The 115,343-nt window shown below is 38.7% G+C and carries 94 protein-coding genes and 2 pseudogenes (2 of these 96 running past the window's edge); 43 read left to right on the top strand and 53 right to left on the bottom strand.

All coding sequences use genetic code 11. The features are described from left to right. A protein-coding gene (locus tag KN1_RS13895; RefSeq protein WP_221288320.1) for a hypothetical protein crosses the window boundary here: on the top strand, positions 1–1,078 show its 3' portion. It extends 422 nt beyond the left edge of the window; only the last 1,078 of its 1,500 coding nucleotides appear in the window; its start codon lies beyond the left edge, outside the window; it ends in the stop codon at positions 1,076–1,078. 177 nt (positions 1,079–1,255) lie between these two features. On the opposite strand, the gene KN1_RS13890 is transcribed toward KN1_RS13895, so the two are convergent. From KN1_RS13890 to KN1_RS13880, 3 genes are all read right to left on the bottom strand, one after another. Beyond that, the gene (locus KN1_RS13890) at positions 1,256–2,617 is read right to left on the bottom strand and encodes a hypothetical protein (protein WP_221288318.1); all 1,362 of its coding nucleotides are present in this window, start codon (positions 2,615–2,617) and stop codon (positions 1,256–1,258) included. A gap of 1,108 nt (positions 2,618–3,725) precedes the next feature. Next, a complete protein-coding gene (locus KN1_RS13885; protein ID WP_221288316.1) occupies positions 3,726–8,759 on the bottom strand; it encodes a DEAD/DEAH box helicase in 5,034 nt (1,677 codons plus the stop codon). A gap of 358 nt (positions 8,760–9,117) precedes the next feature. Beyond that, positions 9,118–9,261 (bottom strand): hypothetical protein, encoded by a 144-nt coding sequence (locus KN1_RS13880; RefSeq protein ID WP_221288314.1) that lies wholly within the window; start codon positions 9,259–9,261, stop codon positions 9,118–9,120. Positions 9,262–9,484: 223 nt separating this feature from the next. Here KN1_RS13880 and KN1_RS15010 point away from each other — a divergent pair, with 223 nt between their 5' ends. Next, positions 9,485–11,005: a DNA/RNA helicase domain-containing protein gene (locus KN1_RS15010; RefSeq protein WP_258712526.1), complete on the top strand. Its 1,521-nt coding sequence runs from the start codon at positions 9,485–9,487 to the stop codon at positions 11,003–11,005. Next, positions 10,983–11,222, top strand: a complete 240-nt coding sequence (locus KN1_RS15005) for a DNA/RNA helicase domain-containing protein (protein ID WP_258712525.1) — start codon at positions 10,983–10,985, stop codon at positions 11,220–11,222. The genes KN1_RS15010 and KN1_RS15005 overlap by 23 nt, the downstream gene beginning before the upstream one ends. Here the strand turns inward: KN1_RS15005 and KN1_RS13870 are convergent. Continuing rightward, positions 11,204–11,503 (bottom strand): hypothetical protein, encoded by a 300-nt coding sequence (locus KN1_RS13870; RefSeq protein ID WP_225905714.1) that lies wholly within the window; start codon positions 11,501–11,503, stop codon positions 11,204–11,206. The two genes, KN1_RS15005 and KN1_RS13870, sit on opposite strands and share 19 nt — an antisense overlap. 946 nt (positions 11,504–12,449) lie before the next feature. On the opposite strand from KN1_RS13870, the gene KN1_RS13865 reads away from it, so the two are divergent. Both KN1_RS13865 and KN1_RS13860 read left to right on the top strand, forming a co-directional pair. After that, a complete protein-coding gene (locus KN1_RS13865; protein ID WP_221288312.1) occupies positions 12,450–13,796 on the top strand; it encodes an MFS transporter in 1,347 nt (448 codons plus the stop codon). 1,299 nt (positions 13,797–15,095) lie between these two features. Beyond that, positions 15,096–16,625: an APC family permease gene (locus KN1_RS13860; protein ID WP_221288310.1), complete on the top strand. Its 1,530-nt coding sequence runs from the start codon at positions 15,096–15,098 to the stop codon at positions 16,623–16,625. Between the two features lie 13 nt (positions 16,626–16,638). On the opposite strand, the gene KN1_RS13855 is transcribed toward KN1_RS13860, so the two are convergent. The 4 genes from KN1_RS13855 to KN1_RS13840 form a co-directional block, all read right to left on the bottom strand. After that, the gene (locus KN1_RS13855) at positions 16,639–17,655 is read right to left on the bottom strand and encodes an amidohydrolase family protein (protein WP_221290808.1); all 1,017 of its coding nucleotides are present in this window, start codon (positions 17,653–17,655) and stop codon (positions 16,639–16,641) included. A gap of 42 nt (positions 17,656–17,697) precedes the next feature. Continuing rightward, a complete protein-coding gene (locus KN1_RS13850; protein WP_221288308.1) occupies positions 17,698–18,972 on the bottom strand; it encodes a glutamine synthetase family protein in 1,275 nt (424 codons plus the stop codon). A gap of 645 nt (positions 18,973–19,617) precedes the next feature. Beyond that, on the bottom strand, positions 19,618–20,190 hold the full coding sequence (locus KN1_RS13845; RefSeq protein ID WP_221288307.1) for a 2-oxoacid:acceptor oxidoreductase family protein: 573 nt from the start codon (positions 20,188–20,190) through the stop codon (positions 19,618–19,620). Further along, positions 20,178–21,977 carry a thiamine pyrophosphate-dependent enzyme gene (locus KN1_RS13840; protein WP_221288305.1) on the bottom strand — a complete coding sequence of 600 codons (1,800 nt, stop codon included), beginning with the start codon at positions 21,975–21,977 and terminating at the stop codon, positions 20,178–20,180. Before KN1_RS13840 ends, KN1_RS13845 begins: the two co-directional genes overlap by 13 nt. A 104-nt stretch (positions 21,978–22,081) precedes the next feature. Here KN1_RS13840 and KN1_RS13835 point away from each other — a divergent pair, with 104 nt between their 5' ends. From KN1_RS13835 to KN1_RS13800, 8 genes are all read left to right on the top strand, one after another. After that, entirely contained in the window at positions 22,082–22,480 is a 399-nt protein-coding gene (locus KN1_RS13835) for a PaaI family thioesterase (protein WP_221288303.1), read from the top strand. Positions 22,481–23,246: 766 nt separating this feature from the next. Then, positions 23,247–25,097 carry a thermopsin gene (locus KN1_RS13830; protein ID WP_221288293.1) on the top strand — a complete coding sequence of 617 codons (1,851 nt, stop codon included), beginning with the start codon at positions 23,247–23,249 and terminating at the stop codon, positions 25,095–25,097. A gap of 92 nt (positions 25,098–25,189) precedes the next feature. Further along, positions 25,190–26,830 (top strand): ATP-binding protein, encoded by a 1,641-nt coding sequence (locus KN1_RS13825; RefSeq protein WP_221288291.1) that lies wholly within the window; start codon positions 25,190–25,192, stop codon positions 26,828–26,830. A 5-nt stretch (positions 26,831–26,835) separates the two neighbouring features. Continuing rightward, entirely contained in the window at positions 26,836–29,784 is a 2,949-nt protein-coding gene (locus tag KN1_RS13820) for a P-loop NTPase fold protein (protein ID WP_221288290.1), read from the top strand. Next, positions 29,771–30,577 (top strand): hypothetical protein, encoded by an 807-nt coding sequence (locus KN1_RS13815; RefSeq protein WP_221288288.1) that lies wholly within the window; start codon positions 29,771–29,773, stop codon positions 30,575–30,577. Before KN1_RS13820 ends, KN1_RS13815 begins: the two co-directional genes overlap by 14 nt. After that, entirely contained in the window at positions 30,578–31,633 is a 1,056-nt protein-coding gene (locus KN1_RS13810; protein WP_221288286.1) for a DNA double-strand break repair nuclease NurA, read from the top strand. A gap of 554 nt (positions 31,634–32,187) precedes the next feature. Further along, positions 32,188–32,838 (top strand): zinc ribbon domain-containing protein, encoded by a 651-nt coding sequence (locus tag KN1_RS13805; protein WP_221288285.1) that lies wholly within the window; start codon positions 32,188–32,190, stop codon positions 32,836–32,838. A 383-nt stretch (positions 32,839–33,221) separates the two neighbouring features. Next, positions 33,222–33,965, top strand: coding sequence for a hypothetical protein (locus tag KN1_RS13800; protein WP_221288283.1), 744 nt, complete (start codon positions 33,222–33,224; stop codon positions 33,963–33,965). 623 nt (positions 33,966–34,588) lie between these two features. Here KN1_RS13800 and KN1_RS13795 read toward each other — a convergent pair. Further along, positions 34,589–35,113, bottom strand: a complete 525-nt coding sequence (locus KN1_RS13795) for a YkgJ family cysteine cluster protein (RefSeq protein WP_225905712.1) — start codon at positions 35,111–35,113, stop codon at positions 34,589–34,591. 388 nt (positions 35,114–35,501) lie between these two features. Between KN1_RS13795 and KN1_RS13790 the strand changes: the two genes are divergently transcribed. Further along, the gene (locus tag KN1_RS13790; protein ID WP_221288279.1) at positions 35,502–36,524 is read left to right on the top strand and encodes an SLAC1 family transporter; all 1,023 of its coding nucleotides are present in this window, start codon (positions 35,502–35,504) and stop codon (positions 36,522–36,524) included. A gap of 60 nt (positions 36,525–36,584) precedes the next feature. Here the strand turns inward: KN1_RS13790 and KN1_RS13785 are convergent, their stop codons facing one another. Both KN1_RS13785 and KN1_RS13780 read right to left on the bottom strand, forming a co-directional pair. Continuing rightward, the gene (locus tag KN1_RS13785; RefSeq protein ID WP_221288278.1) at positions 36,585–37,700 is read right to left on the bottom strand and encodes an MFS transporter; all 1,116 of its coding nucleotides are present in this window, start codon (positions 37,698–37,700) and stop codon (positions 36,585–36,587) included. A 187-nt stretch (positions 37,701–37,887) separates the two neighbouring features. After that, complete coding sequence (locus KN1_RS13780; RefSeq protein WP_221288276.1) at positions 37,888–38,082, bottom strand: PIN domain-containing protein; 195 nt, start codon at positions 38,080–38,082, stop codon at positions 37,888–37,890. 1,117 nt (positions 38,083–39,199) lie between these two features. Here KN1_RS13780 and KN1_RS13775 point away from each other — a divergent pair. Next, positions 39,200–39,451 (top strand): winged helix-turn-helix domain-containing protein, encoded by a 252-nt coding sequence (locus tag KN1_RS13775; RefSeq protein WP_221288274.1) that lies wholly within the window; start codon positions 39,200–39,202, stop codon positions 39,449–39,451. Positions 39,452–39,829: 378 nt separating this feature from the next. Here the strand turns inward: KN1_RS13775 and KN1_RS13770 are convergent, their stop codons facing one another. After that, the gene (locus KN1_RS13770; RefSeq protein ID WP_221288272.1) at positions 39,830–40,513 is read right to left on the bottom strand and encodes a metallophosphoesterase family protein; all 684 of its coding nucleotides are present in this window, start codon (positions 40,511–40,513) and stop codon (positions 39,830–39,832) included. A gap of 645 nt (positions 40,514–41,158) precedes the next feature. Here KN1_RS13770 and KN1_RS13765 point away from each other — a divergent pair. Continuing rightward, the gene (locus KN1_RS13765; protein WP_221288270.1) at positions 41,159–41,626 is read left to right on the top strand and encodes a PaREP1 family protein; all 468 of its coding nucleotides are present in this window, start codon (positions 41,159–41,161) and stop codon (positions 41,624–41,626) included. A gap of 177 nt (positions 41,627–41,803) precedes the next feature. Here KN1_RS13765 and KN1_RS14855 read toward each other — a convergent pair. The 9 genes and pseudogenes from KN1_RS14855 to KN1_RS13725 form a co-directional block, all read right to left on the bottom strand. Continuing rightward, positions 41,804–41,991: pseudogene (locus KN1_RS14855) on the bottom strand (hypothetical protein); the annotation flags it as partial. 262 nt (positions 41,992–42,253) lie between these two features. Continuing rightward, on the bottom strand, positions 42,254–46,090 hold the full coding sequence (locus KN1_RS13760; protein ID WP_221288268.1) for a protease pro-enzyme activation domain-containing protein: 3,837 nt from the start codon (positions 46,088–46,090) through the stop codon (positions 42,254–42,256). Positions 46,091–46,920: 830 nt separating this feature from the next. Next, positions 46,921–47,472 carry a hypothetical protein gene (locus KN1_RS13755; protein ID WP_221288266.1) on the bottom strand — a complete coding sequence of 184 codons (552 nt, stop codon included), beginning with the start codon at positions 47,470–47,472 and terminating at the stop codon, positions 46,921–46,923. A 1,373-nt stretch (positions 47,473–48,845) separates the two neighbouring features. Continuing rightward, positions 48,846–49,136, bottom strand: a complete 291-nt coding sequence (locus tag KN1_RS13750; RefSeq protein WP_221288265.1) for an antibiotic biosynthesis monooxygenase family protein — start codon at positions 49,134–49,136, stop codon at positions 48,846–48,848. 4 nt (positions 49,137–49,140) lie between these two features. Further along, on the bottom strand, positions 49,141–50,769 hold the full coding sequence (gene soxC / locus KN1_RS13745) for a proton pump complex cytochrome B SoxC (RefSeq protein ID WP_221288263.1): 1,629 nt from the start codon (positions 50,767–50,769) through the stop codon (positions 49,141–49,143). Between the two features lie 8 nt (positions 50,770–50,777). Next, positions 50,778–51,743 carry a Rieske 2Fe-2S domain-containing protein gene (locus tag KN1_RS13740; protein WP_221290807.1) on the bottom strand — a complete coding sequence of 322 codons (966 nt, stop codon included), beginning with the start codon at positions 51,741–51,743 and terminating at the stop codon, positions 50,778–50,780. Between the two features lie 7 nt (positions 51,744–51,750). After that, a complete protein-coding gene (locus KN1_RS13735) occupies positions 51,751–52,677 on the bottom strand; it encodes a hypothetical protein (RefSeq protein ID WP_221288261.1) in 927 nt (308 codons plus the stop codon). Beyond that, positions 52,674–54,047, bottom strand: a complete 1,374-nt coding sequence (cbsA, locus tag KN1_RS13730; protein ID WP_221288259.1) for a cytochrome b558/566 subunit A — start codon at positions 54,045–54,047, stop codon at positions 52,674–52,676. Before cbsA ends, KN1_RS13735 begins: the two co-directional genes overlap by 4 nt. A gap of 559 nt (positions 54,048–54,606) precedes the next feature. Then, entirely contained in the window at positions 54,607–56,259 is a 1,653-nt protein-coding gene (locus KN1_RS13725; RefSeq protein WP_221288257.1) for an oxidoreductase, read from the bottom strand. A 617-nt stretch (positions 56,260–56,876) separates the two neighbouring features. Between KN1_RS13725 and KN1_RS13720 the strand changes: the two genes are divergently transcribed. The 6 genes from KN1_RS13720 to KN1_RS13695 all read left to right on the top strand — a co-directional run bounded on the left by KN1_RS13720 (position 56,877) and on the right by KN1_RS13695 (position 62,119). Further along, positions 56,877–57,290: a hypothetical protein gene (locus tag KN1_RS13720; protein ID WP_221288256.1), complete on the top strand. Its 414-nt coding sequence runs from the start codon at positions 56,877–56,879 to the stop codon at positions 57,288–57,290. 40 nt (positions 57,291–57,330) lie between these two features. Beyond that, a complete protein-coding gene (locus KN1_RS13715) occupies positions 57,331–57,882 on the top strand; it encodes a DUF5591 domain-containing protein (RefSeq protein ID WP_221288254.1) in 552 nt (183 codons plus the stop codon). A gap of 575 nt (positions 57,883–58,457) precedes the next feature. After that, entirely contained in the window at positions 58,458–59,192 is a 735-nt protein-coding gene (locus tag KN1_RS13710) for a hypothetical protein (protein WP_221288252.1), read from the top strand. Between the two features lie 189 nt (positions 59,193–59,381). Continuing rightward, positions 59,382–60,275 carry a tRNA guanosine transglycosylase family protein gene (locus tag KN1_RS13705; protein WP_221288250.1) on the top strand — a complete coding sequence of 298 codons (894 nt, stop codon included), beginning with the start codon at positions 59,382–59,384 and terminating at the stop codon, positions 60,273–60,275. A gap of 336 nt (positions 60,276–60,611) precedes the next feature. Continuing rightward, complete coding sequence (locus KN1_RS13700) at positions 60,612–61,880, top strand: DNA double-strand break repair nuclease NurA (RefSeq protein WP_221288248.1); 1,269 nt, start codon at positions 60,612–60,614, stop codon at positions 61,878–61,880. Beyond that, a complete protein-coding gene (locus KN1_RS13695) occupies positions 61,877–62,119 on the top strand; it encodes a DUF504 domain-containing protein (RefSeq protein ID WP_221288246.1) in 243 nt (80 codons plus the stop codon). Before KN1_RS13700 ends, KN1_RS13695 begins: the two co-directional genes overlap by 4 nt. A gap of 232 nt (positions 62,120–62,351) precedes the next feature. Here KN1_RS13695 and KN1_RS13690 read toward each other — a convergent pair whose 3' ends face one another. Further along, positions 62,352–63,155, bottom strand: a complete 804-nt coding sequence (locus KN1_RS13690) for a M56 family metallopeptidase (protein ID WP_221288244.1) — start codon at positions 63,153–63,155, stop codon at positions 62,352–62,354. A 97-nt stretch (positions 63,156–63,252) separates the two neighbouring features. On the opposite strand from KN1_RS13690, the gene KN1_RS13685 reads away from it, so the two are divergent. From KN1_RS13685 to KN1_RS13675, 3 genes are all read left to right on the top strand, one after another. Then, positions 63,253–64,377, top strand: coding sequence for a hypothetical protein (locus tag KN1_RS13685; RefSeq protein ID WP_221288243.1), 1,125 nt, complete (start codon positions 63,253–63,255; stop codon positions 64,375–64,377). A 45-nt stretch (positions 64,378–64,422) separates the two neighbouring features. Further along, positions 64,423–65,277: a hypothetical protein gene (locus KN1_RS13680; RefSeq protein ID WP_221288241.1), complete on the top strand. Its 855-nt coding sequence runs from the start codon at positions 64,423–64,425 to the stop codon at positions 65,275–65,277. Positions 65,278–65,438: 161 nt separating this feature from the next. Further along, on the top strand, positions 65,439–66,134 hold the full coding sequence (locus tag KN1_RS13675) for a glycosyltransferase family protein (protein WP_221288239.1): 696 nt from the start codon (positions 65,439–65,441) through the stop codon (positions 66,132–66,134). Positions 66,135–66,146: 12 nt separating this feature from the next. Here KN1_RS13675 and KN1_RS13670 read toward each other — a convergent pair whose 3' ends face one another. From KN1_RS13670 to KN1_RS13660, 3 genes are all read right to left on the bottom strand, one after another. Then, positions 66,147–67,112 (bottom strand): IS1 family transposase, encoded by a 966-nt coding sequence (locus KN1_RS13670; RefSeq protein WP_221288237.1) that lies wholly within the window; start codon positions 67,110–67,112, stop codon positions 66,147–66,149. Between the two features lie 350 nt (positions 67,113–67,462). After that, a complete protein-coding gene (locus KN1_RS13665) occupies positions 67,463–68,620 on the bottom strand; it encodes an acyl-CoA dehydrogenase family protein (RefSeq protein WP_221288235.1) in 1,158 nt (385 codons plus the stop codon). A gap of 54 nt (positions 68,621–68,674) precedes the next feature. Beyond that, positions 68,675–68,959: a DUF4898 domain-containing protein gene (locus KN1_RS13660; RefSeq protein WP_221288233.1), complete on the bottom strand. Its 285-nt coding sequence runs from the start codon at positions 68,957–68,959 to the stop codon at positions 68,675–68,677. A 559-nt stretch (positions 68,960–69,518) separates the two neighbouring features. On the opposite strand from KN1_RS13660, the gene KN1_RS13655 reads away from it, so the two are divergent. Beyond that, the gene (locus KN1_RS13655; RefSeq protein WP_221288231.1) at positions 69,519–69,827 is read left to right on the top strand and encodes a winged helix-turn-helix domain-containing protein; all 309 of its coding nucleotides are present in this window, start codon (positions 69,519–69,521) and stop codon (positions 69,825–69,827) included. A gap of 396 nt (positions 69,828–70,223) precedes the next feature. On the opposite strand, the gene KN1_RS13650 is transcribed toward KN1_RS13655, so the two are convergent. Continuing rightward, a complete protein-coding gene (locus KN1_RS13650) occupies positions 70,224–71,903 on the bottom strand; it encodes a DNA polymerase domain-containing protein (protein ID WP_225905711.1) in 1,680 nt (559 codons plus the stop codon). A gap of 22 nt (positions 71,904–71,925) precedes the next feature. Beyond that, positions 71,926–72,162 (bottom strand): DNA polymerase II, encoded by a 237-nt coding sequence (locus tag KN1_RS13645; RefSeq protein WP_221288229.1) that lies wholly within the window; start codon positions 72,160–72,162, stop codon positions 71,926–71,928. A 126-nt stretch (positions 72,163–72,288) separates the two neighbouring features. Between KN1_RS13645 and KN1_RS13640 the strand changes: the two genes are divergently transcribed. Continuing rightward, positions 72,289–72,849, top strand: a complete 561-nt coding sequence (locus KN1_RS13640) for a hypothetical protein (protein WP_221288227.1) — start codon at positions 72,289–72,291, stop codon at positions 72,847–72,849. Here KN1_RS13640 and KN1_RS13635 read toward each other — a convergent pair. The 5 genes from KN1_RS13635 to KN1_RS13615 are packed head-to-tail and all read right to left on the bottom strand — an operon-like array spanning position 72,829 to position 75,910. Continuing rightward, positions 72,829–73,521: a zinc ribbon domain-containing protein gene (locus KN1_RS13635; RefSeq protein WP_221288225.1), complete on the bottom strand. Its 693-nt coding sequence runs from the start codon at positions 73,519–73,521 to the stop codon at positions 72,829–72,831. The two genes, KN1_RS13640 and KN1_RS13635, sit on opposite strands and share 21 nt — an antisense overlap. Before the next feature lie 12 nt (positions 73,522–73,533). Beyond that, a complete protein-coding gene (locus tag KN1_RS13630; RefSeq protein WP_221288223.1) occupies positions 73,534–73,707 on the bottom strand; it encodes a hypothetical protein in 174 nt (57 codons plus the stop codon). Beyond that, the gene (locus tag KN1_RS13625) at positions 73,700–73,930 is read right to left on the bottom strand and encodes a hypothetical protein (protein WP_221288221.1); all 231 of its coding nucleotides are present in this window, start codon (positions 73,928–73,930) and stop codon (positions 73,700–73,702) included. Before KN1_RS13625 ends, KN1_RS13630 begins: the two co-directional genes overlap by 8 nt. Continuing rightward, positions 73,905–75,056, bottom strand: a complete 1,152-nt coding sequence (locus tag KN1_RS13620) for an LUD domain-containing protein (RefSeq protein WP_221288219.1) — start codon at positions 75,054–75,056, stop codon at positions 73,905–73,907. The genes KN1_RS13625 and KN1_RS13620 overlap by 26 nt, the downstream gene beginning before the upstream one ends. After that, positions 75,053–75,910 carry a heterodisulfide reductase-related iron-sulfur binding cluster gene (locus KN1_RS13615; RefSeq protein WP_221288218.1) on the bottom strand — a complete coding sequence of 286 codons (858 nt, stop codon included), beginning with the start codon at positions 75,908–75,910 and terminating at the stop codon, positions 75,053–75,055. Before KN1_RS13615 ends, KN1_RS13620 begins: the two co-directional genes overlap by 4 nt. 281 nt (positions 75,911–76,191) lie before the next feature. Between KN1_RS13615 and KN1_RS13610 the strand changes: the two genes are divergently transcribed. Continuing rightward, on the top strand, positions 76,192–77,928 hold the full coding sequence (locus KN1_RS13610; protein WP_221288217.1) for a hypothetical protein: 1,737 nt from the start codon (positions 76,192–76,194) through the stop codon (positions 77,926–77,928). A gap of 4 nt (positions 77,929–77,932) precedes the next feature. On the opposite strand, the gene KN1_RS13605 is transcribed toward KN1_RS13610, so the two are convergent. After that, positions 77,933–78,520 (bottom strand): hypothetical protein, encoded by a 588-nt coding sequence (locus KN1_RS13605; protein WP_221288216.1) that lies wholly within the window; start codon positions 78,518–78,520, stop codon positions 77,933–77,935. 503 nt (positions 78,521–79,023) lie between these two features. Here KN1_RS13605 and hsp14 point away from each other — a divergent pair. Then, positions 79,024–79,404 (top strand): archaeal heat shock protein Hsp14, encoded by a 381-nt coding sequence (hsp14, locus tag KN1_RS13600; RefSeq protein ID WP_221288215.1) that lies wholly within the window; start codon positions 79,024–79,026, stop codon positions 79,402–79,404. A gap of 401 nt (positions 79,405–79,805) precedes the next feature. Here hsp14 and KN1_RS13595 read toward each other — a convergent pair whose 3' ends face one another. Continuing rightward, on the bottom strand, positions 79,806–81,308 hold the full coding sequence (locus tag KN1_RS13595) for an ABC1 kinase family protein (protein ID WP_221290805.1): 1,503 nt from the start codon (positions 81,306–81,308) through the stop codon (positions 79,806–79,808). Positions 81,309–81,756: 448 nt separating this feature from the next. Between KN1_RS13595 and KN1_RS13590 the strand changes: the two genes are divergently transcribed. Next, the gene (locus tag KN1_RS13590; RefSeq protein WP_221288214.1) at positions 81,757–82,356 is read left to right on the top strand and encodes a class I SAM-dependent methyltransferase; all 600 of its coding nucleotides are present in this window, start codon (positions 81,757–81,759) and stop codon (positions 82,354–82,356) included. Here KN1_RS13590 and KN1_RS13585 read toward each other — a convergent pair. After that, positions 82,346–85,768, bottom strand: coding sequence for an MMPL family transporter (locus KN1_RS13585; RefSeq protein ID WP_221288213.1), 3,423 nt, complete (start codon positions 85,766–85,768; stop codon positions 82,346–82,348). The genes KN1_RS13590 and KN1_RS13585 overlap by 11 nt on opposite strands. Positions 85,769–85,840: 72 nt before the next feature. Here KN1_RS13585 and KN1_RS13580 point away from each other — a divergent pair, with 72 nt between their 5' ends. Together KN1_RS13580 and KN1_RS13575 are read left to right on the top strand one after the other, a co-directional pair. Beyond that, positions 85,841–87,322: a carboxypeptidase M32 gene (locus tag KN1_RS13580; RefSeq protein ID WP_221288212.1), complete on the top strand. Its 1,482-nt coding sequence runs from the start codon at positions 85,841–85,843 to the stop codon at positions 87,320–87,322. 116 nt (positions 87,323–87,438) lie between these two features. Further along, on the top strand, positions 87,439–88,227 hold the full coding sequence (locus tag KN1_RS13575; protein ID WP_221288211.1) for a winged helix-turn-helix transcriptional regulator: 789 nt from the start codon (positions 87,439–87,441) through the stop codon (positions 88,225–88,227). On the opposite strand, the gene KN1_RS13570 is transcribed toward KN1_RS13575, so the two are convergent. Next, on the bottom strand, positions 88,218–88,760 hold the full coding sequence (locus KN1_RS13570; protein ID WP_221288210.1) for a hypothetical protein: 543 nt from the start codon (positions 88,758–88,760) through the stop codon (positions 88,218–88,220). The genes KN1_RS13575 and KN1_RS13570 overlap by 10 nt on opposite strands. Continuing rightward, complete coding sequence (locus KN1_RS13565) at positions 88,757–89,152, bottom strand: hypothetical protein (RefSeq protein ID WP_221288208.1); 396 nt, start codon at positions 89,150–89,152, stop codon at positions 88,757–88,759. Before KN1_RS13565 ends, KN1_RS13570 begins: the two co-directional genes overlap by 4 nt. Before the next feature lie 37 nt (positions 89,153–89,189). Between KN1_RS13565 and KN1_RS13560 the strand changes: the two genes are divergently transcribed. Beyond that, on the top strand, positions 89,190–90,005 hold the full coding sequence (locus KN1_RS13560) for a DMT family transporter (RefSeq protein ID WP_221288206.1): 816 nt from the start codon (positions 89,190–89,192) through the stop codon (positions 90,003–90,005). On the opposite strand, the gene KN1_RS13555 is transcribed toward KN1_RS13560, so the two are convergent. The 7 genes from KN1_RS13555 to KN1_RS13525 all read right to left on the bottom strand — a co-directional run bounded on the left by KN1_RS13555 (position 90,002) and on the right by KN1_RS13525 (position 97,312). After that, entirely contained in the window at positions 90,002–91,159 is a 1,158-nt protein-coding gene (locus KN1_RS13555; RefSeq protein ID WP_221288205.1) for an MFS transporter, read from the bottom strand. The two genes, KN1_RS13560 and KN1_RS13555, sit on opposite strands and share 4 nt — an antisense overlap. Positions 91,160–91,265: 106 nt before the next feature. Further along, positions 91,266–92,114 carry an ABC transporter ATP-binding protein gene (locus KN1_RS13550; protein ID WP_221288204.1) on the bottom strand — a complete coding sequence of 283 codons (849 nt, stop codon included), beginning with the start codon at positions 92,112–92,114 and terminating at the stop codon, positions 91,266–91,268. Further along, positions 92,090–92,944, bottom strand: a complete 855-nt coding sequence (locus tag KN1_RS13545) for an ABC transporter ATP-binding protein (RefSeq protein ID WP_221288203.1) — start codon at positions 92,942–92,944, stop codon at positions 92,090–92,092. Before KN1_RS13545 ends, KN1_RS13550 begins: the two co-directional genes overlap by 25 nt. Positions 92,945–92,946: 2 nt before the next feature. Continuing rightward, a complete protein-coding gene (locus KN1_RS13540; RefSeq protein WP_221288202.1) occupies positions 92,947–93,714 on the bottom strand; it encodes a peptide ABC transporter permease in 768 nt (255 codons plus the stop codon). Then, the gene (locus tag KN1_RS13535; RefSeq protein ID WP_221288201.1) at positions 93,714–94,946 is read right to left on the bottom strand and encodes an ABC transporter permease subunit; all 1,233 of its coding nucleotides are present in this window, start codon (positions 94,944–94,946) and stop codon (positions 93,714–93,716) included. The genes KN1_RS13540 and KN1_RS13535 overlap by 1 nt, the downstream gene beginning before the upstream one ends. Positions 94,947–95,040: 94 nt before the next feature. Then, the gene (locus KN1_RS13530; RefSeq protein WP_221288200.1) at positions 95,041–95,868 is read right to left on the bottom strand and encodes a winged helix-turn-helix transcriptional regulator; all 828 of its coding nucleotides are present in this window, start codon (positions 95,866–95,868) and stop codon (positions 95,041–95,043) included. Positions 95,869–95,980: 112 nt separating this feature from the next. Further along, positions 95,981–97,312, bottom strand: coding sequence for a DEAD/DEAH box helicase family protein (locus KN1_RS13525; protein WP_221288199.1), 1,332 nt, complete (start codon positions 97,310–97,312; stop codon positions 95,981–95,983). 32 nt (positions 97,313–97,344) lie between these two features. On the opposite strand from KN1_RS13525, the gene bax1 reads away from it, so the two are divergent. Continuing rightward, complete coding sequence (gene bax1 / locus KN1_RS13520; RefSeq protein WP_221288198.1) at positions 97,345–98,799, top strand: endonuclease Bax1; 1,455 nt, start codon at positions 97,345–97,347, stop codon at positions 98,797–98,799. After that, a complete protein-coding gene (locus KN1_RS13515; RefSeq protein ID WP_221288197.1) occupies positions 98,780–99,151 on the top strand; it encodes a hypothetical protein in 372 nt (123 codons plus the stop codon). The genes bax1 and KN1_RS13515 overlap by 20 nt, the downstream gene beginning before the upstream one ends. On the opposite strand, the gene KN1_RS13510 is transcribed toward KN1_RS13515, so the two are convergent. The 4 genes from KN1_RS13510 to KN1_RS13495 are packed head-to-tail and all read right to left on the bottom strand — an operon-like array spanning position 99,144 to position 101,671. Beyond that, positions 99,144–99,671, bottom strand: a complete 528-nt coding sequence (locus KN1_RS13510) for a DUF1955 domain-containing protein (protein ID WP_221288195.1) — start codon at positions 99,669–99,671, stop codon at positions 99,144–99,146. The two genes, KN1_RS13515 and KN1_RS13510, sit on opposite strands and share 8 nt — an antisense overlap. 6 nt (positions 99,672–99,677) lie before the next feature. Then, on the bottom strand, positions 99,678–100,793 hold the full coding sequence (locus KN1_RS13505) for an FAD-dependent oxidoreductase (RefSeq protein ID WP_221288193.1): 1,116 nt from the start codon (positions 100,791–100,793) through the stop codon (positions 99,678–99,680). After that, positions 100,790–101,461, bottom strand: a complete 672-nt coding sequence (locus KN1_RS13500; protein ID WP_221288191.1) for a hypothetical protein — start codon at positions 101,459–101,461, stop codon at positions 100,790–100,792. Before KN1_RS13500 ends, KN1_RS13505 begins: the two co-directional genes overlap by 4 nt. A 3-nt stretch (positions 101,462–101,464) precedes the next feature. Then, entirely contained in the window at positions 101,465–101,671 is a 207-nt protein-coding gene (locus KN1_RS13495; protein ID WP_221288189.1) for a MoaD/ThiS family protein, read from the bottom strand. 113 nt (positions 101,672–101,784) lie between these two features. Here KN1_RS13495 and KN1_RS13490 point away from each other — a divergent pair, with 113 nt between their 5' ends. After that, a complete protein-coding gene (locus KN1_RS13490; protein WP_221290803.1) occupies positions 101,785–102,303 on the top strand; it encodes a class I SAM-dependent methyltransferase in 519 nt (172 codons plus the stop codon). On the opposite strand, the gene KN1_RS13485 is transcribed toward KN1_RS13490, so the two are convergent. Together KN1_RS13485 and KN1_RS13480 are read right to left on the bottom strand one after the other, a co-directional pair. Beyond that, positions 102,269–102,913 (bottom strand): ferritin family protein, encoded by a 645-nt coding sequence (locus KN1_RS13485; protein ID WP_221288187.1) that lies wholly within the window; start codon positions 102,911–102,913, stop codon positions 102,269–102,271. The two genes, KN1_RS13490 and KN1_RS13485, sit on opposite strands and share 35 nt — an antisense overlap. A gap of 383 nt (positions 102,914–103,296) precedes the next feature. Then, positions 103,297–105,669 (bottom strand): hypothetical protein, encoded by a 2,373-nt coding sequence (locus KN1_RS13480; RefSeq protein ID WP_221288185.1) that lies wholly within the window; start codon positions 105,667–105,669, stop codon positions 103,297–103,299. A 68-nt stretch (positions 105,670–105,737) separates the two neighbouring features. Here KN1_RS13480 and KN1_RS13475 point away from each other — a divergent pair, with 68 nt between their 5' ends. Genes KN1_RS13475 through KN1_RS13465 form a run of 3 tightly spaced genes read left to right on the top strand, consistent with a single transcriptional unit; the run spans position 105,738 to position 109,584 of the window. Then, positions 105,738–106,220, top strand: a complete 483-nt coding sequence (locus tag KN1_RS13475; protein ID WP_225905710.1) for a DUF2299 domain-containing protein — start codon at positions 105,738–105,740, stop codon at positions 106,218–106,220. Further along, the gene (gene pyk, locus KN1_RS13470) at positions 106,213–107,544 is read left to right on the top strand and encodes a pyruvate kinase (RefSeq protein WP_221288183.1); all 1,332 of its coding nucleotides are present in this window, start codon (positions 106,213–106,215) and stop codon (positions 107,542–107,544) included. Before KN1_RS13475 ends, pyk begins: the two co-directional genes overlap by 8 nt. A gap of 60 nt (positions 107,545–107,604) precedes the next feature. After that, the gene (locus KN1_RS13465) at positions 107,605–109,584 is read left to right on the top strand and encodes an acetate--CoA ligase family protein (RefSeq protein WP_221288182.1); all 1,980 of its coding nucleotides are present in this window, start codon (positions 107,605–107,607) and stop codon (positions 109,582–109,584) included. A gap of 62 nt (positions 109,585–109,646) precedes the next feature. On the opposite strand, the gene KN1_RS13460 is transcribed toward KN1_RS13465, so the two are convergent. Next, complete coding sequence (locus tag KN1_RS13460; protein WP_221288180.1) at positions 109,647–110,252, bottom strand: hypothetical protein; 606 nt, start codon at positions 110,250–110,252, stop codon at positions 109,647–109,649. Positions 110,253–110,434: 182 nt separating this feature from the next. On the opposite strand from KN1_RS13460, the gene KN1_RS13455 reads away from it, so the two are divergent. Then, positions 110,435–111,472 (top strand): VIT1/CCC1 transporter family protein, encoded by a 1,038-nt coding sequence (locus KN1_RS13455; protein ID WP_221288178.1) that lies wholly within the window; start codon positions 110,435–110,437, stop codon positions 111,470–111,472. A 491-nt stretch (positions 111,473–111,963) separates the two neighbouring features. Then, positions 111,964–112,506: a hypothetical protein gene (locus tag KN1_RS13450; protein WP_221288176.1), complete on the top strand. Its 543-nt coding sequence runs from the start codon at positions 111,964–111,966 to the stop codon at positions 112,504–112,506. Positions 112,507–112,618: 112 nt separating this feature from the next. Here KN1_RS13450 and KN1_RS13445 read toward each other — a convergent pair. Further along, positions 112,619–113,107: pseudogene (locus KN1_RS13445) on the bottom strand (NADH-quinone oxidoreductase subunit B); the annotation flags it as partial. Between the two features lie 266 nt (positions 113,108–113,373). Here KN1_RS13445 and KN1_RS13440 point away from each other — a divergent pair. Beyond that, entirely contained in the window at positions 113,374–114,432 is a 1,059-nt protein-coding gene (locus tag KN1_RS13440; protein WP_221288174.1) for an L-threonylcarbamoyladenylate synthase, read from the top strand. Further along, the gene (locus KN1_RS13435) at positions 114,419–115,105 is read left to right on the top strand and encodes a biotin--[acetyl-CoA-carboxylase] ligase (RefSeq protein ID WP_221288172.1); all 687 of its coding nucleotides are present in this window, start codon (positions 114,419–114,421) and stop codon (positions 115,103–115,105) included. Before KN1_RS13440 ends, KN1_RS13435 begins: the two co-directional genes overlap by 14 nt. Positions 115,106–115,167: 62 nt before the next feature. Here KN1_RS13435 and KN1_RS13430 read toward each other — a convergent pair whose 3' ends face one another. Further along, on the bottom strand, positions 115,168–115,343 hold the 3' end of the coding sequence (locus KN1_RS13430) for a universal stress protein (RefSeq protein WP_221288170.1). The gene runs 253 nt beyond the window's last position; the window shows 176 of its 429 coding nt (coding positions 254–429); the start codon falls outside the window, past its right edge — the gene reads right to left on this strand; the stop codon is at positions 115,168–115,170.

The following is a 115,343-nucleotide window of genomic DNA, read 5'->3' as shown; positions in this document are numbered from 1 at the left end:
TCCCTCATGGGTTATGACGAAAAAGAACCCTTTCAGGAAGGTAATCCTTTGCCCTCATTGCGGAAACTTTTTCGAGAGTGAAAGTAATGAGGAGAAGGTAATCCCTTGCCCTCATTGCGGGAATTTAGTTGAAGTTACTATAAAGCCTCTATACAAGCCTAAGAACGTGGTGGATTATTTCGGTTGGAAAGCGTTCGGAATTGTAGTAGATAAGACATTATTATTTGACAAAAATTGGTTGGAAAATAGAAACAGACTACTTAAAGAAGTTGAACTAGAGGTCGATATTGACATTTATATAGAAGAATTAAGGGAAGGAAATAGACTCATTAAAGCAAATATAACCAGACCTGAAAAAATTTTTACTAAAGCTCAACTCCTTACCTTTCATAGATTAGCTGAGAGGGCAAAGGAACTAAGCCAAGTAGAGAGACTATTACTAATGTTAGCTGCTAGTGACTCTGTGAAGACATGCTCCCTTCTTTGTCGTTGGTATCCTCCTTTAAATGAACCCGTTCCGTATGCAGGTGGAATAAAAGGGTATTGGGTTCCGGAATACACTGTTGAGACAAACCCTCTTGCTGTTCATGCTAGAAGCACAGTTATTTCCGGTATAAGAAATCAGATGCGTATAAGAAAGTATAAATTAAGGGGAGAAATTCACGGAATGCTGGGAGATGCCTTAGTCAAGGAGTATCCTAAAAGCGATTTAATAGTTATTGATCCTCCTTACTATAAACTCTCACCTAGCTATTCTTCATTAAGTTTTCCGCATATAGTAATAATAAATTTATTTGAAAGAATATCCTTAAAAAGTGCTTTAAATAAGGAGATTGGAAAGGAAAGATACTTCGACAATCTATTAACGATATTAAAGAAGAGCAAGGAATCATTAAAGTCTGATGGAAGAATAGTTCTTATAATCAATATGAAGTCTGAATGGAAGAATTTGTATGAAGTTATTGAGAAAGTCGGACTAGAAATAGTCAATAAATATGAAATTCTAGGTGAGTCACCAGGTTATTTGGGTAGATCACAGCATAGAACGAATATCATATTTATTTTAAGGCCGATATAATACTAATAAGAAATACCGTCATCAAACTCAGTTAGTATGTGAAGAGTAATTAAGTCACAGCGTAAAGTAGCTATAAATACAAGGTGAAAGAATAAGATCTTCGCCCTCTAGTGCCTAACGCTAAATCGTAAAGTAGAATTTTAAGTATATACTTTTCCAATTAGTTTATTTAGAAAATTATACATTTATTATACTACTAGGTTCGTATGAATCCCTAAATAATTTTTTATATATATCCTTATAAAATATTAGAATTTTAGTATGAAATTTTATGATATCATTTATGCCTGCAAGTTTAAATAAATCGTTGTTTTGATATACTTGCTCTACGATAAAATCCTTTATCATAATTGTATTATTTTCATGAAAGATATTTCTTAAGGCTTCAAATAGTCTTGGGTCATCAAGGATTTTTTTTCTTATTTCTCTAATTTCTGATATTAATGTATCATCAAAAACTTTCAACAAATATAACTTCTGAGTTTCCAGTTTGTTGAACGCTTTACCTAAGAACAATCCTATTTTTTCAACTTCCTCTTTTATCTGTTTTGACGATAGAGCTTTGCATACAATCCTAAACGATTTCCCAACTAAATTATGATCTAGAGGCATTCCCTCCAGAGTAAGATTAATTCTCGAAAAGGTTTTAGGATTGTTTACTTGCAAAATTTCATCGTTTTCTTCCTCTTGTTGCTTATCATTGTTTACAATTTTATTCACCTTAAATTTTCCTATGAATAATGTATATATTGTATCACTGTCATCAGCTAATTGAAAAGATGAAAAAGGCCAAGGAAGTAATACCCTATTATCTGAAAGAATACCGAATAGAGTGTACAACAAAATTCGCTCCATACTATCTATTTTATAATTTTTTTCAAGGAATTTCTGGGTTGATGTGTCTTGGCTTATTTTATATATGATGAAATTATTAAATTTATAAATATCTGAGTCAGTTTTAGCCAATTCAACATTTCCTATAGTGATCGGGTTTGCATCTATATCTAAGTTTTTGCTATCAGCTTTGTAAAGAGTCCTAAGTATAGATATACTAGGTATTTCAGGAAGTAAAACTATTCTATTAATGTAACAATCAAGAGTATTATACTTGGTTTTTATAAACCATTGTAATTTCTTAATTCTATGTAATTTTTTCTCAAGCTCCTCTTTTATTCTATCGTTTAATTTCACGCGTATACAAACACTAACCTTGTGCTTACGACCTTTGTCTAAACTTGATAATTTATTTAGAAGATTTTGAATATTACTTAAAGTACTACAATAGTTAACTAAGCTATATTCAAAGTCTATTCTAAGTTTCTTATTATTTTTTTGATTATCAGGAATAACGACTACTTTTACATCTGAAGCCTTATATCTTTCCTTTAAACAATCCTTTATTTTATTTATATTTTCATTCTTCCCATCATTATCAATATTAATAGATTTGAGAATATGAAGTTCCATTATTTCTTTCAAGTCATGCTCAGATAAGGTCGTTGATATAATTGAGTAAAAAACTTGGTCATCCTCGCTCATAATACGTTAAATAATTTTCTTTAACACATTTAAATCCTTTACGATCACAATAAAAACCCAAGACTTTACAGTTACTCATTAGTAAAGATCTGCTCTACATAATCACGGACCTAATCTTGATCGACATGAATTTTACCTTATACTACTATACCCGGTCAGCGGATGAAGAATAACACGGCCGTTAGTACGATACTAAAAATTTGCTAAATAAGAGAATGAGGCTTATCCTTAGTCCCTGATTTAGTATAAGTTCTGAATAAACATGTGGAAGTGCTAAAATAAGGATTAAAGAGAAAAGAGAAATTATATTATATACTTAATTGAACATTATGTGATAAGGCCTCTTTCTCTTCCGATAGATAAATATTATACGCTTTACATGAAAGTACTCTTGCCCTATATGGACTGACCGATTATATACTCGATCATCTTTAGAGGTTAATGATGTAAGGTTATTCATAGATCCATTATAATTTCAATTTGTCTTATCGAAATGGTATTTTAACTGTTAATTATATATTATTGTAAAATTATTATTAAAAAACTATTAGGGGCCTTTCACGGCTCTTTTACAAATTGTAATTTTCCTCGAATTGGAATAATTCGAGCAACGAATGAATTATACAATACATGTGTAATCATTCTGGGTAATCCGGATTATAACCTTCTTATATACGCTTTTTTATATATACACTATCATATTAATATTGCTTAGTGTAAATTTAAATAGTTACAATCTCACTCTATTTAGACAAATAGAAGCCGTAAAAGAAACGTAAAAGGTCCTAGTAGAACGGATAATAGAGGTTTATGACTTTGATTAAATAGAATATTTAATATGGTTTGATTATTTATACATAGAATTGTACTAATTCAATAGAGAGTATTTCAATTTGCAATGGAGACGTAAGCAGCCTAAGTTTTTGAAACCTGGTTTACTGTTTTACTTGGGTTTAATACGAATACTCTTGATCGGTGAATCGCAAAGGGACACATGTCGAAATTGAAAAAACATACGATATTGTCTTTGCTTCTATAACTTATATGGTTTTATAAGACTAACTCTTTCCCTTAATTTACAAAAAATTCTGTATTAGATATCGCTCCATCATGTGTTCATATAAGATACACTGATACTGAAGTTCTGCTTACTCGAAGATTTTTCACAATTCCAACTTGTTGTTATAGTTATTCTATAATTAGAATCGAATAATACCTCGTATTCCTTAACATGAGTCTTTGGATCGAAGTTCAGTTTAAAACGTCCCGTAGTCTTAAGACTTTCTATAAGAGAAGAATATTCTTGTAGTACTTTACTATTATTTAAATTATTGGTAGTTAATTCTACTAATATATTGCGGTTTGTATTTAGAACTGACTTTATAATATCGAGACATTCCTTATCGATAAAGGCGCTAGTTATCTTTATTAATTTTGCGTTTTCTTTAGCGAAATGGGTTATTATTTGAAACCCAAGATCAGAATTTCCTTTTAATTCTATAGTACTCTTGATTCTTTTTGACTTTTCATCGAATATCTCCTTAATAAAATAATAAGCTAATCTCCTACTCACTACCAGATTCTGATGTAGAGGATAATGACAATAATCGGTTATAACACATGAAGAGCAACCATCAATACATATATTTTCCAATACCACATCAGCTAAACTTAAATAGTCATTAATCTCCTCGTTAACTTTATCTTTGTTAAATTTCTCTGTAAGATAAAGCTTGAATGTGTATAAATCTGGTCTAATTTTGTTATTAGACAAATTCCTATATATCTCTACTTCATCTTGAAGTATTTTATAGTAATTTTTATTGATTCCACTCATTATTTGAGCCTTTAAGTTCTTTAAGCTTTTACCATAACTATCTAAGTCTTGTTCATGCCTCTTTAACTCATCTAGTGCGTACTCATAAAATTCGTCCAATAAATTAGTCATATTTTTAAAACCTCTTACTATAATTTCACTTAATTTCAACGTACCATAAGAAGTCTTCTCGTATATATATATTGAATCATCATCCTTATTAAAAATATTATTCATATCTAGATTGTAATAATAATCTATGAAGTCTTCATCGACGTTGAATTTGGAGATGATAAACTCATATAATAAATGAGCTAAAGTATGAAGTAATATTGTATATACAAATTCTAGAAACTCTTCTCTTTCTCCGTTATTTGAGTATATTTGTTCTATGTATTCCTTATATTTTTTGGAAACCAAGTTCCTTACCCCCACATATACGTTCCCCCTGAACTTTTTAATTATATAGTATTTGGTCAGTAATATGTATCGAAGTTCTTCAAATTCTTTAGATTCTTCATCAAATAACATTTTCTTTAAAATTTCTTTTGTTATAAGTTTGTTAAACCGTACTTTCAACCCGTTAGTATCATATAAGGTTATTCTTATTTTAGGATTCAAATAGATAGGTAATGTATAGTCACTTATAGATATTAAGACCTTATCTAATTTCTTGAACACTAACAAAGAAGTAACTTCAAAGACTTCATTTATTGGAGACACTAAAACCGAACCTCTTATCTTATTATCGTTTAATTTATCAATAAACGGAAGTATCGGACGCTTCATTGATGACATTGAGTAAGATATCCAATGTCTGCAACTATGAGGAAGAAAAATTTTTCCAAGGCTGCATTCTCCTTGGAACGGGCAGTTTATATCAAATGGATCCGTTGATATACCATGTCCAATATCACATACTCTACTATATGATAAGATGAACGGGTCGTATCTTAACCCCTTATTATTGGCCAGCTGTCTTACTTGATCTGGATTACGTAAATAGTAATCAATATAGCTTACATCAACTCCTAATTTTACATAAAATTCGTAGCCTTTTTTAGATTTTAACACAATAGGGTTCCCTAATCTATTTTCAAGATCTAACAAATTGTATATTTTTATCTCCCTAATATCCTTTAATTCTAGTACTTTCTTTCTACCTTGAATATCTATACTTAGATATCGTCCTATATTCCTCCGTATATTATGGTCCCACTCGTTGTAGTTTAAATTCAACCCTAGTAAAAGAGTTCCGTATGGCATATTACTGATAGACGATCTAGTTTGCTTGCTTTCAAGATAGTCTGAATAGTTGACTATCGTAAAAGGATAAAAGCGAGTTAATATTGTGTAAAAATCCTGATGCCAAGAAATTGGACGTGAGGAATTAATTAATGGGTCATTAATAGACACTTTTATATTCTGTCTAGTCAAATTAGGATCTTCCACGCCAAGTCCAACGCTAGATATAGATGAATAGTTAAATATAAATTCTCTAATGATATTGGGATTTCTTAATTTTTTATTTGGAATAGAATTTATCTTCTTGCATATTATAAAATATTTTTCATTTTCTAAAGGTTGTTTATCCACAAACTTTTCTAAATCTAGAACTATATTTATTATATTTTGAACATTTCTGTTTAATTTTTTCCGTATCTCATCCTGGTAGTTAATTAAATGTTTTATTCCTTGACTACCTAATAGGTCATCTAGTTCTTCAAAATTTGAACGTATTTCCCTTAGTTTTTTCTTAAGTTCATTTAGATTATCCCTTCTCGCTGTGACATCAGACGACTTATTGAAATTATCAGCCAGTTTTATCCCTTTCTCTAAATTACTGTTTAATTTAGCACATATATTTTTAATATTCTCATTATTTTCTTGAGTAATACTCTTAGAAAGTACTTTATCTTTACTTATCTTGTCGCAGAATTTTTCTGTTTTTTCTTCCAATTTATCTATGTAAAATGGAAGATCTTTTTCTGTGCTTTTAATCTTAGTAAACTTAGCATATCTATTCATAATTTTTTCGCAATTTAGTCTCTTTGTAAAGAAAACTTCCTTGAACTCGTTCAACTCAGACTTTATAATACCATCTTCAACAAAATTTTCCATTTCCGAAAATATACTTTGCAAATCAACGTTAATATCAGAAATTATACCTTTTTTATACAGATTAATAGAGGCAATGACCAGATTTTTAAACTCTATCACCGGCTTAGCATTTTTCATTATTCTTAATCCGATTTTATTTTTATCAATATCCCCGAGTTGAGTACCCGATAGCATGTATATGATTCTCTTTGAGTAATTTTCATCATGAATCCTGAAACTCTGATGAGGTACATTTTTAGATAATATTATCCCTAAGGTTATCTTTGGCATCTTACTACTTCTTCCAGCCCTTCCCAATCGTTGGACGATTTCAACCTCATCATCTGCACTTGCATTTAATATAAATGAAACCCCTTCATAATCAACCCCTAACTCAAGTGATGACGTAGACGCTATAGCTATATATTCTCCTTTAGCTATTTTTGTAAACCTTTCAAACTTATCCTTAGCATCCATAAACACTATTCCAAAGTGTTTTCTGATGATCTCTCCTATCCAATGAATTCTATTGTTATCTAATGATGCCTTATTGAGGTTATTTAGTTCTGGAGGGAGATACACGTAATAAGGATCTCGAAAAGCTTCCTTAATATCCCCTTTTACTCTGTCTTTCGGCTCTCCTATACTGATGTTTTGCATTATCTCTTCTCTGAACCTCCTTAACTCGTACACATTATTTATGAAAACTATGTTTTGATATGAGAAATAGTTATCAGGAGTATTATTTTTAGGATCTGATTGTGTAAAACCGCCTTTAGCGATTATAGGATTATTCAGATAAATGATAGAATAGGTGGAGGCAAGAATAGTCCATAATTGAGCGTAAGTATGCCATGAAATATCCGGTCTTATTTCGAAGAACCCGACAAGATAGAATTTCTGACCTCTAAGTTTTTCACTAATCTTGTTAGCTATCTCTAGGCTGTTTATAAATGATATTCTATTATCGTTGAATAACTGTTTAGCAAAACTATCCCTATTAGGAATTGTAGCGGAAACTCCTATAAACTTGACATTATTGTTTATCTCTTTAATTCCTCCCAGTACAGAGGAGGTAATACCGCCAAAAATATCTGTATAAACATGCACTTCATCCAATATGATTAGAGAAATTTTCTTAAAATCCTCTATGTTTATATCCTCCGTTTTGCGAAAGGTTAAAAGTCTATTTGCTATAGTATATATATTAGATATGATAATTAAAGGCTCCGCATTGTAGTTTTTATATTTTTTAGTGTCTAATATGTGAACCATTTCTCTGTATTCACACTTCTCATCAGAACAAGTTACTCTATTATTCTTAAAAATTAAAGGATGTTTATTAGGGCAAGTTAAAGAGCCACCTCTCACTTTGCTACCTTCTTCTAATTTATCTGAGTCACCGTCTCTGAGCAGTACGGGAACCTTCACTCCCTTTATTTTTTCAATCAATGCCGATAACATTATAATTCTGTTCATATTATCCAATGCTAACGCTTTTCTTGGATACAAAATTAAAATTTTATTATTACTATTAAATTTATATTTAATTAGAACGAATAATATTAAAAATAAGAAAATTTCAGTTTTTCCAAAACCCGTCGGAGCTTCTATGAGTATATGGTTTCCATTAATAAAGTCTCTAATAGCATCTCTTATCATAGAAATCTGAATAAGATCGAGACCATTATATTTTCTTAACTCCAAGTACTCATTAACAATTTTGACATATTGTTCAGCATCTTTGTCACCTAATTCTTGTACAAGTAAATCAACTAATTCTCTGATTTCCTTTACATTACTATTCATATCTAATCTATATTTTCTATCTTCATTAGAGGGTATAGTAACTTTTACTAAACTCAATCTTGGGTTAATTATATAATTAGGAGTGAAATTTTTTGTCTTAAGATTAACACTTCTGATGAACAAGTCCATATAAATACTACGATATTGTTTATTATCATTCTCATCAGAAAATTCTAGGATATAACTATTTTTAAGCATTTTTTGTAATATTTCCTCTTCTTTTCCAGGGAAATATTTCGAGATTATATCTATTATTTCTTCTCTTTTCAATCCGTATTTATACTCACTAGGATCAGGTTTCAGCTTTATTGGAGTATCGTTATATTTACATTTCTCTTTTGTTATTTTAGAACATTCCTGGAGAATTATATCACCTAATATTGAAGTGTATGCCTCTGGAACAATTTCTGATGCCACAGATAAATTATCTTTATATTTAAATAAAAATTTTGATCTTTACTAGAGTAATCCATAGCCATAACTACATCTATTTACGTTATTCTGAATTAAACGATATCGATTAAAACTAAGTCCTTAACTTACATAGAACAAATCTTTCTTGGGCTATTATTTTAAAATTATAGAATATTGTACTCCATATACCCCTTAGCAATTACACCGAATCATAGCCTTTTCGACCCTTTTAACCGCCCTATTCGTAAAACTGCCCACTTCTTTTGATAACTTCTTTGCCTTTCTGACCATTATCTTAATCGACTTGCCTTTAATCTCTTAACTGCCTTTTTTAGGGTTTTTATATCATCACCGTGCTCCTTTACGTCTCCTGCAAAGACACCACAGCCTCACCTAACCTCTTAACCTCAGCCCGCAAAGACCTTATTGCATAAATATTTTCCTCCAGCTTCTTTATCACTAGTTCGTCCTCAAGTCGCTCATAGACCTCTTCAATCAGTATCATGAATAACTGTTACTAAGGATCTCGTTAACAACCAATTTCTCTTCCATATTTAGTCATTCTAAATTTTTTAACTTCATTTTCACCCGTTGACTCCATTTTACCCTTCAACTAGTTCAGCCCTTATTTACACTACGCCCCCGCTTTATTTACACACTATGAAGTAAGCCGTCAAGCCCTCCATCACTTAGGAAAAGCTAATAAATGTGCACCTTAAGGACAACTTGTGCTCCCCCTAGTAGTGCGCAAAGTAGACGACACGGTTTACTCAGAACTGGTGGAGGAATATATAGACACATACGGAGAAGAACCGTCGGTAGAACAGAAGAACGCGTGGAAGAAGCTTGTAAGTCTGCTTGACGGTATAGAGTTCCCCTCGGTCTGGGAGTACCCTATTTCAGACGGTAGGGCTGATATAATCTTTACGGGTAAGGATAGGGCCTTGGTGGTCGAAGCTAAAGGTTGGAGGAGAGTAAAGAAGGTGGACATGGACATAGTGGAGGCAGACGGGCAACTCCACCTGGACCCGTGTTACCAACTCACCGATTACGTTACCAAACTGAACTTCTTCCACTCCTCAGGGGTAAAGTTTTACGGTTTACTCTTCCTCTACAATACCAGCGACTACTCCTCTGAGTGTAAGACGATCAGGGAGATAGACGAGCTCAAGGACGAACTAAAGTCCATGGCACCGGGAGACCCTGACACTATAGTGAAAGGTAAACTCAGGTTAAATAAGACTTTTGTCGACTTCGTAGAAACGATAAAGGAGAGAAAGCAAGAGGACTTAGCTAAGGCACTTTTACCCTACGGTTACGGGCTCTCCGAAAAGCAGGCGATTATACTCAAAAGGGTTATGGACGCACTTGAAAGAGGTGAAAGGAAGAACTTCCTGATCAGGGGTAACAGCGGGTCGGGGAAGAGCCTGCTCGCAGTGACAATTTTTCTGGAGGGGCTCAGCAGGGGGTACTTCTCTTTCCTCTCATATGTCAATAACAGGCTGTTAAACGTCGTAAGGCAGGCTTTGGGCCACGAGGTCAGTACTTTCATACGGTTCTACTCTACGGGGATAAAGGGGTACCCCGGTATAGGCGAAGAGGGCTTTGAGGACTGGTTCAGGGGACAGTTCGGGGAGAGGCAGATCGACCTGATAGTCTTTGATGAGGCCCAGAGGATGAGGGAAGACGTAATAAGGAGATCTCCTAAGGGGCGGGTAAACGTATATTTTTACGACGACCAACAAGTGCTCTTAGATAATGAGGCCGGGACTAGGGAGAACTTCTTAAAACACCTGAAGGACGTAGAAGAATACGACTTATATACTGTATTAAGGGCACCTAAGGACTACGTAGAGTTCGTAAGGAGTATATTAGAGGGTAGGCCCTCTCACCTCCCTGATTTCGAGTTCAGGGTATTTTCCGATATAGAGGACATGCTGAGGGAGCTCGGGAAAAAGAAGGAGGAGGGGAGGAGGGTAGCCTTAGTGTGTGCGTTTACGGAATCGGATAGGGGATTAAGGATAGGCTATCCCTTGCCTTCGGGCCTCGACTTATACAAGAGTAAAGACGTGAGGGTGACATGGCTTATGGACCCTAAGACAGAGTACCCGAGGTATTGGACGGGAAAGTTAGACCCACTGAAGTACTGCTCCTCCGTGTACGGTGCACAAGGGTTTGATGCGGAGTATGTAGGGGTAGTGTGGGGTAGAGACTTCGTATGGAGAGATGGGGGGGGGGTGGACTTTTGACCCCGACCCCATAACCGACTACATAGGGAGGAACTCGTTGATGAAGATCGCCAAGAAGTGTAAGGACAAAAAGTGCAGGGAAAAAGTATTGGCTTTGCTTAGGAACAGGTATTACGTAATGTTGACAAGGGGGACTAAGGGAGTTTATGTATTCTTTGAGGATAAAAGTACTGAGGAGGCTGTGGAAAAGCTGATCAGTCAAGGTTCAAGCGCGTAGAGGATCTCTATATAAGCTCTCATCCTTTCTTCACTCCCACATATAGCCCCGTCTGCGTTCTCTGCGTCTTCAGCAAGGTCGTTTATAAACCCCTTATCTATACCTTCCTTTACTAGTTCCTCTTCTTTCTCACGTATCTTTTTTGAGAGCCCGCGTAAGGCGTCGTAAGTGATCACTTGGTTAGTTACGGTCTTCACGATACACGGCATTACTTCGTACATGCTTAACCTGACTAAATTGTTTGAGAGTGTATAGCCCGAAAATAAGGATGCTTTTTTCATAAAACCCCTATACCAGACGTGTTTTCACTAAATTAAATGCTTAAAAATGGTATTTTCTTAGCTATACTCAAGAATTTTAATGACTTAGTATAAAGGAGTATACGAGGTCTTCGACTACTTTCGTAAAATCTTTTATACTTAATTTTGACTTTAGGAGCTAGGCAATCCGCGTAATTGCGTTACCTTTGTTTATGAATCCCTGTTGTTTCCTCGTCAAGGTTAGACGTATTAACTGATATAATAGACCGGGTCTACTTGGTCTTTTAGAGACTGACCGAGTATATCGTATAACCACGAAGGCACTAAAGGGACGAACTGAGGTCGTGTAAAAACCAATAAGTTAAAGTCTATACTATACCCTCACATGGATAGACACCGGACTTTCTTAATAACTGGAACGCTAAGAAAATAATATAGTAGCCCTAACATAATACAATTTTAAGTTTTAGTCTTGATTTTATTGGTCGCTGGGAAGCTTGTTATTATAGGACATTATCGGAAGAAAAGCAGGGTAACAAGAATTAGAGGGGTCTTTATTGAGTTTATAGTTATGTTCAGCAGGCCCTGAAAGGTAAGCTCTCGTCCCCTACTTGCTAAATGTGTCTGCTTTACATTAAGCACCCTTACCCTTCATTATATTCTGTGAGTATCAAACGACATCATGACCTTTAACTTAAAGCGTACATATTCGCCGTGAGCATGACGGGAGATTGCCCTTTAGTAACTGAGTATAACTAGACGAGTACAAAGTTTATAAGAGTTAAACTTCCTTGATCCTCGATCAATTTTATCGTAAAGTCACATAGCCGTAGATTTTCAACTCTAATTATTTTTTAATTTATAACTATCCTTTAGCATATTCAAACATACTTTCAATTGTCTTGTTTTAATAGTTAGGTCTTTCAAAAAGCCCTTTATTACCAAAATCCTTACATACATTAATGCTATGTCAAAGGTTAAAGTCAACGTTATAGGTAGAATGGAAAGGTTACCGTTAAGCAGCATTCATTATAAATTCCTCCTCTTAGTGATGGGAGGAGAATGGGTAGAGACTTTAATGCTTTTAGGTAACGGAGTGATAGCCGCAGTCATTTCTAAAGTGTTATTTCCAAACCTAACAGTTGCGATCACCGCAATAACCACTGCCTTTTTCTTAGGAGAAACCGTAGGGAGTATATTCTTCGGCAGATTTGCCGACTTAAAAGGTAGGAAGACAGCGTTTTTAATAAACCTACTACTCTTCGGCTTGGGGACAATAATAGCGGGATTTATGAGCAACTTTTACGTAATTTCGGTACTAATGTTTATAGCGGGTATCGGTGTTGGTGGTGAGTTCCCTTTAGTAGATACTTATACTTCAGAAATGATGCCTGGAAAAGTGAGAGGTAGAGGAGTAGCCTTAGTCTATACTCTTGCAGTAACATCGGCACCGGTGATTGCTTTGGTCACGTACTTGTCCTCCCGTAGTCTAAACTATTACTCTTGGAGGATACCCTTATGGTTTATGGGGGTTGCAGCGTTAATTGTATGGGCTTTAAGGACTAAGCTGGACGAGTCGCCACGGTGGTTGGAAAGTAAAGGAAGGGCTGAGGAGGCTGATGCGATAGTCAGGAAGTGGGAAGAGGCTGTTATGAATGAGGGTAAGAGCTTACCGGAACCGGAAAATGTAGACTCTATAGAAACCCACTCAAAGTTCTCGGACTTGTTCTCAAAGGAGCTAAGGAAAAGGACTATAATGATGATAATCTTCCAATTTTTCCAGTCAGGGGTCTTTTACGGCTTTGTAGTGCTAGCCCCAGAGTTCCTCTTGGATAAGGGTATAAGCCTCGTCAACTCCCTATTGTTCACAATGATAATATACACGGGGTTCATTGTAGGTAGTATATTTAACTACTTCATAATAGACAAAGTAGACAGGAAGTATGGTATTATAGGCTCTGCAATATCTGCCGGAGTACTTGGAACTGCATTTGCCCTCTCCCCTAACGTTGCACTAACCGTATTGTTGGGTTTCCTTGTAGCGTTTAGCTTATGGAACTTCTCTAACTTCTTCCACACATACCAAGCAGAGATTTTTCCCACCAGAGTTAGGTCTACTGGTGCCGGTCTGGTTTACAGTATAAGTAGGTTTTCCACATCAATACTTGTCCTTATAATAACAGCCTTCTTCCTGCCTTTAGGCCTCTTAGCGACTTTCGGAATTATCTGGCTCTTCATAGCTATAGTGTCACTAGATATTGGACTATTAGGACCAAGGACTACAGGGAGAAGACTGGAGGATATTTCTAAATAAATTTAAACTTTTTTAATAACTCGGATACGTTGCCCCAATAGGACACATTTCTCTTATCTAATTACTCCTTAGTTCTTCAAGGTAAGGTTTGTTTGACTATCCCCTTGGTCATAAATAGTCAGCCTTATTATTGTTTCCGGTCCTCCGTGTACTATTCCTCTATGTAGTATTGTCACTTTGTAAGCTTTTAAGGGCTGAACATATAAGCCGTAACGATTGAGCTCGTTTTGACCTTACTTTATATCAAGAAGCGATATAGCTTCTTTCCGCATAACGTCATATAACGATTTCATTACGCTGATATTATCTACGGTACCTAGCGAACTTGTTTGCTATCCAAAACTTGTTAGGCATACCTTTACTAACGATAGATTAGGCACAATCTAATTTACATTTGGAGCTAAACTAGTTAGCATTTATTGAAAAATAGTGGCAGCTGAGTATTATCTTTGGATATTTCCCTCAATACTTATACCTTAATATTTACGTTATATGTTTGAGGATCTTATATACTCAACCGGGCACTAGAGGACAACATTATGGTCATATACATAGGGAATGTGTACCTTAAGTTGAAGCTACCGTTGTCCTTCATAGACTGAGGAAGTATGAGTTGATATAATATATAACATAACGTTATACCATATATCCATATAGTTATACTATACCTCTTCACGCTTTAAAGGTAAATCACCAGCGAGTATTTGCTCATCTCGTTGGGGAGCATAAATTGTTGCTGATGATAGGGTTCTACCTTAGCCTTTAAATCCTACTAAGTATAACAAAAATATGTCGACGTAAGGACTTTACGTAAAATACTAACTGATGTTGAAAGGTCCTTACTATTTAATTCGTCTAAAGGTGACGCTTATATTGTTTTATCGTATTAAGACAGATGGCTTTTATTTACAGAGGTATTTACAATCCTAAAGGTTAGACACTACTAAGGAATTTTGCATAAATCTCGATGAGTCACAGGGTAATACGAAATCGTTAACCCTTGTTAATTTTTCGGCAATTATAATCTTTATCAGAAATAACAGACTAAGGGATAAGCAGGAAGGAAAATTAACGTTTATTCATACATATCATGAGAGTAGTGAGATAATGTTTTCAATATGGTATAAATTTATTAATTAATAAAAATCTCTATATGGAGAAGATGCTAAGAAAAGTCTTATATGTCCTAATGTGAGTGTGGAAATATAAATACCCCTAGTGACGACACTATGTCCATCCTCCATCTATTATGAAACAGACTATAAAGACTTTAAAGACTGGTCCTTTAAACTTTATTCTATGGCCGAGTTTAAGCGAGAAATAGGGCCCATATCCGCAGCTTTCATGTCCTTAGGGGGGATCTTAGGTTCAGCTGTCCCATTTATCCCCGCGATAGTTTTCTCTGACGGCGGTCCTATTGGAATACTAGCGTGGTTAATAGGTCTGGTCATTATGTCCCTATTAGGTTTAATATTTGCTGAGCTAGGTTCCACTTATCCAGAGACCGGTGGAGTCGTGAGGTATTTACACTTCTCCCACGGAGCATTTGCAAGCTTCTTTAACGCATGGGGGACGTTTATAGGGTACTTTATGGCCGTGATCTCTGAGACAGTAGCTATCGTAGAATACTTGTCCTTCTTCTTTCCGCAACTTTACAGTAACGGCTCCCTGACTTTGCTAGGTGAAACAGTAACAGTATTGTTCTTGGTATCTTTTTTTATGATACAGTACTCAGGGGTTAAATTAGTCGCTAATGTCAACGACACTATGACATGGATAAAAGTAGTAGGTATAGTAGCATTTATTATAATAACCCCGATACTGGTTTTCCACCCCTCTAACTTTACTCCTCCCCAAAATTACGGCGGAATTGCACCTTTCGGGATTTCAGGGGCGTTAATAGCATCGTCAATAACTGTCTACGCATATGCAGGTTTTAGACAGCCCATCGACTATGGAGAGGAGATGAAAAATCCCGGAAGAGATATACCGAGGGCTGTAATTATCTCCATAGTCCTCTCGTTCTTGATATTCACGGGACTGTCCGTAGTATTTCTGGGGGCCCTTGACTGGAATGCAATCGGGACTAAGCCGTTTAATTGGACTTATATATCGACTTTGTCCGCACCTATACCTCAGGAGTTCTCAGGAAAACTATATATGCTCGGTGTCTATTTCTTTATTATAGCTGTAATTGCCTCTATTTCGTCGACCTTAATTTACTTTGGTTCAGCAGCTAGAGTGTTATATGCAAATGCGAAAAACGGTTATATGCCGAAGACGTTCTTAAGGTTGAATAATAAAGGCGTCCCCTACATCGCGTTAATAGTCTCATTAGTGTTTGGAGTAACCTATATGATAGCGTTCCCACAGTTCCTGTCCGAGGCCGGTATTTTCTCAGTAGCTAGTGTGGTGAGCTATGCACCGGCTGCTGTTTCCCTAGCTGTATTAAGAGAAATAGACGGTAATAGAGAGAGGCCGTTTAGAATAAGATATGCGAGAATTTTATCAGCAATCGCGTTTGCTGCCGGCGGGCTCATGATATACTGGGCATCTTATCCTACTACTCTTTATACTATAGGGTCAGTACTTGCGGGGATCCCTATCTACCTATATTACGAGGTGAGGTACGGGAGGTTTGTCTTAATGCAGGTCAAGAGAGGGGCCTGGTATGTGGGTTGGTTACTATCAATACTGCTGATATCCGTCCTAGGTTCATTCGGAGGGATGGACTTAATCCCTTACCCATTCGACTTGATCACTGTATTTTTAATATCTCTATTGTTCTTCTACGTAGGGTATCTAAGCGGGATAAAATTAAAAATATAATGTATAGATTAATTCAAAAGTTATATAGTCTTGCAGCGTTTGAGTAGAAAAATCTCCTCTCCATTTCCTCTAGGTCTTCCACCTCGAATAGTTTCCTCCTCTCCATTTCGTCTTTCAGCTCATTAAAACCTTCCTTCGCCAGATGGGCTGCAAGCCATGCGACTTCCGGAATTCTGAATGCGTCCGACCCGAACATGACCTTATTTATAGGAGCTACTTCATAGACCTCCTTAAGGACGGAAAACGAGGCGAGCGGAGCGAAGGGGACCACTTGGGACACGTCGAGGTAGACAGAGGGGAATATGTAGCTCATCCATGCGGACTCTCTATGGTATGGATAACCGGCGTGGACAAAGACGACACTGCCCTCATATTTTCTTACGAGGTCGGTCAAATACGATGGTCTGGTTAACTCAAGTTTAATGTCCCTATCACCAGCGCCCGTATGTATCTGGACTGGTACTTTTAACTCCTTAGCTATTTCAAGTGTTTTACACAATAGGAAATCCCTGAAACCTTTTGATACACGGCCGAACCATTCAGCCCTCTTAGACGCGAAATCAGCTCTTGCTAAATCCTCGTCACATGAGACCTTTAACCCGGTTCTGTAAGCAATTATTGATTTAAACCCCGCATAACCTTCAGATATTTTTCTCCTTAAAGTCTCTTCAAAGACCTCTAGAGCCTTATCGAACGATAAGAGGAAGAGGTCTCCTTTATCTATTAACGTCTCTACCCTGTAAAGCAATTTATACTTGATAGGTATTTCCATCTCCTTTTTTCCGAAACCTTCATCTATTACAAGCCCCACAATACCAGCGTCATTAAAGAGGAACTTTACATAATTCACCGGGTCGTCCTTGACCATCTTATTCCTCTCTTCTATGAAGTTATCACCAAAGAGCCCCTTTAACCTCTTCTTTAAAGTAATGTAAAAGGGCCTTAAACGGTTCATGGTGTAAACATCTGTGTTGACTTCGTCCTCAGACCAACTTTCAGCAGCAGCCATTACGAGTTCTTTCTCGTTCATAGGTCTCGCTGAAAACCAGTGGAGGTGGTCGTCTATTATCATTTAGACACCCTTATACGTATCGTATTCCCAGTCCGTTACATAGCTCTCATACGCCTCGACCTCAGCGAGCTTAACACGTATAAATTCTTCGACTATGTTTCTCCCTACCCTTTCTATTAACCTATTGTCTTTCTTCAGTTCGTTTAAAGCCTCCCTCAAGTTGCTCGGAATATCTTCTATATCTTTCTTATAATACGCGTTTTCGTTAGTAGGAGAAGGCGGTCTCAGCCCCCTCTCTATACCGTCCATCCCTGCCTCTATAAACGCGGATAAAAGTAGGTAGGGGTTGGTCGTCGGGTCTGGTACCCTGTATTCAATCCTCCTATCTACTTCGGCAGAGTTAGGGTAGGGAGTGGGTATCCTGACCATTGCGGACTTATTATTATAGCCATAAGTGATTTTGGTCGGGGCCCACGACCCCGGGACGAGCCTCTTATAAGAATTGACCGTAGGTGCGGCAATTGCCGTTAATGCTTTTGCGTGTTCCATAATCCCCGCCAAAAAATTATATGCGAGGTCGCTCAAGTTAAGGGAGTCGTTTTTATCGTAAAATACGTTCTTTCCGTTCTTCCATATGCTGAAGTTTAAGTGTAGCCCAGAACCGGCTAACCTGTTGAAAGGTTTAGGCATAAATATTGCCTCAACTCCATATTTACTCGCTACTTGCCTAGCCACTTCCTTGAATATTACCACCTCATCCGCGCTCCTTAAAGCCGGTTTGTGCAGGATATCGAACTCGTATTGACCGGGGCCATACTCCTTTATGACCCTTAACGGGTTTATGCCCAAGCCCTTCACCGTGTCGGCTATTTCCGGGACGATTGTGTTAGTATAAAAAGCCCTGGAGTCGAAACATTTAGCGTCATCGTAAGGTCTTCTGTCTTTTACTAAGTAAAATTCTACCTCAAATGAGGACCTGAATTCGAAGTCGGAGTATTTTGTAATTGTCCTTTTAAGGGTGCTCCTCGGGTCATACTCCCAAGGTGAACCTCCCTTGTATAAGTCACAAATAACCATTGCTGAGGGCGGAAATACGGAGAGAGTAGAGAGGTCTGGGGTTAAGAAGACGTCCTCAGCTTCCGGACCGAAGGTCCCGTAAGGGGAGATGTAATCCATCGGCGTGAAGCTCATCATTGCCATGGTGAGCCCGATCCCGGTTTTCACCAAGTCGTCTACCTCGTCGATGTAAGCTCCCTTAGACCTTATTATCCCGTCAAGTCCAACCCATGTGAACCTCAGGATGTTTACTCCCTTTAAATTATCTCTTAAACCCATGTTTAGAAAAGGGGATTTCGGATATATTTAGGTTGCTATACTGCTGTTAGTATTTTATCTAAAGTCCTTATGTATGTCTGAGTTGTCACTAACTGAATGTCTAAATACTATTTACTTTTTCACCAGAAGTCCCAGAGCCCAAACCGTTCGACATTAGGTAGAGGACAAAAAAGTAAGTACCTAGTAACCGACATCACGATTTTTCAATAAAATGCTACTCAGGGGATTTAAGGGTAGCTCAGGAGGCTCTCAACGTTGTCCGTGTAGCAGTTATTGAAAAACCATAGAAGTTATACTTCGTCAGGTATTAAAGGCAGGGTTTTCTTGTCAATATACTCGATAGTTTTAAGTTACCTTGTCCTTTTGACTTTGACTGAGTACTAGTATTACCTCTAACACATATGTACACAATTATATACTCCATTCCACATTAAATACAAGAAAAACTCGGAGCCTTAGTCATTAGTTTGGTAATACCATATACCTATTCAATAGAAATATTCAAACGCAATGATTTTACGTAAACTACTATCCGTGATCCTCATAAATAAAAATGACTTATTATATCCCCCGCCAATGAGCGTCATCAACAAGTTATTAGGCATATAAAGATGTTGGGTCTACCCCTTGTAACAAAACCGAGCATCACTTTGAAAAGACTATGTCATAGTTCTCCATACCTAGATAAAGGGCCTTCCTGTTCACATCATTAAGGGAGTTAACTAATACCTCCTCGTCTACAAAGTCCCTTAGCTTACCTACGGCAAGCATGGTCCCGATTATTACAGTGTTGGCAGCCTTAACGTTCCCCGCCTTTAGAGCGAGGTCTTCAGCATTGACTAGGACTACGACCTTTACGTAATTTTTAGCCGTATTAATGAGCTCGTCAATGGTTGGTAAGGCCACCTTCGGGATAGCCGGTCTCTGGACTTTGTTATTTAGCACGAGGACGCACGAATCGCATGCATACCTTATATTCCTGAGGCCTTCTATTGCCTCCAGCCCTATTACGTAGTCAGCCCTCCCTAAGGGGACCAAAGGTGCATAGACGTCCCCTATCCTTACGTGGACGTTTACAGCACCTCCCCTCTGGGCCAGCCCGTGGGTCTCTGAGGCTACGGCCTTATACTCGGGCTTGACAGCCCTGATCAACATCTTCCCCATAGTTATAACTCCTTGTCCACCTACCCCTCCGATGACAATGTTCAGCTTAGCCATACCTCGTCCCACCCTTTAGGTACATCCCCCTTTAATGATATTGCGTTATAAGGACAAACCGGGACACAAGCGCCGCACCCTATACACAGGACTTGGTCAATTACGGCCTTTTTGTCCTTACCTACAGTGATCGCAGGACAAGTAAAGAAGTCGTAACAGATAGAACACCCCGTACACTTCTTCTCGTCTACCACAGCGATGGGTAACTCCCCGTCAACCTTATCTAAGACGTCGAGTGCGCAAGCCCTCTTAGCCACGACCACCGCAGGTTTCTTATTCTCTTTAACCCACCTGGTAGCTTCACTTATCACGTCAATGCTCTCTTTCACGTTAAACGGGTCGAAAGCCTTTACGAACTCGACCCCCAAACCTTTAGCTACGTCCTCTATCTCTATCTCCCTTGACGGACTGGGGTTCTGCCCGGTCATGGCTGTGACCCTGTTGTCTAAGACCACCACCAAGACGGGTAAGTTATTGTATACAGCGTTAGCCAGCCCGGAAAGGCCGTTATGGAAGAAGGTAGAGTCACCTATCACCGCGACCGGGACGGTGTTAGTAGCCCTAAAGATACCGTTGGCGATCCCCAGACTACTACCCATTTCCGTGAGGCTATCTTGAGAGTTAAACGGAGGTAAGACACCTAAGGAATAACAGCCGATATCTCCGGAGAAGAAGGTAGTGTTGAGGCCTCCCTTTACGACCCCCCTCTTTAAGTCGACAAAAGACGAACGGTGCGGACACCCTGGGCATAGGGCTGGGGGCCTATCGGGGATCTTCACTTCGGGCTCCTTAACTTCTACAAAAGGTAGGCCTAAAAACTTTGAGACTGCCTTCCCTACTTTTTCGAATGTCAGTTCACCTACCCTCGGGACATAGTCCTTCCCGTGGACTTTGACCCTGATACCCTCGTCGAAGAGGATGTTCTTTAGCTGGGTCTCGACTATCGGCTCTAACTCTTCGACTACGAGTATTTCTTCCACTCCTTCCACAGCCTTCAGCACCTGCTCTCTGTTTAACGGCACGGACACACCTAACCGTAGTATCCTGACATCACCTTCTACCAGCTCCTTGACGTAAGCGTAACCGACGCCTGCGGTTACTATGAGCTTCCTCCCGTCTCCTTCTATTGTGTTGAACTCCTTAACCCCTTCCGTGATCAGTTCCCATCTCTTCAGCTGTTTTTCCCTATTCCCTCTGGCTATTGCTGGTACAAGAGAGTAAACTTGGGGCTTCTTTACTAGCTTACCCCATACCGGGGGCTTCAACTCTCCTACGTCTACCCATGTCCTTGAATGGTTGACCCGTGTATTGCTCACGAGTAAGACCGGGTGTTTTACCTTAGTACTGAACTCAAAAGCCTTGACGGTTAGGTCATGTGCGGACTGGGGGTCGAAGGGTTCAAAGACCGGGATTAAGGCCATTAACCCGTAATACCTGTTGTCCTGTTCGTTCTGGGAAGACCACATGGACGGGTCTCCGGCTGAGAAGATGACCATAGCCCCCTCTACGCCGGTGTAGGAGGAGCTCATGAGGGCGTCTGACGCCACGTTTAGCCCTACATGCTTCATGGACACTAGAGAATAAGCCCCTGAAATCGCAGCCCCGTAAGCCGTTTCGAAAGCCACCTTCTCGTTTACACTCCATTCTACATATCTGTCCTTTTCTTTCATTAGTGTCTCTATCACCTCTGTGGAGGGAGTCCCGGGGTAACCAGCAGCGACAGCCAGACCTGCCTCTAAAGCCCCCCTCGCTATACTTTCGTTCCCGAGTAAAAGTAAACGTCCCATAATTATAATTAGTAATTTAAAAATATAAATCACTTATTGTTAAGTTTGAACTTTACAAAAATAGATTGAATAAATTATAATAAAGCGAGTGAGTATTAAATATTATGAGCGGGGCTGACTACTTCAACGAGCTCTTAGGGAAGAGTGAACACTTGTTTAGGTTTATGGGGGTAAAGTTTGAAGAAGTAAAAGAGGGCAGGGCAGTCGCAGTAATGGACTATAAGGAGGAACTTACCAGGTTAGGAGGGATCCTACACGGGGGGATAATATTTTCTGCAATGGACTACGCGGGGAGTTATGCGGTGAGGAGTTTAGGTGTGAAGGAAGCGTTTACTCTACAGTTTACTATAACCTTCATGAGACAGATGAAAAAGCCGCCCTTTAAGTTTGAGGCAGAGGTAATAAGAAAGACTAAGTCATATGCGTTTGTCGAGGTAAAGGCCTACGACGGTGAGAGGGTGGTATGTGCTGTAGGTAACGGGATTTGGCACATATTGGAATAACGACTTGATATAGCGTTACCTCAAACTAGGGACATGTCTACCTTTATGGGGTAATTTAGTGTGTATTTTTTTCCTTAATGTTTTTCCTGAGACAGCACCTTATGCAAAAACCCTTACATTTAATTTCACCAGTTATAACGTGTTATATTTCCATTTTTCCCATAAGAGCTCTGAGCCCTTAGTCATTTAACGTGAGTGGGAATTTTAAGAAGTTATTTATATATTGTGTGTGTATAATACTAAACGCTACAACGACATGAATAAACGCTGGATGAGAATAAAGATAGGTATGTAGTGACCTTATGCTTTAGTTGATATTTAGCGGGATAGTAGTGAGGGGAGCTTGTCAGACCTAAAACCATTAGGGGTTTATTAGGACATATGCTGATTTTTTAGAGTTATTTTCATAGTGACTTTACTACGTAATGGGGGTTATTCAGGGCTATGTGTTAGCGTTTATTGGGGAAAACGTGTAATTAAGTTTATCCTAAACACTTACGTGAATACTTATACTTAACCCTATGCTAAATACCCTGCCCCCCAGATCTATAACCGTGAAACATACAATAGCCTTATATGACTAGTAAAACATGTTGACGTAAGGGCTTTACATAAAATGCTATTCCGTCTATGACTGAACCGAATTACCGACTATAGTATATTCAAGGATTACATAGTTTTTATCGCTCATTGGAGAGAGACTATACTTTGCCCTTTCTCGACTGCAAAGCAATATTTTTTAAGGTGAATTATTAATTACATGCCTATGAGAAAATACCTACCCCTAGTTTTGGTGGCGGTTTTCCTCATATCGTCCGTACCTATTTACGCCATGACCCTAAACCCAGGTTATTTTTTATACATACCTATTCAGATAAAGTCCACCTCTAGCTTAGTCTATGCAGTTGCCAGTAACGCGACTGTAACGGTCTCCCTAATGACCGCCTACCAGTTCACGCAGTTTAACGAGACCGGTTCCCTCCACGGGATAGCTGTCCAGAACGGCACCGAGGTCATTAACGCCGTGCTCCTTACGCCCGGTAACTACTACTTGGTCGTATATTCGCCCACACAGACCGCGAACATAACATACTTCTACAATTATACTGCTATCAAGCCCGAGAACTCCTCTACTTATGTCGAGGAATTCGTAACCGTACCTGCATGCGGGTGGTTATCTTTCCTAGTCCACTTATCTACTCTAGGTTCCCCCTCGACACTTTGCCTGTTTGGGGTCTCCAATGAGACATTGAGCTACGAGGTATATAACAATGATTCGGAGATTTTCCTGAACACTTCTCCTATAACATTTACGTGGAACTACACCTCAAACACGTGCTACTATACTGTAGACCTACCTAAGGGGATATACTTCCTGAACATTACTAACCACCACCGATCCCCTGCATATTTAGCAGTGGCCTACAGAGTTATACCTGATTATGTAAACCCCTTCTTATGGATCCTTATCCAACACCCTAACGCATATCCTACAGGGATAGCCTCTTATGGGGTCTACGGTAATAAGACTACTTACGTAATAAACACTTCTTCCGTCCTGGGTTACTTCAACATCTCCAGCCTCTTAGCGTATAACGCATCACAAGACTTAGTCCCGGCTTATTCTGCTTCCCTCCAGCTGAACTCGGTGCTAGTGGTCAACAACACAGATAACTCAACGTGGATACTATGGCCCCAAAACGTCCTCTTCTTTGTAACTAACGAAAGCGTAGTCCTATACCATGATAACGTTTTCAACATGACCGACCCGCAGGCTACGCTAACTAACCAGAGTATAAAGGGAGACGGGTATGTGGAAGTGAGCCAGCAAGGGGGGTATTATTACGGTAACTATAACTCCTCTCCGTGTCTTACTTACTCCCTGCCTTTTGCGGGCTACCTCCAGATGAACGAAAGTGTTATTAAAGGTAAAGGTGTCTTAATCACCTTCAGCGTTATCGTAGACGAAAACGGGACTTCAAGCACCTTGTCCTCAATGACTTTTGATAAAGTCTTAGTAGTAGACCCGAACGTGTCTTCCGCCTACTTCCAAGTAAACGGGAGGTCTTACACACCAGCGGGCCCCACCTCGCTCTACGGCTCATATTACGACACTGAACTGATCTTCGGCGGGGGAGGGAGCGGAGAAATAACTACGTTCAAGGAGTTATCTGCGGTCTTAGGGCTCTTTTATTTAAATAACGGGAAGTACGTAGAGTTCCCTTCATATTATACTTTCGGAGGGGATACGGCAGAAGCTACCGACAACGTCCACGTGACCTTTACGCCTAAAGGGCTGGCGGAGTTGAGTATAGGGACTCCTGATTTGACTTACGTAACGGTAAGTAAGTCGCCCCTAGTAATTACTTCTCTATACCCTACCGTAACTCACACTAGTAGTACGACAACTGCCACGTCCAGCACACAACCACAGACGACGAGTACGAATGCCCCTCCGTCAACGTCTATCACCAAGACAGCCTCGTCTACAATACCTCAAACCACCGCTGAGCCCCAGACTTCGTCAAATAATTCGTCCCTCCTATCGATACCAATCTCAGGGTTAGTTGTCGCTGGAGTGTTGCTGGCGTACTACGCACTAAAGAGGAGGAAGTAAACCGTTAATAGACATACCAATTTTTCATCTCCTCTCTTTAATACCGCCCTCGGCTAGGAAAAACCTAAATTCTACCGTGCCCATGCTCAACTGTGAGTAACAGCGACATAATAGGTATAGTCCTTGAAGGCGGTACCCCTAATATAGTTAAGGCCCTAATAAGGGCTGATTATGATGTTAAAATCGGGGAGTTCCTTATAATCCGTGATAGAGAGGGAAAAGCCGGGCTAGTCCAAGTGGAGCACTTTGAATACGGTAACGACTTTTACACGGAGTCCTTAGGGATAGTAAAGAGCTTAGTAGACAGTGAAGTGATAGCTTCTATACTGGACAAGAGTACGTACTTATCGGTTTCCCTTCGGGTCATAAAGGACAACAACGCTAGGGTGCAGATGCCCGGCAACACAGTAATGAAGTTCCCGCGGACAAAGGGTGTAAACGGCACTGACCAAAAGAAGTACCTTGAACTGCTCTATGAGGGGAAACTGGACGACCCCCGGTATGTTAAATACGGGAGGATAATAAACACTGATATCCCCTTACTCCTTAACGTCAACGCCCTGCCAATGCATATGGGTATCTTCGGGGAGACAGGCTCCGGGAAGAGCTATAACATGAGGTACTTAATTGACGTCTTTTCAAACCTCGAGTTTAACGGAAAATTCTATGCAATACCAATGGTCGTTATCGACGCAAACGGTGACTACATAGACTTAGCCACCTTATCGATAAAAAGGGAGTACCTTAACAGGAACAGTTCTAGGGGGTTTATAAGGCGTTATACGTTTACAGACCTGCGTAATGCACACCGTTTCAGGTTAGACCTAAACTTGTTCACTCCCTCAGACATCGCCTATATGGTGATAACAGCAAAGTATAGGGACGCTGAAGTAGGACAAGCCTCATTACAGATGAACTTGCTGGAGTTAGCTCTAAACGAGTTAAAGGACGAGGACTTTAACTCACTATTCACGGAGGAGAACTTCTCCACCCTCCAAGAAAAAGTGAGTGAGATCGTTGAGGACAGGAAGGACGAACTGGGCTTTACGAAGAACACACAGAGGGCCCTCCAGAGCGCACTCCAGACCTTCAGGAACAAGGTGAGCCAGTTCGACCTGATAGCCGACGGGGAAGAAACGTTCAATTACGACACACTTGAGGAGCTGTTCTTCAAACAAGGGCTTGCCATAGTAGACTTCTCCGCTGATGGTGCACCAGGTATGGACATTCTGACAAAACAGATCATTGTGGGTTATATAGCGAGGCTAATGCTTAACTACCTCATAAAGAAGAAGATGAATAACGAAAAGAGGGTAATATCGCTTGTTATAGAGGAAGCACAGAACTACATCCCCAGTGATAACTACCCGGTAAATGCTCACCTTACTAAGGACGTCCTAGCTACCCTGGCAACTCAGGGTAGGAAGTTCGGGGCTTCATTAGTGCTCATAAGTCAGAGACCGGCGTTCATAGACAAGGTGGTACTTTCCATGTTGAACTCCTTCATATTCCACAGGGTCTACCATGAAGACGTTAGGTATATACAGTCTGTCACGGGGGGTATATCGGAGTACCTAGCCAAGGAGTTAGTCTCACTCCCTAGAGGGCAAGCTATAGTGACGGGGCTTATAAACCCGTTGGAGATCCCTGTGCGGGTACACATAGAGAAGAAAAGTGAACTGGAGTCCGATATAGGGTCTGAAGGGGACCTGCTAGAGGTCTTGACCGGGTGAGGGTAGTGTGTGAGAAGTTTATCTCCGAGACGGCCTCATGGAGTGAGCTATCTGAGGTGTATAAGTGTGTCCTGTCGACCAAGTATACTGACTCGATTACTTTCTATGAAAAGGAGAGGGAACTACTGGACTTTTTAGACAGGGAAAAGTCCTCTCCCATCTTCATAGTCTTAGTTGGAGACTGGGGTATGGGTAAGACTTTCCTAAGCAGGGTGATAGAAGAGGAGGCAAAAAAGAAGGGGTATAATGTCAGGAACGTAAAGATAGACCAGATAATAGTGGAAGAAGGGGGTAAATTCTCGGTAAGCGATAGAGAAGTAGTGATAATAGATGAGGTAGAGAACTTAGAGAACTTACAATACCAGTACAGAGGAGAAATAGTAAACTTCTTCACCCATATGAAAAAGACTACAGAAATGAAGGACATTAACTCCGTTGTTTTCCTCCTTGCAACGCCATCCGGGTATACAAAGATATTCTCGTACGGGGGCCTCTTATACTCCTTATTACCCGAGACCTATACCGCTTTTAAGGACAGGATAAGGGAGAGGGTACTGACCGAGCCGACTAAAGTAGAGTACTTCCTAATGCTCTACTGTATGCTTAAGAGTGTAAAAAGTGAGGCTTTAGGCCTTGTGGAGTACCTCAATTTCCTCTATTACCTAGTCCCGATAACCAGGAGGAATATCACGAAAATCGTCAACAATTTCTTGTGTCAATTACCTGACAACTCACCGGAAGCAATCTATAAGGTCTTAGTAACGAGAAAGGAAGCTATAGCAGACCTTTACAGGACTGTGGAAATAAGCGACGCAAGGCTGTTTAAAGAGGAACCGAAAGAGATAGGCAGGGTATTGAGGGGATATGACTACTCCTGCAGTAATGCTAAGCTGGTAAAGTTCTCCCATTGGAGGGAAAACTTTGCGTATAAGCTCGACCCAAACCTCAGGAGGGAAATAGAGGACATAATAACGGTTATGAAGGTGAAAGAAGGTATCCCGCCGGATGATGGTCTTTACGTGATAGTCCCTAAAGAGCCGAGGGAATACTACCCGCTTTTCCCCGACGAGGACGTGCTTAGAGAAGCCTATAAGGCGCTCAAGGGGGAAGGGATATGTGCCGTGAAATGGGAGGAGGTAGAGAAGTACTTAAACGTACAGCTGAGGGACTTCCTCCTAGAGGGCGATAAATATGAAGACATGCAGAGGGTGATAGACGAGTATAAGGAAGAGGCGGAGAAGCTGTTAAGCCACGACAAGTACAGCTCCGTCTACCCTAAGGTAGCGGAGGGTATAAAGAACTTCGTAGTAGAGGTAGTGGAGTTAGCAGAGAAGGAAGGTAGACTTGCAGACGTATTATGTAACCCCTCCAAGGAGAATAAGAAGAGTAGTGAAATACTCTTAGAGTGCAGGCATAGAGACGGGTTCTACACGTTTGGCTATAAGATTAAGGTAACCGATGACCTATCACTCCAGTCCAGAGCTGACTTTACAGTGACCTACAGCACCTCTGACGCTGAGGGAGTCGTGATTAAGCTCACCCACCCGTTACAGAGGTACTTCCTCCAACTTTCGTACCTCTCTCAGGGGTTAAGGGTCAGAAAGCCTGCGTTCAAGTTGGTCTTCGCAAACGAAATTGCTAAGTTGGAGTCCCTGATAGACGACATAAATGAGCTTAATAAAATATATGAAAATATATATCATACGTTCTCTTCAATGGAACAAATAGAATACAGGTTCCAGAGCATTATGAACTACATAATTTACTATAAAGGGTATACGGGAAAGACCGGCAAAGTACCTGTTAAAGAGGTCTTCGAGACTGTAAGGGACTTAGCAGACCAGTTTAGGACTTACGATAGGAAGAACATTAAGTTTACGGTGCAAGACATAGAGACTAGCTGGAGGCTTTTAGAGTTCCTCTCAGACCTCGATAAGAAGAAGTTAGTGAAACTGGAAGGGGAATACATAGACTTAGACGAATGGTTAGGGGAGTATACCGTAAAGGTCTTGGAGAAGGTCCTAAAAAGGATGGATAAAGAAGATGTCGGGAAGTTAGCTCTAGAAGTAATGACGGGGACTTCAAAAGGCTTGGAGAAAAAAGTAAGGGCGGCACTTAACGCTGAAGAGGTCCCTTTAGACAACAGGGTAGTGGAAGGAGTTAGCGACCTATTAAGGGTAGGTATCAGGTCTGGGTATATAAAGGTCGATACGATTAAAGAGGTAGACAGGAAGCTAAACGAGGTAAGGGAAAAAGTACAAGATATAAAACTGATAACTATCAAGGAGAGGGACGTAAAGGTAGTCGACGTTAAGGAACTGTTGAGGACTGCGGTGAAAGTGAGAGAGAGGGCTGAAAATAGCGTCACGTCACAAGCATTACTATTTGACATGCTGGACTCACTTTCGGCACTGGCCCAAATAAAGCCTTCACAGAAGAGTGAGGTAATGAAGGCGATAGAGCAGGGCCTGACAACTGTCAGGGACCTCAAAGATAAAGTGGCTAAGTTAGTTAAAGACGTAACGGCAATTCAGCACACTGAAGACGAGTTGCTCAAGATAAGGAAGGGAGTCCAAGATGAAAAGCTGATCTCGGACTGTATACTCGTGATTAAGGGGGACCGTAAAAACACAGAAAGGTTATATAAGGCGTTAAACAAGGTAAAACTCTTTACTTATACTGAGTTCGTTGACGAGGCTTTTAATAATGTAGAAGTGACCTCTACTCTAAAGGAGGCAGGAGAAGAGTGTAAGAAGTTAGCGGACGACTTGGAGACGCTAAAGGAAATTACCGGTAGGCTTGAAAAAATAAAATCGCAAGTAAGTAGCTTAGTCAACACACCTTACATCAAGGAACTTGACAACATAAAGAGGGAGCTCAACGGGATTAAGTCCACCTTACAGGAAGTCTATAACCGGGCTAAAAGGGAGGGGTTTATAAATGGGAGTAGTTGAAGAACTGGACAAACTGATTAACCAGTTATCGGAGGAAAGTAAGAAAAACGAAGAGCTGTACGGTGTGATAAATGCAGTGAGTTCTAAGATCGACAGCATCTCAAGGGAGTTTTACCAAAGAAAGGTAAAAGAGAAGCTGTTTTCAGTGATCACGCTGATTAACACTGAAGTTTTAGAAATAGAGGAAACGCAGGGCTGTTACGGTGGCTTTTCCTTAGAGGAGCTGATAAAGGAAAAGGGCCAACTGTCAATGGCAATAACACACTTATACGAGTTGGGCAAGTCGCTTGATATAAATAATATAGAAGACATAAAGAACTTGAACTCGGTTCTTGGTGAGATACTTAAGACGTTAGAATTCTTAGATGACAAGGTAGATGAAGTAGAGGAGCACATCAAGGAATTGAAGGAAGAGGTCGCTAGGCGGAAAGACGCAATAAAAGAAGAGATAAGTAAAAAGAAGGAGAGGTTAAAGTCGCTTAACGACTTCTTGAAGGTCTTTGACGATGAAGTACACATAGAAGATTGTGAAGGTGAAGGGTTATGCGAACTGCTAGAGTGTTCCGAGTCCTTAACTTCCACCCTAAATGAGGCGGAAAGGAAGAAAGGAGAAATAGTCGGTAGGATTGGTCCCGAGCTGGAAAAGGTAGTGGCTAAGTTAATCGACGAAGGTGAGGTAGAGATTAATAGTATTAACGAGCTAGCAGACCTCTTAAGGCGTTTCGAAAGTGATGAAAAACTGAGGAAGTTAAAAGAGAAACTCAGGGTCACGTTAAAGCTCAAAGGTGATTAAATGGAGACCTTTAAAAAAATTGACGGGATCGTAGAGAAGAGCGTAGAGAGGTTTCAAACTATAAAGAGTGTAATAGAAAATGTGGACTTAAAGGAGTTGGGCCTTTCCGTTTACACTCCCAAAGAGAGAAGGGTTAAGGGCTTGTATTGTGCAATAGACGGCTCTAAGAACGTACAAAACTTAGGAGATGTTTACCTCATTGTCGCAAAAGCAGTTAAAGTGGTAGGCGAGGTAACGTTAGAGAAGAAGGTTATAAGTAGAGAACCCGTATTCGAGGTAGAAATTGAAGACGACTATATGGGTGAGGACACAGTAAATAACGACTCCATCAGGTTAATGATAAACTTGGAAACTAGCCTTTTGAGGGACTGTGACGAATGTAATTACGTGCTGTTGGACGGGCCTATAGTCGACCCACCGGTCATAGACGACAGAGGAGGTAAACAGTCGATCCCCTCTCTCAAGGACTTAGCTAGAGTGAGGTCACAATACGTTTTGAGCCTAATCGAGAAAGGGAAGGTGGTATTAGGTATTGCTAAGAGGTTTTCAGAGCGGTTTATAGTGTCTCTACTAAAGGATAAGGGTTACCTTAAGGACACGGACTACAGAGAGAAGATGGTGGTCGACAGCCTCCTCTCGCGTTTTGTACGAGATGAGACGTTGGGGATAGGGGTTATAAAGTGGGATGATGTCGTGAGGGGGGCTTCTGAGGTGGACAAGTTAATGGAGGCTTATGAGGCCTATAAAGAGTTCAGTGAAGGGAGGTTAAAGATAGCTTCGGTCTACGTTAAGGCCTCTAGGGTCGGTATACCTAGTAGGGTCGACATAGCATATACCGACAGTTATGATGTAGAGAAGGCCCTCTCCCTTATAGCCACTTGGGAAGTTAAGGACAAAGCTGAGTTAAACCTGCTTACTGTGTTAGCTGATACCCTTTCTTCAGTAAGTAACTATGAGGTCAAACAGTTCAGGGAGTACTACACCGTGAGGACATTAGAGGAGTTGAAGGACAGTAGGTTTATACTTTCTAACTTTATACTGAGGAAAAAGATTTAGGTTATTCGATCTTTTTCGAACTATTCTCTCATCCAAGCTAGGGTAAAGACCCACATCAAGGGCGTATCCCTTTCAACTCCCTTTCCTCAGTTATTTTCCCAGCAATTTTCAGAGATCCCTTACTGTATGTGCTGAAGAGTCCTAAGAGCGTCTTAGACCTCTTTAAGCTCACCCACCCGCTTTACACTAATATCTCTAAGATATCCTTTCCTTTATTCTCAATTCCCCTACTTCTTAGGGGTAGCTGGTGTGTCCTTTTTATAGGGCTTTGCCCTTAACTTTTTCCACCATATAGTCGGTTTTGAAAGTTGACATTAAGCGTTTTTAACCACAAGTGAGTTAAGCGTTTACATTTCGTTTATTATTGGGGGAGCGTATTTACTCTATTTCAGATGGGTTGAACAGTAACTGTAGGAGATATCACATACAGATTATAATAGGTATTTTATACAGAATTCTGTAGTTTCGATAATCGTTTTGAGGTTACCTTTACCAAGTGTTACTCATACTTCTAGTAGATCAAGTTTATTATTACTTGAGGTGTAAATATTGTTGTGTCAAACGACTTTATACACTCAGCGGTATGCCAGCCCGTAGGTATGGCGGGTAAGACCATATGGCTAGACGTAGGGAGACAGCTAGATATGAAGCGGCTGTCTCAGGACTTAAAGCTCCTCTTAAGGAGTGAAGGGATGACCGTTACTTCTACAGTGAGCCCCAATATACTTATCTTGCAAATACACGCAAGGGGAATTAGGGGACATTACTATGTGGTAAAGATATGCCAGACAGAGGGGAGAGTGCTCATAGAAACTGGTATAATTAGTGCCAAACGACAACTCGAGTGGGCAGGTGTAGAGGGCGGTATGGCAGGGCTTTCTGATGCGCTACTCCATAGTAAATGGTTAACACTCATATCAGGTGCGTTTGCAGGAGTCGACGTAGCTACCGTATTGGGGAGTTATGAGGAAGAGAACAGGATACTCTCCCAAATAGAGCAGGTAATACTATCATACCAGAAAGGGCCTATACAAGCACCGCCCCGACCACCAATGTACCAAACTGTTCCCACTAAACCCTTGAACAACCAGAGTTTAACCCCTACTAACCAGCTTATCAACACACCGAGGTACTGTCCTAATTGCGGACACCCACTAGCTGGTGTTTTTAACTACTGTCCTAATTGCGGTTTCAAGCTAAGGTAGCATAAATTTACGTACCCCAAGTTGTACTTAGGTTAAGAGTATGTTAGAAGATCGGCTATGCTACTGCTAATGCGGCATACCGCCGTCAAGGCTGTAAACATAGTAGGGGAATCGTGTAAGTCTTGCTTCACCTAGGGACTTTAACTACTTAGAGTAGGTTTTAACTAAAACAATGAACCAAGTAGGCTCCACATGCTTCGCCTCTAACAGGCTTGGGTTCGCAACAGTGAGAGGTTGATTATACTCTTTTGCTTAGATAATATCTGCGGGGTCCCTCGAGCCCCATGGCTCCTCAGAGTATGTAATCAGACCGAAGGTTAGCTTAAGTGAAGGAGATCTAGAATAATTAAACTTTATATATTCCTTGACTTAACTTATAGACTATGGACACTCTAAGGTTAGGCTTATTACTGACTGCTTTGGCATTCCTTACCGCATTATTATCTACCGTGACCACAATCTATTACATTAACAACGCTGTTTCTATCCCCAACCTTAACTTTTCCAGCCCTACAGCCCTGGTAGACTCTATTAAGTCTTACCTAGAAGGTCTACTCACTTCTTTCCTCCAATACTATATTTTTACTTTTTCCGCCCTGACAATAGGGTTTGTGGTAGCGGTTTTAGGACAGCTCTTTTTGTCTCACGGTTTCATAAAGAGGGGGATGGCATTAGGGGCAGTAGCATCAATAATAGGCTCCATAGGGGGTATACTAGCCTTAGTAGGAGGAGCGGGGACGGGACTGTTAATCTCTTCCCTGGTAACTCACGCCTTTGGTATAAACGTGTTAACGTTGTTATTTATAGGTAGTTTAGGGGTCTTCGCCGTGATAGATTATTTCCTTTACGTGTTTACTTTAAACCTACTCGTAGGGATACAGTTGCTTATGTCTGAGGCTAAAGGCCCCGGTATGTTGCTCATCTTTTGCTCTTTAGTCCAGTTCTTTACAGTCCACACGATATTAACGCAAACGGGTCAGTATATAGAGGTAGGTCTTGAAACTCTACTTTTCATAAGCTATTTATGGGCTGCAGTAAAGCTGAAGCCTAGGCCAAAAATTAACATGCCCCCTTACTATCAACCATATCCGCCGCCGTACTACGGGAGATGGGTACATAAAAGGTAAAAGGTCAGACTGTTACCGCTTAAAACGTCTCTCTACAAAATGTATAACAGGACGCAAGGGACTGTGTCGCTGCTTTAAATGCAAAACCTTGATAAGGTAAAGCTGATACTTTAAGAGACCCCCCATAAATCTATCAGGTACGGTTGCAGGTATGCTGGTGTAGCTTGTGAAAATTTTACGTACAGAGTGTTTTAATAAAACCGAGGAGACATAATATCTCCTTTCCTAACCAGCTGGGGAGTAGGTTACGTAAAACACTTATTGCAAGAAAGATGGTAGTGCAGTGTTTTACTGACCTCCTATACAAGTTGTATGGAGTGTTTGGTATAATAAGCCTCATGAACCTAAGTGATTAAAGGACCCACTTAGTCCCCACGTGGATTGAAAGGATCCACGTGACAACCTTAGCTGGTTTGAAGTTCAACAGAAAGGTTTATTACTGAACGCCTCTCGTCCTTTAGGGCAGTAAGGAAATTAGGATGATACTATATAATAAAATCATTAGCGACTTAATACCTATACTGTACTTTTCCTGACAACATGGAAAAAGGCTACCGTATTCAAAAAAGGACTTTATCGCTTCCGCTTGAGATACAAATAGAAAGTAGATAGAGAGATAAAAATTAACGTCTCTTATCATTTAGTAATGCAATGAGCACTTCCTCTGGTTTTGGTTCTCTCCCTTTTTCTTTCCTCAAGTTTTTGATTAAGGAATCCATTAAAGCTTTAACTTTCTTCCCAGCTGTACAAAAATCAGGAACGTTAAAGTCTGGGACTCCTTTCCCGTTATAGTTCTTTATTACTTCTATTTGTTCATCCTCGGTAGCAAAGGGGTAACTCAGGCAAGCATAGGGCTTAAAAGAGTTAATACTACACGTCCAACCTTTTTGGTACTTACACGGTCTAGGTATCAAATAAATGGAGTTTTTCTTTTCCAACTTTAACCTAATATGTTTGGTCATTTCTTCGTAGTCAAAATCATAGACGGGTACTGGTAAACCTGACTTGCAACACTTACCTCCGCATTTTTCACATTCTTCTTTAAGGTTTATGATATTGTTCATCGCATATTGATAAATAAGGGAGTAAATGGCGAACTTTGCTACTGGTACGTCATAACTCTCTAGAAATTGTATGGTTTTTCTCAATGCGTCTAAATCACCTTTTAAAGCCCGTTTGGTAAGGAGGTGTATAGCTTGCATATGCATATTGTGATACTAACGGTTGGAATATATACTACTAACTTATAGAGGAACATAGAGGTAAATTTTTATTCATCTAATAATAAATATACCTATTATTATTGCAATAATTTCAGTCCTAAATACTCTAAACCACATGCAAGGATAACTCAAAATTGAGCTTAATTCGTATATTCCAAATAGTTATAATATGAATACCACCTAAACTAACTGTTTTAGAGACTAGTTCGGTTCCAAGAAATTTAATTTCAGCCATACAAATTCCATATTAATTAATTTTTTCCCTTACTAGCTCTCACAATAAACCTTTTAGCAATAAGATATAGCTTTTCTCATGCGTATAGGATCGGAGTGGTTTCCTTTAGTTATAGGTACTTTTGCACTATCCCTTATTTCTTGGATGAACTCAGTGCTATTTAATAACGTGATACTTTTCGAAATAGGTAAAACTATATACTTTATTGCACTTTTCGTCTTCCTAGCAGTCCTGGGACTTTGGATTAAGGGCTATGTTGTGGATAAAGAAGCTATAACTCAGGACTTGAACAACCTCACGAGGGTAGCCTTTTCTGCGTTCATAGGTGTAATCTTGTTTATTATGGGTTTCTTCTTTATAGTCTACATAGGCGTTAACACGAGGATAGCTTACGCACTCTTGATCCTTTATTTCGTAGGATATGCTGAAGTCTTAACGGTAAATATATTCACGGGTTATAAATTATTTACACAGCCCTTAAGGCAGGAAGACCTAAACTACTCCGTCCTTGTACCTTCCATAGCTCTCTCGGCTAATGTCATACTCAGTGCCCCGCTCCTACCGCCTTCTCTCCCCTATATATCACCCTTCTACACAAAGGTAGTATATTTCATAATGCTAGTGAGTGTTGGGATAACTTTTTTCCAGTTCATGTTTCTAGGGTCTGTAGCACTCCTTTCTCACCTAATATTTAAAGGGTATCCCTCTGTGGTCATGATCCCGGTAGGTGCTTCTAGCGTCTTAGCAATAAACATACTGACTTTCCCGTCTTATAATTATTTAGACTTCTTGTATTTTCCTGAGAAAGTATCAATTACACTCGGCATTATTCTGTTTGGGTTTGAACTTTGGAACTTAACTGTAGGGCTAATTATAGCAATATCTAGGAGGAACTTGAAACCTAACTTAGCTGTATGGGCGTACGTTTTTCCTTTAGCTATTTCCTCGTTCTCCGATTTCCTTCTGTATGAAGAGACTACTATAGGCTTTTTTAAATACTTAGAGTTACTACTCTCTATAGTTATAATCTTATTCTATGTTTATTCCATGAGAATAACATTTTTAACGATTAAGGATGGGGAAAAAGAAAATAGACGATAATTAAGCTAGTGAAAGACTAATAAAGCTACAGATAAAATTTAACCTTTCAACCCGCCTCTACTATATCCTCAGTAATATGAAGTACGAGACAGCAGAGGCTAATATAATTAGACCGCAGATCACCCACAGTAGATGGAAACCCAGCGTGAAAATCACCAGCGAGGCTATGATAGGTGCTACTATACCGCTACTCTGCCAGAAAAAGTTAGCAAAACCTGATACACTTCCGGCGTTTTTACTGTCAATTAGTGATACAGCACTTGAGTTAGCCGGTGTTATAATAAACCTCACGAAACCCATGATAGTCGCTATTAACATGACCTGCACGGACGTTATGAAGTACGCTAAGGCTATTGTTAACGAACCGTAGATGCCTTCAAATAAGGACAGCGTATTCCTCACCCCTATATTCTTTATTATGTAACCAGCTATTACTGTAGACGGGATACCCGCTAAAGCTAAGAGCGAATATGCAAAACCTGCTATATATGGGCCTAGACCTATGTTAAGGAAGTACTTATACGCGTATAGAGTTATTATCCAATAGGACAAAAAGAAGAGAAAACCAGACAAACTGACCGTAACTACATCCCTATTCTTCACGAGCGTAAATACTCCTCCGTTTCTATTCTCTTCAACCTTAACATTTAGAGGGAGGTATGAGAGGGCAATTAGTAAGGAGATAATAGCTATAAGGTAATAAGCCCACCTCCAATTCACGTCTATGCTGATGAAGGGTAAGACCAAGCCGGATAGGACTATTGATAAGGGCCATGCTAAACTGTAGTAACCTATTGCTACGGGTAGTTCGCTACGGCTGAATGACGACGACAGGATCTTAATAGTAGTGGGGTATATCCACCCGGCACTTAGACCCATGAGGAGGCTCGCTAAGTACTCCTCTAAGATACTGGTAGATATACCAGAAATGAAGGACGAAATGGCTAGCCCTAGTAAGGAGATCAAGCCGACGACTCTAGGGAACTTGTTACTCACTATACCCGCAGGGATTTGCACTACTACATAGCCTACAAAGAAGAGTGAGAATATTACACTGTCTTCTACTTGCGTAGGTCTCAGCGAAGAGTATACTGACACTATACTCCACGCAATCCTTGAGAAGTAGCTCAGGAAGAACGAAGTGGAGGTGATAAAGACTATTAGGAACTTTCTCATGAGGTATAGAGTGTTAGGGTGCTAAAATTTATAATTTATCTAGCTATGTCAAGGAGACCTGGCGATCTTGATGAAAATCATACAAGAAAGTATATACAAATTGAAACGATCGTACGGTCTACCGATCAGGAAAAAGCGGGACACAGTACCTGCTACTAACTTGCAAGAGCTTCTGCAGGACAAAGGATCAGGGACGGATTACCTTAACAATATCCTTAACCCTGTCATAGTCTTTGTCTTCACTCACTATCACTAAATTGAGCCTCTCTGCTACAGCTACGTTTACCGCGTCTCTTACGTCTAAGTCTCTCCTGAATACTATGTCCCCAGCGTGGATAAAGTCGTTTGCCGTTAACTTCAATAACAGATTCTTTAACCTCACCTAACACCAAGCTTAAGAACCTCAAATAGCCCTTAGCCCTATCCGTATGACCGCTACGGTATAACTCTAGGTATTTCTCCCTAATGACTGTTAAAAATTCACAGATAGACGTAACAGTGACGAGTCTTTCCCCTTTATACTTCAGGTATTTTTTAGAGAATAATACGTCTGTATCTATTAGGTACCTTGGGGAGCCCATAGTCCTTTCCTGTTGACTGCTCTATCAACTATTTGTTCTATTTCACCAGGTGCAACACTAACCTCTTCTACCATTTTTAGGAACTCCTCTTCGAACGCCCTAGACGCTTTCTCAGCAACCTTTTCCGCTACTTCCTTCTTGTCAGTGATAAAGTACCCTGACCCCAGGTCTATGAGGTATATCTCTTTCTTTTTGTAGTCAGAAATTAATACCCTCCCCTTTCTCGTCTATCTTTCTCACAGATATCTGCCCTATCATAAGATAGTATTGTTACCGATGCATAATAAGTGTTCCCAATAAGGTCCTCCGATTTGCACCAATTTAATAGGACAAACCAGGTTTAGGACACATAAAGGTCCCCCTGACCGCCGTCTTTTTGTGTAAGATCGGTAACTGGTATTCAGATCTGTTTTGACCTTATGTTAGCCACTGAGACGATAGCAAATTACTAAAAATAAGAGGGCACTCTCGTTCTGTATTACGGGTGGCCTAAAGTCAAATAACCTAATATTGGAAGATAATGACCAACCCATTACAGTCCATTCAGGCACTTAACCGACTGTAATATAGCGTTACGGACTATACTGAGGGGTGTTACGCTTAGTTACGGTTTTATTCTATGTAGGTATTTGAAGGACAACAGGACACCCTATAGCCGCATGTGTATATTAAGGGTGAGGCCTTGCCTTTCAAAGCCTGATATGGTATGAAGGTTAAGTTAACTCCCTATTAGCAAGATTTCTAGTTAATAACCGAATTCCAAGTCCACGCCAACCTTTTGCGTTTAGAGCCCGAGGAAGTGGGTCAAAGGCTAAGTATCAATATCAGGTTAATCATCACTATGAAAAGTCTATACCCCGTTCAATCTCAGTCTATTAAAAACAATTTTTTAAATTTTGGGTCAGACATGTAAAACTCATGGACAATAAAGAAAAATTGCTTAACTCACCAATAAAAGTAAAAATATTAAAATTGTTCAATGAGGGCGGGGCTGAAATATCGCTTACCTTCAAGGACATTAAGGACTCCTTAAATATCTCCACTGATTCGCTGAAATTCCAGCTCAACGACCTAGTGGCTGAGGGCATATTATCGAAGAAAAAGAATAAGTACAACTTGACTAATGTAGGTAAGGAATTGCTCAAGGAAATTAAGGAAAAAGGTTTGTGAATATAATGACCAGCTCAGAAGCCCTATCTAGCTTTAAGACACTTAGTCATATAAGGCAGGCTCCGCTTTGGCCCCCAGGTCTTTTACCTCACCTTCTGACTACAGCACCATTAAAGAAGACTATAAGATGCCCCTCAAAGGTTTTAGCCAAAGGAAATCGGAATGCAGTAACACACATACTCTGCCTCTTATAGTCTTTGCTATGTTACCGTATGAGTTTTCATAATTATCCTATTGGTCATTCCCTCGAGCTTATGACTTAACTCAAATGGCGGTTAACAATGAACACCTTCTGCTGCTATCAATAGTTTCACAAAGGTACGGTTATGAGTACTTTACGAGAATAGCCACAGCTGAGTACGAGGGTTCTACTAATGGTCATATAGTGAAACGCCTTACTTCTTCTCCGTCTTCATAGACCGTGACCTCTTTATCCCCCTCCAGTAACGCATAGCATCGATAACTCTGCGAGCTGTCAACCCTTAAGTACTTTGTCCCTGAGGGGAACTCGTAGTATGAGTAGCACCCCGCCGTCATATGGCCGTTAAGGAAGAGCCTGGGCTTTAAATCTTCCACAGCGTCAAACATCATCTGACTATACTCATCAAACTTCATTTTAGGGTAGACCTCAGGTATGTAAGGTGGCTGGTGGGCTAGAAATATGTCGAGCCTATCCACAGTATTCTTTAACCTGTTAATTACGTTCATAAACTGGATAGGGGAGGTCATTGGGACACCTTTCCTACTCTCCTCCCCCAAAAGCCCGTTTATTCCAGCTATTTTCAGGTCCCCTATCTCGAAGACTTTACCGTCAGGCATAGCATACGCCCTGATTATCCCGAAGTTCTCGTGGTTCCCGTAGATCGTCAGTAGCTTTACCTTAGAGCTTATTTTCACAAAGTCCTCCGCCGTCATCCCATCGTCCCAATCCCCTGCAGAGATTAGGACATCCGGTCTCACCTTATCTATGACCTCTAACAGCCACTCCACCGCGACTGACTCGTCATGCCCCTTAAAGAACTTATAGGACTTATGGACATCACTCACCAACAGGAACTTCATGATCTGACATTTTGAGAGCCCAAGTAATTAACTTAGCGATAGTACATTTTTAAAAAGAATTAACTCGGCTTTTCTAACTAAACTCTAAGAATACCTTAAACCGGCTATATTTCAGCAAAAAGTCGTTAGAAGCTTATCTAAGTTACGCTATCCAGTTTGAAGCACTCTCTTAAGTACCTTAACCTTCTCAGGTACTTCTTTAGTAACACTATAAAGAGAATTATTAGTCACAAGAACTTGGCTAACCCACCTCTTAACCTCGTCTTTGCTTATGGCTTACACGATAATAGTTCACAAACCGATAAAGGCTTTGAGTGAAAAGAAGCCTACCTCCTAAGACCTCATGAAGTATGTATTAGGCACTCTAAGCACATCGAATTTTTGACTTAATAACGGGGGATACTGTTTAGCATTTTATCCAAAATCCTTGTCTAACATTTTTTACTATTTTAACATAAGGTATTACTTACTCTATAATCAGGACTATGTATCCCGCAAATGTATAACATTAAAAGGGTATAGGTATTTAAAGTAATACCCGAGTGTCAGGGTTTTTCCTACAAATGATACACGATGTGAAAAAACGTAACGGGTTGGAAAATTGAAGGTTTTATTCTTTTAAGAATGGGTATGGAATAAGATACTATGGAAGAGTTAATAAGGAAAGCTGAGGAAAAAGGAATAAACGTTGAGAACCTCATTATTTTTACATTATCAAAGCTAGACCCCCAAGAGGGGATAAAGGTTAGGTTAGAGCTTGCTAAAAAGTTTCTCTCCGAGGCTAAAGAGTACCTAGAAAAGGGAGATACGGTGCAGTCTTCTGAAAAAGCTTACAAGGTCGCGGAAGAAATTGTAAAGGCTTTAGCTGAAAAGTTCGGTTTACCAGAATATGAACAAGCAGTGAAAGAAGATAGATGGCACACATATACTTTAGGTACTGCAGTGGTAAAGCTATCCCTGAAATTGGGTAATTGGGTAAGGAACGGATGGGACTCTGCATATGTCCTTCACGTATGGGGTTTTCATGAGGGAAAATTTGACGTCCAGAGCGTTAGAGCCAGGTTTCAAGATATAGAGAAAATGTTAAATGAAGCAGAGAAGATATTACGTTAACAATGTCTTACTTATTCCTCTGTCCAGTGTCGTTGATTATAACCTTCATAAGCTAAGTGATAAGATTGTACGTCTTGATCATTTTACGTAAAATCCTTGCGTTTAATAATTTTTACTAATTTAACTAGTTACATTGTATTTTACTCAACCGTAACATAGGTAGGTTTTGTAGATTTTTCTCCTGCCTTTGAAGAAGCGGTAGTCTGAGTACCCGTTCCTTTTTATCTCTTTTCCCCTAGCGTACTTGGGGCTTATTTTCTCTGCTTCTTCAAGGACTTCTCTTTCGATTTCTTCGACCGGTTTGTTTTTTAGCCGTCTTGCGGAAGTATTTGTGGAACGAGCGGAAACGACTCCACAAAGTAGATTAAAGTGGATTCAAGTCGTCCTATGGTATTACCTCCTGCGCGCTCTCTAATTAATATTTACCGAGTGCAGGATCAATTTTTGATTTCAAAATATTAAAATAAAGTGGATTCACAAAGGAGGCGTAAAAAATCCAAACCATAAAAATCCGCTAATTTTTAACTCTGTCGTGAAAGAAGAAATTAATTCGTCTATATATCCCAACTATAAACAGTATTATAGCGAAGAAAAATAAATAAGAAAAATGCTTCTATCTTAATCTATTTACTTTCTCCTTGTGAGAAAGGCGGCTAATCCTATTATCACAGCAATGATAGCGAGCACTAACGACACTATGATATACTCCTGCTCCGTCTTCAGTGCATCACTATTTGACGTAACTGAACTACTTATAGAGCTAACGGTCTGGTTTAAGTTATTTAAATTATGGCTGACCTCTACTAACTGGTTCTGGATTTGGATACTTATCGACGTTTCATTCATTAACCCGTCTGACTGATAGCTTACCACAGTAAACTTATAAGTCCCGTCAGGATATTTATATGTGTCTAGTTGATATGTATAGGTATTACCCGAGAAATTAGTGAGTAAGATATTGTTAATATATATAGAGTTTTGAGAGATATCACGTCCAGTAATAGTCACTTTTATTGGGACAACTCCCGTCAAGTTTTCTGATGGAACTTGTATTTGAATACTCGGTAATGCCGGCGTAATATTATTTATCGTTGAGCCGATCGTAGACACCTTAGAATTTGTTAAGTAAAGGTTATTAGCGTGGCTCTGTACAAAAGTTATGGTGGAGTTTATTGCTTTCAACCCTTCTACCTCTGAGCCTAAAATAGTCACATGAGAGTCTAAGATCAGTACGTTACTGACATTAGAACTAGTTATTATTACGTTCCCGTTAATAGTATCGTCAACTATGATGTCATTTAATAGGGTGACGTTGCCCACTATCGTATCGTTTTTCAGATAAGCATTATACGTCTGTCCTGCATCAATTCTCGAACTTGTGACCAAAGTATAAGGTAGTATGTAAAACGTATGAGCATTAGATAGACCGTTAGAAGTAGGCACACCGTCATAGGAAACTCCCGTCACCAACACGTCGAAAGGTGTTGCGAAATACGTGGTAGATGACAAATATGTATAATTACCTAAGGAACTCGAGGAAGGTAATGTGGTGTTCCCCTCCCATAGACCTAGACTTGGATTATACCATAGGGGTATCTCTAACACTGTACTTATATTCGGGTATTCTGACTTTAGAGTAGAAGGGAATACCGTAGCCGAATACATACCTTGAGTTACTTCGGTCCCGTTTGGATAAGTTATGTTTGCGTATACATATAGCACTTGCCCCTGAATAGCGTAATTAGAAGTTGAGATTATAGGTACAGACGGTTTAGGTACAATATACACTTGCCCGTAGAAGTAACCCGACAAGTTTTCATCCAGAGTGTATGAGTCGTATGACGCGAAGAGTAATATTGTATAAAGACCTTGAGTGACATTTTTAGGCACATAGAGGTAACCTTGTAAAATCCCGCTAGGGGTTAAGCTAATAACGGACTTACTCACCACGGTACCGGAAGGCGATAGTAGCTCAGCGGTCACATTAGAGCCGTAGGTTACATCTGTTTGTACTAACAGATTCGTTGACTGGAACGTAGGTAAACCTTCGATTAGTATGTACTGTCCTCCAGCTACACCCCCGGGCTCGGCAATAATTTGAGGTAAAACGAAAAGCGATTGTAAATATATACCGTTAGAGAAAGCCACGTAACCGTACGCGTTGTCACCTATTAATAAATCATCCCCTATAGGTGTAATGTTGGGTAGTTCACCTAGCCATGCACCTACCTCTGGGCTGTACTCTAAGCTCAGGTTTCCTACGAAAGTATACTTATTGTCTGTGATGTTATACGAATATAAGCTAACGCTTATCACTGTAGTGTTAGGCGCCATTTGACCGTAAACGTTAGTGACATTAGCCACTACATAAGGAGATACTTGCGAGTCGAAGAACTCAAGTGATATGGGTAGTTCAAAGGTCATATAGTAACCTGAAAAAGTTTCAGTAAACCCTTCTCCCCCTATCCCACTGTAATTACCATAGACCGTCACATAAATTATCCCGTTAGCATCTGCAGGGAGCTTAACCTTTCCGACCCAGAGTTTTGTTATATTGTCATATGACAATTTAACTTCAGTTATGTTTCCCAGCACGTCTTCTAGGACTGCACTAAACTTACCTTGACTGACTGTGACGTTATTATATGTTATATTTGCAGTGACGATCATTGTCTGCCCGGGCATAAATTCCTCACTAACACCTCCACTGCTATTTAATACGTTAACTTCTATGGATAATGATGGAATCGTTTCTATTTCTCTTATATAATGGGCTAAGTTTCCTAAGTTTATAGACCCCCAACCCGTTACAAGGTTATATCCGTAATTAGCAGTCCAAGGTATGTTGTAACCAAAAGTAATGGGATAGAAGACTTTTGAGTATATTGACGAGTTTGACGCTAACTCGTATATGACCGGGTTTAACATACCGAGTTTTTTATGCAGATAACTATCTAATGTCACAGTCATCCCGGCTAGGAGAGGTGACGCTTCGCTAGTCCCACCAATAATTTCTGTTATGTTAAACGGGCAAATGATGTATATGCCGGGGTATACGTCTGCGTTGGCAGAAATATCTGGGACTTCTCTACCGTTGGGATATGAAGCAGGTGTAGGTAAACCCCATTGGTACCAAGGTTTGGGTTCTATTATGCTTATTCCTCCACTCGACCCACCGTAATTTACACCATTAGGTACGAACCCGTAGTTGGACCATGCTGTCTGGTAATATGAGCCGTTAGGGAACTGGACATAAGTCGTAGTACCTCCTGCACTCGTCACGAAAGGAGATACTGCAGGGTAACCAACAGTCCCTATGGGACCATTACTATACCCAGAGCCTCCAGCATCACCGCTAGACGCGAAGAACGAAATACCCTCAGCAGATCCCATTGCATAATATTCATCGCTTAATACTATACAAGTGTAAAATAACTGACCTGAAAACGTAGAAATTGAGCTCTCTGGTATAGAAAAACTTTGGGATAATACGTCTACCCTATCTTGAGATACTATATATGAAATTATCGTAGGTAACAGACAATTGGGGTTAGCTATGTAGAGGACAATACCAGCTCTTGGTGCTACAGTATGCGAGACCTCTACATCGAGGCTTATCTCTCCAGCCCAACCAGTCTCTATTCCCAAGCCAGGATTATAAGGACCTATAGGGACTACCGTAAAGTTAGGAGGGTTAGGAAGCCCGGTCACCTTATCAAAGTCTACCAGTTGCTGGTAGATATACGGGTCTCCGTAAAAGTCGAGTATCCCGATCGTGTAATTTTGTCCCATATATCCCTTAGCGAATAGCGGGGTTTCATTATAGACCTTTTGGAGGACATTAGGCCAATAGGCTTCTATGGGCGCAGTATAATTAGGCTGTTGTAAGTGTCCTATTAGTTTTTGAACCGTCTTCTGAGTAACTAAGGTTGAGGGGTGGTCGAAGAATAGATTAGATACGTTAGTAGCCACGATATAAGCATCTATTGTTGGTCTCCCAAGAGAGTAGTAGTATCTTACTGTTCCGTTGCTCACTATCTTAATCGTGACGCCTAAGTATTTTTCTATCATACCTACAGTTCCTGAAGCTACTATTACAGAATCAGCAGAAGTGAACTCTACGTTGAAACCGTGTTCTCTCAAAAAGGATAAAACTTCTTTAAATTGAGCTGTAGGGTAAAACAACCTTTCAACTTGAGACTTAGATAAAAAGTGGTGGTATAGGGGTGATGATGGGTTAGAGGTCTCATAAGCATAGTAATAGAGCAAGTTTACATTCTTTAGCGGAATAAAGATAGTAAAAGTTAGCTGGTAATTTTGGGGTAATGTGCCAATTATTCTGAACCCTTTAGGAGGTATTGAATTAGTTATTATACTCATTGAATTAGTAGAACTTATTGCTGTTAGGAGCTGTATAGAAGATATTAAAATAACTAGTATTAGAAAGATTGAATACCTTTTCATAGTCTTAGAAAATTGTAATGTATAGTAGATATATATTTATGCATGATACAAACCTCAACTCCATCCACTTTTTTCTACGTTATTTACATAGATTATTATATGATAGTAGCATAAAATTAAATACGTTATAAATATGTGGAATTAATGAATTTCTACTTAGAAAATGAATAATTATCATTTTATAAATTTCAATAGTCTAAGGTGACATCTAAATGTTTCTTCACGTACCTTAACGTTTTGAATAAAGCCACGTAGAAACCTCAGATGTCAATAACATACTATGAAAGGTATACATAAGAGGGTTCTACTTCTTCCCAGACCGAAGGAAATTAGAGAATTTAATAGCGACATTCATACTATGATGATTATTAAAAATAAGGCTATATACTTAGTTAACGTCTAGAGGGCAAGGTAAGTTAAAACTATCGAGCGTATTAATGAGGAAACCTTTGCCCTTTAATACCTGATAAAGTATACGTAAGATAAGAGCTATACCCGGTCAGTTAATAAAGAGCAACACTACCGTTAGCGTGGTGCTAAAAATTACTAAACAAGAGAATGCGGCTACTCTTTAGTCCCTGACTGAGTATAATACAGCCACATTAATATGAGAATACGTAAATATACTATTGCAGAGTTACACCTAGTGACAAGAAGGATACGAAAGATAGTAAAGTTTTACCTATGTCTTTGAATAACTTTAACTAACTTATACTGCAGACCTTGTATTTAGTCAAGTACTATAGAGCAAGACCTCAGTTTTACACCCAGCACTACATTTTATGTCAAATTACTGTACTCTTTATTAACTGACAGAGTACAATATTCTGTTATTTTGCAATTTCTTTGTCCCTTGAATACAGATCTATCGCTCTAATTTCTTTTTCAAATTCCTCCAAGATTTTATTCGGAGACGGTAATATGCTCAGTTTCTTTAACACAACACTGGGCATTAACCTGCCTAAGTTGCCTATATCTGCCTCAAAAGACGTAATTAACGATATCCTAGAACTCCTTTCCCCTATCTTATCAACTTTAAAATTTATCTTATAGATCAGGTTCCCTGCATATATGACATAAGTAGGAAGACCGTTTTCTGACTTAGGTCCTTCGACCTCAACTGCTAAAGACCTCTTAAGAGTACTCCCTATTACGTTCCTGTCGCTCGATAGTGGTAATAGAAACTTGTCGTTGTCATTTATTCTAGATAAGTTTAACATTCTCATAAAGAAATCTTTATTGTACAACATTGAATTTACTAATTCTTTAGGTAATCCTACTTGGATTATATTAGATTTAGTTAAGCTATGAGTCCTCCTACTCTTAATGTGTGCCTTGAACTCTTTTAATGTTTCAAATGTAGTATTACAACATTCATACATATGATAGGATATATGTTGAGAAAGTTTAAATTATTGCATTAAAACTTTTTTAACACAAATAACAATAGATAAAAGTGATAAAGAAGAATAAAATATACTATTAGTTGAAAAAACTAATATAGATTTTATAAAAATTGATTCTCAGATAAGAGAACAAGGGATATTCAAGGTAGGATACGGTAACACTTGCCTCAGAGTTTAGGACATTACTAAATGATTTTCAAATATGAGTGTAATTCATTAAACATTAGCATTTATCTTATAGTAGAGATTTTATGATAATATTTTTGACCCTACCTTGATGATTTATCTAAACATTTATCAAGTTTGACGGTAGATTAGCTTAATAACTTGTCTATCGAGAAATAAATTAGACCTATATGGCTAAGAAAGAGAAGAAAGGCCAGCAACAGGGTCAATCAGGCCAGTCTGGTAGCCAAAAGAAATAATGAAACTACATATTTAATTATTAACTCAAGGTAAACTTTTTTTATAACCATATTTTCCAATAAATGACAAGGTGACAAGACTAAACAATTTATATTTACAAGTGGGTATTTGTATGAAGGTTTTTCAAGGCTTATCTTTACCTCGGCAGACCTTAAAGGGCAAGGTCTATCGTTGAGGACCAAAAACAACTACGCCAAAGCCCGGAATGCACGGCATAAAGTTAGACAAAAAAACAAGAATAAACGAAGTAAAAGACGTAAGGGGCATAAGCATAAAAGACGTGGTAAAAGAAAAACGTCCCCGTATACACTGTCTACAAATTGTCGAGAAAGGGAGAAACCTCAGGGCAAAACTGGGGGAGGGTCTACCAAACCGAAGTGTAAAGAAAAACTTGTATAGGTCAGGGAAAAGGCCTGAGGGACTTCGGCCTAAACTACGACCTCCCGACCCGAAACCCGTAACTACATACTCCAAAACGGGATAAAATACGACCTGAGAAGCCTAAAGCCCGACCCTCAAAGACCTACCTTAAGTATAGAAAGGGCATGAGGACATAATAAAGAGACGAGAAAACAGTAGAAACATGAGCTACTCGTGTCTCCATTTCATATCGAAGTATTCTTTTACGAATTAGTATAATTCTATGTATGAATAATACAGTAGACATAAGATCATTCTGGATAAACTAAGCTATTGGCCCTTCATCTTACGCTTTTGCACTTACAATCTATTAATATTGCTTAGTATATGCTTAATAGTTATAATCTAAATTATAATAAGATAAATAGAAATTGCAATGGATCCGTGCAACGACGGTCTTAAAAGCCCTCTGTTTTTGATAAGCTTCTTGGAAATCCATATTAACTAATCTGGCTTCCTCACGTCTTAAAGGGTGAGGCTTTCAATCTTTTGTAATTAAAAAATTATCCGTTAACTTCTTGAAAGATCTTGTGTCGAGGTCTATCTTCTATTATAGTCCTACCATAAGTTACAGTATCTTTATAACCTTGACTTTCTACGAATTTTCTAAATGCGTCTATACTGTCCCATTCACTATATATAAGGTATTCGGAGGGATCCTCTACGCTCTTATAAAGTCTAGCACCTCTGAAACCTTCAAAAGACTTTAAGTACTCCACTACATGTTTGAATGCGTTTTCAAACTCTTCTTCATGCCCTTTTTTGACCTTATAGTAAAAACCTACGTTAATCATCCTCTCACTCCTCAGGTTCAACCGGTTTCTTATATACAATGTAATGGTACAAAGAAAACTCTTCACCTATTATTACAAACAGTATTCCGAGGTCTACTCCGAACAAGTTAGAGAAATATCCTGTAGTCGGAATCGTCCACATATTGGCAGCTATTACAATTGCAATTATCATTAAGACTATCATCAATATTTCCGCTATATTCTTTTTAATTATTAACTTGGACTCATTCCCTGATATTGATGCTTTCTCTACTGAACCGCTCTCAGTCCTTGTTATATAAGGAGATAAGAGCTTACCTAAAGTGACGAACGCTGAAGCGAACAGCCCTACTAACACTACACTGGATAAGCTAGGCGAAACCATTATTTCAAACACCGAACCTACAAACATTATCGTGATAGTTACGAAGCCTAACATTGTTAACGGGTTTACCAATGCTTTATAGTTAGCCTTTGATGGCGGTGGTATTAACCATATCCCTACCGCGCTTATTATCGCTGGAGGTAGATATGCCTCAAATACCTGGCTCCACGTCACGGGCACACCAGGGGCCAAGTCACCCCATAAGCTGGTCTGGATTAGGAATACTATCATCACTACACCGATCCATGTAAACAGCTTTCTCTTTAGGGGGTGTAGCTCGTCGGTTCTATCTATAAATGGTACTATCAAGAGGTAAATTAGCGGGATGAACACACCTATGACTATGTTTTCAGTGAGCGTAGCTGGGAAATCCGCTATTTTATATAGGAATAAGAAGAACCATGGTGGATAGGTCGTAACTGAAGCTGCAGCCGGACTATTAGGAGGAGGTGCTGGCTTTGGATTTAAGAACGGGTTGGCTATTTGAGGTAATCCGTTGAGGTATACTAGTAAGTTAGGTACTATTAGTATAAACCCCCATGTTAGAAAGACTAATGACATCATGTAGATAAAATTCCTAGGCCACCACGGGTTGAACTTAGTCCACTGCGCCTTAGGATAAACCGCAGGTACTTTATCCTTGACCTTTCTTGAAGGCATCATACCGTATTGTACATCGGCTAAGAAGAAATGGACGATGAAGAGTAACCCTATTAAAGCGACAAATATTATGTGAAGCCCTAATACCCTAGCATAGTCTCCTGCAGAATAGTTTCCGAAGAAAATTGGGACTAAAAACCCGAGCCCCATACTCGAGAGTATACCTGCTCCTACGTCAACAGCACTAGTAGCCAACACGTCACCTATCAGGCTGTATCCTAAAAACGACGTACCTAGTGTAATCGCCAGCATTAACACCCCTAAGATCCATACTAATTCTCTGGGCTTCTTATATGCCCCCACAAAGTAGTTCCTGAACATATGTATATAGGCTAATATAATCATCGCATAGGCCCCGTAGAGGTGACTGTAGAGGACCACAGAGCCGTATGGCACTTTATTAATTATAGTTTGGGTAGCCTCATACCCTGCCTCCGGGTTGTAGTACAGTAATAAGATAAGTCCTGAAATAACAGTGTAAAAGAAAGCTCCAGCTACTAATGCGCCGAGCCAGTCCCCTACATGATACATATAGTCAGGTGTCCTGAAAAAAGGGAGGTCGTCCATATTTATTCTTTCCTTAAACCAGTTTTTTACGCGTTCAAACATATTCCCACCTACGAAAACGGGTTCGATTCACTTATACTGCTCTTATTACCTACAGATACCCCGAACTGAGACTCCTCTAGGTCTGATGAAGGGTCTTTGGAAGGCACTCCGTTACTACCTGTAGGATATACACCTACACCTACATAACCGGTAGCATACAAATAGTCTGTTGAACTATCCCACTCCAAGATTACTGCGGGTAATGGTCTAACTGTAGGACCAGTTAACACGGCTGCACCGTGATAAGGGTCGTATGTAGAACCGTGGCAATCACAATGAATTATACCGGGTAAATTCTCTTTTTGTGCAGCTAACACAGCCTCAGCTGTTAATGCATCAGGCTCCGGAGCACTGATCTGCGCTGTATTTACATATTTAGGTGGATAAAAGTGTATATACGGGGGCTCGCACCCCAAATGCTGGCAAATAGCACTATATGCCACGATAGACTTGTTAGGTCCCACACCTCCAGGGAATTGGTATTTATCTCCGGTTTGGGGCACGATTACGGTTGTAGCAGGTATTTCTACGGGTTTACCGTCCTTATCACCAAGATTAAGGAGGAAGTTAATTTCGTCTTTGAGGGGGTATGAGAATAACATAATTATAGGGCTATTAACGGGTAATGTAGACGCCTTAATCGGGTTCCCTGACGAGTCTACAATTAGCGTCTTAGGAAACCCTGATATAGCCTCAACAGGAGGGACTAAAACCCTCAGCCCGGGAATAATCCCGGCTACTAGAGCTGCGGAAACACCTACTAGTATCCCCTGAAGGAATTTTCTCCTTTTTTCGTCTACCGGACCTACATTTTTATTTACGAAATTAAATAAATAATCTTCACCTTTTCTCGCAAACTCCCTCTGGTCAAATCGATGAAGTCTAAAAGCTTGTACTATTCTCTTTAGGTAAATGTAATCCTGATACGAAAGTCCTCCTTTAACGTCTTTACCTAACCTAAACTTTAGTGGAATAAAAACCTCACCTCCTTATACTGTTTCTCATGGATGTGATATAATCTTTAACCGTTGGACTGATTTTCCCCTTGACATTCATGAAATAGAAACCGATTAACGGGAATACCATATATAGGAAAAGATGAAAACCTGTTAGACCTAAAAATACGGTAGATATTATCATGTAAAAGCCCAGCCCCGTATATACGTCAATATGATAACCTAACGCTAAGGATAGGAACAAGGCTACGGCATAAAGCAGGATCATTAAGGGTACATTAAACGGATTATTTAAACTTATACCGTATACCGCCGGGAAAACCATGGCGAATATTGTCTCCATGAAGCGGTTCTTTATCACTATGAAGTATAAAGGTAAATACAAAAGTATACCGGGTAGTCCTACTAAAAAAGAACCTAACAACCTTCTAGGCTTCCACCTATAAAATAGTAGCGTAGCACCAAAAATTATCAAGATAGCTAAGAGGGCTAGAAAACTAGTGTCAATATAAGTGTGAAAGAAATTTTCTACGATACCCTCAATTTCACCAAACTCTACTATAGTTAGGATAGGGAGAAGTACCCATCTTTTACTCTTCAGCAAAGCCTCAATACAAAGTGCCGACCCACTAATAAATGTAAATACCTCAACAAATTCCCACCAATAAGAGATGTTATATTGAGGGATTAATGACAGAAAGAGGGAGAGGGTTAAAATAAGACCGATAACCTTAGCTACCTTTTCCTTGAAAGAGAGCATTAATATGCCAAGGGATATGGTTGAAATGTAAATCCCGAGAAGCCCTAATTTAAACATCAAGTTTTCAAAGGGTATTGTAATGGGTAAGTAAGAGATGGGTGTAATAAACTGATAAATTGAAAGAAATATAACCCCGATTAAAAAAAGGTAGAAATACACACCTGAATTTAGGGTGGTCTTACCTTCAATCATTTTCTGTACACCATGTATATTACCACCAATATTATTACAGAAATCAGAGTACCTGCTATAGTCACAATTGCTGAAGGTGATGAGAGTAGACTGGGGATAGCACTTGATGTGATTGTAGGCGGAGCGTTAACCAATGTGAGTTGTAAGAAACTGGGTGTTATTGACTTATCAAACAAAGTCTCTCCGAGCCTACCTTGCCAGACGGCAAATGCAACATAATAAGTCTTCCCTACAGTTATATTCGGCATCCAATTGGCATATCCAGTGGGAACAGTTAACGGCCTCGCAAACTCTACAGTCCAATATCCGCCCTGGTATTTAGCCCCAGTCCATATGAAAAATAACGAGCCGTTAAGTGCCTTTTCGTTGCTCGACACTGGTGCATACCATATTCCTGCGGTATCGACTTCATACATATCGGTATTATTAGTGTACAAGGGAACTGCAAAACCATGGTTTCCGGGGTCAACATATGTTAGGCCGGTGTCGGTTTCGTTTTGCCATAGGTCTGCCTTAAACGCCGGGTCATAAGTGGAATTATTCCATGTAGCACCGGAAACCCACATCCAGATGTTAGCCGCACCGCCGGGCTGTTTTAATGCTCCACCGGCATAAGTAAAGTTAAAACCGTCAAACATTTGGCCTGGGTACTTGCCGCCTATATGCATTCCGTCCATGGAAGGTACTCCAGATCCCATATACCACATCATAGCTACTCTATCTGGATAATACCATGTTGAATTAGTGTAGTAGCCATAAAACATACTGTCACCGTAAAGCAATTTCTCCATAGGCCTTAGCGAGTGCCAGAAAAGTATGGTACCGTTGGGCAGTACGGTAATTTGAGAGTTATTATACGTTGGTAACAAGATCCCACTGTAGTTTAATACGAGTCTCCCGTGATAGGTTTTCCCGTTTACTATTGAAATATAATCAGTATAATTCTTTTCAATCGTATAAGTTGTCCCCGGCATAAGCTCATCAATCCTAAATAATCCGGGGCCAGAGGCTGATGGGCAAATTCCAGCAGCCGCTGCAGACCATGCACCAAACGCTGGGTCTGGAGCATACCACCTCACTAGTACGAATATCCAAGTACCGTTCCACGCAGCTTTTACTAGGATATAATGAGTCAACCCGGAAGTTGGAGCATTAGGGATATTAGCTGATAATGAAATATTTTCACAAGGGACTTTAGCCCAATAACTGGCATTACCGGGGTCGGAGAGGTCTGCTGTCCCTGATATTCTATATACGGTTATTTGAGACGAAGTTTGGGCTATAGGTGTAGTTACATTAAATAACGATAATAGTAAGGAGGCTAAAAGTATTAGCACTGGAATTAAATACACTAAAAACTTTCTCCTCATACCTACAACATAAGAAAATGAGCTGAAAAACTTTAAACGTTGGACTTATGACCAAGGTGATACACGTATCTTTTGCGGATTTTTATTTGTCTTATCATAATGAGATTTTAACTATTAATATAGTATTAAGTAATATTAACATAAAGAGACGTATAAAACCGTATGGCGATGACATTATGATTTAGACTACCCAGAATGGTTCTACGTATATTGTATTGCGTGTTATACTAATTCAGTTAAGAATATCACAATTTACAGCAGAGTCGTAACTCATTATATACTTAGCCATCTACGTAAAGTTCCGAACCGTAAAACGCTCGACTACTAAAACGATTTTAAACTCAGTTAGGTGTTTAATGGTTAGTCGTCGTCCCATATGTAGCGTATCCGCTCTGTATTATGCATTACTCTTCGTACATCGACCAAAGTGTAATTTACACTTTGTCAGGTATTAAAGGGCAAAGATCCTCTCGTTAATACACTCGATAGTTTTGAGTTATCTCGACTTTTAGACTTTGACTGAGTGTAGATATTTTGGTAAATTAAAGCTAGACAAGTTTCAGGAATACCTATTTTTATACATCCTACCAGCCCAATAACCCTTAGCAATAGCCTTACCTATAGATGGTTGCTCCTTTCTTACATCATTAATGGTAACGTCTACCTTTTCAGGCTTTTCAAACCTTACCCCAAGTCCCTTATATATCTCTTTGAGTAAAAATGCCCTATTCCTATCCAGCCCTTTGAATACATTATCCGTTACGTATACCTCATTGCTCTTCACCCATTCAAACACGTAATCTTGGTAGGCATATAAGTTCGAATTAACGAGAATTCTTAGGCCTTTATATTCTACAAAGCTTGGCTGTGATTCTGAAGGGATCATTAGCAGGTCAGCTTTTTCTGTCTTAGCGGAGAGCCTAATCTTTACACCGAGCCTCTTTAATTCTTGTTCATAATATGTAAGGATATTACTGAACTCCTTCCTCTTGTACGGATCTCTATACTCGTTTAGCTCTCCCCCTAGCTTATCACTCTTCTCATAAAGCTCGACCTCGAATCCTCTTAAAGCTAAAACTCTGGAAGCCTCCATACCGGCAAGTCCTCCTCCGACCACTGTTACACTTCCTTCTCCTCTTTCCATAGGAGGCAATATTTCCCATCCGAGCTCTGGGTTTACATCACATCTGACTTCTCTAGTTGATAGTAACCTACAAGATTGGTTACATCTTATACAAGGTCTTATGGGCCCCTCCTCTTTGTTTCTTATCTTCTCTAACCAATCAGGGTCAGCTAAAATTTGCCTCCCGAGGACTACTGCATCAGCAATTTCAAGGACCTTATTAGCTTCTTCTAAAGTAGTGACTGAACCTACCAGCAACATCGGTATGCGCTTAACGTAATTTTTTACTACCTTAGCTTCTTCTAAATAACTAGGTTTCTTATAGTAAAAGCTCGATGAGCCACCTAATGGCCCATCCCTCCCTGCTGATAAGTGTACATAGTCAAGTTTATCTTCTACTCTACTGATTATTTTACCTACAATTTCTGGCGTTAACCCGCCAGGGTCGAACTCGGTGGCAGAGATCCTCAACCCTACCGGTATACTGGTAACCGTCCTTATCTCCTTTATGATTTCCTCTAGAAATAATACTCCATCCTTATACTTGTCAACCCTCTTGTTTGTAGCTGGAGATAGGAACTGTGCTATTAGATAACCATGTGCCCCATGTAATTCTATACCGTCAAACCCGCTCTTCTCCGCCCTCTCTGAGGCTTTTACAAAGTCGTCTACTACCCTATTTATATCGTTCTCAGTCATTTCCTTCACAGGGTCTATGAGCGGAATATTGGAGGGGGCAATTACATCGTTTCCCCATATTAGATTTCTCCTGGTCTTCCTCCCTACATGGACCAGCTGTACAAATATTTTAGAGCCCACGTTGTGTACTGCTTCTGTAAGCCTTGCGAATTTAGGGATTAAAGCATCATCGTATAAGCCGAGCTGGTTAGGAGATCCCCTGGAGTCGACCTTATTTACGTAAGTGTATTCAGTGATCATCAACCCCACCGACTTCCTCCTTAAAAAGTATGATATGTGCTCTTCGCTGGGGTACCCCTCTGGAGTAGCTAGATTAGTTATCATTGGGGACATTACTACTCTGTTTTTTATCGTTATGTCGCCGATTTTTAACGGCTCGAAGAGTTTCATAGTTAGACTAAAGTAGTCATTAGGAATTAAAGCTACTTCAACATAATTAAATAAACTTTCGAGTAAACTGTAATAATCGAGAATTTCTTAAAGTATGATACTTAGTTAGGATTTAAAGGCTAAGGTAGAACCTACCATCAGCAATAATCCCCCCACAAGATGAGCAAATACTCGCTGATGTTTACCTTTAAAGCCTAAGAGGTATAGGTGTTCTAATCTAGTTACTCCAATATGGGCTTAACGGTTAGGATCGATAGCTATACAAATAAGCATATATCTAGTTAGACTTACACGGCTTAACTCTATTCAAAGTTATTTTGTATACCTAATAACCCGCATACGCTAAATTTACTGATCCTACATCTTTCTAGGAGAAAAATGTTATAAAGTTACATAAAATAATTGATTATTATCCTAAAGTTTTTATAAATATATTATATGATTTTGTTATCTTTACCAAAATTTTTCAATCTCAGGACGAGATAAGGTGAACTAATAGCTATATAATTTATATATGTATATATAGATATTATATAGTAAAATAGAATATATAGGTAATCTATATTCATTATTTTTCGACGAAATGCTTAAATTTCATTTTTTCGAATTATCTTACCATGGCCCCTTTACTATTTATAACTCCTGATAGGAAGTTCTTGTACGACGGTAAAAAAATAAAGGAAGTGAAAAAGGAGAAAGACGTACCACAAGGGTCGGAAATAATTTTTGCTAAACCTATGCTCGTTTACGACATCGAAGGGATAAACTTATCTTACCTTGTTGAAAATTATGGGGTAGTCACAGTTGGAGAATTGAAACTTCATGAGCTTGTACAAAAACTAGACTGGAAAGATTTTATTCTATTTGTAGACCATAACAGGAAGACTATTAGAGCCTTTATTAGAGGCGGGGAAGAATTAGATTTGCCTTATAGTTCACTAGATTTTCTCAGATATATACTAGCTAAGTTCCACTCAGGGATTTTATTGGAAAGTGCGGAGTTTGAAGAGATAGAAATGTTTTCAAAATAAGGCCCCTTCATTTTTTAATAGAGAATACTAATAACAGACTGTGCAATGCCCACCTATAAGGTATAACGGTAGGGTCGTAAAAGAAGAAGGTAAGGACCCATTCAAGCACCCGTCTGTTGTTGAGTGGCACAAATACTTGTTTACGAAATGGAGTTCGGAGAAAAAAATAGCGTTACTATTACCTTGTACAGAGAAGAAACCTTATCACAATTCCCCCACACATAAGATAGCAGAAAGTATAGTTAAGGATAAAGTACAGATATATAGTGTATCCGAACCAATGCTCTTAGTCCCGCGTGAGTATGAGGAGTGTTATCCCTTTAGTGACTATGACTACCCACCTTCAAAGATGACACCAGAGGAGAGAAAAGAATTTGTGGAACTTTTAGCTATTGCAATTAAGGCAGTGAGTAATTTTCATGAGTTTATGGTTGCCGTCTTACCTAGGCACCACTTTAGAGTTTTAAAGGAAGCTTCAGACGAGGCGGGGGTAAAGGTAGAAATTTATCCGTATGGTAAATTAGCGTTTAAGAGCATAAAGGAAGCCTCAATTAAAGCATTACGACTATATGAAGATTACTCTAAAGCTTAAAGGCTATTATACATAATATCTGCTAGTTTTGCAACCGTGGGACTTAGAGTTATTACTAGGGATACACGTCTCAACGCTAGTTCATGAACGTCTTCCAAAAAGGTGAAGGTTCGTGCCCAACTTTTATACTCAGTCAAGTCCTAGAGGGGAACCGTCTTACTGCTTACTATACTCAGTGTCAAATACTAAAGGGTAAGTCTCCCGTCATATTCACGGCGAATGCTTATACTTTAAGTTAAGGTTACTATTGTCCTTTATTAACTAAACGAATATAATGTTTACATTCTTGTTTAAGGAAAATTTATTCAAGCTGAATATCTCTGACGAATTGGAGAACTCATATTATCGGCTTTTATTATACTTATACGCGTACGGAGTAAATTAGATTTCAAAGTCAAATTTTTTCTGTACTACTGATAATTAACTTTTAAAATAATTTATTGTTATAACACATTTTAATATATAGAATTGAATATTAGATAATAATAATATACAGAGAATATTGTACTAAATTGAATAAGAAGAATTTTATTGTATGATTATTTATAAATAATTAAAGATATAATTATTTGAATGTGGACTTTAAAGACGATCAAGTATTACGAAGGCTTTCTAATTATCTGAGAGGGAATAGGGACTCAGACATAGAAAATTTATTTGAGCAACTAGGTATTATAAGAGACGAGATTGTATTTCTCCAAGCTACATATTCAGTAGAAGCTTCGTATTCAACTGATGGTTATTTTTATTTAAAGAATACGATTGTCGGAATCACTAGAAATTCACACAGGGGATTCAGCTCAACCATTTCAGTCATAGCTTCTAATAACTCATCACTAGTACACCTAAAATACAATTTCCTGCAAAATGGCAAAAGGTTGGGGATCAGAAATCTAACTTTCACGAAGGAAATCGATAGCCAGTACCTAGAGAATTATTTGATTAAAGTCCAATTTGATAGGGAACTCGAGGCTTTTACCCCTTTCGAGCTTGGTCTAGAAACAATAGTCTATAACCCGCTCATGAAAGAAAAGGAAAAATACCTTGACATAATAGAAAACTACTTCAACGGTTACCTTTCATATATAGTATTAAACCTCAAAATTACCCCTGTTTTATCAGCTGACCTAAAATTCTCCTTTAACGGGTTCTCGTTGAAAGAGGCTAAGGAGTGTATTACGGAAAGGCTTGGCAAAAACCTGATCCCCGAGTCATGTGAAGATGAAAAAAAGTATGATAATAAGACTGATTTTTCTACTAAATATGTAAGGTCGAATAAACTATATGCAGTACTATTAAAACTGGCTTAATTCCTATGTTTTTAAGTTAATTTTGTAGCTTTTCACTACTCCATAAGTCTCTAAAGACACGAGCTAATTACTATAAATATAGATATTCTTACATAATACAGACTTATTTAAGGCTATAATACTTTTAGCTCGTTATCGCTTCTACCTTTAGTATTACTTTATAACCTGGTATTACTATTATTTCTCTCAATGAAAGTAATACTCGGGATGCCTGACCTTAGGATACCCATATGGAAACTGGGGACGCCAATTATGATAAACCAGCTTAGAGAAATTGAGCGCACGTGGGATAACGAGACTTGGGTCGATAGCGGCGGGTATCAAATAATGAGAAAAGGTATCAAAATAGACGTTAATGATGTGATAAAGCGTTACAAAAACGTAGGGGGAGATTATTTTATTTCTTTAGACATCCCGACACCCGTCTGTTCCCCTCCGGCTAAAGAGACTTTTGAGTATTACCTAAAACTATATGAGGCTGAAATTGATGTAATCCCAGTAATCCACGCTTACCCTTTGGACTTCATAGATAAAGCCTTAGACTTTTATAATTCTCACCCACCAAAAGTTATAGCCTATGGAGGAGTAGTACCCCCTCTACTCCATCGAGGTATAGGTAGGACTACTATTATAGCCATGTACCACTACCTAAGGAATAAGACTAAAAATTTGCACGTCATGGGCGCAGGGTCCCCGTTCATGAGAAAAGTGTTTTATAACGCGGATAGCGTTGATACGTCAACTTACAGAGTTAAGGGAGCTATGGGGATGGTACTTATACCGGGAAAAGGTGAAAAATACGTGGGTAAAAGAAAAATAAAATGGCACGTTAGGAGTGCCAAAAGTGACGAATTAGAGGAGTTGTTTAAATTCCTCGAAACTACAAACTTCCCATTTGAAGTAAACCTAGATAACTGGATTAATAGGACTTTAATTAACGCGTGGGTAGTCCTGAAGTCCGACTATACAAGGAGGAGACCAGAAATAATAAAAAGCGAAGAAATAGGTAAAATGTCACTTGAACAGATAAGAGATTTAAACGTATGCGGAGAGTTAATTTTACCTTCTTCATCATCACGATAAAGAATTAGATAAATTAGTAAATGGATAATACTCCCAATATTTGGGGATATGGGTTAAAGGTCTTTCACCGCCCTTTACGGTCTCTAATCATATAAATAGAATGAGGTTATCACATCGCATTTAAACCAAGCAATACTAGTACCGTTTAAAAGTATAATATGACAAGTCAACATCTTAATTTATCCGAAATAACCTTTCGTATATTGCAGTATTTATATAGAATTATACTAATTTTAACAGAGAGTATTCCGATTTCAAAGGACGCGTGAAAGACTCAGTTGGGGAGTAATTTGCACAACGTAATGTTAATTAAAATTAAAAGGCAATTCTTATTTAATGTCCAAGAGTGAAGCTGATATCCAGTACGATCTTTTAAAACTAGGCGTCGAAATAAGCAAATTGAAAGATAGAGCTACTAGTATCGTCCATACATATACCCCGAGAACCGATCTAGGGGACGATAAAGAGAATTTACAGCTCCTAAGTGATAAAATAGAGACCCTTGACCTTTTCTCTCTTAAAGGAGATGGCTCCTCAGTGGCATCGGTGGACAGTTCGAGTAGGATGCTGAGAACTACTTTTTTAGATTTAGTTGTAGTGGGGGGAGCACTATATTCTACCGATAGAGACAGATTAATATACCCGTTCGACGTTAGTGGAAGGTATATAGGGGTAGCTTCCTACCTAGAGTTTTTAAGGATATTGCAGAAAGCGCTAAACACTGTTGGGATAGCTACCGCTAACGTAGTTGGCTATGAGTTCGCTGTCGACGAAGTCGAAGTTGAGACAAAAGAAGGTATAAGGCGAGAGAGCCTTTATCATTTAGACGACGTTGCCGATGAACTTAGGCTAGAGGCTGAAAATAACCTGATAAGGCAAGCGACCAAGGAAAAACTCCTAATCTTGGACGGACCGCTTTTCCCTACACCTATTGAGCTTTCCAGCTCGTTCCAGTTTGGGCTGCCTAAAGATAGGGACGTATTAAAGCATTGGGGGAGGATAACACACAGGTGGGCTTATGCTACTTTAATTAAGGAAAGGTTAGACATGATTAAAAGTAGGGATGTAATAGGAGTCGTAAAAAGGCTAGAAAATTCTAGAAAATTGAGACAAATAAGCGGAATAGGAAAATTTATCGGGATAAATAGAGTCCCGGACTTGACAGACGCAGAACTACTTGAACTCATCTCAGAAAAGCAGTGTAATTCCACTATAGGGCTTTGCCTTATAGGGCCTATAAGGATAGTCAGTGAGATAGACGTAAAAAGAGACGACATTGACCAAGTAATCATAAACGCGGAAGACATACCCGAGAGATACGCGTACTATGCCATTCTTAAAATACCTGGCGGGATACAGACCTTCTTCAGGATAGAGGGCTTAAACCTAAGTGTACTAAATAATTCCCTACAAGAGGTATTTAGCGGTATCACAAAGGAAATGTTACCTACTTATATTTCCTTCGTGGATAACTACTCTAAGAAGGTGACCAAGGGGTTGTTTTACCTATCGTTTAACGTGCTAAAAGACTTTATAACATTCCTACACGATACGAAACTTGAGGCATTAAATATTAGCCAAGAGATTAACAGTGGTCTGGTTTGAGGATTAAAGACGCTATAAATAGAGTATTGTGGAGTGAGAAGGATAAGTCCAGTTTCTCTCTGGTAATTAGGGACAGGGAAAAGGGGAGCTCCAACATACCATTTGATGTTATAGAGAGAGTAGACAACACGTACATCTACCTCAAGGATTCGGAAGACGTGATCCCATTACACAGGGTATTGGAGATCAGGAAAGGTAAAGACTTGTACTGGAGCAGGTACCCAAAACCGGACTTATAGTCAGGGTGCTCACGTTTCCGTTATAAATTGTAACGATATTTCGTGAATTAGTATAATTTGTGTACAAATAACTGAATGTTTAATAGATATTCTATTTAATTTAAATTATTCCACTCCCCCCATATCCCTCCTGCTAGCATTTTAGTATTATTTTTATCCTAATGTATAATTGACATAAAGTATTTTAATAAGACAAATAGAAATTGTCATGGATCTGTAAACGACCCGATAATCACATGTAATAGTTTTTTTGCCATCTTTTAGAAATATCTTCTAAATACCTTAGTCTCTCGCTCAGGCTGGGGTGGGTGGATAATAACTTATCCTTTTGCGTAGTACTAATTAGGCTCTGCTTTATAAAGAACAACTGGAATTCAGGGAAATACTTTAGGACGGATGTAGGCAGAGAAGGGGATAGATATGCTATTTTTATGAGAGCATAAGACAAGTACTCAGGTATCCAAGGTGCCATATTAGCCGCTGTAATGTCGGCCTTCTTTTCTAAATACTTGTGCAAGTAGAACATACTCAATATTCCTAAACCCAAGACTGCTAAGCCAAGTGGGAGGAAATAGAACGACACGAAGACGTAAACCATGTTTATCCCTAAGATGTAAAACCATTGGACTTCTGTATCTTTATTTTTTATATGAGCAAACTCATGTGCCAATACTGCTATTATCTCCCTATCGTTCAGACCTTCGATTAGAGGTCTAGTTATAGCCACCGCATTAGAAAATACGTTTCCGAAGGCTATTGCGTTCAAATAACTCGCTTGTATTTCATACACCTTTACCCTCTTCACACCCAATAGAGCTGAAGCATAACTGGTTAACCTTAATAAATTTTCATCTTTTACCTCTCTAATTTTAAAAGCTGTTCTCATAAGGTAGGGCGAAACAAGGTACCAAATAAAAAATGCAACAACTAGTTCGGCGCAAGTATAGATAATTGTTGAGGGTACTATTAGAGATATGACCGTTTCAGTAATAAGCACGACAAGAAAGGACATAAGGTAATATTTCCACCACCACATAGATAGTATATTCATTTCATCGGTTTTATATTCTTATTCGGAGAGTTTTAGAAACTTCATAACATTTTTTTATTTATTATGATTACAACTACGTATTATGCCTTGCAAAGTATTCTACGGGTATAAAGACTTAAACGAACTGTTTAATAAGTATAAAATACTTAGTGACGAGGGGCTTGACTATATTAAGAGGAAATTAGCTTGGGAACTAAACTTCAGACTTGAAAGGACTTACGGTGATGTGATAAGAAAGTTATACTTCACAATCTTCGAGATCGCGTCAATATATAGAGAGCTAAGTTTTAAGAACGCAAACCCTTCCTATACATTACCTTCGGTAATACACTCACTGAACACTACCTTAGAACTCACAGTCTCAGATGGGCAAATAAGGCTGAAGAACCCCTTAGTATTAGATGTTGAAGTCTTAGACCTAATAAAGAGATACGTTGGACTGGAGGTAGACAAGATTTCAGGTAATTCTATTTCAATAGACCTATCCAGATACACCGGCGTAAAAGGCTTAATCCTTGACGCTAAAATGGAGGTAGATAAAGGGATCCTACACACTACGGTAGACTTAAAACTACCCTTGGAGAACAAGGGGTTTAACAGAGAAGTGACTGCTGAGGAACTTAACAAAGTTTTAGTAGTGACTGCACGAGAGACAAACCAAAAGGCTATCGGGATCCACCAGCAACTCACTGAAGTATCCCAATCACTTATTGAAAGTATAGTGGAGCCTATACTCTATGATCTCAGGGACGAGTTCATAAACAGAGAAGGTGTAAGTGATATCGTATATGTGCCATATGCTAGGCCTTTTATACTCAACGCGTCTTTTTCTGCACTAAATAGTGAAGAAGAGGCCCAATTGTTTTCAGAGAAATGTAGGGTTACAATACATAAGTTAAAAAAGGTTGGGGATTTAGATTTAGGGAACGGGCTAAAATTAACAAGGGATGGAAAAGTATTGAGAGATAACGAAGAGGTTAAGGAACCTTCCACTTTATCTTATGCTGTGTTTAAAGCACTTATTTCCAGAGCGAAGAAATCTGTCGTCATTATTGAATATCCCGAGGAATATCAAACCGAAGAGTCAAAGAAGGAGGTATTAGAGGAAATAATAAGGTTATCAGAGAGGGGAAATACAGTATATGTAGTGACTGCTGACAAAGAAGTATTGAATACGCTGGCCGAGAAGATAAACAACTCTTCCTGACTATAACAATAACAGTTTAATATACCTTGTTTTTAAAATTTAATTATGAGTGAAGGAGATACCAATTCCCCTATTAACAAGTTAATAACTGAGGTCAATAATCAGCTTTTACAGTTATATGTGAGGTATACTAAGAGTATAGTACACACGGGCCGATTACTCGGTAAGATATACGGGATCACAGTCTATTTCGAAAACCCTGAATTTGCTGGGAGTGAGAGTACTATCCTTGACCTATATACAATTGCAAAAGATACTAAAGAAGAACTGACAAAGATAAGGGAGGAGCTAGAAGAGTCTAACATAGAACTTCAAAAGATTATGAACGCAGTAAAGGACCTCATAAAAGTAGATGATATAGGGAAGGTTTTCCCTATTTATTTAGCCTTAAAGGACACTGTCAAGATCGTAAGGAACATAATAGACGAGACTATTTCTATAGCAGAAAGCATAAATAACTTAGATAAAGTTAAGGAAAGAGTTATTAAAATAGAAGACTTGCACACGGCAGAAGAGATTAAAGCCTATAGGTTAGGACTAAGACTATTGTCTATGACCGCGGAAGTCAGGGGATTTCAAAAATTAATGGAAACAGTTTATTATTCTCTCTTGTCAACTTCCAGTCTAGGGAAAGATGTAGTGAAAGGCGTAATTACGGACTACATAAAGATCCTTAGGTGGAGCCTCGACTACGTGAAAAAAGCTGAAAAGGATGTCGACGAGATAACTAGGTTAGTAGATAACTTATTACTGGACTTAAAAGGGAGCAAGTACGAAACGTTACTGAGGAGGGTAGAGGAAAAGTATAAGGAGTCGTTCAGTCTGCTCCTAAAGGGCGTTAATGATTATTTACAAGAAGCTAACAGGTTAGGTTATGATGTGGGGCTGGTAAAGAACTAGCTTAATATTGATAAAGATTAGATAACAAAGGTACAAAAATAAGTGCATTTAACTTTGACTGTGTTTATGAATATAATCTATTTTTCTGAGTTTTTATCTATTTAATAGTTTAAACTTTGGAAAAAGTATAAATCACATTTACAATCCTGATATTATTACTCATGCTTGTAGTAGTACCGATTTATTATTTAAATAACGTCGAGTTAATATACTCTACGTTACTCCAGATAAAGAATACCGTTAAAGATACGCGGATCTTAATTATTGACAATACTCCAGACCATACACCATATAATAAATTGAAAGAAATATCTGATTGGTATCTAGAGGCCAAAGAAAATATGGGTCTAGGGTTTGCCTACAATTTGGGGTTATCTCTGGCTAAGCTTACAAATGAAAAATGGTTATTAATTCTAGATCAAGATTCCAGAATAATAGATATATATGAACTAAGAATTTTCATAGAAAAACTATACAGTATGAATTTAGATAATAACGTCGCCATTATATCAATTAATAAAAGATATGGATACTGTAGAAACAGTTTAATTAACAATGATTTTTATGAATGTAAATCTGTTATTAATAGCGGAAGTCTCCTTAATGTAAATATCTGCTGGAGATATAGATATGATGAAAAACTATTAGTAGATAGGATTGATAATGAATATTGCTATAAGCTAAGGAAAAACGGGTATCATATTCTAGCGTATAAAAAACAGATTCTCGCTCATGATATTGGAAGAGGAACATTACAATTTAAAAAGAATTTAAGTAGAATAATACTATTTATAATAAAGTCCTTTGCTATCTTTCACGGCCTGGGAGTGTTCTCAAACAGTCATGAAATTCGATAAGTGTTTGTAATATTATATCAGTTTATTTCTAATATAGTGTATCCCCTTCAAGTAAGCCTCGTTCAAGGGAGTTCTCTCCCTTGAATAAACTACCGGGTACATGACATTCAACAAGGCAAGGCTATACTCAACTATCCCCACGTCCCTATTAACAGCCCTCGTGTCCCTTGCCAACCTAGCCAGGTGGGCCCTACAGTAAGAATGATAACTCTCCACAGTATAAGTATACTCCTTACCCACAACGTGTTTGTCGAGTACTTGGTAAACTGAGTAACCATCAGTGTAGTACACCCTACTCTCGGGTAGGGGGTCCTGGAGGAAGCTGAAAGTCATGTAATCCCTATCACCCGTGATAAAGAAGGGTACACCATCTGCCAACGCGTTCCATATCCACAAGTCTTCCCTCTTTTGCCCATGTCTGACCCACACGTAAGTCCAACTCTCGTCGAGCACTGTAGCTTTTGCCGTGAAACCCTCTAATCGTCCTTGCAAGAGTAGTAGGTAAGCATACGCTTCTACCCCTTTCCTCCTTATAAAGCTGTATATTGTAGTTAACGGTTTCCCTTCGACCCTCGCTATCCCCCTCATGCTCATCCTATTCGTGTATTCTTTCAGTACTCTCTCCTTTTGCTCTTTACTCATCTTGTGGTTTGTCGCTTGGTAGGACGTCTTCCCGCAAGTTTTGCACTTGTATTTTGTTTTTCCCCTAGATGAGCCGTTCTTTACTACTCTGTTTGATTTGCACGAGGGGCACGGTGGTCTTTCTCCTCTCCTCCTCTTTACTCCGAGTTTTTTAGTGTAGTAGTATAGTGTTGATGGTGGTGTCCCTAACTTGGTGACTTGTACTCCTAGTAAGTATGCTGCTATTGCGTATGCAAGGTCTTCCAGCTCGTGTTTTCTCGGCTTAAAATTTAAATTCCTTAAAACTAAGAGTATTAATTGTGCAAGGGTTACGAGGTTCATGTTGTGGATCCCCATAAATCTCGTGACCCTTGCACATAAGTGTTTCTACAGTAATGTTTGCTCTCATTACTTCTAGCTCTTTCCAGCAAGTAGTAATAGAAAGGATAGTTTTTATAAATACTCTATTATTTTTACAAATCCTTATCGAATTTGGTGACTGTTTGAGAACACTCCCTAGATTTCTATTTTTTAAAATCATTGCCTGTATTTATTTTAGCACTTTACGAACAGAGCAACTTAGCAGTTACTTTAAAGTTATTACTAAGAGCAGTTTATTACTCTATAACAGGGGATCTAGAAAAAGATAATAGAAAATTCATTCTAAAAAACAGAAAACTTTAAGTACTGTAATGATTTTACACATTTTACCCCAAAATGCCCCTTGAGATTATAAGTTTCATGATATTCATAGCCCCTTCAGCCCCAACTAAATAACTGACAATACCCCTAAAACCAGCCTCTATCATAGCGTCCTTACTATAACCGTAACCACCCATCCACATCATTACGGATTTAGCAATATCTAGAGCCGTTTGAGGAGAAGTTAACTTCGCCATAGCCACAATTATGTGGGCGTCTCTTAGCCCCTTATCTATCGCCCATGCCGCCTTGTATGTCAAAAGCCTCGCCATTTCTAAGCGGGTATAGAGCTCAGATGCCTCAAACGCTATAGCTTGGAAGTCTTTCAGTTTTTGTCCGAACGCTTCTCTATTCTTTATGTATTCTATTCCTTGGTCTAAAATCGCTCTAGCTGCACCGAGACAGATCCCGGCTACTAGAACCCTTGCGTGATTAAACCCTTCCATGGCGTGGTAAAACCCCCTATTTTCTTCTCCTACTAGGTTACGTAAAGGTACTTCTACGTTGTCATAACTAACGATCGCCGTAGAAATACCCATCCTTCCCATGTTATTTATCTTGGAAACCCTGACATTATCTAGTGTTGCAGGGACATAAATTATGGAAATTCCCTTATGCTTCTCTTTAGGATTAGTCTTTGTTAAGACTAAATGTCCCCCTCCCCACTCCTTAGCTTCTAATGCTCCACTTATATAGACCTTTTGTCCACTTATAACGTAGTGGTCGCCCTCTCTTATTGCTTGTGTCCTTATTGAAGCCACATCACTGCCACCAGTTGGCTCAGTGGACGCTACACCGAGGAAGTGTTCTCCCTCAATAACTTTGGGCAGGACTTCTTGCCTTAGGTCGTTATTTCCTAATTTGTCTAATACGTATCCCCACCCTTCCTCTAAGACGTACATTACGCCGGTAGCCAGGGAAAAATCTGCCCAACCTAATTCTTCCGCTATGACCACAGCAGAGGTCATAGGGAGTTGAAGTCCTCCCACGTCCTTTGAAAATATTGTCCCCCATATCCCCATCTTGCCAGCTTCTCTAACAAAGTCTCTAGGTATTTTTTCTTCTTGGTCAATATTTTTCATTATAGGTCTCAATTTTTTGGCTAAGAACTCATGTATATCTTCTTTTAGTAGTTTTTCTTCCTCCGAAAATTCAAAGTCCATAATATAATATTGTTCTCTTTCCTTTTTATTTTAACGTAATATAGTCAATTAACACTAACGAGTTATTAACAAAATTTCGTCGTCTTTTAGAGAGTCAATAAGTATTGCAAAAATCGAAGCTTGAGGGTATTTTTTATTTAAAGATTTTACTATTTCTTCCCCGTTTATTTGGGGTGACAGTAAAAGGATAATTTCCTCGACATCCTTAGGAATAATCATGGAAAAGAACTTTTCGAAATCAGTTATTAGTTTAGCTGAAATCCGTTTATATGATACCTTGTTAGGATTAACGCCTAATACTTTGAATAGCATTTTATCTTCTCGACTAAATGACTCCATACACCTTAATTGTTGGAATAGTTTAATAAACTTTAGTTAAACGAGTTCCGCTATTAGAAGAGAGGAAAAGTAGATTAATTGGACGTAAAAACAAAAGTCTAATATAAGATAGTTTAACGAGATTATCGGATCACTAAGTTTATATAGATATAAATGAGAATATATCTAACGTATAAGTTACCTACGATAACTCCATAAAATACAGCTTTAACAGCGTTTTTACTATTACATAAATCTGTTTTTAATCTGATTTCGAGTATCATATTTAATAAGCCACCGTTTAGTAATAGTAAGGTTATTACCAATTATCCGTTTTAATTTAGAACAGATCTAAAAGAAAAGTTTATTAATCATGAATTAGTATACTAATACTGTTATTTTTAATAAAAAGAATTTTATGTTACATAATTTAGTAGACTCATAAATTATTAAGTTCAATAGCCCCGGAATCATATACCTTCATCGCTCATATTGATGCTAAAATAAGGCAATCAGAATATTGTTTCAACGACACAAATCTGGTAAAACTTTTTAAATAGAAACACTATTTTACTATTATATGCTAGAGTTTAACAAGAGAAAGAGAGATAAGTATGATATAATCGCCGACATACTATCTGCGTGCAAAGAAGACGGAATAAATAAAACAAGGCTAATGTATTCAGCTGGTATAACGTATGAAGTAGCTAAAAAGTACCTACCAGAACTAGAAACTAAGGGATATATAGCAAGAAAAGATAACGTATATTATTTAACCCAAAAAGGCAAAGAAGCATTAGAGGTACTTCAACAAATAAAAGCAAAGAAAAATGAACTAAAGAATTTAGTAGATAAATTTAAGAAAATAGAAGTTAAATCTAAACAGTAAAATCACGGCTTTTTTAGTACTTCATTGAGACAATATTTGAAATTAAATCAGAATTATATTACATAAAACACTTTTTTTATTCTTCCAATTTTATCACAATAATAAATATTTATATGAACAAGGTTTTTCATTTCTAACAATTTTTCCTCTCTCTTCTTTTGGATGATTATTATCTTTTTAAATTTTAAGACCTTTCCCCTAAACACTTGTTCCCTCAACCTTATTTTTACGCTGAGTTAGCTCATAAAATATTGCCACTCTTAGAATTTGATCAAAATATAAAGCTTTAATTTTAAAAACTACAACTAAAAATTAGCATTAAATTCTTTATATATTTTGTTAAAAGTTCAGAATGCTGGCCTGATCTCATCATTCGAAAATCGGTCAAGGTCATCATCAACCACCTATTAACAACGGGGTTAGTAAAATTTCTTCCCACCTATTAAGATACTCTCTATAGTACTCTAGATCAGAACCACTATAACCCAGATCAGCGTCATAAAAACCGTTCCCTCCTCTCAGGAGGGCTTTATCCTTAATCCTGACCACTAAGTCCTTAGGCTCTATTTCCCTCATTACTCCCTCTTTCATCAGTTCAATTTCCACGACCTTTTCTCTAGCCTCCTCGCAAGTCTCTGCTTCAGACAATATATCTACAGCGTTTCGCAGGAACTTCTTTACTACGTTAGGCAAGTTCTCCCTTATCAACCCCTTTACCTTCACCTTAGAATCAGGGTAACGGGCCACATACCTCGTAGGGACCCCATACCCCCTGCTCTGCGTAAGCAGGACCCAACTGTACTTCTCTGCCTTTACCTTAAAGCCTAAACTCTCCTCAACCTTACGGGAAACATCAACGTTACCCTGATAAAATACAGAGTCTACGATAGCGTGGAGTACCTTTCCCCCGCTCTCTTGCACTATTTTCATAGCCTCTCTCATGTTCCTCCTCGAAAAATAGGTGACCAGCTCATAAGCCTCTATCCTCCCAAACCTGGAGTGCCTATAGCCTAAGTAACCGAAGGAAGCGACGAGCACCCATTTTACAGCTTCAGCCCTCTCCTCATCTACATCCTTTAACATCTCCTTCCTTTTCACTATCTCCTCTAGTGCTTCAGGTACTACCCCCTTCCTTTTAAGACAAATAGAGTGGCCTATTTCGGTCTTTATGTCGTCGCACTCGTCAATAGTCTCAGGGGAGATATTATACTTTATTATTATTGAAGGGTAGAAGGAAGAAAAGTCCATCTGGTAGACGTTATTATAACAGCCTGGCTTAGGTATCAGGATCAGGCCCCCCTTATCAGCCTTAGCCAGTTGGTCTAAAGTCTTAGGCTTTTCTACGTTAACTTTGATATGGGGCACCAAGTACTTCCTCTTAAGGGCTTTTATAGCTACATTTGTAGTGACGACTTTACCTATTTTGCCATACCTTATTTCTCTGAGGAGTGTCTTTGAAAGCTTGCTCCACTCCATCAACCCCCTAGCCCTCAGGAACGCCCTAGACAAGTCGACCTTGACCGTAACCTTCTTAAACCCGTTACACGTGTCACCCATACACTCAGCGATGTCTACGAATTCATCAAACTCGAACTCTTTGACGTACCCAGAGTCTACTTCCTCTCCGTTAATATACAGCTTGTACTTTTCCCCTTTTTCACTTAGGCCGTACCAACTATACGTTTCCACAGTAGCTATTTTTAACTCAGGCATTGATAGGGAACCCTCTTGCTCAGCTAGAGCAACCTTACCGTTGTCTACGGAGATCAGGTGCATAGGGTAGGCCTTCAGTCTCAGCAGTGTCTGTGTCAGTATTGAGGGGTATGTGTTCACCCTTAAGGCCCTCAGTTTCCTCTCAGCCCTTTTTACCACGTCTTCATAATAGGACAAGTCATTGAGCTCTACACGGTATACTTTGCCCTTGTTCTTATAGTCAGGAGGAAAATACCATTCCTCCTCTTCTACCTTTTCCACAGCAGGGTGCTCCAGCAACGAGTACGGGGTGTCTGTTATAAGGTAGACGGGGAAGGTAGTCTTGACCTCAGTAGTAACCCCTTTCTCAAATGTCAACCTCACTTTACTCCTCAACGGACGTGCGTCAATCAGATACCCTGTCGTCATCATTACCACATAAGTAGAGGATTATAGTCAGGAGGACTATTTCTTCGGGGTCTGCTACCTCGTCGTAAAATGCGTCCTGCAGTTCTCTGGTGTGTTCTAATGCACTTAACAATTTCCTCCTTAGCTTTTCGTCTTTTACCCTCTCTGCGACTCTCCTTAACCTCTCCGTCTCTTCTCTTATCGCCGTAGTAAGGGAAGGAAGTGTCCTACCCATACATACTCTTTATAGAGGTGTTACTAGATTAGCCTTTATCAATAATTTCAAATACTGAGAGTAGACCGAAAATATTATAATACTTTCAGCGTACACCGTCTCATTATTTAAAAATAGTTTAAATATATGAGGCTTGAAATTGAAAATATTGACAGTATCCTGAGCAGTAATGAAAGAGTAGAGTTTTACGGGGGCTGGGACGATGTCTTGTTCTTGGCCCATAGGGCTGTAGCCGCTTCAGCCCCGGTTAACGTAGTGCTAGTCCAAGAGTTTGGTAAGTTTGACCCCTTTTTAGTGAAAAAGTTCCAACGCCTACTCGGGAACACAAGTGAGGTGTTTATCAGGAGGGCTTTTAAGGCGGAAGACGTCAAACCCACAATAGAGAGCTTTGACAAGGAGCTAATCGTAATAGACCCTTATTTCCACGGTAAGAAGTATACCGAGATCACGTCTTCGTTAAGGAGGGAAGTATGGGTATTCACCAGAGAAGTAAGGGGACTACCTCAGGGCGGTGCCTTTAACCACCACTCTATGCACGTAATCGTTAAGGTGAAGAGGAGTAAGTGGGGGTTTAGGTTTTACCTTATAAAACACCCTACAATGCCCTATATGGAAATACCCGTTTCTATAGAAGGTATGTATAAAGGTGAGGAAAGTAACGGTCTTCTAGCTTGGGCTGGGCTTTAGCTTTTTCTGCCTGATACCTTGCTGGAAAGAGTATATAGCGAGGAGTATATAACCGGAGATCGTTAGCATATAAAGGTTTATGAAGAACATACCAAAGAGGTACCCTGCGAGCAATAAGTAAGACGAAAACTGGACTACATTGTCCTTAACGCTAAAATAAAACTCCCTTAAGGCTGTCGAAACCATGACGCCCCCGAAAGAGAACAAGAGGACCCCGATAAGGGAAGTAGGGGATAGGAAATACATGCCGAAACTCCCTATTATTGCCAAAACGTAGAGTTTGTTGACCTTTATGAAGGGGATTGTGAGTAGTGAAGTCCCTAAGACGTTTAGGGCTGTATACACCACGCTGTAGTCCGGATAGAACATGAAGAAAGTTATTACGCCAAGAGAGGTTAAAATACTCCCTACTAACAGTATGACGTAGTCTAGCTGAGTAAGGACAATTTTAGGTATTTGTTCTTCTCGTTTAGGCTGTTCAATTTCGCTGACTGGGATCCTGAATAGTGGGTAATGACATTTTTGACATAAGGCTGTCCCTTCCGGGTTCTCATAACCGCACCTAGGGCACTTGTAAGACATTATAGGAGTAACGGGTAGAGGGTAACGGCATTTCTCACAAAATGGGGCTTCATCTGGGTTCTCATAACCGCACCTAGGGCACTTTTTCATTACTACACATTATCACTCTGTGCTTTTTAGAATTACCTCTTTAAACCTCTCCACACACTTTTCAATTTCCTCCTTTATAGCCTTATCCACCTCAACTTCAGCGTTAAAAGTCGTCATGCCTTCCGAGACGAAAGCGACGACCTCATTACCTGCGTACTCGAACTTCACATAAAACATGTCAGACATAATAATACTTTTTACATGGGGGCATGTATCCATCATTTTTTTTAACGTCCTCAACTATTTTACCCACGTATTCCATCTTCTGTTCGCTGACTCTCTTCTCAGTAAAATTCACGCCGTCGTAATTCCCTACTTTGATCTTACCGTCTACTAAAATTACCTCTATACCTTTCTTATTAAGTTCGATTAAGAAGCCTTTATCAAGCCTTATTATGCTCTTTGTCATTATCCAACCACTTTATCTTTTCTAAGACTTTAGGTATATTAATGCCCATTGGGCATACTTCTTTGCAGTTGCCTGAGTGTGTACAAAGCGTAGCTGGCCTCGTGTCTTTGTGTACTACATACGACCACATTGCACCCATGGGGCCCGTAAAAGGAGGTCTCCCCCATTCAACACCTAGTGCCCTATAGACAGGGCAGTGTAAATGGCACCTACCACACCTGATGCACAATAGCGCTTCTTTTATGACATCGTCTTTACTCACTTCGACTCTTCCGTTATCTACAAGCACTAGGTGGAATTCCTTGGGACCATGAGCTGGGCTGACTCTCTTCATCTCTATATCTCCAGTGGAACTCGGGCCTGATGTTAGATTAATATACGTTGGGGGGTAGAGTCCTGCATAAGCGGCTTGTACTGTAGCCTCAATTAAAGCGTGATAGAAAGTGGGGACTATTTTCTCGACCCCAGCTACGGCTATATGGATATTAGGGAGGACTGTAGACATCCTTATGTTCCCCTCGTTTTCGACCAATATCACCGAACCGGTATCAGCAGCTACAGCGTTTGCCCCGGTTATACCTACGTCTGCATTTACAAACTTTTCCCTGAGGAACTTTCTAACAATCGCTACTAGCTCTTCATGGGTAGCGTTGTCGCTAACTTCTACACCGAGTCTCTCCCTGAGGAGCTTAACTACTCTTTCCTTGGTCATATGAATCGCGGGGGCTATTATGTGTGAAGGTGGCTCATTAGCCAGTTGTATAAGGAACTCACCGAGATCCGTCTCCCAAACTTGGTTGCCCAATTCCTTTAAGTACTCCCTCAAGCCTAATTCGTAAGCTACCATAGACTTACCCATTACCACTATTTTGTCCTTTCCTACGATTTTCCCTACAATTTCCCTCGCTTCATACAAGCTAGAAACATAGTAAGCGTTCCCCCCAATCTTCTTTACAGATTCCAGTGCTTGTTGGGTAAAGTATTCTAAGTTATTTATTACTTCTAACTTAGCCTTCCTTAATTCTCTAGCTAAATCCTGAATATAGGGGTATTGAGAAAGGATCTTATGGACTCTAGGGACGTTATTATTTATCGTCCTCTCTACGGCAATGTCCCATTCGCTCATTCTACCACCTCAGCAAAGTCGAGGACTTTGTGGTATTTAGATAAGTTGGCATAGCACATGGGACAGACTACGACTATTTTATCGCTTAGTTTTCTAAGCTGTTCCACCCTTATTTTTGCTATTTTCTCACTTAATTCCCTATTCACGGGCTTTATAGGCCCACCACAGCAGTAAGAAGTGTCCTTACCCGTAACTAATTCGTCTTCAACTAATTTAAGCCCTGCTGAATTTAACAGTCCCCTATACACTTCCCTTTTGCCTAAAAACCTTGAATAAAGGCATGAGTCGTGGACTACTATATCGCCGTGGATCCTTGGTTTTATCTCACCCAATAGTTCGAAATAGCTTACCACTTCTATGTCGAAGTTGATGAACTCATTATACCTTGTTAATGCGTTATGGGTATGGGGGTCTACCGTGATCACTCTCTTGATACCCCTCTGTTTTAAAAAGTCTCTTACCCCTTTTGCGTACTCTGCAAACTCGTCAAGATAACCTAACTCAAGTAGTATTGCCCCGCTGTAAGGTTCCTCTTCATATAAGTAGCCGAACTGGATACCCCTATTCCTTAACATCGAAGATATATTCCTAAGGACCGTATACGCCCTCTCTATCTCTTCCTTACTCGGTCTTATTAGTTTTGCAAAAGCACTAAAAGCTGATAATTTTTCAGCATAAGGCGTGAGTTTTGAAAAAATATCGCTTAAAGACGCTGTCTGATACATGCAAGAAGTGTAGATTATCGTTTCTCCTCCTCTCGGAATGTCCTTAGCCCAACCACTGCAAATCGATTTATCTAAGGGATATGGAAAGCCGAATTTCTGGAGATTTTGAAAAATTAACTTTCCTAACACCAATAATGATTATTTTGTACGGTAATAAACTTTGATCCCGCAAACTTGAATAAAAAAGGAACATGTGGTACAGTCAGGACTTAGTTTTCTAATTGACCTTATATAACAGGACAGTGTTCCGTCACTAACCTATCCAGTTCATAAAGATATCTCTATATAGAACATTAACGTAATATGCAAGTTCCATAAACCGGTGAAGAAGCCTATCCTTAAATAGTTTAAGATAGAACTAGCTATGTTTTAATTAACCTTATATAGTCGGAACAAAGTGCGTTATATTAATGAAAATGGAATTTAATAAACGTGAAAAGATAATAATTGCTTATATTTCTATGTTTATCTTTTTAATTTCAATTGTTTTACCACCTTATGGGTTGTTATCCCAAGCGTCTTCGTCTAATACTAATGTGAGTATATATTATGAGAGGTATTATAGCTCATATCAGAACCTCAACGGAATTAGTATTTTACCTAGAACAGGCGGTAGCACAGTGACCTATACTACAGAATCAGCTATGTCTAACCTTACAAGTAACGTAGGAGGGGCTATGCAGATAACACTGAATAAGACCGTATATGTTTTAACTTTTTCCCCTGACGTTAGTACAATAAAAGGGTATGTGAGTATTTACGCTTCTCCGAATATGAGGTTAAATATACACACCAACATACCGGATCTCGTAAGGGTGATAGTTAATAGTTCTGGTACTTCTACGCTAGTCTGGTCTGGGTTTAACGCGTCTGATATATCTACTTACGCGTATATAAATGGTAGCGGTATTGTCTACTTAGAGTTCGCTAATGGTAGTGAGATCTCAGTAATTTCTCAAGATGTTAAGGTAGGACATAATTATACTTTAACGTATTCGCTTATGTTATACACCTTACAAAGTATAAAAGTTAGTTTATCAGAGCAAGTACAGATATCAGTCCCAATAAATTTGCCGAAAAGATACCAACCTATAAATTTCAGTACTAGTATAAACGGGCAAATGTTTATGGCTAATGAAGAAAATATTTCACCTACTCTGTCTTACTTCAATGGTACATTAGTCGCTTCCCTAGTCTGGAAAGGGGAGGGTATAGGCTTTGTGCAGAACGGAATGCTAGGACATGAAAAGGCAGATTTTGAAACAGTAGAGTTTTACGGCATTAATGGTACAGTTTTAGGTTACGTCCACCTTATCAGTTATAACGGGACAGAGAATAGGTTACTAACAAGTAAGGGTACTAACGTATACTTCGGTGAGGAGAAAATCTTGTTAGTCCATGGTGTAAAGGCCCTCGAGTCTATGAAAAGCTACGGTACAGTATATATAAATGGGAAAAACGTGATAGTCTTGGTAGGAAACAATGGACAAGTATCCTCCACAGCTAAGGTGGACTTAGCCCATGAAGTATCTATCAATAGTTCGGAAAGCGGGGTATTAGTATACCTTAACCTGAACGGTAGTGTTAGGGTAGTAGTAGTTACGTTAAATAACTCTACAATAAACGTTAGCTTAGTAAAACCGCTAGGAATACAGCCTACTATCGTGACAATAAATGGGACTCAGTACGAGGCTCAAAGGGTAGTCCTTAACCACAGCGGGAATATAGTATTTAACGTAAGCCTGATATTAAACGGAAAAGTAGCAGTTTATAAGCAAGTATCCGGTTCTATTGTGTCATTAAATTCGACCAACTATTTCGTCATTAATAAAACGCTCGTGGTATATGATGACCCGTCGACCGTATACTACATTGTCTATTACAATATGTCTATAGCACCTTCTACGACACAAGTTTCAAGCACTACTTCGACGGCTCAGGTCACTTCTACGACTTCCACACAAATACCCTCTACCTCTCAAAATTCCGCCCTTACAGTATTTCACAATGCCAACGTTTCGAATGTACCAATTACACCTTCATCTTCTTCGGAGAAAGCTCCGATAACGACACCGGAATTAGCCATAATAGGGATAATAATAGTTATTATAGTGGGGGCACTACTAATATTTACAAAGAGAAAATAGTGGATTAAGCTATAGCTATCTGTTTTACGATAACGTTTACCGAATCAGAAGATATGTCTTCAAAATCCCCTATTTTTTCTATTAATTCGCCGTTTTTCAGTTTTATCCTAACATATTTATCATCGTTCGATGAAAACCATAAGAGGAGAACTTGACCTACGCTTTTACTTATTGCTAACTCCAGCACTTCAGGGATCTTTTCCCTAGAAACAGACATAGCCAGTACGGGTTTACTTAAGGCAAGGCTCTCAGACTGAAAGATGTCGAATTCCTCTCTAAATTTCTTTTCGTTTAACATACTTTCTAACTTTCTTGGTTCTGTATTAACAGAAATTAGACAAAATGAGTTCTTCGGAAGAACGGAAAACCTGATGGTTATATCGTTTCTTCCCAAGATCGAAGTCCTTGACAAATTATACGTTACATCAAATAGTGAGACTTCCTTTTTAGTTAAATGAAATTCTTTACCTTTCCATAATATTACACCTTCTTTAGTTATCGCAAAGCCGTCGAATGCCTTCATTACCCTTCTATGGTCTTGGAGGAAATGTAACACAGTGAACCTATCTGAATTTAAAGTAATCGTTATCACGGTAATTTATTCCTTATAGACTAGACTATTTATAAGTCAAGTACCCCGGTATTAAAGTGAACCAAAGCTTTTATATTGGTTATAAACGTGTTGGGTCTAATTACTAAAATTAAGTGAAAGCTTGACCGGGTCGAACAACGTTTCCTTCCCAATTTCTATATGCCTAGGTGCAGTTAGATCGTAGTCATTAGATAATATACACATCGCAATATCAACACACGGTGCCGAGTAAAAGCGTAAGGGTGACGGGTTAATAACTTAGTTTATCTAGCAACGTTATGTATACTATATTATTCGTCAACGGATTTGCACTAATTTAATAGAGAAAACTATAATTTGCAAAAGACACGTGGAAGGTCCGTGCTTTGTGTCTAAAGTTGTTTTTTAGCAAAAAGATAAATAATTGTTATGCGATATATCTTTATGAGACGTATACTGAAATGGTATATGATTTTTAAGTTACTAGGCCTGTTAATGAGAAGAAAAAGGAAGAGGTGATAGAAATGAGTTTCTCCTATTTTATAGGTAAAGAGTTAGGAAAAAGAGCAGAAGAACTGAGCAGGAGCGTTTTTGAGATAGTCTATCCACCGGTCGATGTTTACGAGGAAGGTGGATATTTAATAGTTGTTGCTGATTTAGCGGGTTTCAACAAAGATAAAATAAAAGCTAGAATAACTGGGCAAAACGAGCTGATAATAGAAGCTGAAAGAGATATTACCGAACCCGGAATAAAATATGTGACCCAACGTCCTAAATACGTTAGAAAGGTAGTGAAATTACCCGTTAATCCTGCTAAAGATGCTGAGATAACAGGCAAGTATGAGAACGGAGTATTGACTATTAGGATTCCCATCTCTGGTACAGCTAGTGTAAAAATAGAATAAGTATCTAGTCTAACATAGAGTTTCTTTTTTTTTTAATTTATTTATAATAAAACTAAACGTGCGAAAGATTTAAGAAGGGCTAAGTATTTCGCGTTTACCACTCCCTCTTTTATAAAACCAGTCAACGTTAATAAGATATCTTTGCTATAACTAACAGTTTCAGGTAAACCGTGAAATTTACATAACTTAGTGGATAAAGTATCTCTCAGAAACCTTACTACCAGATGTGGGTGGGGTTTCCCTGAAAGGTGGCAAGGTTTTGCGCGAGATTATAACGGTTGCCCACGTTTGCCAAATATCAGGGATCTGGGCCACCCCCGCTAAATGGATGAAGAAGGACGAATAGGGGGAATGCCCCGTGACTTCGGTGAAGCCCGAGGGCTGAGGGTTTGGATACAAACTCACGAAAATTCAATGAAGCCCGAACCCCTACTTAGTGATACAATTAGGGCTAGGATCCCTATTAATAAAGCTATAGTTGAATCCTTAGTTAAGAGATAATATATTATCCCGACCACTATTAGGGATATTGATAGGATTCGCTCATATACTCTATTTTTATTTTTTGTAATTACTATAGGTTTTTCTAGTATTGATAACCTAAATTTTCTTATGGCAGCGCTCACAGTGTTTCTCATGTCACTCAGCATAGCTTGAAATACTAAACCCTCCTCCTCTATTAACCTCTGTAAGTTAAGGAAAAAGTTAAACTCTGGATCGATTTGAAGACAAGTACTACCTAGAATTGAGGTCATCCTTATATATAAGCTGAGTTTTTCAGGGAGCTTAAGGGGAAACCTATAAAATACCTCATTTGCAGCCTCAAGGAATTGCTCTACTTCAAGCGTTTCGGCCGTGACACCTTGAAACTGTTGTAGGAATAGTTCTATCCCTTTAGCTAAAATCTCCCTATCAGCCTCAGGCTGTATAGCACCCAGCTCTTCTAATACTTTAACCAGTCCTATACCGTCTAATTTTATAAGCGCTACGTATGCACGTAATAACCTGAGCCTGGTCTCATGATCCATCCTCCCTACCATTCCGAAGTCATAGATGATTAGGTTCCCTTTCTCGTCAACAGCTAGGTTCCCAGGGTGCGGGTCGGCATGAAAGTAGTCTTTTTCAAGAAGCATTATCATAAATGCCTTAAAAATCCTGTAAGCTAGTTCATCTGGCTTAACTATCTTCTTAGCTTCTGCTGATGTTACCTTATACCCTTTAACATACTCCATAACAAGGACTCTTTTTGTGGAAAAATAAGGGACTGGTATAACTATATCAGGGAAGTCTGCTAGTTCTTCTCTTATTTTTCTCATATAAAATTCCTCTCTTGTAAAGTCCATTTCTTCAAAAATCCTTTTACTAAAGTCATTTACTATAGCCCTTAAACTCTCATAAAAAGACTCGTCCATAAGGTATTTAGTATAGGGGAGTAACGCTTTCATTATCTTTATATCCTCTTCAGCGATCTCCTTTATCCTAGGTCTGTTCACTTTAATGACTACGACTTTACCGTCACTTCTTCTTTTTGCTATATATACTTGCCCTATACTTGCTGACGATATAGGTTTTGTATTAATTTCGAACTCATAAAATCTATCGCCTAAATCTTCTTTCAATATTTTGACCACTTCTTCCCATGGAGCCGGGGGTACATCGTCCTGAAGCTTGGACAGGACCTTTAGGTAAGGCTCAGGTAAAATATCGGAATGGACAGAGAGGACTTGTCCGAATTTTATAAAAGCAGGACCCAAGGATACAATAACGTTAAGGAATTTTTCAGCATCTTTATACATTTGTCCTTCATCTACTTTTTCTCCCCTCAACGTCTTTAGACGGTAGTCCCTGAGCTTAAGTACATGGGGCAATAACCTAAGTCCTACTCTGATGGTCTTCAGCACAATAATAAGTATGATTTAAAACTAATTAGGTTTCCCGTCAAACAATAAAATTTACATTAAGGGATTTCTGACCCCGTATGAATTACTTTAAGTAGCGGGTTTAGCTGTTACGTAAATTAACTGCATAGGGAAACTTTATTTCCCTACAACTGGGGCCGCTAAGGTATTCCTTGTGAATTGAAATTTTTCTAGAATTAGTATAATTCGCGGGCAAATAATAAAGTATATGTAACATGTTCTAGATAAATTAAATAATAAACCCATCATTACACGCCTTTACACGGTACCACGTATTAATATTGATATGTGTAGTATATTTAAATGATTATAATAATAATTGTTATAATCTTATTATACTTAGACAAATAGAAATTATAAAATAAACATGGATCGCCCACAAGTGACTTTAATATACGTATATTTTTACCCTTGAATGTAGATATAATATACTGTGGAGATCTTTACTGATCCTGATGGTTATGCTAAGTGGTATAGAATTCACGACAAGGTCTATGAAAGTGAGAGAAGGCTAGTTTCTTCCTTTAAGCTCAACAATTGCTTAGATGTAGGCTCGGGTCCTGCTATATTCCATGAAACTATTTCCGGGAATAAGGTTTCCTTAGATCTGTCAATTTTCATGCTTACGAGTATCCCTGAAAATGAGGACAGAGTACAAGGTGACGCGCTAAATTTGCCCTTCAGGGAAAACGCCTTCGAGTGTGTATTTTCATCAGTAACTGTGTGCTTCATAGACGACCCTAAAAGGTTTGTGAAGGAGTTAAAGAGAGTTACTAAGAAGAGAATAGTCATATGTTATATACCTAGAGATTCTCCCTTCGGGAAGTATTACGAGGAACTAGGTAAAAAAGGGCATAAGTACTATTCGCAAGCCCATTTTATAAGTAGGGAAGATCTCTATCACGCCCTACAATCTGAAGATATGAAAATAAACCTCGTCCGATCCACACTATTCCAAATGGAAGAAAAAATAGATGAAGTGAATGATACGGACTCCGGGTCTTTCGTATGCGTTGAAGCGGTTAAACAATGAGCTTTGGCCTAATCTTGAACTTCCTATACAAGATCAGCATCAGTGACGGTGCTAAATAAGCCCATAATACACTAGTCTCTAGTATTGCGGCAACAGCGAATGCGAAGCCGAGTTCTTGGAGTATCGAAGCATTTACCAGCATTAATGAGCCCAGTGTCCCAGCAAAGATTAGGCCTAAGAATGCGATCGTAAGCCTCAGAGTTCCAACTGAAGTCGCTATTGCTTCACTCATATCCTTGCCTTTTTCTAATTCCTCATGGATCCTTGCCACGAGGAAGATGTTATAGTCCATCCCTATACCTATTATTATAGCAACGAGGAAAATCGGTACTACGGCAAATATTGAATATCCTAGTAAGAAGTTAAATACTAACCTTTCAAGACCTAAAGTTATCGCAACGGCAGACATTATAACATAAATTATGACAGCAGATATTGATAGACTTCTCGTCATTATAAGGAGTAAAATAAACATAGTAACAGCTATCTCTCCTACTATTATAAAGAAGTCAGACTGGACAAAGTTGTATATGTTGAAGGAGTCTACCGGACCTCCACCTACGTACCCTCTGTTACCTATGACATGGAGTACCTGCTTAACCACCCCAAAAGCTTGTAACGAGAACGGTTGGTATTTTTGGTTTACAACAAAGAGGATATAGCCGTGAGATAAATACTGTGTATAGTTATAAGCCTTGAGCTCAGTGTAGTTTACTAGATATCCATATGGAGATACTGGCGAGTACACTGCGGTAACACCATAGATATTAGTTAGCTCTTTGTAGAGATCAACTGTGTACCCATAGGTACTTTGGGTGAACCCGTTAGTTGAGTTATAGGGTATAACTACGTAAATCGGGAACACATTTGCTGAGGTAAAATGCGAGCTCAGGAAGCTTACGCCTTCAGTGGCTTGGGACTGAGGGAGTAGTGCCAAAACGTTCAGGGTCAGAGGAGTAAAGGACGCGAAAACAGCCGCTATGATGACCAAGGCCGATATAATACCCACTACCCTCCCAGGGTGGCTTATAGCCTTTGCTTTCTCTTTCCCTGCCTTGTTCAACCTTCTGGGGAAGAACAGCTTATCACCCACTGCCCTGAGAATTGAAGGGAATAGTGTTATTGAAGCTAGCCAAATGATAATTACGCTCAACATATCAGATATTGCAGTGTCGGAGAAGAATGGGATGTCGTACACGTAAATGAACAAGAATGACACCATTACGATCAGAGCAGTTATTGTAACAGCCCTACCTCCCCACCTCACAGCCTCGTACACTGCGTCTCTAGGGGAAACACCTTTCTCCCTCTCTTCAACATATCTACTTGCAATGAACACGACGTAGTCAGTCCCGAGCCCAAGAGAAAGTAAGAGGACTTCGCTGGGTACTAAGAAACTTATAGCAATGTGCAGTAACTTAATTACTACGATGTAAAGGAACACTGAAGATACGAAAAACGCTGATATGTATATCGTTAAGGGCATGAACGCCGCGATAAATGACCTGAAGTATATTCCTGCCAATAAGATGGCTAAGAATATACCTACTGGTATTGCTGTGGAATAGGCTACAGCAGCAACGTCTTTTAACTGCTCAGAAATTGGTTCAGCACCGGTCAAGACGACTTTGAGGTGAGTATTAGTGTAAATTAAGTTTTCCAGGTCTTTGGCTTCATCATAAGTGAAATTACCCTTAAGGAATAAAAGCAGAGTATCATTAGAATATAGTTCATTAGTAATATTTAAATAAACCGGGTATTTGCCGGAAATTAAGACGGAATAGTAAGAGTAATTATTGAGCAAATCATACTTTAGCAACGTCTTGTTCAGTAAGACTATTGGAGAGGAAGAGTTTATGTAGTTAACAATTAAGGATATTGCCAATGGTCTAGCGTTACTGGCGTTAAGTAACTCAAGGGCTAGCTGTCTTGCGGTTAAGTTGCTGGCATTAAGGAGCTTATCAAGCTCGGTAAGGTGGAGGGATATAAGGTACGCGGAGAGGTTACTTACATTCCCCTCATAGTAAAGAGATTCAATGAACCAGTTAGACAGTCCCGTTTTATTTGATATCTTTTGTGCTACATAGGAGACAGCACTCTGAGTAGAGTTTAGCGTCAATGCCTCTTTCACTGTACTTTGGCTAACGTTCAAGTGAAGGCTAACATAGTTAACAGCGAAATTCTGTGGCGTCTGAGACAAGTTTTCATAAACACATTTAATAAACTCTCTTTCATTCGTCGAATTAGCCTTTGAAAGCAAAAGCTCTAAGGAGATTTTACTGATGTTAGCTTGAGTAGAGTAGAAGACGGATTCTAAAAGGCTTTCCGGTAGACCGGTTTTTTCGCTATATAGGGTTATGAGGACTTGTAGCGGTTCTTCAAAAAGGAGTGATTTAGCTAGTGGAAACGGGACTTTATATGTCACGTTAAAGAAATTAATTGTAAATATCTCTTCACTAGCAGACTTATCGAAATTAGTTAGGTTAACATACTTAAACATGAAATTAATCACATATAACTGAGACGAATTGAAAATTTTATTACTGATATTTTCAATATCCAATTGAGCTACTGAGTAAGGGTCGGGTAAAGGCTGAGAGTTTTCCCATTTTTGGTAAAATAAGTAAAAGTAATCCAGCTCTTTGCCACTTAATAACGGATATGTTTTGGAATACGCATATTCGTTTGAAGCTGTTACGTTATGAGTCAAGTTATAGTACGCCGTCCAGTATTTTAAAAATATAAGTATAGGTAAGTAAAGGAACTTAGATATATTATAGGCTGTCTGGTTAAGTGTTAGCTCTTCCTTGTGGATCTCTGTGAAAGTCGAATAGTTACTCAACATGTCCTTATGGAGTGCAAGTAATTCAACGGTAGTCTTGTTAATAGTACTAGAGGTATTGACGAACTCTTTCTCTACTTCTACTGTGCCATTATGTAACTTGATGAGGTTCTCCACATCAGAAGTAATATTAACTCTTTCCTCAGCCAAATAGTTTGAAACATTTGCCTCTTTGTTGGAAATGTTTTGCAGTGACACAGTAAGGTTATTTACTTCCTTCGAAACAGAGTAAAACGTCTTATTGAGGAGGTCTTTCTCTATAGAGTAGTAATTAGTTATTGAAATATTTCCATATGATGTTAAGTTTGCAAAGTAACCCGCAAAAGGTGTCGAATTACCCCTAACTATTATTATTGCGTTAGAACCAGATGCACCGCTTAAGTTAAAGTAGTGGCTGACGATATGCTCAGCCTTAGCAGATGTGCTACCAGGGACTGAGATGGTGACTTGGTAATTAACCGACTTCAGGAATAGCCCAGATAATGGTGCTGAAATGATAAGGACTATAGCCCATAAAGCTATTACTGCGTACCATTTACTAGCAACGAATTTACCCAGAGCCTCAAACATAAGCTATAGATATATCTTTAATTTAAAAGCATTATACTAAATAGTTTCGAGTGATAATGTAAAGTGGTCATTATGTTTGAAAACATAAAGGGCATTTTGGAAGAGTACAAGAAACTGTGGGCTTATAGCTATTCAGAAGCGTTAATGACGTGGGACACAGAGACGTACATGCCAGAAGCTGATGCCTCTGTTAGGGGTGACGTATTCGCCGTATTTAATGAACTTGAAAAGGAAGTGTATATGAGACTTGCAGGGAAGCTAGAAGGGATTGAGGAAGAAAAGTTAACAGACGAAGAGAGGGGAGTAATAAGGGTATTGAGAAGGAACATTAAATATTATACTAAAATTCCAATAGAAATAATAAAAGAATTTACTAAGATCACTAATGAGAGCGTAGTAGTGTGGAGAAATGCAAAGTCTAAGTCAGATTTCAAGATGTTTTCGTCGTACTTAGAGAAGATCGTTAACTTATCTAGGCAGATAGCTGATTACTTGGGTTACGAAAAAGAGCCCTACGATGCTTTACTGGATTTGTATGAAGAGGGGTTCAATACAGCTGACGGTGATAAGGTCTTCGAAAGATTACTACCCGAGCTAGGGGATATCCTAAAGAAGGTAGAAGAGGACGGCTATTTCCCTAAGACTCATGAACTTGAAAGCGTGCCTTATGAGGCTGAGAGGATGAAAAAGGTAAACGAGCATGTTGTAAAGATGTTGGGTATGCCAACTGATAAGTTTAGGCTTGATATCTCCGCCCACCCCTTCACGATTAGGATATCAGGGAAAGACGTTAGGATAACCACCAGATACGAAGGAAAGGACTTCAAGGCTACGATGTTCTCTGTAATACATGAAAGCGGACATGCAATGTATGAACTGATGGTCGACGAGAGACTTGAAGGTACACCGATAGCCTCTGGGGCTTCTACGGGCATCCACGAGTCACAGTCCAGGTTTTGGGAAAACGTCATAGGTAGGAGCAGAGAGTTTGTGGATTTAATATATCCCACACTGAAGGACAACTTACCTTTCTTAAGTAAGTATGATAAAGATGAAGTTTATCGGTACTTTAACACGGTAAAACCCAGTTTAATAAGGGTAGACGCAGATGAAGTTACATATAATTTCCATATTGCTGTTCGTTATGAAATAGAGAAGAGGTTAATAAACGAGAGGCTAAAGGTAGACGAAGTACCGTCTTTGTGGAACGAGTTAATGAGTAAGTATTTAGGGGTAACTCCCAAAGACGATGCAGAGGGTGTCCTGCAGGACATACACTGGTCTCAAGGTTCTATAGGTTATTTTCCCACATACACTCTGGGGAATATTGTTGCGGGTATGCTGTACGCAAAGATTACTGACCTTTACTCACTGGTATCTGAGGCTAAATTCGATAAACTCAGAGAGACTTTAAGGGAATTAATATGTAAATACGGTGCGACGTACCCGCCCAAAGTCCTGCTAAGGAGAGCTTTCGGGACGGATTACGACCCAGAAGGGTTAATAAAGTACTTGAGGGATAAGTATCTAGCAAAGGGAAAAGAATACGCTTAATTACTTAGAAAAATATTGTAAATCATTCTTTATCGATATCCAGTAATATCTGAATAGTTAATAAATTGTATGTTTAAAGGAAAAACATTTAGATATGCCGAGGTATAAATAATACGATGGATGAGATCGAAAAGAAGATCCTACTCTACCTTTTTCGTGACCCGTTCCTGTCACAGCGCAATATAGCTAAGGAACTGGGCTTAACTCCTCCATCCTTAACATATAGGATAAGGAAGCTCCAGGAGGACGGAGTATTTAAGGGGTACACAGTTCTAGTTAATCCGAATTTTTACGGTAGATACTTTGGCTTTGTCGCATTCAAGAACTACTACGATTACATCGGAGAAGGGATTTTCTTCAAGTTCAAATGCTTAGAATGGTTAAACGTTTACGGTATAGAGGGAAGTTCTTTTCCTGAAATTGAAGATAAAATTGACGGGATGAAGAAAGTCCTTGGCGAATACTCGTTAAAGTACTTCCCCAAACAAGAGCTTATTACGCCTAAACCCTATGACCTACAAATTGTTAAGTATTTTGTAAGGAACCCTAGAGCACAAAGCTCAGAGATAGCTCAGGAAACAGGGTTAGCACAAAAGTTAGTTGATAAAAGGCTTAAACTCCTTCTTGAAAAGGGAATAATAAAATTAGTACCGGTAATAGACCTAAAAAGGACAGACGTAGTAATGTTCTCGATGTTTACTAAGAGAGTAGCAGAAACAAGGAAGGTCCTCGATTCATGTAAAATTCTCGAGATCAACGACGGAGAAGCCGGTATAATAGCATGTATAACTGATAATATTGAGAGCGTGAGGAAATATGTAGAAGCTGTAAGGACCGTTGCTGATAAAGAAGCTGATGTTATGGTAATTTATGATTATCAGATAAACTCCGGGTTTTATTTATAACTCCTCTTTTGCCTATAATCTGAGTAAATAAAGGCAAGATAGAAGCCCGTAGGGATAAAAGCCAACCAATAGACTCCAGTGGGATAGGAAGAAATAATCATTTTAACGGTAGTGTTCTGGTATGTAGTCATGAAGTCCTCCGTGCCTATTATCAAGAAGGGATAACTAAAGTGACCGCCCAAAGCCGTTGAAACTACATAATTGAATACTAAATATATTAGGATAGGGTCAATTACGTAGAAAACAGGTAACCAGGCCGGCGTAGAGTACTTTATTATAGTGTTCTTACTCCATAACATGAAAAGGCCGTAAATGACGTTCATCCCCACATATATCCTGAACGCGTTCAGAAATAAGTTGACTATGTCAGCAAAGATTACATTTACCCCCATAAAGTTTGCAGTAATTTGAAAAGGAGAATCGGTTATTACAAATACGCCTCCAATATTATAGCCCCACCACGGTAGAGGTATGACTATGATAATTAGTGATATTATATAGTATAAAAGGAGTAATTTCTCGTTTGTCTTCATATTATATTCACCGCTTTTATAGTAGTATTTTCAATCCTTAACTTGACTATTATTTCTTCATTTTTATTACTAATACTGCTGAACAGAGCGGTATAGTTCGTTATACCTATCGTAATGTTCTTTTCGCTTAAGGGTGGGACTATTACGGGTCTATAAAAGGCTAAGTATTTACCCGTGATATTACATATTGTCACTGGGACGTTCAGAGGATTCGTTACTTTAACTACGATATCCGATGCATTTGCATTGATAATGCTCACGTTTAAATTCTTAAAACTTTCAAAATAACTAACTTGTAAGACAGCGTAATGAAGTTCTATACGAAGGTTGTTGAAAAATATTAGAATAAGTATGATAGCTCCTATTAGTCCAAATATCTTACCCCAATTCACAATATGCTTATTACTTTTCACTCTTATTACTTTATTAGTGAAGCTAAAGAAGGGAATAGTTGACCTAGTGGTCTCATCATTCTTATGGGGGACAATAGGTATAGCAGTCCAAATAGGTTACGGAATAGGGGCAAACCCGTTTCAGGTCGTGATGATGAGGTCCCTTGTGTCCTCACTTTTTATCCTACCCTTAGTTAGAATAAGAAGGCTTATAGATTTTCAGTCCCTTTTATTGGGTGTCATTGCCATAGCATTTTATGAAACTTATATTTATACAATAAACTATTTAGGTGCATCACTTTCAGCAGTCTTTCTATACACGGCGCCAATTTGGGTTTTGCTGGCCTCTATATTTACAAAAAATGAGGAAATAAACGCAAAAAAGGTTATTGCTAGTTTTTCAGTCTTTTTAGGCGTTTATATAATGTACCTTTCTCGGATAACAATAAACGACTTGTACTTAGGTCTAGCTTCAGGACTAACTTATGCTTTACTTATAGTCCAGTCGAGGAGGCTCCAGCTGAAGGGGAAAAGTAACGTGGAAATCTTAGCCTCACAGTCTCTCTGGAGTTTCCCCTTTTCCTTGATTTTCCTGCTTCTTGATCCTTCAGGGTTTAGTCTAAGCTCAGTCTACGTAGGTGTGTATTTATCATTTTTCGCAACCCTTATTCCGTATTATTTCTTTTATAGAGGTATGGAAAAAAGCGACTCAATAACTGCTACAGTGATTTCTACCCTAGAGCCTGTATTTACGATCATCCTAGCCTTTTTCATTTTACACCAAGTACTCTCTGCCTTACAGTTATTCGGTTCTTTTATAATAATACTATCAGCAATACTCATGTCTTTTTAACCCTTTAAAATCTCATCATTCCAGTACTTACTGAAGAACATTAACGCAGTTATAAATACCGGGATCACTAGTAACGTCATAGTCAATGTCAACCCGATAAAGGTAGATATAAACCCTACTATTGCAGGGACAGCGAGGAACAGAATATTATTGTATGCTAAGAAATAGGAATTTACAGCATTTCTCTCAGCAATACTTGTCGCCCTACTTATCATTATTGTAGACATAGGGAATATAGAGCCATGAGGAATACCTAATAGTGCTATAACTGCTAAGAAAGCAGTATAGGAAGGGGCGTACAGTATTCCTAATAAACCTATGATAGTAATACCAATTGAGATTACGAGCGGTACTTTGAGGTTACTAAACGGCTTTATTGTCATTGACAATCTTGTAAGGAAAGATATTGTGAAAAACGGTAGGAAAACAGAGTAAGCCTCAAAGTCAGGTATGTTAAACCTCTCTTTAGCTAAAATAGCTAAGAACGTCGTGAAAGCTGCAAACGGTATATTATAGGTAGTTATTGACAATACTGATGAGATAAAACCTTTGTTTCGTAGTATCGCTATACCTTTATCTTCCCTTTTTACGTCCGGAAACTTTAGCCTAGCTGATAGGATAAATGCGATTAGGGCTAACGGAATAAACCAGAGAAATATCTCCCTATATCCTACCTTTGTCAAGAGGAAGGTCTCTAATGCGGGGCCTATTATAAGGCTAAGGCTTAAACTAGTAGAATAAAGTGCTAGAAGCCTTTCCGCAGATTTCTTATCGTTTGCTAAACTCGCTGCAGTTATTAGGTTTGGCATTACGAGCCCGAAGGCAAGCCCAGCTACCGCCGATAATATCCATACAGTCATAGGGCTGGAATAATAATAGAGGAGTAATGACAAAACTATAAACCCATTAGAGATTATGAACACACGTTTTCTGGTCGTAGCATTCAGTGACGGGTTAATATAAGAAGTTGATAGGAAAGTAAAGGCAAAAATAACGGTGGATAACAGACCTACGACAGTGTTAGAGAAATGCAACACGTATTTCCCTAAAAGTGGCACCGTAGTGGTCACCATATTATTCGTAGCTCTTGAAGATACTGTAATTAAAACTAGAAATATTGCGGTATATATTAAATTTGTCCTATGCTCGGTCATAGCTTGGAAAAATAGTTCGACACCGAATTTAAGTTTTACTACTAAAGTTTAAGTAAACATTAGTTACATTATGTCTTATATTTTAAAAAATCAATATAAATTTTTATTATTTAAAATTTTCATATATCCAACACCTTACTTTGTTACCTTTTACATTGAATAAATTAGGGTTCACAGTGTAACACATCTTCTTTATCTCTTTCTTTATGAAATTACAATAAGGGTGATATGGACACCCATGGGGTGAAGGATCGCCTATCTCACTAAAATTTACTTTTTCCCTAAATTTACCTATGGTGAGTTTCGCGTTCTGGAGAAGCAAAGAGTAAGGGTGATAGAACTCGCCTTCAGACGTCTCTTCTACTATTTCATTTCCGAAAAATACGACTATTTTGTTAAAGATATGCTCATGGATGATTGAAGAATTGAAAAGGATTAAACTAGCTGATTTAATTTTAATAGTTTTCAACAGTAATTTTAATGCATATTCTCTAAACTGAGTGTCAATAGTACCTAGGAAATCTTCGGCTACTACAAGTTTTACATTGCCGTAAAATATCGTCAAAAGCTCCAATTTAAACCTATTAATTTCATCAAGTTCACTAATTTTGAGATCCTCTGAGATCTTTGTACCTAATAGTAATTTAACCCAAATACCCTCACTTTTACCAAATTTTTTCTCATATAGTCTTAAAATATCTTTTATTCTTAGTTCACTTGTTATTATTTCTCTGGTAATCAGCCTTATTTCCCTCTTATCAAAATTACGATAAATTTTACCTTTTCTAGGCTTAAGTTCTCCGGTGAGCATTTTAGATAACTCCTCAAGACCTCTAGTCCACTCCCCAACAACCAGCACAAATTCACCTCTAGAGACCTCTAGGTTCACGTCCTTAACAAAGTCCCCATACACTGAACTTAGCCTTAAAGTTATACATTTGGGTAAAGATGGCACTTTACCACCCTATTTCCTATCTTGATCATTTCTGGTTTTTTTAACATACACTTTACAGAAGAATAATAACAAGAATTTGCGTATACACACCCGTCTGAAAGGTATCCTTCAGGGGCTACATACCCCCTAAGCACATCGATGGTATAAGGGTGAAGAGGGTCTACAAGGACGTTATCTCCTTCCTCTAATATCTCACCTCTATAGAGGACAATGAAGTGATCTGCCACGCGGGATAAAACGGCAGGGTCATTATCCGAGATAAGGAATATACTTGACGTAGTAGACATAACATCTATTATTGAATTCACGACTTGGATCTGATCTATTTCACTTATACCGTACTCTATATCATCAACCAAGACGTGTTCAGGTTCTGTAAATAAAGCGAGAGCCAAAGCAGTCTTCTTTAACTTTAAGGGAGATAACTGAAATACATAACTCTTAAGTACCTCTTCAGGGTTAAGCCCTAAAATTTTCAAAAACTCTCTTGCGACATCTAACGCATAATCAGAATTACCTAGTCCGTGACTTATAAAAATCTCTACAAAGTGAGAAGCTACATCATAGATCGGGTTGAAGAGTTGCATTACGTCATATGGAACCCAGCTTATCTTAGTCCATAATATTTTTCTAAACTCTTCATCTTTCATACCTAGAATATTTACACCATCTAGCTTGACTTCACCGTCAGCTTTTATCAACCTGAAGGTCGCCTTTATGATTTCCTCCTTACCGCTTTCTCTTTGACCTAATATACCCGTATGAGACCTGATTGTTGCCGTAAAACAACTCAATTTCTTACCCACTGTTAAGCATTTGTATTCAAGCACCGCTACAACCTCCTTACCTCGTCGCCTAAGACAAGGAGTATTACTAACACTATTCCTCTGAAAACTGCGGGCACTAAAAACATCCACCAGTCATACAATAAATGTGAGGCTGTATTAAGCAAAGTCGTAAGTGTAGGATAATTAGGGTCTCCTACACCACCTATAACTCCCATTCCGGTATAAGTTGAAATACCGTCAATTGAGCTAGGTATTAAAAGGTTTGTTGCCTGTCTTTTCATATTCTTGAGTATTAAGCCTAGATCTACCTTACCTACTACCCTTCTTGTAGACTTACCAATTGACGAAGCGTAGACCATCTCTGTTATTTGCCTTGCATATATATTCCACCCAGTAAGCATTACAATCAGTATTGTAAGGAAAAAGTTAGCCTTCAGGGAATTTCCAGTTGGGATACCATAAAAGAGAGCAACAGATAACAGTAACGGGAGCCTCGGTAACGAGTTTAACGCGTCTATTACTCTGACCATGGTGCTCCTAACTACTCCCCCATAAGCACCTGCTATACTACCGTAAGTGATAGCTAGTAAGACCTCTCCTAACCCCACAAGTCCTCCAAATAACAAGGTATTAACAATAGCCTTAGCGTTAACGTTGATCATGTTACTCCCGTCTATATAAGTCCCTAAAGGGTACTGATAAGATGGAGGCTGTAGAGGTTTACCTTTTGGGAGTGTGTAAAAATCAAAGAACAAGCTGAGTCCTAGTACTATAACGAAGATAGAGAGGGCGATCAGGAACCTCCTTCTCATTACCTCGTCACCCTAGGGTCTAGAATACCGTAAACTACGTCTGTAATGAAGTTAGAGAGGACTGTTAACGTGGAATACGTTAACATAGAACCTTCAATTACCTTATAGTCCCCATTAAATACAGCGTATTTAAGGAGTAAACCGAAACCAGGCCACTGAAAGATCCCTTCAACCAACAGTTCGGCTAAGAGCATCTCCACGAAGGCTGATGATATTGTTGAAAGCATAACTACAGTAGCATTTCCAAGTACATGACGATATATTATAACTTTTTTGTCAAGCCCCTTTACAGACGCCGTCGACTTGGGAATTGTTGAAAGCATTCTATTTGCGAAAATGCCTATGAAGGGGAAAAATAAGGATATTACGGGCATCACCAGATAGGGTAATATTTCACCTTTAGGAGTACCATAAGGTAATAGCCCGGTGAAAAAATGGAGAGCGTATATAATAATCATCGCAAACACCCATGAAGCTAATGCTGATCCTATGTATTTCCACTTGTCCATGATCTTACTTACTAAAGGGTTTTCAAGCCCATAGATTACCAAGAAAGCGCTTAAGTAGACGGTGAGCGAGAAAGAGATACCTAGTAACATTGCAGTATAAGCCAATGAGGTCAAAATCAGACTCGTAGCATCTATTTTGAAATATGATGAAATGCCTGCATTAAATTCTAGGAATTCTAACAGCGATAAGTAAGGGTTTCTACCGTGAAAATACTCTAGAACAACAATCAATATAAACACTATGGATAAAGATACTAGAGCACTGCTCAACCGCTTTAGTACATAGCGGCTTAGTGAGCCACCTACCGCATATCCCTTTACTAAGTCCTCCCCTAAAATTCTCTCTTGAAAGAAAAGAGTAGTCCCCTTAAACCCTATTAAGGTACCCGTTAAGGTCATAAACATACTTAATGGAGAAAGAAACGCATATGGTTGAATATATCCGCTGATAATATAAGTATAATATCCAGGTGATGGGAGAGAATAATTAGATATATTATTAAGTTGAATTAAATGATTGTCGTAGAAAATTGTCGCATTAGGATACCCCCTGACTAATATAGCCCAATAACAGTCTTGCCAGTTTTCCGGCGGAGACGCTAATTTTCCATAACCAAAATTGTAAAGTTCGACAAATTTTTGTTGAACAGCGTATACCGAAAGCGATATCCCTAAAAGAAGAAGTAATAAGGACACGACTATTAACAATATACTAAGCTTCAACCTGTTCTGAATAGTTGGGAGAAGTATCTACTTATAAGGTTATTTTAAATAAAATTATAAATATGTAATAATCGTCACATTAAAAGAATGATAATTACTTAATAGAAGTAATAGCTTTATTCTCTATATCTTCTAACTCTTTCATAGCGCTGTCATTATAAATGTCGTATTCAGTCGCTATCATTATCTCCGCACTATTATCTATCTCTCTAACTTTCTTAACATAACTATCCGCTACCTTAATGTTCTCTACGGCACAGACTGTAATCCCTCTATCACCGTCTTTGAAGGAAAGGAATTTGCAGCCTTCAAGTAACTCTAGTTTTGATATTAGGTTAGAGAATATTCCAAATACTACAATATCAGCTTTAGATAAGTCTACTATTGGTATTACGTTTATTATATTCTTACCTATAAGTGCACTTATCCTACGCTGAATAGTCTTTGTGGGAATGTTAATATTCTTGGCAATATCACTGGGTTCTGCTCTAGGATCCCTCATTAACTCTTTCACTATTTCAATATCTACACCGGAAGGTTTAACAGGTACTTGTTCTGGTATATAGGTCATTTGAGGTTCTCCCAGCTCTTTGCTCATGGTAGCTATTTTATCCGTAAGGTCATTATACGAGTCCCCTTGAATCCTATAGACGTTAAGTTCTTCTAAGCATCTTACTCTAACATTTACAAATGGTGAAATATAGTCTCTTGAGTTCTTAAAGGACACAAACGCATAGAACTTATTGTAGAAATTAGGGTTTATAGTTACTTTAAAGGACTTAATTATACCGTCTTCTATTAACTTATTAAACCTGTAGTTCAGAGACGTAGCTGATAGGCTCACGTCCTCAGCTATCTTCCTTTGCGATATCCTGCCATCTTTAAATAATGCAAGAATAATTTTTTTATCTATTCCATCCATTAACTCTCCTATTGGTATCCCTATTTATATACTTTTATCCAAACATATCTAATACAATTATTTCTGAGTAGATACTTATTTTGCTATAAACCGACGGGATCCTCAAGGTGTATTATGTACTGAAACTCCTCCTCTTGCTGAGCCTATAGTCTGCTGAACCTTTAGTTATAATTTCTATCAAGAGAGCGTTCTTATCTTTACCCCTCAATAACCTACCTAGTCTCTGCAAATATTGCCTTTTAGTACCATAACCCCCTAAGACTATCCCCACATTTGCATCAGGGACATCAACACCCTCGTCAAATACTGTAGAAGCTACGATAACTCTATAGGTCCCCTTCCTGAACTTTTGGAGTATCTCTTTCCTTTCGTCTTTACTCGTCTTATAGGTAACAACTGGTATCAGAAAAAGCTTACTAAGTTCATAAGCTAATTGAGTGTCCCTTGTAAAGATAATCACCTTATCGTCCTTAAATTCCTTCAGCAATTCCCTCAACTTTTCAACTTTAGCTTTAGAATTTACTGCTATGCGTAAAGACTCATGCCAGGCTAACAAGGCTTCTCTAGCTTCTCTGTCCTTTGAAGCCAACCTAACTAACTTATTGAAATCATCTAAACTGCGTAAAGTAATGTGTTTCTTTTCAAGATATTTCCTCAGCTTTTGCCTCAGCTGCTTGTATTTTATCTCCTCTTCTTCTGTCATTTTAACATATATTTTCTTAATATCAAAACTCGCTATATACTTCCCTGCGAAGTCTTCTACTCCTTTTCTATAGACTATTGGTCCCACTAGGTCAGGGTATAAGACGTGTTTACCGTCTTCTCTCTCGGGAGTAGCAGTCAGACCGAGCCTATGGGGAGCTGCATACATTTTTGCCATCAAAGAGTACCCCTCGGAGGGCAAATGGTGGACTTCATCAAAAATAATGAAGAAGAATTTGTCGCCTAGTTCTTCTGCCCTAGTATAGGCTGAGTCGTAAGTAATTACAGTGATACCAGAGACCTTATCTTCTCCTCCTCCTATCTCACCTACATCAGCCTTTAATAATTCCCTAATAGAATTAGCCCACTGGTGCATTAAATCTATAGTCGGGACTACTATAAGTGTCGACTCTCTAAGGGAAGCTAGAGCCTTTAGGGCAACTACTGTTTTTCCCGCACCGGTCGGTAATACTATTATCCCCCTTTTACCGTGGGAGATCCATGCTTTCAATGCTTCAAACTGGTAATCTCTTAACTTAATTTCATCGGTTATAGCAGGAAAAGGCGGAGCGGAGTTAAATACTTCGTCTGTCACGTCTATTCCTTCTTCTCTAAAATACTTTTTTATCTCAGTGTATTTGTAGGCGTAAGATATGTAAGCTTTTAGTTCATCAGACCACTTAGTGTTTGGAGCGTAAGCGTCACAGACGATTAATCCCTTAAAGTACCTCAGGGTTACCAAATCATTTTTATCTTCTACATTGCATATTAAATGTGTTACCTTGGTCTCTTGCGAGATTTAAGCTAAAAGGGAATAGGGTAATTCCGTTGTTCTGTGAGGACCAAGAAATAGCTAATGAAATTCTTTCCATGTTTAGGACGGGTTTAACACTAGGTGAGGTAAAAGAGGAGATAAAATACTTAGAAAAAATTTATGATTATAAGCTGGTAAGAGGTCTGTTTAAAACAGCTACAAGATTCATAAAATTCGAGGGAGATTCACCCATAGATCCCAAAATTATAAGGAAGAAATTATTCGAGAGAGGACCGGTTTTAGAAGGTGATGAAAGAGATAAGATAATCAAACTTATACAAAACGAGCTCGGAATAGACCCTATAAAATTTATGTTTTCAGACCTAGACGATGAAAAGAAAATTGTGGAATTACCTGCCATAACTTCAGACCAACTAATTAAAACATATAACCTATCTCTTTTGCAAACTCTTCTCTTTAAAGCTTACAAGCTATCAGTGGCCGTCTCCTCTGACTGGAAGGAAATAATAAGGAAGGCTAAATGGTTAGGGTTAATGTACTTCGCCTATAAACCGCTAAGGCTTGAATTCATAGGTCCTGCTACATTATTAAAAATGAATGAAAAATACGGCAGGAACTTCGCTGTTTTAGTCCCGTTTATTGTATCTACAGGGCACTGGAGGATAGAAGCAGATCTAGTACTAGGTAAAAAAAGGAAAAGGGTATATAAGCTGGAAGTAGAAGACTATAATAATATACAGAAAGAAATGAGAGAAGACGAAAAGCTATTTGACAGTTCTGTAGAAGAAAGGTTTTTCTATGAATTTTCAGCTTTGTCCACAGGTTGGAAGCTCTTTAGAGAACCAGAACCTCTTGTAGTAGGAAATAAAATATTTATCCCAGACTTTCTAGCTCAAAAAGACGATTTGAAGGTCTATATAGAAATAGTGGGGTTTTGGACAGAAGATTATATTAAAGAAAAAATAAAGAAACTAAAGGAGGTAAAAGACCCTATTTTAATCCTCCTAAACGAAGAACTAAGCTTGGGTGACTATGAAGGTGATAATATAATAAAATTTAAGAGGAAAGTTGATGTAATGAAAGTATATAAATGGCTTAAAGAAATAGAAAGAAAAAGGTTAGAAAACGTGAAAGTAGACTATACACTTGATGAGGAAAAAGATGTTATTAGCATTAAAGAGATAGCAGAAAAATTACATATACCTCATGAATTAATTAGGAAAAACCTCAAACAGTTTAAAGGGTATATTTTCTTGAAAAACTACTATATAAGGGAAGATTTTCTTGAAAAATTAAAAAACATTGACTTCAACGGACAAAAACTGTCAGCCTTACGTGCCAAATATGGAGATTATATCGTAGAGGTACTGGAATATTTAGGGTATAAGATTTCATGGAAAGATATAACCGACGCGGTAATTATCAGACAGATTGATGGAACTAAGAAACAATGACTTGACCTATACGGTTGCCCTGAAATTTATTGAATTGAGAGAAAAACTGGGAAAAGACCTGATCAAAGTGGCTTATGACAAGAATAAAAACAAGATAGTTGCATTCGTAAGAAAAAAACCCGAATTTAGACTGGACGACGTGGAATTAAAGTCCCTTGTAGAAGAACTTCAGGAAAAGTTGGTTTCTATAAGAGGCGTAGAGAGAATAGAAATCGACAATAATAGCAGTGAAATTAGGATTTTTGTAAACAGAATATACCCTGAGCTTTTCGAGGACGTAAGTGTTATAGTTTATGAAATAGGAAAAGAATTTGAAGAAAATATAGAGTGGAAAATAATAGAGGTTACATAACAGACCTAGGGGGAGGGACTACAGCATTGGAACAAGCTTCTTTTACACCTTTTTTACACGCCTCGTTTAGGAGTACCGTAGCAGTCTTCTCGTCTCCTACCTTTCTAAGTGCCTCAGCTAGTTTGTACAAGATCTCCCCGTTTACTTCAGGGTTAACTTTAAAGACCTCTTTAGTTATATCTTCTAGTCTATCTCTCTTGCCTTGTTCTACGAGGACATTCAGCGCTAAGTCTACGTGAGAGTTATAGATATTCTGTAATATACCACACATTACTACGTTCTTAACGTTCTGACACTTCGATATATCAAAACTAGAAGATATCCTATCTAATACAGGGAATAGATACTTACAATCTACGCTCTCTATTAAATTGCAAATAAACCAATTATACTCCTCCTTCTGCGGTGAGGATTTAAGGACGTCCTGGACTATCTTTACACCTTCATCTATATATCCATCGAGAAAGAACTTTTTAGCGTCCATTAACCTCTTTAGTAGATCTGACTTAACAATAGTCATATGATACTATGTTGTGTCCACTCTTAAATTTCTTCCACTTATATAGCGGGATAGATAACCGTAACTTTTTGCCCTACCCAACACCATATCCGAGGTCATCTTTCCCATTGCTGGAGCAAAGCTCCAACCTAGCCTACATGCTCCAGTAGAAAACACTAAGTTCTCGTATTCCCCTATGATGGGAAACCCGTCGGGAGAACAAGGTCTATAACCCATTGTCAGGTCGTAGACATAGTTAACCCCTACTACTTTTGAGGCGACACCGAGAAAGAACTCAGCCCTATTAGAGTCCTCAGAGAAATCAGCGTCAAACCCACCGGTAATTTTTATGTGGTCTGAGTTCTTGGCTACGGCTACTCCGTATTCAGCTAACACAAAAGGGTACTTTATTTCCACTTCACCCTTAACCCTATATCCATACCCTTTAAACGCAGTTATCGGTAGACCTAAGTTCCTTAACGAGACACCCGAGGCAAGGACGACTCTATCGTATTTAGCCCCTTCCAAAGTCCCATCAATCCCTACTTTCTTTACTTCCTTAATTATCACCCTGACGTTATCTAACTCTCTTTCCATCCTATTTATGAACTTAAAGGTATCTACTTTAGAGAGCTCTGGAAAATATATTCCGCCTGCAAATCCTTTCACATCAGTTACTTCAAACTTAGGCCTGAAAGGATTACCTTTCTCTTCTTCGACGGCCTTTTCTAAGGACGACTTGTCATAGTAGAGCTCAAGTAGACCGTTTTCTTCATAATCAAAATCATTTCTTTCTTCTGCCATCCTCTTATATTCTTTAAGAGAATATGAGGCCATAAACCTCATTATTTCCCACGCTTCCGGAGGAGCCGGTTTATTCAGTTCAGCGATTAACGAGAACAGCCAGTTCGCATTGACAGAACGTATATTGGTTACCCCTATACTTCTATATTTCATCATCTTTTTAATCATAGATAAGCTGTTTATCTTGTCAAACCTATAAGGTTCTATCAGCCCTGCAGCATGCACAGATCCATTTCCTAAAAAGGCTTTCTCAAATACTGTAACGTCTACATTCTCTTTAGATAGATAGTACGCGGTAAATAGCCCTACTATACCTCCGCCTACTATAGCTACTTTCAACTCTTAAGCCCTTTTAGGACTTTTTCCGCTCTTTTCTTAATATTACTTTCATATGCGGTTAATTCTGTTAGATACTTTATCTCGCTCATAACTTCATCTTTCGAGATAAACCCTAATCTCATAAGTCTTATAGTGGCTTCCCATGCATAAATCCTAACGCTAGCCTTCTTGTGCCTTAAAAACTCTTTAAACCTTTCCTTATCTTTGTTCTGAAAAATCCCGTATTCTACAAGGTCTACAAATAGTCTCCACGATTTTTTCCTTATAGTCACCCACCTACTCCTGAGCAGCCTCCAATAAGAATGTCGGTACTGGATCACTTGATCCTTGGAAATAATACCCATGTTAACCATATCGATGACCTTAGACCAAGCTGACCACTTAATCCTATCAGAATTAGCCATTAGCCCCCTCTCTACACCTTTTACAAGTAGTTTTTTGTATAGATCAATATTCTCCCATGCGTCGTCTCTTACCCCTTGTAGGGAATGCCAAAGTAGAGAACGTAAATATCCTAGGTAACTCCTGAGTTCATTACCGTTCCCAGTATCTACTATGAGCCTGATCATCTCCCATGCTTTTGCCCTCTCTTCCGGGTTAGGGCTCTTCACTCCGTTTAACCATGTCCTCTTCTCTTTCAAAATCTCTTTTATATTAACACTACTCACTTCCTAACCACCAGATGCAGCTAAAAATACCTTTACTGTGTCGCCGTCCTTTAATCTTTCGTCTTCGATCACCGGTACGTCGTCTTTGACAACTACGCTACCTTGAACCCGATAACCGATCTTCTTGAGCAAATCCCTCACTGTAGCTTTTTCAGGTAGCTCTACTTCTAACCTTTTATTTTCCCTAACTAGATCCACTATAATTTTCACAAGATACTTAATTAGTTAAGCGGGCTGAAAAATCTTATGTGGATGAAAAAGAAAGGACTAAGGACGCTTACGAATACATTGTCCACAGAAGAAAGCCCCTAGGGTACCTTACTATGCTGGATAAAGCAAAAATACTGGTTGATGTAGGGTGCGGTTCAGGACAGAACTGTATAGCTGCTAAAGCAGACCTCAAGTTGTGCTTAGACTTTTCATCAAAGCAACTAAATGAAGCAAGGAAAAGGGGGTGCGAGGACTTAGTCCTTGCAGACATGGAGTTTATGCCTTTGAGGAGCGAGAGTGCCGATACGCTTCTGTACATTTCTTCTATACACCACCTCAGGGACCCATCGGCCGCGTTAATGGAGGCAAAGAGAGTACTGAAGGAGGGAGGCAGTATCATGGTCACAGTATGGTTAGTCCAACCCAAGTACTTCTTCAAGAGAAATATCGTCATAACTAGTTATGTTTCTGGGAGGAGAGTAGAGCGGTTCTATAAGCTGTATTTACCGTGGGAACTAAAAAAGACCATGGAGAGGGTAGGGTTCAGGACAGTATTTTCAAAAAACTACAAGGTTAACTCTATTCTACCTAATAACTCTATTTACTTAGGGAAGAAAGTTTCTCTATCCTAGCTTTCTTTAGATCTTCCATTAGCCCTATTAACTCATCCATATTATACCCCATCGGTTCAATTTTTTCTTTACCGTCTTTGACTATCCTAACAGCCAGAGGGAATAACTCTTCGACCCTTTTTATAGCGTATTCCTTATTTTCTATGAGGGAAAAACCGAAATTAACATGCCTCGCTTCGTCCTCGATTATAGCCTTTATGCCCTCATTAAACTTTGTAAGGCCGTATCGTCTGGAGGTCTCGTTCAAGATTTTTAACCCTACTGTGGCTAGTACTCCTTCTGTGATCATGTGGAACCTAGTTGCCACATTGTCTTTCCAATTAGGTGTCTTAAAGTCCTCTACTAATCCGTCAAATAACTCGACATAGGATTGGGGTAGTTTTACTGTGCTTAAGGGGTCGTCCTTAAAGTATTCCTTAAAGAAGTCAAAATGCTCAAGTTCTTCTATAACTTGCTGTAGGGAGTAGAGTTTTATTGCCTTTGCAGCGTTGAATGAAAGTTTCTTTAGTTCGCTCCACCTACCCATTATCCCTTCGGGATAGAAGTGTGCAGAAAGGTACTTTATTCCTTCCCTAATCTCAAGGGGCGTAGATCTCCAGTTTGAGTCCATGTAAAAAATAAATAAGATAAATTTAATTAAGCTTTTTTTCAAAATATTTAATAAAAGTTTATACTCTTCGTAGAAACCTTAAAAACTAGTAGAAGTAGTGTATTAAAGTGAATGAGATACACCTACCCCGAATAGTTGTCGTAGTAATTCATTTCCTTTTTCTTTGGTCTTTATCCTTCTTTGTAATAGAGGCGATGTCAAAGCTATTTTTTAAGGACTTTAGCGTTTTAAGAGGGGTCTTTTCCTCTCTGTTTAGCTTAATGATATGCTCCTTAATAGTCACATTAACTAACTCTTTTTTAGGCTTAGTGATAGCTATACCGATTTTGGCTATAGTCTTCAGGGCTATATACTCAGGGAGATGGGTGCTTTTGGGGATAATGTCATCCTTCTATGTATTTCTCTATTTTCTCTACTTTGAATACCTTCTTAAACTTACTTCTAATTTTCTCGTTTGACATTGTTAAGGCGTATAGAAGCCCTAGGGCAAACCCGGTTACTGTGGCGAGTTCTCCGTAAAAAATGTAACCTTGGTTCTCATATACCCCCATAATCTCGTAATGTCCGGGGGGTAACTCGTAGGTTTTTGTGAGGTTACTTACGTTCATACCGTTTAAACTAAAAGTCAGACCTATACCACTGTCGAACCTGAGGGTGAAGTTCACATTTGAGGTTATACTAATTACTAGGTGTCCATTAGTAAAGGACTCGTTTTTAATAAAAATAATCTCGTTCTTTATTACTGGGGGTATTATGAGTAAATTCTCTTCCTGGGTGGAATTTTGGTATACTAAACTTACGTTAAATACTTCATGGGCTTGAGGGTTATAGCATATTAGGTCTATCAGGTCTATTGTCCCGTTAACCGGTATAGTTGAAGAATTATGATAATATTTGACTCCACTGTTAGAATAAACTTCAACGTAAAAGTATTCTAGATCTGTAATATTTACATTTACTTTTAGTTCTCCAGATAAATTTTCAGGTTCAGTGAAGACTACAGATACTGATGATTGTTGATGTGGGCTTTGGGCAACCCATATAAAAGAACCGTTATAACGTTGTACCTTAGCATTAATGAGGGGTTTCACACTCACTGTTATGTACTTATGTTTGTACAGGGTGGTGTTTGAATAGTAAGTAAAAACGGGATAACCAAGGTAATTGGTATTATTGACTATGCTATCATTCTCTACTATATAGTTCGCAAATGTGGTAAAGTTAGTAATAGGTAAGGGAGACATTAAGGGATAAGAAGAGTTCCAGTATACTGTTCCGAAAGGTAAGCGTTCTAATTGCTTAATGACACTATTTATCGCAGGAGATTGGTGATAAAACGGTTGTGTTAAAACAGAATACGAAGAAAGTACAAACAAAGAGAGTAAAAATATGGCTAAAATAGAGTTATTATTAGCTGAGTTTAGTAAAGCGATGAAAGTTGATAATATTACAAATGGGTATAACAAATAAAAAAACGGGAACCCTAACACTATATACGATACTCCAAGAAGTGCTGAAAAAGCAACAATCTTACTCCTAGTTACAAACGCTATCCCTAAGATTATTAAAAAGAGGATATAGTAGATAAGCTGCTCCGTGAAAATAGAGTAAAACATTTCAACATTGCTGGGATAACCAAGGATAAAATATGGTGTCAGCCAAAATAAACTGGCTATAAATGCGATTACAGCATAGTCTTTTCGGACATTTTCATTGACTATTGCTGAAAAAGTAAGGTCAAAAGGATACGCTATGCTCGATGACAACACGGACGTTATGAAGAATAGTACGTAGTTCCTAATTGAAATTTTCCTTGCTAGATAAAGGGATAAAGGTAAGATACTATAAGTTATAGAGAGCGGTATGGAGGTTATGGGCATAAGTAAAGAGTATAAAATAGCAGATAGTACCCGTATTTTTCTCCCTTTATCGAACATGGAGAAAAGTAGATAAGATGATAATGCGGATATATAATACAGAACAAAAATGAAGATATGAACGGCTATAAACTGTCCCCATTTATATACTAAAAAATGAGAGATGAAATATACAGGGAACATTTCTATTGCTGGGAAATAGCCCAACCCGGGTAGCCATAGGTTAATTATACCGTATTTGAAAAAGAACGAATAAGGGACCCACCAGTAGTAAGTGTAAGGGATAGGGAGAGCCCATGAAACGAGCGGAACCGTTAAAAGCACTAGAGGCGTAGCGAGCTTGGGAGACAATTTAACTTTCGAACTTTCTGTCACGATGCCGATCGTACCGAATAGTAAATTAAAGTAGGCTAAATCACCCAAAGTGGTGGATAATTTAGATAAATAGGCAGCTACTAACAATAGAATTATCCCGCTTGCAATAAATGCCCTTGAGTCTATTTTTGAGAGCCTCAACGCTATGAGAAGGGATACAAAAGAGAAAAACATTAGCAAGTCGGATAAGTTGATTACAAAGAGGTTAATTGCTAAGATTAGGACAACCTGGCTAAACTCCCTATAATAGTAACAAGCGACGGCTGCTAATCCGATTACTAATATTGCAAAATCGGGATAAGAGTAATTAATTATGAGAGGAATTGACGCACCTACAAAGAGTATGTTCAGCCTAGCCTCGGAGAATAGAGAATTTACCGCTATCCCTAACAGAAAAATAGAAATAAAATAGTAAATTGTCAGCTCGTTATGTAATGTGACTGTTGTACCGATTACGAGAAACAAAATTATTACACTCGTAACTATTTTGTTATGTTGTTCCACACTACTGAACTGATAGGGAGAGTTAAAAGATTAAGCGAAAGTGCTAAATTATTAGAATTCAAGTAAATATGATGAATGACAAAGAACTAGAAACGATAATTAAAGAACTTGGGCTTTCTATAACTATTCCACCACAAGCTAAAGAAGCCTTTCACATTGTTACAGCCCCTCCTCAAGGATTTCCTTCAATAGATATTATAAGACCTAACGACTCCTCAAAGTTCTATCTTATTTCTATGGGAATTTTAATTCATCCTAACCATAAGTCGGCGATAAATGAACTAAAGAAAGATGAGAAAAGAAAGTTCTTCCAAGAGCTCACAGAAGACCTCCTTAAAATGGGTGTCGATTTCGCTTTTTTACCTCCAGGGTCGGAAACCCCAGATGTAATTCAAGTATTGAGGTTAGTTTTCATGGAGTCACTAACACCTAATGAGTTCCTCAACACTTATTATCTAGTAAGAAACGCTGGGATGTTAGTAATAGCTAAGATAAACAATAAATTCGGTAACATACTAGGAGATACTAAGGGTCTACCTAGATATGTCTAAAAGAAAGACCAAAATTATATCCACATTGGGGCCTTCTAGTGAAAAATTAGTAGATGAATTGTTGAAATACACAGACGTTATAAGGCTTAATTTTGCACATGGTGATGAGGAACAGCATAAAAAATATTTCGAACTAGTAGGGGACAAAGCCCCGGTCTTAGTAGATCTTCCAGGCCCCAAGCTTAGGATAGGAGACCTAGAAAATGAACCGATTATTTTGAAGAACGGAGATCAGATTAAATTTGGGGATAAAGGAGTCCCCGTAGAAGACCAATTATTCTTTAAGTTAATAAAAGAAGGTACAGATGTCCTGATCGCAGACGGTAGGATAAGGGTCAAAATAACTAAAGTAGATGATGGGTATGCTGAAGGCATCGTAAAAGAAGGAGGGATATTAACTTCCAGGAAAGGGATTAATATACCAGATGCCGACATACCTCTCGGGATAACTCAAAGAGACCTTGAATTACTAAAAGAAGCGTTAATACTGGGAGCAACTTATATAGGACTGTCTTTTGTTGTGAGTGAAGAAGACATAAGGAAAGTAAAAGAAATAGTGTCAGGAAAAGCATGGGTTATAGCTAAAATTGAAAAGAAAGCGGCGTTAAAAAATCTCAGGAATATAGTGAGAGAAGCCGATGGTATAATGGTGGCTAGGGGTGACTTAGGTGTTGAAGTAGGTTTGCCAAACCTTCCACAGACTCAGAGAAAAATAGTAAATATTGCTAGAGCTTATGGAAAACCAGTTATCTTAGCAACACAAGTACTTGAGTCGATGGTGAACTCACCGCTTCCAACAAGGGCCGAGACAATTGATGTCGCTAACTCAATATCACAAGGAGTTGATGCGATCATGTTGAGCGATGAGACTGCCATGGGAAAGTTTCCCATAGAAGCTGCTAAGACCCTTAATGAACTCATAATCTCCGTAGAGAGGACCTTTAAACCGAAAAGAACTCATATCTATAAAAATGTCGACGAAGCCATAGCCTATTCGGCTGTAATATCAAGTATATTATCATCAGCATTTGCAATAATTACTTATACACGGTCTGGTTCGTCAGCGCTGAGAATATCTAGGTTAAGACCAGTGGTTCCCGTAATCACCCTCACGCCTTCAGAGGATTTAATAAAGAAATTGAGGATCTGTTACGGCGTATATCCCAAGAAGGCTGAAGAGCTAAAAAGTTTAGATGAAATAGTAAAAAAGGCCAGAGAGGAAGCAGCATATCTTGGCCAGAAAGGGTTCATTGTAGTAGTTGGAGGTGTATGTGGAGACAATGGAGGTACTACTAGGTTCTTAAAAGTCGAGGAGTTAGACTAGTTGTTATTTCGCTAATTAGACATAAAAAGTTTTTATATAATATTTCCTTATTAGAAAGTTATGACATTAGATGCTTTATTTAAACCAAAAAGTATAGCAGTGATCGGAGCTTCCAGACACAAAGAAAAAGTCGGAAACATCGTTTTCAGGAACTTGTTATCCACTTATCACGGGAAATTATATCCAGTAAATACTAAAGCAGAAGACGTAGAGGGGGTGAAAGCTTACAAAAGCATAAAAGAGATCCCAGACCAGCTCGACCTCATAGTCATTACAGTCCCTAGAGAAGCTGTACCGTCAGTAATGGAAGAAGCCGTAGAAAAACAAGTTAAAGCTGCTATAGTGATAACAGCAGGATTCAGAGAAGTAGGAGAAGCTAAACTGGAAGACGAAGTATTGAGTATTGCTAAGAAGGGTAATATAAGGATGCTAGGACCTAACACCTTCGGGATTATTACGCCTGAACTAAACGCCACATTTGCATACTCTGACGTAAAAAGGGGTAATATAGCGTTAGTAGTCCAAAGTGGAGGTCTAGGTGTTTACATGCTCAATTGGGCACAGAAAAACAGAGTAGGGATTAGTTACATGGTAAGTTTAGGTAACCAAGCGGACATAAAGGAGTACGAGGTTTTAGAATATTTATCTAATGACGCCGAAACCAAAGCAATTTTCGTCTATATCGAGGGAGTTTCAGACGGAAATGCGTTCTTGGAGACCCTACCAGACGTTACTAAGAGAAAGCCCGTAATATTCCTTAAAGGAGGGACGACCTCTAATGGTGCTGCAGCGGCAAAGACACATACAGGGTCTTTGGCAGGGTCTTTTGAGGTTTTCAAGGCTGCAGTAAAGACTGGGGGCGGGATCTTAGTGGATAACTTACATGATATGTTAAACTTAGCAAGGATACTGATGTATTCAGAACCAATAAGGGAACAAGTCCTCGTGATCACGAACTCAGGAGGGCATGGTGTTTTAACTTCAGATGAAATAGAGAAAAACGGGTTAAAGCTGGTAGAAATCCCGTCTTGGATGCAGGAAGAACTAAGAAAGGTTTTACCTCCTACCTCGATCCCTAAGAACCCGTTAGACCTTACAGGTGACGCAAACAGAGAAAGGTACCTCTCAGCCCTTAAGATATTATCAGACTTAGACTGTACCAAATTAGTAATAGTCCAAGCTTTACCCATGGTAAGCTGTTCAGACGTAGCCAGAGTTATAACGTCTTTTAAGAGCAAGGGCGTCATAGGGATAACAATGGGACTTGATGAGGACTTTGCGTTAAAGATCTTGGAGTCAGCAGGAATGCCTGCTTATACTTTCCCAGAAGACGCAGTAAAAGCAATCAGGTATTTAGTAAAGAAGCCCGAAGCGAGAAAGAAAATTAGGATCTCCCAACCGATAGAGTCTGCTACGGAAATAGTAAAGGGTAAAAAGACTTTACGAGACTATGAAGCATTAAAGTTAATGGAGATTTACGGTGTCAAGACTCCTAAGTGGGGCATAGCAGAAAGCGAAGAAGAAGCACAGAGGGTCGCTGATAGTATAGGGTATCCAGTAGTCATGAAGATCTCTCCAGACCAGCCTGTCCATAAGACTGAGCTAAAAGGAGTAGTCGTTAACGTCGAGAAAGACCAAGTAAAAGGTATTTATAAGGAACTTAGCAAGCAGACTAAAAGAGTCCTGATACAGCAGCAACTCACCGGGCTGGAAGTGTTTGTTGGGGGACTCAAAGACCCCGTGTTTGGACATGTGGTATTAGTAGGGAGTGGAGGTATATATGTCGACGTTCTTAAGAACGTAGCTTATGCGTTATCACCAATTTACGAAGATGAAGCACAAGAAGTACTGGTGGAAAGCAAGATCCATGATATGTTACACGCTAGGAAGAGGGGTTATGACGAGGGGTCATTAATTAGGACAATAGTAGCCATCTCTAGGATGATCGTTGACTTAAACATCAAGGAGATGGACATAAACCCACTATTTGTAAATGAAAGTGGTGCATTTGCCACAGACGTTAGAATAGTTTTGGAATAAAATTTTTTATTTTTTTTAAAAAAAGAAAAAACAGATAGGAGGTTAAAGTTAAAAAAAAAGTCTTAACTTACAAAAATGAACGCGTAGACCCCTTCTATATCTGCTTTGACGTCCGATGTAATAGTTTGAACTCCGTTCAAATATTTGTTAAAGAAGGAAGTGGTATTCACATAAACGTAGACACCGCCTGATAGTGTGTATAGTGACCCAATAGGTATCTCATAAATACAGTTAACATTATATCCACTTGCGTTTTCCACTGAATACAAGCCGAGGTGCAAATAGGCTACCGGGACTTTATAGAACGTATCATTGTCGGTCACATTTATTAAGAAAATCGCAGAGCCGTACTGTGGACTATAATATACGTACTTGTAAAATTGCGGGGGGATTATGACAGAGATACAGCCTATTTGGACACCAGTAGTAGCATTATATAGCTCAATTTTCATTGTCGAGTTATGAGCTACAAAGTTAACTATCTCGGTAACGTTATTATGAAAATAGCTAGTTGCACCGATATAAGTCGTATTAACTACGTTAATTACAGTATATATTGGGTAAATGTTAAGATAGAGGGGCTGTGCCATAAAAGGGGCATATGCATTAGCAGGGACTACAACCCCTATTGCTATTAGAGAGAATATTAGGACTATCAGCCTTTTCATTTATGTAAATTAAATAAGAAAACCTTTATTAATTTTATCCCACCACTTCCTTCTATTTTTCTATTTTTTAATAATATACAGAATTTTAATAGTTAATGGCAAACTAATACCAAGAGAACTTTCCTGCTCCAGCCCTACTATATTAGAAAAACTTTTAAATTAGAATGATTCTAATTTATTTAATGGATTACAGTAAACAGTATAAAGAAGAATTATTTGACGCTGAAGTATACCGAGAATTAAGCAGGAAAGAAAAAGATCCAGTAGCGAGAGCGTTCTTAGCCAAAATGTCAGAGATGGAAAGGAAACATGCTTCTATCTGGAAGGAAATTAGTGAAAAAAGAGGAATAGAAGTGAAAGACCTTGGTTTTAGACAGAAAATTAATGCTAAGTTTTACAGCATAATTAGGAAAATTATTGGCCTGGAATTAACTCTCAGACTCCTAGAGAGCAATGAGGAGAACGATATCCAAAAATACCACGAATTATCAAATAGTAATGAACTAGACCAAGACGAAAGAGAAAAAATGAAAGAAATTAGCGTTGATGAGGCTGTACACGAGGAGATGCTCACAACAATAAAAGCTAAAGACGTTAGTGATTTTGTATACGGTATTAGTGACGGGCTAATAGAAGTCTTAGCAGCTACTTCAGGAATAGCGGGCGCTATAAATAACCCTATTGTAGTCGCATTATCAGGACTAATAGTAGGAATTTCCGGTACATTATCCATGAGTATAGGAGCGTACTTATCAACGAAATCTGAAAAAGAAATAAATGAAAATAAGAGAGAGAAAATAAAAATACAAAAGATAGTTGACAGAAATGAAGTCTCAAAGAGGCTAAAGGATATTCTTTCTGAACTTGGAATAAAGGACGTAATAGCACAATCAATTTCACCCCAACTTGTTGATGTAGCTGAAGATATCATAGCTCCAAAGGTGGAAGAAAATCCTCTGAAGAGCTCTGGTATCACTGGAATTTCTTATATAACCGGTGCAATAATCCCTATTATACCATATTTTCTTAGAATAAGCGGAATTCTAGGTCTTGTCTCATCATACATTATTTCAGGTATATCAATATTCTTTGTAGGTTTTTTAATAGGTTTACTTAGTGATGTAAACCCTAAGAAAAAAGGCTTAGAAATGATGGGGCTAGGATTAGGTGCAGCGATCGCTACACATCTAATAGGACTTTTAGCATCGCTAATACTCTAGATAGAGAACTAGTAGAGAATAGGAACTATCCTTACCCCGATCAATTCTAACCGTAAGTTACTCTCTGCTCATAGCTGAAATTTATAATATTTTTATTTCTCGATAGCTATCCTAAGCGTAGCGTTTTTACAGAATTAGCATTATTTTTCTATAATAATATCAAACTATCCTAATCTTTTGCCAATTCTTTATCTATTTTAAATGAATTTTTATTGATTATTTACAATATATGAAATAGAGGACCTAAAATATCTTAGATAAGTTCCTTTTGATGTAAATCTTTTTAAAAAGTTTTCAGAATAACATGCTTAACCTTAATTACTAATTTCGTAACTTTTCAGCGTTATCTAAACTGGTGAGAAAATATGGGGTTTCTACCTTGAAAAAAGATAACGTAAATTTATAATGTAAAAAATTGTTCATTCTAATTTTAAACTAATTAAAGCATATCTAAATGAAAAAATGATAAGGTATGAAGATAAAATACTCATATGCAACTCCAAAACGTAGATGTATCTTCAATTATCTCTCCAGAAGTTAGATATATCACGCTTACTTCAGAGTTTATTCCCTATCTAGCAGAGGAAGTTCCAGTATTTACTTCATACAATCAGGATAAGATTAAACTTAGAAAACTTATATTACTATCTGAAAAGTTAAGGAAGAAAATTGTGACTGGTTACAGATATGATGTGGAAGTAAAAGAAGGGGATGGCGGTTTAACATCATTATATGATATGGACAGTATAGTACTAACAATTAACGCAAAAAAACACAGTCAGTATATTACTACTTCATTAATTTTCACAGGTATAAAATCAGAAAAATTAGAGAAAGTTTTAATATTGTATGATATACCTATAGTCAGCACTAATAGGGAAGATCTAATAATGCAAATCACGACTTATTTGAAATCGTATTATGGTATAGAAATAGATCGAATACCGACTAAATTCAGAATAGATCACAAACACATTATTAAGGCAAAATTGGTTGATGTGGATTACGCATTTACATTATTCACTGTACAATAGGTTTCTCCTCATTTTTCTTAGCTCCTTGGCCTAAAGGCAAACTTTCATCTGTGCTTTTCTTGGTTTCTGTCCTAACGATCTTTTTACCGTTTTGAACCCTTTTATCTCCTTCTCTGATCCTCTTCTGGAGCTGTATTATAGCTCTAGCTAAAGCTTCTGGTCTTGTAGGGCACCCTGGCGCATATATATCTACGGGTATCCCGATCTCTGAGGGTAATACGGTATTATACGAGTTCCAGAATATCCCCCCTTCTAATGAACAAGCACCCATAGCAATAACAAACTTAGGTTCAGGCATTTGGTCATAGACTATCTTAGCGGCTCTAGCCATCTTCCTCGTCAAGGTGCCTTCTATGACTAGTAGGTTTGTCTGCCTAGCTGACGAGAAAGGTAAAACTCCGAACCTCTCAGAATCAAACCTACCCGCTGCAAAAGCACCGAATTCAGTACCGCAACAGCTCGTGGTTAAGTGAGGGGGCCATAGGGAGAACGCTAAACCCCAATCCCTCAACTCCTTTATAGGTCGTCTATTTATAAGCCACTGAACAGCTTTTTTAGCTGCCTCTTGGACATTTCCGGTTAGTAATAACTGGTCTGACATACCATGTCGATTATCTCATCCGTGTCTTAAAACCTTTAGTTAATATCGCAAGTGCAAAAGTATATATATTGATATTTTTGTTTAGCTTATCTTTTTTCAATTTTTTAAACATTATTGGGCTTCTTTAAAGCCCTTCTTCACCGCTCCGTGATCACCTCATAAATCACCGTTCATTATACTCAGCATAGAGCGCCCCAGCCACCAATAGCTTCTCGTTGGTTCCTCATCACCACTTTTTTATTTTACTCTTAATCTTTTAAAAACATATGACGTTAATCCTCAAAATCGACCCTTTAAACCCTGAGATGGACAAGATTAGGCAAGCGGCTGAAGTTATAAAAAAAGGGGGGACGGTAGCATTTCCCACTGAAACAGTCTACGGTCTGGGTGCTAACGCTTACGACGGAACTGCTTGCCTCAAGATATTCCAAGCTAAAAACAGACCGGTAGATAACCCTCTAATCGTCCATATTTCCGATATAGAACAATTATATGAAGTAGCCTCAGAGATCCCGGATAACGTATTAGAGCTAGCCCAGACAGTTTGGCCAGGCCCGCTCACGTTCGTCTTGAAAAAAACACCTAAAGTCCCGAAAGAAGTTACAGCGAACCTAGACACAGTAGCCGTGAGAATGCCTGCTCATCCAATAGCACTACAACTAATTAGAGAAAGCGGGGTACCGATAGCCGCACCTAGTGCCAATTTAGCCACAAAGCCTAGCCCTACTAAACCAGAGGACGTGATAGCGGATATGAACGGGAGAGTTGACGTAATAATAGATGGAGGACATACGTTTTTTGGTGTAGAGTCAACAATAATTAACGTATCTATAAACCCGCCAGTGCTCCTTAGGCCTGGACCGTTTACAGTAGAGGAATTAAAAAAGTTCTTCCCCGACCTAATAGTCCCGGAATTTGCTGAGGGAAAGAAAGAAGCTGAAATAGCACTAGCACCAGGGATGAAATACAAGCATTACGCACCTTCTACCAAGCTAGTACTTGTTGAAAATAGAGAAATTTTTGAACAAGTAGTGAAAGTTATAAGCCAGAAATACAAAGTTGCACTTTTAATAAGTAAAGAAATTTCAGAAAAATTCAAAGAGTACCCTACACTCGTACTAGGAAGTGATGAAAATTTGTATGAGGTTGCAAGAAATCTGTTCGATGCCTTCAGAGAATTAGATAAACTTAACGTAGATATAGGCATTATGATAGGTTTCCCAGAAAGGGGAATAGGGTTTGCTATCATGAATAGAGCAAGAAAAGCGTCAGCTTTTTCGGTTATAAAGAAACTGGAGGATGTATATAAGTATGTTAATCTTTAAGTTCCCCAGCATTACATCGACTCAAGACCTAGCTGAAGCCATCTATAATATGGTTAATGCAGATAAATTTGTTATAGTAGCTGATGAGCAGACTAGGGCTAGGGGTAGGTATAGGAGAGAGTGGTATTCACCAAAGGGGGGACTATGGTTTACCTATGTAATAAAGGGGTTTAACCCTGAGAAGGTTCCATTTACTACGTTAAGTGTTTCCCTTGCTATCAGAGACGTATTAAGTAAGTACATAGATACAATGATCAGGTGGCCTAACGATATAGTGTCAAAAAACGGTAAAGTAAGCGGAATACTAATAGAAGCTATAGTTGAGGGTAATAGTGGGACCGCTTTTATAGGGGCAGGTATCGACACTAATGTGGACACGTTTCCTCAGGGTATAAAAGCAACTTCTATAAAGAAGGAATTAGGAAAATACATAGATAATGAACAAGTACTAAATGAGGTAATAGAAAAAATTAACGAGTATCTTTCTTTAGACGAACAAAAAGTAATAGACCAGCTCAACCGCTATCTATCAATTAGAGATAAGGTAATAAAGATAATAGGTAGAGAATGGGAGAAGCAATGTAAAGCACTTTTTGTAGACTTTATGGGTAGGCTCGTGACGGATTGCGGTATATTTGAAGTAGAAGAAGTACTTAGAGTAGAGGAGGTATAGCTGTAAAGAAAATAACGATATAAGAAAGTGTTTTCTTTTTTAACTTTTTACTTTTTACGGTGTTATTTGACTACTAAAACTGGCGTCTTCGCGTCTTCTACTATCTTAGTCGACACACTACCTAAGATTATCCTCTTAAAAGTAGACAACCCCCTGCTACCAGTGACGATTAGGTCGCTTCCGTTCTTTGAAGCGTATTCAAGGATTGCAGTAGCTGGATCTCCTTCTAGTACTACAG

Origin of the sequence: Stygiolobus caldivivus (assembly GCF_019704315.1) — an archaeon.
Taxonomy (GTDB): domain Archaea; phylum Thermoproteota; class Thermoprotei_A; order Sulfolobales; family Sulfolobaceae; genus Stygiolobus; species Stygiolobus caldivivus.
The sequence above is the reverse complement of the archived record's forward strand: the minus strand, read 5'-3'. Positions and strand labels throughout refer to the sequence as shown.

Excerpts from the sequence above, each read along its gene's own strand:
- KN1_RS13700 (WP_221288248.1), top strand. The coding sequence starts at position 60,612 with ATGTCCAAGAGTGAAGCTGATATCCAGTACGATCTTTTAAAACTAGGC.
- KN1_RS13790 (WP_221288279.1), top strand. The coding sequence starts at position 35,502 with ATGCGTATAGGATCGGAGTGGTTTCCTTTAGTTATAGGTACTTTTGCA.
- KN1_RS13705 (WP_221288250.1), top strand. The coding sequence starts at position 59,382 with ATGAAAGTAATACTCGGGATGCCTGACCTTAGGATACCCATATGGAAA.
- hsp14 (WP_221288215.1), top strand. The coding sequence starts at position 79,024 with ATGAGTTTCTCCTATTTTATAGGTAAAGAGTTAGGAAAAAGAGCAGAA.
- KN1_RS13890 (WP_221288318.1), bottom strand. The coding sequence starts at position 2,617 with ATGAGCGAGGATGACCAAGTTTTTTACTCAATTATATCAACGACCTTA.
- KN1_RS13575 (WP_221288211.1), top strand. The coding sequence starts at position 87,439 with ATGGATGAGATCGAAAAGAAGATCCTACTCTACCTTTTTCGTGACCCG.
- KN1_RS13460 (WP_221288180.1), bottom strand. The coding sequence starts at position 110,252 with ATGAAAAGGCTGATAGTCCTAATATTCTCTCTAATAGCAATAGGGGTT.
- KN1_RS13475 (WP_225905710.1), top strand. The coding sequence starts at position 105,738 with ATGATGAATGACAAAGAACTAGAAACGATAATTAAAGAACTTGGGCTT.
- soxC (WP_221288263.1), bottom strand. The coding sequence starts at position 50,769 with ATGTTTGAACGCGTAAAAAACTGGTTTAAGGAAAGAATAAATATGGAC.
- KN1_RS13620 (WP_221288219.1), bottom strand. The coding sequence starts at position 75,056 with ATGAGCGAATGGGACATTGCCGTAGAGAGGACGATAAATAATAACGTC.
- KN1_RS13735 (WP_221288261.1), bottom strand. The coding sequence starts at position 52,677 with ATGATTGAAGGTAAGACCACCCTAAATTCAGGTGTGTATTTCTACCTT.
- KN1_RS13855 (WP_221290808.1), bottom strand. The coding sequence starts at position 17,655 with ATGAACGAGAAAGAACTCGTAATGGCTGCTGCTGAAAGTTGGTCTGAG.
- KN1_RS13750 (WP_221288265.1), bottom strand. The coding sequence starts at position 49,136 with ATGATTAACGTAGGTTTTTACTATAAGGTCAAAAAAGGGCATGAAGAA.
- KN1_RS13640 (WP_221288227.1), top strand. The coding sequence starts at position 72,289 with ATGAGGCTTGAAATTGAAAATATTGACAGTATCCTGAGCAGTAATGAA.
- KN1_RS13580 (WP_221288212.1), top strand. The coding sequence starts at position 85,841 with ATGTTTGAAAACATAAAGGGCATTTTGGAAGAGTACAAGAAACTGTGG.
- KN1_RS13665 (WP_221288235.1), bottom strand. The coding sequence starts at position 68,620 with ATGGACTTTGAATTTTCGGAGGAAGAAAAACTACTAAAAGAAGATATA.
- KN1_RS13660 (WP_221288233.1), bottom strand. The coding sequence starts at position 68,959 with ATGGAGTCATTTAGTCGAGAAGATAAAATGCTATTCAAAGTATTAGGC.
- KN1_RS13835 (WP_221288303.1), top strand. The coding sequence starts at position 22,082 with ATGAGCGGGGCTGACTACTTCAACGAGCTCTTAGGGAAGAGTGAACAC.
- KN1_RS13515 (WP_221288197.1), top strand. The coding sequence starts at position 98,780 with ATGGAACTAAGAAACAATGACTTGACCTATACGGTTGCCCTGAAATTT.
- KN1_RS13860 (WP_221288310.1), top strand. The coding sequence starts at position 15,096 with ATGGCCGAGTTTAAGCGAGAAATAGGGCCCATATCCGCAGCTTTCATG.
- KN1_RS13455 (WP_221288178.1), top strand. The coding sequence starts at position 110,435 with ATGGATTACAGTAAACAGTATAAAGAAGAATTATTTGACGCTGAAGTA.
- KN1_RS13435 (WP_221288172.1), top strand. The coding sequence starts at position 114,419 with ATGTTAATCTTTAAGTTCCCCAGCATTACATCGACTCAAGACCTAGCT.
- KN1_RS13880 (WP_221288314.1), bottom strand. The coding sequence starts at position 9,261 with ATGATACTGATTGAAGAGGTCTATGAGCGACTTGAGGACGAACTAGTG.
- KN1_RS13785 (WP_221288278.1), bottom strand. The coding sequence starts at position 37,700 with ATGAGAAAGTTCCTAATAGTCTTTATCACCTCCACTTCGTTCTTCCTG.
- KN1_RS13675 (WP_221288239.1), top strand. The coding sequence starts at position 65,439 with ATGCTTGTAGTAGTACCGATTTATTATTTAAATAACGTCGAGTTAATA.
- KN1_RS13840 (WP_221288305.1), bottom strand. The coding sequence starts at position 21,977 with ATGGGACGTTTACTTTTACTCGGGAACGAAAGTATAGCGAGGGGGGCT.
- KN1_RS13610 (WP_221288217.1), top strand. The coding sequence starts at position 76,192 with ATGAAAATGGAATTTAATAAACGTGAAAAGATAATAATTGCTTATATT.
- KN1_RS13755 (WP_221288266.1), bottom strand. The coding sequence starts at position 47,472 with ATGTATGAATGTTGTAATACTACATTTGAAACATTAAAAGAGTTCAAG.
- KN1_RS13465 (WP_221288182.1), top strand. The coding sequence starts at position 107,605 with ATGACATTAGATGCTTTATTTAAACCAAAAAGTATAGCAGTGATCGGA.
- KN1_RS13490 (WP_221290803.1), top strand. The coding sequence starts at position 101,785 with ATGCTGGATAAAGCAAAAATACTGGTTGATGTAGGGTGCGGTTCAGGA.
- KN1_RS13810 (WP_221288286.1), top strand. The coding sequence starts at position 30,578 with ATGGAGACCTTTAAAAAAATTGACGGGATCGTAGAGAAGAGCGTAGAG.
- KN1_RS13670 (WP_221288237.1), bottom strand. The coding sequence starts at position 67,112 with ATGGGGATCCACAACATGAACCTCGTAACCCTTGCACAATTAATACTC.
- KN1_RS13765 (WP_221288270.1), top strand. The coding sequence starts at position 41,159 with ATGGAAGAGTTAATAAGGAAAGCTGAGGAAAAAGGAATAAACGTTGAG.
- KN1_RS13630 (WP_221288223.1), bottom strand. The coding sequence starts at position 73,707 with ATGTCTGACATGTTTTATGTGAAGTTCGAGTACGCAGGTAATGAGGTC.
- KN1_RS13485 (WP_221288187.1), bottom strand. The coding sequence starts at position 102,913 with ATGGACTCAAACTGGAGATCTACGCCCCTTGAGATTAGGGAAGGAATA.
- KN1_RS13585 (WP_221288213.1), bottom strand. The coding sequence starts at position 85,768 with ATGTTTGAGGCTCTGGGTAAATTCGTTGCTAGTAAATGGTACGCAGTA.
- KN1_RS13645 (WP_221288229.1), bottom strand. The coding sequence starts at position 72,162 with ATGGGTAGGACACTTCCTTCCCTTACTACGGCGATAAGAGAAGAGACG.
- KN1_RS13530 (WP_221288200.1), bottom strand. The coding sequence starts at position 95,868 with ATGGATGGAATAGATAAAAAAATTATTCTTGCATTATTTAAAGATGGC.
- KN1_RS13865 (WP_221288312.1), top strand. The coding sequence starts at position 12,450 with ATGTCAAAGGTTAAAGTCAACGTTATAGGTAGAATGGAAAGGTTACCG.
- KN1_RS13870 (WP_225905714.1), bottom strand. The coding sequence starts at position 11,503 with ATGAAAAAAGCATCCTTATTTTCGGGCTATACACTCTCAAACAATTTA.
- cbsA (WP_221288259.1), bottom strand. The coding sequence starts at position 54,047 with ATGAGGAGAAAGTTTTTAGTGTATTTAATTCCAGTGCTAATACTTTTA.
- KN1_RS13635 (WP_221288225.1), bottom strand. The coding sequence starts at position 73,521 with ATGAAAAAGTGCCCTAGGTGCGGTTATGAGAACCCAGATGAAGCCCCA.
- KN1_RS13450 (WP_221288176.1), top strand. The coding sequence starts at position 111,964 with ATGCAACTCCAAAACGTAGATGTATCTTCAATTATCTCTCCAGAAGTT.
- KN1_RS13815 (WP_221288288.1), top strand. The coding sequence starts at position 29,771 with ATGGGAGTAGTTGAAGAACTGGACAAACTGATTAACCAGTTATCGGAG.
- KN1_RS13680 (WP_221288241.1), top strand. The coding sequence starts at position 64,423 with ATGAGTGAAGGAGATACCAATTCCCCTATTAACAAGTTAATAACTGAG.
- KN1_RS13830 (WP_221288293.1), top strand. The coding sequence starts at position 23,247 with ATGAGAAAATACCTACCCCTAGTTTTGGTGGCGGTTTTCCTCATATCG.
- pyk (WP_221288183.1), top strand. The coding sequence starts at position 106,213 with ATGTCTAAAAGAAAGACCAAAATTATATCCACATTGGGGCCTTCTAGT.
- KN1_RS13850 (WP_221288308.1), bottom strand. The coding sequence starts at position 18,972 with ATGGGTTTAAGAGATAATTTAAAGGGAGTAAACATCCTGAGGTTCACA.
- KN1_RS13760 (WP_221288268.1), bottom strand. The coding sequence starts at position 46,090 with ATGAAAAGGTATTCAATCTTTCTAATACTAGTTATTTTAATATCTTCT.
- KN1_RS13770 (WP_221288272.1), bottom strand. The coding sequence starts at position 40,513 with ATGAAGTTCCTGTTGGTGAGTGATGTCCATAAGTCCTATAAGTTCTTT.
- KN1_RS13725 (WP_221288257.1), bottom strand. The coding sequence starts at position 56,259 with ATGAAACTCTTCGAGCCGTTAAAAATCGGCGACATAACGATAAAAAAC.
- KN1_RS13440 (WP_221288174.1), top strand. The coding sequence starts at position 113,374 with ATGACGTTAATCCTCAAAATCGACCCTTTAAACCCTGAGATGGACAAG.
- KN1_RS13625 (WP_221288221.1), bottom strand. The coding sequence starts at position 73,930 with ATGACAAAGAGCATAATAAGGCTTGATAAAGGCTTCTTAATCGAACTT.
- KN1_RS13555 (WP_221288205.1), bottom strand. The coding sequence starts at position 91,159 with ATGACCGAGCATAGGACAAATTTAATATATACCGCAATATTTCTAGTT.
- KN1_RS15005 (WP_258712525.1), top strand. The coding sequence starts at position 10,983 with ATGGGGGGGGGGTGGACTTTTGACCCCGACCCCATAACCGACTACATA.
- KN1_RS13690 (WP_221288244.1), bottom strand. The coding sequence starts at position 63,155 with ATGTGGTGGTGGAAATATTACCTTATGTCCTTTCTTGTCGTGCTTATT.
- KN1_RS13720 (WP_221288256.1), top strand. The coding sequence starts at position 56,877 with ATGGCCCCTTTACTATTTATAACTCCTGATAGGAAGTTCTTGTACGAC.
- KN1_RS13800 (WP_221288283.1), top strand. The coding sequence starts at position 33,222 with ATGGACACTCTAAGGTTAGGCTTATTACTGACTGCTTTGGCATTCCTT.
- KN1_RS13845 (WP_221288307.1), bottom strand. The coding sequence starts at position 20,190 with ATGGCTAAGCTGAACATTGTCATCGGAGGGGTAGGTGGACAAGGAGTT.
- KN1_RS13775 (WP_221288274.1), top strand. The coding sequence starts at position 39,200 with ATGGACAATAAAGAAAAATTGCTTAACTCACCAATAAAAGTAAAAATA.
- KN1_RS13510 (WP_221288195.1), bottom strand. The coding sequence starts at position 99,671 with ATGACTATTGTTAAGTCAGATCTACTAAAGAGGTTAATGGACGCTAAA.
- KN1_RS13685 (WP_221288243.1), top strand. The coding sequence starts at position 63,253 with ATGCCTTGCAAAGTATTCTACGGGTATAAAGACTTAAACGAACTGTTT.
- KN1_RS13570 (WP_221288210.1), bottom strand. The coding sequence starts at position 88,760 with ATGAAGACAAACGAGAAATTACTCCTTTTATACTATATAATATCACTA.
- KN1_RS13655 (WP_221288231.1), top strand. The coding sequence starts at position 69,519 with ATGCTAGAGTTTAACAAGAGAAAGAGAGATAAGTATGATATAATCGCC.
- KN1_RS13540 (WP_221288202.1), bottom strand. The coding sequence starts at position 93,714 with ATGAGAAGGAGGTTCCTGATCGCCCTCTCTATCTTCGTTATAGTACTA.